This is a genomic window from Hydrogenophaga sp. LT287 (assembly GCF_055702805.1).
In genome coordinates this window covers 1-112,974 of record NZ_JBVPZC010000006.1, presented here as the reverse complement: position 1 = coordinate 112,974, position 112,974 = coordinate 1, and the positions used below count along the sequence as shown (strand labels likewise).

The window sequence follows — 112,974 nt, the reverse complement described above, 5'->3', positions numbered from 1 at the left end:
CCCGAACAGCCACCAAAGACCCGCCAGCACCGGGAGCCGTCTTGAACTCGGCTGGATTGAGGCCAGCCAGCCCGGCCACCCGATCGCCCAATGACTCCAACTGCATCATCCGGGCCTGCATTTCACCCAGCTTTCGAGCCATGGCATCCAGGTTTTCACGCATGAAGACTTCCTGGGTTTCCACCTCGCTCTGGTGCACCATGCGCCCTACCGAGGCAAAGCCCGGCCACCCTTGCCGCACCCCTTCCAGAAATACGCCGTGGTACGCCACCACAGAGCCCAACATCAACAAGACCGAGGCCAGCAAACCAGCACCGATCAATTTGTAACCGCTGAGGTGCAGGGCCCGACTTTTCGCCAACCAGGCGTCCGTGATAATGATGTGCAAAATTCAACCTTTTCGAAAAGTCACCGCGTCGAGTCGACGCACACCCACCGAATGCGAACAGCCCCACGACTCAACACCATGCTCAGCCTGGAGCAGGCAGTCGGCGAGGCACCCAGCCTGGCTGCGCTACAAGAACGGATTCAGGCATCGCAGCGCTGCCTCCAACAAGTGAGCGCTCTGATCCCCGCGACATTGCGCCAGCACGTCAAAGCAGGCCCGATTCAAGAGAACGAGTGGTGCATATTGGTGAGTAGCGCATCGGCTTCAACCAAACTTCGCCAGCTGCTGCCGGCGATGCTGCAAGTGTTGGCCCAAAACGGTGCGCAGGTTAACGCAATTCGGATCAAAGTCCAAATGGCGGGCAGCTGAGGGCAAACGCCGCCGGCACATGGCCCTGCAAAAAGGGGTGGTGCCGCTTGTCTGACTCGAACAGACGACCTATCGCTTACAAGGCGATTGCTCTACCAACTGAGCTAAAGCGGCACAAAAAAACATTTTACTTGACGCGGGTGAGCTGCGGCCGCCCGCCCCCGCGCGCAGGCCCATCGGGCTGAGGCGGTGGAGGCTCGCCCCCCTCTGATGCGGCCTCTTCCACGGGCACAGCGCGCAGCGCACCGCGGACGGGCGACTCGGCTGAATCTTCCGTTTCGCTCGCGTCCTCCAAAACAGACATCACACCCTGTGGAGCCCCACCGACCCCGCTGACCGTGGCCACCGGTGGCGCAGGGAAAGCCATGCCTTGCCCGTTTTCACGTGCGTAGATGGCGATCACATGGCTGACAGGAACAATGATCTCGCGCGCCACACCGCCAAACCGGGCCTTGAACTCGATGAAGTCGTTGCCTAGGCGCAAAGCGCTGGTGGCGTCCACACCGACGTTGAGAACAATCTCACCGTTCTTGACGAACTCCATCGGCACCCTCACCGATGCATCCACCTGCACCGCAATGTAGGGCGAAAAGCCGTTGTCAACACACCATTCGTGCAAAGCACGAATGAGGTAGGGACGTGTGGAGGGTGTTTCCGACTCGAAAGATTTCATGGGCTGTCCACATGCAAAAAATGGCACCAGACACAAAAGGTCTGGTGTACCGATTATTTGCGCATGACCTTTTCAGAAGGCGTCAGCGCTTCAATGTAGGCTGGGCGCGAGAAGATGCGCTCGGCGTACTTCAGCAAGGGTGCAGCATTTTTGCTGAGCTCAATACCGTAGAAATCCAGACGCCACAGCAGGGGGGCGATCGCCACATCCAGCATGGAGAAATTGTCGCCGAGCATGAACTTGTTTTTCAAGAACACGGGGGCCAACTGGGTCAAACGGTCGCGTATGTGCGCACGGGCTTTTTCCAGCGCCTTTTCATTGCCTTTGGTGCTGCGCGATTCCAGCATGGACACGTGCGTGAACAGCTCTTTTTCGAAATTCAGCAAAAACAGGCGCACGCGGGCGCGGTCAACGGGGTCGCCGGGCATCAGCTGGGGATGCGGAAAGCGCTCGTCGATGTACTCGTTGATGATGTTCGACTCGTACAAAATCAGATCGCGCTCGACCAGGATCGGGACCTGTCCGTAGGGATTCATCACGCTGATGTCTTCGGGCTTGTTGTACAGGTCCACGTCGCGGATCTCAAAGTCCATGCCTTTTTCAAACAGGACAAAGCGGCAGCGGTGGGAGTAAGGGCAGGTGGTGCCCGAATACAAGACCATCATGAGGGAGTCTCCTTAAAGCAAAAACAGTGGGTTGCATAAACACCGTGCGGTGCTGCAAACCACTGTGGAACGGAGGGTCCCGCGCTCTAGAGCGAGGGACCCGACCCGGATCAAATTATTTGATGTCTTTCCAGAACACCGCGTTCAGGCGCCAGGCGATGACGGTGAACACCGAAAGGAAGAGCAAAACCCACACGCCAATGCGCACACGGTTATTTTGCTCAGGCTCGGCCATCCATTGCAGGTAAGCAACCAAATCGCCCACGTTTTGGTCGTAGGCAGAAGCGGTCATCGTGCCAGCCGTCACAGGCTCCCAGCCCTTGTGGACCTCGATTTCGGCACCATGGCTGGTCACTTTGTCGAAGACCGGCTTTCGCTCGCCCTGGAGTTCCCACAGCGGGTTTGGCATTCCAATGTTGGGGAACACCAGGTTGTTCCAGCCTGTGGGTTTGGTCTCGTCGCGGTAGTAGGTGCGCAGCAAGGTGTAGATGTAGTCAGGGCCAGAACCCTGCTTGCTGGCGCGTGAGCGAGCCACCAAGGTGAGGTCGGGCGGGTTGGCGCCAAACCACTTTTTGGCCAACGCCGGGTCCATATTGGACTTCATGGTGTCACCGATTTTGTCGGTGGTGAAGGTCAGATTCTCAGCAATTTGCTTGTCGTTCAGACCAATATCGCGCAGGCGGTTGTAACGCATGAACGATGCCGAATGACAGCTGAGGCAGTAGTTCACGAACAACTTGGCACCGTTTTGCAGCGCGGCCATGTCATTGGTTCGCTGTGGGGCTTTGTCCAGCGGGAAACCCGCGCCTGCAGCCAGCGCGGCACCCGACAAACCCAAGGCCATCATGAAGCCCAGAAGAATTTTTTTCATTTGATTGACTCTCCGGAATCGCTGGTAGGGGCTCAGTGGGGCGTAAACGTGACGCGGGTCGGGACGGGCTTGAACTCGCCGATCCGGCTCCACCAAGGCATCAGCAGGAAGAAGCCAAAGTAGAACAAGGTACCGACCTGCGAGACGCGCTCACCGATAGGCGATGGGGGCAACACACCCAGGTAGCCGAGGATCAGGAAGTTGATCACGAACACGGCGTAAAGCCACTTGTTCCAGCTTGGACGGTAACGGATGGATTTGACAGGGCTGTTGTCCAGCCAAGGCAGGGCAAACAAGATCACCACGGCACCACCCATCGCAACCACACCCCAGAATTTGGCATCAATGGCGAGCATCAGCGCCACCATCACAACAGCGCCGCCGACGACAGCCGCCTTCATGGCCGAGCCGATCTTGGCCTTAACCACACCCAGCACAGCACCAAGCAAAACGCAAGCGATCAGCGCGTACATCATTTCGTTGGTGATGGCACGCAGCATCGAATAGAACGGCGTGAAGTACCAGACGGGTGCAATGTGCAACGGCGTCACCAGGGGATCGGCTGGAATAAAGTTGTTGTATTCCAGAAAGTAGCCGCCCAGTTCAGGGGCGAAGAACACGATGGCGGAGAAGGCCATCAGGAACACGGACACACCAAGAATGTCGTGAACGCTGTAGTAGGGATGAAAGGGAATACCATCCAGCGGGATGCCCTTTTCGTCCTTGAGCGCCTTGATTTCAACGCCGTCTGGGTTGTTGGAACCCACCTCGTGCAGCGCAATGATGTGAGCAACCACCAAGCCCAGCAGCACCAGCGGCACCGCAATGACGTGGAAGCTGAAGAAGCGGTTCAACGTGGCATCGCCCACCACAAAGTCGCCGCGGATCAGCAAAGCCAGATCAGGACCCACAAAGGGGACCGCGGCAAACAAGTTCACGATCACCTGGGCGCCCCAGTACGACATCTGACCCCAAGGCAGCAGATAGCCCATGAAGGCTTCCGCCATCAGGACCAAGAATATGGCGCAGCCGAACACCCAGACCAACTCGCGCGGCTTGCGGTACGAACCGTAGATCAAGCCACGGAACATGTGCAGGTAGACGACCACAAAGAACGCCGAGGCGCCTGTAGAGTGCATGTAGCGAATGAGCCAGCCCCACGGCACGTCGCGCATGATGTATTCGACCGACGCAAAGGCCACCGGCACGCCAGCAGCGTTCAGGTTGGCGTCGGGCTTGTAATGCATCACCAGAAAAATACCGGTGACGATCTGGATCACCAGCACCAACAGCGCGAGCGAACCGAAGAAGTACCAGAAGTTGAAGTTCTTGGGAGCGTAGTACTCGGCCAAGTGCTCGTTGTAGAGCTTGGACAACGGAAACCGGTTGTCGACCCAGTTGAGCGCTTTTTGGCCCATGGGAGCATCGGGGGAAATTTCTTTGAATTCAGCCATTATTTGCCTCTGAGGTCAGGTGTCTGCTTGCACTGCGAAGTACGGCAGCTCAGGCCTTCTTCTCTTCGCCGACCAACAGGGTCGTATCGGACAGGTAGTAGTGCGGGGGCACTTCGAGGTTGTCAGGCGCAGGCTTGTTCTTGAACACCCGCCCTGCCACGTCAAACGTAGAACCGTGGCAAGCACACAGGAAACCACCCTGCCAGTCGTCAGGCAGCGAAGGCTGCGGACCAGGAGACAACTTGTCGCTGGGTGAGCAACCGAGGTGGGTGCAAATACCCACGGCCACGAGCACTTCGGGCTTGATGGAGCGGTGGCGGTTTTTTGCGTATTCGGGAGTGGGATAAGCATTGCGATCCGAGTTGGGATCGGCGAGCTGGTCTTCTTGCTTTTCAAGAGCCGCCAACTGCTCGGGTGTGCGGCGCATGATCCACACGGGCTTGCCACGCCACTCGACCACACGCTTCTCGCCAGGCGCGAGCGTGGAAATATCGACTTCGACGGCGGCACCGGCTGCCTTGGCCCGCTCGGACGGCTGAAAACTGCTGACGAAGGGGACGGCGACAGCGGCTGCACCTACGCCACCCATGGCGCAGGATGTGATCAGCCAGGTTCGGCGGCTGTTATCCACAGTCGCATCGACGGTTGCTTCACTCATGGGGATCTTTCAAACTGGTTCGAGAGGACACTAGGGACAACCCGTGATTGTACTGGACCCAAAGGTGCCCACTGTGGCTTGCCGGGGTATGGGAGTGGGCTATTGTCACGTTGACAAAAGCGCAACAGCTGCACAGCGCGTCAGCCGCTTGTAATGCGATGGTATGCGGTGGCAAAATCGCCAACCGGTTCAGACGCTGCCGACCAGGCAGACCTATTTGACTTCTCGCAGTGTCGAACACTTTAAACAACTTATCTGGAGGAAGCGGCCATGGGCATGATGCAGGAATTCAAGGAGTTTGCTGTCAAGGGCAATGTGATCGACCTGGCTGTGGGTGTGATCATTGGTGGAGCGTTTGGCAAGATCGTGGGGTCTTTGGTTGACGATGTGATCATGCCTGTGGTGGGCTCCATCTTTGGCAGCCTCGATTTTTCCAACCTCTACCTGGCACTTGGTACGGTGCCCGAGGGCACCGCCCCTACTTTGGCGGCGATGAAAGCTGCTGGCGTTCCGACCTTGGCCTACGGCAATTTCGTGAGTGTGGCGATCAACTTTTTGATTCTGGCATTCATCATTTTCATGATGGTCAAACAGATCAACCGCATGAAGCGCGCTGAAGCTCCCGCCCCAGCCGCCCCCCCGGCCACACCGGAAGACGTGGTGTTGCTGCGCGAGATTCGCGACAGCCTGCGCAAGTAAGCCTGCGCAACCTGTTCAAAGCCGCTGGCGCCATGAGGCGCAGCGGCTTTTTTATTGGGTTGAGCTGGCCTCCAGGGCCGCATCCAACGCTGCCAGCAAACTGGCCGCACTGGCTCGTCCGGTGCCGGCGAGGTCAAAGGCGGTACCGTGGTCCGGGCTGGTGCGGACAAAAGGCAGACCCAGCGTGGTGTTGACCCCATGCTCCAAGCCCAAAAGCTTCACAGGTATCAATCCCTGGTCGTGGTACATCGAAATGACCACGTCAAACGCCCCTTGGCGAGCGCGCATGAAAACGGTGTCGGGCGCATGCGGACCGCTGCAATCCAGACCTTCAGCTTTGGCCTGCTCGACGGCTGGCGCGATGGCATCAATCTCTTCACGCCCGAACAAACCGCCCTCACCTGCATGGGGATTGAGGCCTGCCACGGCAATGCGCGGCTTCGCCAAGCCGCAGAGAAGAAAATGGGCCTGCGTGATGCGCACCGTTTGCAAAACCTGCGCTTGAGTGACCGCGTCGAGCGCATCCCGCAGCGACACATGGATGCTCACCAACACCGTACGCAAGCCTGGGCAACTGAGCATCATGCGCACGGGCAAGGCCGAGACGGCAACACCGAGGTGCTCTGCGGCAAGCGCCTGCAACAACTCGGTATGCCCGGGAAAAGCCACGCCGGCAGCAGCCAATGCCTCTTTGTGAATGGGTGCGGTGACCACGGCGCGCGCTTGTCCCAAGAGAGCCGCGCCCGCAGCAAACCGAATGCAGTCGGCGGCAGCCTCGCCCGCTTCAGTGCTGATGCGCCCCAACACCACGGGCTGCTTCAGGGAACAAGCTTGAAGGACGCCCATACAACCAGGGGGAACTTCGCTGAAATGTTCAAGCGCGCTCAATTCGGCCAACACCGGGATTGGCTGCGTCTGCGCAGTTGCCAACGCCACACATTGCATGGCCCGACGCATCGTTTCCATATCGCCCGCCACCACCACCTGCTGCATCAGGCTGGGCCGCTCGCGAAACGCCTGGGCAATGATTTCAGGGCCGATACCAGCAGGATCGCCCATGGTCAACACCACGGGCTTGATTAAAGAGTTCTTGACCACAGAGGGATTCATGGCTGATGCCCTCAGGCGGGGTTGTCGATGTCAATGAATTGGTGAGACAAGCCAAGCGCCTGCGCCACATGCGCACCCACAGCCTGCACGCCATACCGTTCCGAGGCATGGTGCCCGCAGGCGATGTACGCCACACCGCATTCCCGCGCGTAGTGCGCCTGTGGCTCCGAAATCTCTCCGGTGATGAACACATCGGCACCGGCTGCAATAGCGGATTCAAAGTAAGACTGCGCCCCCCCCGTGCACAGTGCAACGCGCTCGACGGGCCGGTCGGGTTCGACCACCAGCGTCACCGCACGCCCCAAGGTCTGCTCCACATGGGCCGCAAGCTCGGCCGCAGACGCCGAGCGCCGCTGCCCCATCAAGCCCAACGATTGGGCACCGAAACGTCCCGCAGGTCCGTCAAACGCAGACACCCCAAGGCGCAAGGCGAGCTGCGCGTTGTTGCCAAGTTCGGGGTGGGCATCGAGCGGCAGGTGGTAGGCCAGCAGGTTGATGTCGTGCGCAAGCAGGCGCGCAAGCCGCTGTTTCATCCAGCCGGTGACGCACCCGTCCTGGCCTCGCCAAAACAAACCATGGTGAACCAAGATGGCGTCAGCCCCAGCGGCAATCGCTGCGTCAATCAAGGCCCGACTGGCCGTGACGCCCGTGACCAACTTGCGAATCCCCTGGCGCCCTTCTACCTGCAAGCCATTGGGGCCATAGTCGTTGAACAGGGCGGGCTGCATCAAACCGTTCAAGGTTTCTAGCAACATGGTGCGTGAAACCGCGCGCTCGGGTGTTTTCATAGAAAAGGCCTGTCTTGAAAAATTGGCACGGGCGTGGCCCAGTTAAAAGACCAACCAACCTTTCATTTTGACAGCCCCAGCAGACAAGAGCGCAACCCTTGGCAAGCGAGGGATTGATCGCGACACAGACTGGCCGTGAGGCCGTTCAGCGCTGCGCCTGTTCCGACTCCAGCATCTTGCGGGTGAAAAATCGGTAAAACCAGATCGCCATGCCAATCATAAAAATGATGCCGGAAATGCTGAACAGTCCGTAATCGGTCGAGAAGAGATCCACGATGGCTTTCATTTTTTACTCCATTCCTCTAACAAAGGCTTTCATTGCACCGCGTCCAACGCCCGCGCGCCTTGACGTGGGTCAAGCCGCTTGAACTCAAGGGGTTGGCAACCACATACAGCACAATCTGGGGACCAGCTTCGATCTGCCAACAACACCTTTGCCTCAAAACCACCCATGAAACGACTCTGGCTCGTCTTTGCCCAATCCGTCACTGTGCTGCTGGCTGCCTTTTTCGTGGTCGCCACACTCAAGCCACAGTGGCTAGACCGCCGGCCCAATCTGCCCACCGTGGTGCCGGTGCTCGAGTCGGCGGCGCCAACCCACTCCACCGGCAGCACCAGCGGCTTCAGCGGTGCAGCCCGAGCCGCCTCACCGGCGGTGGTGAGCATCAACACCAGCAAGGCGGCCGTGAACAACATTCACAGCGACGACCCGTGGTTCCGCTTCTTTTTTGGTGACCAACCGCAGGCTCAGCCGCAAACCGGCCTGGGGTCGGGTGTGATCGTGAGCCCGGCGGGCTACATACTCACCAACAACCACGTCATTGAAGAGGCCGATGAGATTGAGGTGATGCTGAACGATGGCCGCAAAAGCATCGCCAAGGTGATCGGCACCGACCCGGAAACCGACCTCGCCATTCTCAAAATCGAATTGACCGAACTGCCCGTGATCACGCTAGGCAACTCAGATGCCCTGTCTATCGGCGACCAGGTGCTGGCCATCGGCAACCCCTTCGGCGTGGGTCAAACCGTCACGGGGGGCATCGTCAGCGCACTGGGTCGAACCCAGTTGGGCATCAACACCTTTGAAAATTTCATCCAGACAGATGCGGCCATCAACCCTGGAAACTCGGGCGGTGCACTGGTGGACGTGAACGGCCATCTGATGGGTATCAACACCGCCATCTACTCCCGGTCGGGCGGCTCCATGGGCATTGGTTTTGCCATTCCGACGTCCACCGCGCGCAGTGTGATGGAGGCGATCGTGCGTGACGGCCAGGTAACCCGGGGCTGGATTGGCGTAGAGCCACAAGAACTCAGCGCAGAACTGGCCGAGAGCTTTGGCATTCCTGCGGGCAGCGGCGTGATCATCACCGGCGTGCTGCAAAACGGCCCTGCGGCTCAAGCCGGCATACGCCCTGGCGATGTGATCACACGCGTCGCCGGGCGCGAAGTGGGCACAGTGGCCCAGTTGCTATCGGCTGTGGCTGCACTGCCACCCGGCACGTCGGCCGCTGTGGATGTCGTGCGGCGCGATGGCAAGACACAACTGAACGTCACACCAGCGCGTCGCAATCCGCTGCCCCGTCAGGAACAGCGTTGAGGCGCAGCCGAATATCGGTCAGCGCGAAAGCGCATGCACTTCATCCGAGAGGGAGTGCCTGAAGCGGTTCGCAAACACCGTTTAGCTTGTAGCGTTGCAGGCCACCCCTAGACAAAACGTAGCACCTGTTATGCGCCCCCACCGTTGAGGCCTACTTTGCGGTGTCTTCTGCGGTCGACTCTGAAGGCGATGCCGCCTTTTTGATGAACCACTGCGAGCCAAAAATGCCCAGTTCATACAGAAGACACATGGGAACGGCCAGCGCCAACTGCGAGATGACGTCGGGCGGCGTGACGATGGCCGCAATGACAAATGCCACGACGATGAAGTAACCGCGGAAATCACGCAGCTGCTTCACCGTGACCATGTTCATTTTCACCAGCAACACCACCACGATAGGCACCTGGAAAGCCAGGCCAAAAGCGAGGTAAAGAGACAGGATGGCTTCAACGTAAGACGCAATGTCGGGTGTGGCCGCCACGCTGTCTGGGGTGAACTGCTGGATAAAGCCAAACATCTTGTCGAGCACAAAAAACTGCACAAAGGCAATGCCCACATACGCCAGCAAACTGCCCAGCAAGATCAGCGGGATCGCAAAGCGCTTCTCGTGGCTGTACAAGCCCGGCGCCACAAAAGCCCACACTTGGTACATCCACCACGGCAATGACAACAACAACGCGGCCATCGCCAGCACTTTGATGGGCACAAAAAACGGTGAAAAAACGCCCACAGCGATCAGCTTGGCGTCTGGCGGCATGTGTGCACGAATCGGCACAGCGATCAGATCAATCAACCCGCTCGGGCCCGGCCAAAACGCCAGCAGCGCCATGCAGATCGCCAGACCCACCACGCCATAGAGCAGGCGATCCCGCAGCTCCATGAGGTGCTGGACAAACGGCTGCTCGGAACCGGCGAGTTCGTCGGTGGAATCTTTGGGGTCGGACATCAGCGGGGGGCAGAAGAAGAACGGGGCCGAAAGCGCGCCACTCGGGCGGCTCCGGACTGGGTGCGGGTACGCACGCCGGTGCGTGCCTTGTACCACTGGGGCATGGCCTTTTGCTTGATGCGCCAGTTCTTTTTGGGGTGTTTGTAGCTGGGGTGCAGGTCCGAGCCGATGCTGTGGTGCGCGTCGGAACCGTAGGAAGTTGCGCCGTCCAGCCCGGCGGTGGCTTCAGACCAGGATTTTTCAAAGTCGCTGGCACCGCTTTGCACCGACGACTCCACATCGCGGGCAGCGCTCTCCACCGTGTCTTTCATTTTCTTGAGCTCTTCGAGCTCCATCGAACGGCTGACCTCGGCCTTCACATCCGACACGTAACGCTGTGCTTTGCCCAGCAAGGCACCCACCGTGCGGGCCACGCGCGGCAGTTTTTCAGGGCCGATAACGATCAACGCCACCGCCCCAATGAGCGCAATCTTGGAAATGCCCAGATCAATCATGTATCAGCCATCCTGCGGGCAATGCGGAGCCTTGGTTCAAGACTCTGAACCTGGCTGGCCCATGCTCAAAAGCGCATGACCACCAGGTAGAAATCGAAGCGACGAAATCAGCTTTTTTGCTTGGCTTCGACGTCGATGGCGTTTTTATCGGTGCGGGTGTCTTGCGTCACCTGACCTGCAGGCGCCGACTCGGCGTCAGCGGCGTTTTGGCTGCCATCTTTCATGCCGTCTTTGAAGCCTTTGACCGCACCACCCAGATCAGAGCCCATGTTTTTGAGCTTTTTGGTGCCAAAGACCATGACCACGATCAAGAGCACGATCAACCAGTGCCAGATTGAAAAGGAACCCATCGTTTTCTCCAAATATAAAAGTAATGCGTTGAACGCTTCGGGTGGGATTCTAAGCCGGCACAAGAGTTCAGTACTGGCTCAGCCAAAAAACCGGACCGAGGACTCAAACGCCGTCCCAGACATTTAACCCCGCAGCCACGGGCGCGGGCCGCCCATCACATGAATGTGCAAGTGGTGCACCTCCTGCCCACCTTCGGTGCCGGTGTTGCAGACCATGCGAAAGCCTCCGTCCGGGTAGGGGTTGCAGCCCTGCTCCATGGCCAGTTTGGGCGCCAGCATCATCATGCGCCCCATCAGGCGCTCGTGCTCGGCTGTCAGATGCGCCATGGACGGAATGTGCAACTTGGGCACCATGAGAAAGTGCACCGGCGCCCAGGGGTGGATATCGTGAAAGGCAAAGATGTCTTCGTCCTCAAAGACTTTTTTGGACGGGATCTGGCCGGCGATGATTTTGCAAAAAATGCAGTGGGGATCGTGTGCGCTCATGGAAATTTCAGTCGGGCATGGCTTGGCTGGCGTTCATGCGCACCATGCCTTTGACGATGCGGTAGAGAAACCAGATGGAAATCAAGGCCCAGGCGATCATGCCGGGCAACACAAAGAGAAACCACAGCGGAATGGTGACGACGTAAAGCACACCGGCCCAGATCACGGTGCGGATGCGCCACGAAAAATGGCTGGCCTGCCAGGTGCCTTCAGCGTCGGATTTCTTCACGAGATCGATCACCAGCGCCACGATGAGCAAACCCGCACCTACCTGAGCGCCTGGCACCACCGCCGCCACCGCAACGATCAGGTGAAGGATGTAACTGACCCAACCCACGCTTTTGAGCGACTGGGCCTTTTCGCTGTCGATGGCTTTGACGTCGATGATGTCGCTCATGCATGACCCCCCGATGACAAGGATTCGGACTCGCGCGCCAGAACTTTCCTCATCGCCTTTTCTTCCAGACCGCTCAGCCCCTCGCGGCGCACCAGTTCGCTGACCACGTCAGCCGGCGTCTTGCCGTAGTGGACGAGCGCAATCATGCTGTGAAACCACAGATCGGCGATTTCATTGACAAGCTTTTGAGCATCCCCGCCATGGTCGCAGTCCTTGGCCGCCATGACGGCTTCGGTGGCCTCTTCTCCAATTTTTTTCAGGAAGGCGTCAGGGCCCTTGTGGAGCAAGCGGGCCACGTAGCTTGTTTCGGGATCGCCGCCGTTGGCCGGTTTGCGGCTCTCGATCACGGCCGCCAGGCGCGCCAGGTCATCGGTGTTGGACATATCGTTATTTGTAAATGGATTCAGGGTCTTTGAGCACCGGGTCTACCGCCTGCCAGGCGCCACTTTCATAGCGCTGAAAGAAGCAGCTGTGGCGTCCGGTGTGGCAGGCAATGCCAGGCTCGTGCCCCAGCTGGGTCACTTTGAGCAAGACCACATCGTTGTCGCAATCCAGACGGATGTCATGCACGGTTTGCACATGCCCGGACTCTTCGCCTTTGAACCACAGCCGGCCGCGCGATCGGCTGAAATACACAGCCCGCCCCAGCTCAGCGGTTTTTTCAAGCGCCTCGCGGTTCATCCAGGCAAACATCAGCACGTCGCCGGTCGCGGCTTCCTGCGCAATCACCGGGACCAAGCCTTGGGCGTCCCATTTCACTTCTTCAAGCCAATTCATGCCATGAATCTACCATGTGCCTCGTGCACTTAGGCTGGCGCACCCAGGTTGCGCGTACGATGGCTTTTGCATTCACCGCCCAGCACCCGCTGACGCAGCCTGCACCAGGAGGAGCCCCATGAAATTTCGTACCCTTTTTCTGATCATTTTCATCTTGCTGGTGGCCGGTTTTGTGGCGCTCAACTTTGAAGCCATCTTGACGCCGACCACCCTCAACTTTGCCGTGGCCGAGGTTCAGGCACCGCTGGGCCTGGTGCTGCTGGGCATGCTGGCGCTGGTGCTGGTGGTGTTTTTGCTGGCCTTGGTGTACTACCAGACGACGCACCTGATGGAGGTACGGCGCATCACGCGCGAAGTGGCTGAGCAGCGCACCTTGGCGGACAAAGCCGAGGCATCCCGACTCACTGAATTGCGTCAGTTTTTGCAGGCCGAGCTACAGGCCACGGCTGCCCGCGAACAGGACCTGTCTGAAAAGACGCACCAAAAGATGGACCGCTTGCAAACGGCCTTGACTGAGGTGATCGAACAGACTGGAAACGGTCTGGGTGCCAGCATTGGCGAGATGGAAGACCGCATGGAGCGGCAATTGCAGCAACGCGCAAACGGAGCGTAAAGGCGGCGGTGCCTCGCGTCACAGACGAGGCATGCCTCAACCACCCGTCTAAAGGCGCACAGGGATCCCGCGCTCGGCCATGCGCGCCTTGGCTTGGCCCACGGTGAACTCCCCGTAGTGGAAGATGCTGGCGGCCAGCACGGCGTCGGCGCCGCCCTGTTGCACGCCGTCGGCCAGATGGTCCAGGTTGCCCACGCCACCCGAGGCGATCACGGGCACGTCCACCGCATCGACCACGGCGCGGGTCAGGGCCAGATCGAAGCCGCTTTTGGTGCCATCGCGGTCCATGCTGGTCAGCAAAATTTCACCGGCACCGTGCTCGGCCATTTTTCGGGCCCAGGCCACAGCGTCGAGCCCGGTGTTTTTGCGTCCACCGTGGCTGTAAACGTCCCAGCCTTCACCGCGGGCCAGCAGGTCTTCACCCAAGCGGCGCTTGGCGTCGATGGCCACCACGATGCACTGGGCACCGTATTTGTCTGAGGCGTCGCGGATGACTTGCGGGTTAGCCAGTGCGGCTGAATTGAAGCTGGTTTTGTCGGCCCCGGCGTTGAGCAGGCGGCGCACATCGTCCACGGTGCGCACCCCGCCGCCCACGGTGAGCGGAATGAACACTTGCGAGGCCACGGCTTCGATGATGTGAAGGATCAGGTCGCGACCGTCGCTGGTGGCCGTGATGTCCAGGAAGGTCAGCTCGTCGGCGCCCTGGTCGTTGTAACGGGCCGCAATTTCGACGGGGTCGCCCGCGTCACGCAGTTCGACAAAATTGACGCCCTTGACCACACGGCCACCGGTGACGTCCAGGCAGGGAATGATGCGTTTAGCGAGCATGTTCGACGTGGGTTGGTTTTGCCGCCGGGCCGCCCCAAGGCAAAACGCGCTCCCTTGGGGGGCAGCGACCCGCGCAGCGGTGGAGCGTGGGGGCCTTGTTCATCCGTTGAGGTCGTCGGCCAGCAGTTGCGCGGCTTCGAAGTCGAGGTCCCCGCTGTAGATAGAGCGACCGCAAATCACGCCCTCAACACCTTCGTCTTCCACGCCACACAGGGCGCGAATATCGTCCAGGTTGGACAGGCCGCCCGAAGCGATGACCGGGATGGACAAGGCCTGTGCCAGCTTGACGGTGGCGTCGATGTTGATGCCGCTGAGCATGCCGTCGCGGCCGATGTCGGTGTAGATGATGGATTCGACGCCGTAGTCTTCGAATTTCTTCCCCAGGTCCACCACCTCGTGGCCGGTGAGCTTGCTCCAGCCGTCGGTGGCGACTTTGCCATCCTTGGCGTCCAGGCCGACAATGATGTGGCCGCCAAACGCGGTGCAGGCGTCCTGCAAGAAACCGGGGTTTTTCACGGCTGCAGTGCCAATAATGACGTAGCGCAGGCCCGCATCCAGGTAACGCTCGATGGTGTCGAGGTCTCGAATGCCGCCGCCGAGCTGCACGTCCACTTCAGAGCCGATCTCTTTCAGAATGGCACGGATGGCCTGCTCGTTTTTCGGCTTGCCGGCAAAGGCTCCGTTCAGGTCCACCAGGTGCACGCGGCGCGCGCCTTTGTCGACCCAGCTGCGCGCGATGGCCGCCGGGTCTTCGCCAAACACCGTGGATTGGTCCATGTCGCCCTGTTTGAGGCGAACGCACTGGCCGTCTTTCAGATCAATGGCAGGAATCAGCAGCATGATGGTGTCGGTATCAGTAGGGAACGAGGGAACGGGAGGACTCAGGGATTCCAGTGGAGGAAGTTGCGGTACAGCGCCAAACCCTGATCGGCGCTTTTTTCGGGATGAAACTGGGTCGCAAAAATATTGTCGCGGGCAATGGCGGCGGCAAAACGGCCGCCGTAGTCGGCCTCGCCCACGCAGTGCAGCGGGTTGGCCGGCTTGGCGTAGTAGCTGTGGACAAAATAAAAGTAAGCACCATCGGCAATGCCGTCCCACAGCGGGTGGGCCGGACCGCGGCCGAGGTCGTGAAAGACCTGGTTCCAGCCCATCTGCGGCACCTTGAAGCGGCTCCCGTCGGCCTGCAGCCGGCCGGCAAGTTCAAAGCGCACCACTTCGCCCGGGATCAGCCCCAAGCCATCGGTGGGCCCCTCTTCGCTGCGGTCGAGCAGCATTTGCATGCCCACGCAGACACCAAACAACGGTTTGTTCGCAGCCGCGTGCATCACCGCTTCCAGCAAGCCCGAGGCCGCCAGTTCGCGCATGCAATCGGCCATGTGGCCCTGGCCCGGCAACACCACACGGTCGGCATCCAGCACTTCTTGCGCGTGGGACGTGACCAGTACCTCCACGTCGCTGGCCATCGCCACATGTTGCACCGCCTGCGACACCGAGCGCAGGTTGCCACTGCCGTAGTCCACCACGGCGACTGTCTTGCGTTTCATCAGATGAACCCGCTCAGAGGGAGCCTTTTGTGGAGGGAATCACATCGCCCATGCGGGCATCGCGTTCCAGTGCCATGCGCAGGGCGCGGGCAAAGGCTTTGAACACGGTTTCGGCCTGGTGGTGGGCGTTTTCGCCGTGCAGGTTGTCAATGTGCAGCGTCACGCCAGCATGGTTGACAAAGCCCTGGAAAAATTCAAAAGCAAGCTGGGTGTCAAACCCGCCCACCATGCCGCTCTTGAATGGGACGCGCATGTGCAGACCGGGACGACCGGAAAAGTCGATCACCACGCGCGAGAGCGCTTCGTCCAGCGGCACATAGGCGTGACCGTAGCGGCGAATGCCTTTTTTGTCACCCACGGCCTGCGCAAACGCCTGGCCGAGCGTGATGCCCACGTCTTCCACCGTGTGGTGGCCGTCGATGTGCAGGTCCCCTACGGCCTGAATGTCGAGGTCGATCAGCCCGTGGCGGGCGATCTGGTCGAGCATGTGGTCAAAAAAGCCGATGCCGGTGGACAGGCTGGCGGCGCCAGTACCGTCCAGGTTGACGCGGACACTGATTTGCGTTTCTGCGGTGTTGCGCTGAACATGCGCCACACGGTCGGCCACGGGGGTTGCGGAAAGCGTCTGGGTCATAGGGAAATTTGAAGGGCGTCGATCAACTGGGCATTCTCGTGCGGTGTTCCCACCGTCAAGCGCAAACAGTTGTGCAACAAAGGGTGCATTTTAGAAACATTCTTGACCAGCACGCCGTGCGCCTTGAGTCCTTCGAAGCTGCGCCCGGCATCGGGCACCCGCACCAGCACCATGTTGGCTTCGCTCGGAAAGGGCTTCACGCCCGGGAGGCTGGTCAACGCATTCACCAGCCAGGTGCGCTGCTCGCGAATCTGACTGGCCTGTTGTGCAAACACATGGGCATGATCTAACGCGAACAACGCGCATTCGGCATTGAGCACGCTCACGTTGTAGGGAGGTCGCAGTTTGTCTACCTCTTGCACCAGCGCCTGCGGGCCCAGCATGTAGCCCAGGCGCACGCCGGCCAAGCCAAATTTGGACAAGGTGCGCATCAGCAACACATTCGCGTTGGCGGCGGGATGGGCGCGTATCTCATCGAGCCAGCTCAGACTGGAAAACGGCTGGTAGGCCTCGTCCATCACCACCAGCCCGCCAAACGTGGCGGCTTCGGCGATCAACCGGCGAATCACGGCGGCATCCCACAGGTTGGCGGTCGGGTTGTTGGGGTAGGCGATGTAGGTGATGGCAGGCTGTTGCTCGCGCAAGGCGGCCAGCATGGCGGGTTCGTCCAGCTCAAAGTCGGCGGTGAGCGGCACGCCATGGAAGGCCAGCCCCTGCAATTGCGCGCCCATGGCGTACATCACAAAGCCGGGCAGCGGCGCGAGTATGGACGCACCGGGTACGTCGCAGGCCATGGCCAGCAGAGAAATGAGCTCGTCGGAACCGTTGCCCAGCATCAGGCTGCAGCCTTCGGGCAAATCCACATAGCGGGCCAGCGCCTGCTTCAGGTCGTCAATGCGGGCGCCGGGGTAGCGGTTGATGGCCACGGCGCCCAGGCGCTGACCCAGTTCGGCTTGCAGCTCGGGCGACAACGAAAAGGGGTTTTCCATCGCGTCGAGCTTGACCATGCCGGTCGCGTCCTGTATCGCGTAGGCGTGCATGGACTGGATGTCCTGCCGAATAAAGCGCAAGGGGTTCGGTGTGTTCATGGCGCTCATTTCGCGGCTCGCATGGGAGGGACAACGTTGAGCCGCAGTTCAGCGGCGCGGGCATGGGCCTGAAGGCCCTCGCCGTAGGCCAGTTCGGCGGCGATGGTACCCAGCGTTTGCGCCCCTGCCGCGCTCACCTCGATCAGGCTGCTGCGTTTCTGGAAGTCGTACACGCCCAACGGCGAACTGAAACGCGCAGTGCCGCTGGTGGGCAGCACGTGGTTGGGGCCGGCGCAATAGTCGCCCAGGCTTTCGCTGGTGTATGCGCCGAGGAAAATGGCACCGGCGTGTTTCAGCAGCGGCTCCCAGCGGTGCGGCTCGGCGCTGGACACTTCCAGGTGCTCGGGCGCAATGCGGTTGCTGATGGTGCAAGCCTCCTCCATGTCGCGCGTGAGGATGAGCGCGCCGCGGTCGTTCAGGCTCTTGGCAATGATGGCCGCGCGCGGCATGGTGGGCAGCAGACGGTCAATGGCGGCATGCACCGCATCAATGTAGGCCGCATCGGGGCACAGCAAAATGCTCTGGGCCAGTTCATCGTGTTCGGCCTGGCTGAACAAATCCATCGCCACCCATTCGGCCGGCGTGCTGCCGTCGGCCAGCACCAGAATTTCGCTCGGGCCGGCGATCATGTCGATGCCCACGGTGCCGAACACGCGCTTCTTGGCACTGGCCACGTAGGCGTTGCCAGGACCGGTGATCTTGTCAACCTTGGGTACCGTTTGCGTGCCATAGGCCAGCGCGGCCACTGCTTGGGCGCCGCCGATGGTGAAGGCGCGCGTGACGCCGGCCACGTAGGCGGCGGCGAGCACGAGCGCGTTTTTTTCACCGCGCGGCGTGGGCACCACCATGATGATTTCGTTCACACCCGCCACATGGGCAGGAATGGCGTTCATCAGGACACTGGAAGGATAGGCAGCCTTGCCGCCGGGCACATAAATGCCCACGCGGTCCAACGGCGTGACCTTTTGGCCCAGCAGCGTGCCGTCTTCGTCGCGGTAGCTCCAACTCTCGCCACTGGCCCGCTTTTGCGCCTCGTGGTAGCTGCGCACCCGGCGTGCGGCGGATTCAAGAGCGGTGCGCTGGGCATCGGGCAGGCTGTCGAATGCCGTCTTAAGCTCGGCTTGCGTCAGCTCCAGCGCGTTCAGGTCAGGCGCATCCAGTCCGTCAAACCGGGCGGTGTAATCCAGCACCGCAGCGTCGCCGCGCTGCTTCACATCAGCCAAAATATCGGCCACCCGCTGTTCAATGGCGCTGTCGGTATCGGCAGACCAATGCAGGCGCGCGGCAAACTGCGCCTCGAAATCGGACGCACAGGTGGACAGGCGAAGCGGAGCGGCGGTAAGGGTCATGACGGAACGGCCTGGATTTCGGTGGCTCGGGTTTCGATGGCTTGAGAAAAGGCGTTGATGATGGGCCGAATGGCCGCCTGTTTCAGCTTGAGCGCCGCCTGGTTGACCACCAGGCGCGAGCTGATGTCCATGATGTGCTCGACCTCGATCAGGTGGTTCGCCTTGAGCGTGTTGCCAGTGGACACGAGGTCAACGATGGCGTCGGCCAGGCCCGTCAGCGGAGCCAGTTCCATGCTGCCGTACAGCTTGATCAGGTCCACGTGCACACCCTTGCTGGCGAAGAATTCGCGCGCAATCGTGGTGTATTTGGTGGCGACCTTCAGGCGCGAGCCCTGGCGCACAGCACTGGCGTAATCAAAGTCAGCACGCACCGCCACACTCATGCGGCAGGCTGCAATCTTCAGGTCCAGCGGCTGGTACAAGCCTTGACCACCGTGCTCGATGAGTGTGTCTTTGCCGGTCACGCCAATGTCGGCGCCGCCGTATTCCACGTAGGTCGGCACGTCGGTGGCGCGCACCAGCACCACGCGCACGCCAGGCTGGTTGGTGGGCAAGATCAGCTTGCGCGACTTTTCCGGGTCTTCCAGCACCTCGATGCCGGCGGCCGCGAGCAGCGGCAAGGTTTCGTCAAAGATGCGACCTTTGGACAGGGCTAAGGTAATCATTTGATGCGTTCGATGTCAGCGCCAATGCCGCGCAGCTTTTCTTCCATCTGGTCGTAGCCCCGGTCCAGGTGGTAAATACGGTCCACGATGGTGTCGCCTTGGGCCACAAGGCCGGCGATCACCAGGCTCGCAGAGGCGCGCAAGTCGGTTGCCATCACCGTGGCACCTGACAGTTTTTCGATGCCCTCGACCACCGCCACCTTGCCATCGGTCTGGATTTTTGCGCCCAGGCGCACCATCTCGTTGACGTGCATGAAGCGGTTTTCAAAGATCGTTTCAGTGACCTTGGCCGTGCCGTGCGAAATGCAGTTGAGCGCCATGAACTGGGCCTGCATGTCGGTCGGGAAGCCCGGGTATTCGGTGGTGCGAAAGCTCTGCGCTTTCAGGCGACCCGACGCACGCACGCGAATGAAATCACCGCCGGCATCTTTGCCGGCTTCAATTTCAGCGCCGGCTTCCAGCAGCTTGTCGATCACCGCGTCCAGATGGTCGGCACGGCCGTGGCGCAGAACCACGTCGCCGCCGGTGGCCGCCACCGCACACAAAAAGGTACCAGCTTCAATGCGGTCGGCCACCACCTGGTGGGTGCAGCCGTGCAGCCGCTCTACCCCCTGAATGTGGATGCGGCTGGTGCCGTGACCTTCAATCTTGGCGCCCATGGCGATCAGCATTTCAGCCAGATCGGCAATCTCGGGCTCCTGGGCGGCGTTTTCCAGCAAGGTCTCGCCCTCGGCCAGGGCCGCGGCCATCAGGAAGTTTTCCGTGCCGGTGACGGTGACCATGTCGGTGGCAATGCGGGCACCATGCAGGCGCTTCTTGCCTCCGACCAGCTGAGCCACCATGTAACCTTGTTCCACCACAATTTCAGCGCCCATGGCCTGCATACCTTTGATGTGCTGGTCCACCGGACGCGAACCAATGGCGCAACCACCCGGCAGCGAGACGCGTGCACGGCCAAAGCGCGCCAGCAGCGGCCCCAGCACCAGCACCGAAGCGCGCATGGTCTTGACCAGTTCGTAAGGCGCTTCGGAGTTGATGGGGTCGGCGGCGTGCAACGTCATGCCACCGCGCTCGCCGTGGGTCTGGGTTTTCACACCCATGTTGTCCAGCAGGTGGCGCATGGTGGCCACGTCGCGCAGGCGCGGCACGTTGGTCAGCGTGACCGGGTCGGCCGTGAGCAAGGTGGCGCACAGCTCGGGCAAGGCGGCGTTTTTGGCGCCAGAAATGATCACTTCTCCGTGCAGCGCGCGGCCACCGGTGATTCGCAGTTTGTCCATGGAGTGGCTCGGTCTGGTTTTAGGATTGTTTGGCCCACTCGGCGGGCGTGTAGGTTTTCATCGACAGCGCGTGAACCTCATCGTTTTGAATGCGCTCACCCAGCGTGGCGTACACCCGCTTGTGGCGCGCAATGGGACGCAGGCCCTCGAATTCGGGCGACACCACCACAGCCGCCCAATGGCGGCCATCGCCGGTGACTTCCAGGTGTTCGCAGGGCATGCCAGCGGCGATGAGTTGTTGCAGTTGGTCAGCGGTCATGTGGGCGTTTAACGAAAAAGAGGTCGGGAGACGGCGGGCTGAGGGCTGCCCTCAGTGCCGGATTTTGTAGCCAATGCGCAGCAGGTGAAGCGCCAGGGCACTCACCACGGTCAGCGCCGCGCCCACAATGCCCAGACTGAGCCAGGGCGACACATCGCTCACACCAAAAAAGCCGTAGCGAAAGCCATCAATCATGTAGAAAAACGGGTTGAGATGGCTGACTTTTTGCCAGAAGTCGGGCAAAGAATGGATGGAGTAGAACACGCCGGACAAAAACGTCATGGGCATGATGATGAAGTTTTGAAACGCGGCCATCTGGTCGAATTTTTCGGCCCACAGGCCCGCGATCAGGCCCAGCGCACCCAGCAGCGCAGCACCCATCACGGCAAACACCACAATCCACAGCGGCGCCACCATGGACGGCTGGGCAAACCACCAGGTTGCCAGCATGACGCCCGAACCCACCGCGAGGCCCCGCACCACCGACGAGCCCACATAGGCCACGAACCAGGCGCGGTGTGACAGCGGGGTGAGCAACAAAAACACCAGGTTACCCATGACCTTGCTCTGCACCATGGACGAAGAGCTGTTGGCAAAGGCGTTTTGCAGCACGCTCATCATCACCAGACCCGGCAACAAAAAGGCGGTGTAGCCCACCGTGTCGTACACCTGCACCCGGCCCTCCAGCACGTGGCCGAAGATCATGAGGTACAGGATGGCGGTGATGACCGGCGCGGCGACGGTCTGAAACCCCACCTTCCAGAAACGCAAAATTTCCTTGTAAAACAGCGCTTGCCAACCGCTCATGCTGCCACCTCGCTCTGGGGTGCGGGCGTGGCCGGCCGGGGGTGGGTGCCGGTCAGGTCCAGGAACACGTCCTCCAGGTCGGCCTTGCGAATCTCGATGTCTTCAGGCACCACACCCAACTCGCGCAGCCGGGCCAGCACGCGCTCGACCGCATGTGCATCGTTGGCCGGCAGCTGCACCACCCGCCCGGTGATGCGGGCCTGCGCGGCGAGCTCGGGCGGCAGGGTGGCATCGGTTTTGAATCGCAACACATTGGACGCAGCACGCGACAGCAGCGCCGAAGTGGATTCCAGCGCCACCACTTGGCCCTGCTTGAGCATGGCAATGCGCCCACACAGTGCTTCAGCCTCTTCTAGGTAGTGCGTGGTCAGCAGCACGGTACTGCCCAGGCGTTTGTTCAAGTCCGAAATGAACTGCCACAGCGTCTGGCGCAGCTCCACGTCTACGCCGGCGGTAGGTTCATCCAGCACGATCACGGGCGGCTTGTGCACCAGCGCCTGCGCAATCAGCACACGGCGCTTCATGCCGCCCGAGAGCTGGCGCATGTTGGAGCCTGCCTTGTCGGCCAGACCGAGGCCGTCCAGCAGTTCGTTGATCCAGGCGTCGTTGTGGCGGATACCGAAGTAGCCCGACTGAAACCGGAGCGCTTCGCGGACGTTGAAAAAGGGGTCGAACACCAGCTCTTGCGGCACCACGCCGAGCTGGCGGCGGGCGGCCTGGTAATCCGCCTGCACGTCTTTGCCGTGCACCAGCACCCGTCCGCTGCTGGCGCGGGTGAGGCCCGCCAGGATGCTGATGAGGGTGGTCTTGCCAGCGCCGTTGGGCCCCAGCAAACCAAAGAACTCGCCAGGCATCACGTCAAACGACACGTCTTTGAGGGCGTGCAGGTCGCCGCGCGGCGAGGGAAATATTTTGGAAACGTGTTGGAAAGAGACTGCGGGCATGTTGGAGGCGGCACCCCGAAAGACACCTGCGGAACGCAGGACATCTGGAGCCGGCAAGTGAACCCGTGATTTTAAGCCCCGGGGGCGGCGCTGGCTTCGTTGGACGCACAAGACATCTGAGGGCGGCGGATGTTCGCGACCAGCGACCCCCGTCCGACAGGCGCCCAAGGGTTCAGGCTGGCAGCAACTCGCCAACGCCGTACAGCGTCACCAGCTGCTGCAGCCGGGTGGGCGTGTGGCTGAGCTGAAGGGTCTTACCACGGGCAGCCAGCTGGCGCCGCAGTTCGAGCAAGACAGCCACCGCCGACGAATCAAAAACACGCAAAGCCTGCGCATCCAGCACCACGGTCTGTGCGGGCTGCTTCGCCAGCGTCTGGCCCAGCTGGTCCAGCACCTGAGCCGCCACGTGCATGGTCAGTTGCTCAGGCAGTGCGGATACGGCCACGGGCGCCGCTGCAGGGGGCAACGGGGCCGACATCAACCAGCCTTGGCGGTGTTGCTCTTGTTGCGCTGCGCCAGCGTGGCGATCAGACCGTCAATGCCTTTGGCACTGATTTCCTGCGCAAACTGGGTGCGGTAGGTTTCCACCAGCCAAACGCCCAACACATTCAGGTCGTAAATTTTCCAGCCGTTGGCGGTTTTCTCCAGCCTGTAATCGAGCTGGATCGGTTCACCCCGGCCGCGCACTTCAGAGCGAACCACCACGTCGGTGTCTTCAGGACGCGCCCGCAGGGGGCGGAAGCTGACCGTCTGGTCTTTGACTTCGCCCAGCGCACCCGCATAGGTGCGCACCAGCAGGGTTTTGAACTCGTCCTGTAACTGCTTTTGCTGTTCAGGCGTGGCCTGGCGCCAGTAGCGGCCCACGGCAGACGAGGTCATGCGGGCGAAATTGACGCTGGGCATGATTTTGGTGTCGACCAGCGTGATGATGCGGTTCACATCACCGGCCTGGATCGCAGGGTCGGCTTTCACAGCGGTCATCACTTCGCCCGAAATGCGCTTGACCAGCGCGTCTGGGGCTTCCTCGGTCGCATGCACGGGCAGTGCCAGCAGGGCCGCCACTGAGACCATCCATCCGCCCAGCCAGGTACGTCGATTCAACATGATTTGCCTTTCCGGGCCATGGGCCCTCTTCTATCCGCTGCACGCGAGAGCATGCAGCGCTGCACATTGGAGCAGACCCCAAGGGCCCCGGTTCCACCGCAGAGGTGTTTCATTTGCTGTTTTCTGTATCTTCCGTGCCGTTGCGCACACCAATACCCAAATCAATCAAGTCTTCAATCTGGCTTTGGCGCCGGCGCAGGTACACGTCACGCGTAAAGCTGTACTTGTCCAGCGCGGCCCCTTCAAGCATGGAGGTGGCGCGCAGCAGGTTGGCCCGTGTTTCGACCGCCCTCAGCACCGTCAGCGCATTGCGCGTGGACACACTGTCCACGCCTTGAATCAGGTCGCCACGGGCTTCGACGCTGAACCCTGCCGCATCGCGGAAAGAAGACGGGCCGAAGATGGGCAAGACGAGGTAAGGACCTGAGGGCACGCCCCAGCGGCCAAGTGTCTGACCAAAATCCAGGCGGGTGCGCTCAATGCCCATTTCGGAAGCAATGTCCAGCACGCCACCCAGCCCGAAAGCCGTGTTGACACCAAAACGCAGGAAGTTCTCGCTCGCCTCACGCGGGCGCAGCTGCAGAGAAGCGTTGATGAACGACCAGACGTCACCCAGGTTAGAGAAAAAATTGCTCACACCGGTGCGCACCAGATCGGGCGTCACATCGCGGTACACCGTGGCCACAGGCTTGAGCACCATTGAATCCACCGATTCGTTGAACGCAGAGACGTCCCGGTTGAACGGCTCCAGCGGATCTTGCGGATTGGCGTTGGGGCCACTGGCGCAGCCAGCCATGAGCGCGATCACCACCGCGCCCCCCATGCAACGACCCAGGATCGATTGCGTCGACATGATGAAACCCCCTGGGCTTTGCGCCCTTAGTTGTTGATGCGAGCGAACCCACTTGGCCACGAGCGGCCCTCGGAAACCGCTCGGTGCCAGCCTAGTTGGCGCTGCCCGTCCCACTGTCCGCCGCCTTATTGAACAGGAACTGCCCAATCAGGTTTTCGAGCACCATGGCCGACTGGGTCTGTGTGATCACGTCCCCTGGGGCGAGGTTGCGTTCGTCACCGCCGGGCTCAATGCCAATGTACTGGTCACCCAGCAAGCCCGCGGTGAGGATTTTGGCCGAAGAATCCTTGGGAAACAGGAAACCCTGGTTGACCTCCATGGTCACCAGGCCCTGGAAGGTCTGGGCGTCCAGCGTGACACTGGTGACGCGGCCCACATTGACGCCCGCCGAGCGCACCGGCGCCCGGGCTTTCAGGCCACCAATGTTGTCAAAACGCGCCTGCACCGTGTAGGTTTCGCCCCCGTTGGTGAAGCTGCCCAGGTTGGCCGCCTTGAGCGCCAGAAAGAGCAGACCCGCCGCGCCCAGCACGACAAACAGGCCCACAAGGATTTCGATACTTCTTTTGTTCATACGTAAGCTGCTCAGTGATCAGGGGGTCGAGAACATCAGGGCGGTGAGGATGAAGTCCATCGCCAGCACGCCCAATGAAGCGGTCACAACGGTGCGCGTGGTGGCGTAGGCCACGCCTTCGGGCGTGGCTTCGGTCTCGTAGCCCTGGTACAGCGCCACGGCGGTACAAATGACGCCAAACACGGCGCTCTTCACCACACCGTTGCCCACATCACGCCACACATCCACACCGTTTTGCTGGATCGACCAGAAGTTGCCCGCATCGATCCCGATGAGGCCCACCGCCACCACCCAGGCGCCCAGAATGCCGATGGCGGAAAACAGCGCCGCCAGCAGCGGCATGGCAATCACGCCTGCGATGAAGCGCGGCGCCAGCACGCGCTTGCGCGGGTCAATGGCCATCAGCTCCATGGCGGCAATTTGTTCACCGGCTTTCATCAGGCCAATTTCGGCGGTCAGCGAGGTGCCGGCACGGCCGGCAAACAGCAAGGCGGTGACGACCGGGCCAAGTTCACGCACCAGCGACAAATTGACCACCAGGCCCAGCGACTCGGCGGCACCAAAATTGGTGAGCGTGTTGTAGAGCTGCAAAGCCAACACAAAGCCCACCGCCAGGCCCGAGGCCAAAATGATGACGAGCGAGCGGTTGCCGATGGCATGGATCTGCGTGACCACCAGACCAAACCGGGCGAGCCCGGCCGGCACGGCCATGATCAGCTCCCAAAAAAACAAGGCGCCGTGACCCCAGGCCGCCAACACATCCAGGGCGCGGCGGCCCAGCTGCTGCAGCAGGTTCATCGTGAGGCCTCCAGGCCGAAGTCGACCGCCACGGGCGGGGCCGGGTAATGGAATTTCACCGGGCCGTCGGGCTCGCCGCGCACGAACTGCCGCACCTCGGGCTCGTCGCTGGCCATCAGCTCAGCCGGCGTGCCCTGGGCCACAATGCGCCCGCCGGTGGCCATGAGCACCACCCAGTCGCTGATGGCCATGCACTGCGGCACGTCGTGTGAAATCAGCAGCGTGGTCGCGCCGGTCACATCGGTGAGCGTGCGAATCAGCTTGGCCGCCACCCCCATGGACACCAGGTCGAGCCCAGCGAAGGGCTCGTCGTACATGATGAGCTCGGGGTCGAGCGCAATGGCGCGGGCCAGCGCAATGCGCCGCGCCATACCGCCAGAGACTTCGCTGATGCGCAGCCCCGCAGCGCCGCGCAGGCCCACAGCGTTGAGCTTCATGAGCACGATGTCGCGGATCAGCGACTCGGGCAAGTCGGTCATCTCGCGCAGCGGAAAGGCCACGTTGTCGAAGACCGAGAGGTCGGTGAACAGCGCACCAAACTGAAACAGCATGCCCAGGCGGCGGCGCAGGCGAAAGAGCTGGGCTTTGTTGCGGGTGTCGATGACTTCGCCGTCGAACACCACACGCCCGCTGTTGGGGGCATGCACGCCGCCGATCAGGCGCAACAGCGTGGTCTTGCCACAACCCGAGCCACCCAGCACCGCCGTGACCTTGCCGCGCGCGAAATTCAGCGAGATGTCGCTGAGGATCGTGCGCCGGCTGTCGTAGCCGAACGTGACATGGTCAATTTCAATGAAAGGGGTTTCGCTCATGGGGCCGCTCATATAACCCGCGATTGTCGCATGAGGGTAAATCCTAGGTGGGGCAACAGGACAGCCCAACCAAGGCATCGCGAAACAGGCTCAGTCGAGCCGACGATGGTTCGCGTCGGAGCGACATGCCCAGGCCCAGGTGCGGTGGCTCCGGCTCCGCCTGGCCACGCGCATCGCCCCAGGAGGGGGTCGCGCGCAGCGCTGCGGGGGCGTCCCGTTAACGTGGCAGGTCGGAAAATCCCATCAGGAACTCATCCACCGAGCGCGCGGCCTGTCGGCCTTCGCGGATCGCCCAGACCACCAACGATTGGCCCCGGCGCATGTCACCGGCTGCAAACACCTTGGGCACGTTGGTGGCGTAGCCACCGGTGAAGTCGGTGGTGGCTTTGGCGTTGCCGCGGGCATCTTTGTCCACGCCGAAAGCGTCGAGCACGGTGGGCACCGGGTTCACAAAGCCCATGGCCAGCAAGACCAGGTCGGCTTTGTAGTCTTTTTCGGTGCCGGGAATTTCCACCAGTTTGCCGTCCTTCATCTCGACATGCACGGTCGTGAGGCCGGTGACCTTGCCTTTTTCGCCTTTGAAAGCCTTGGTGGACACGGCAAACTCGCGGGTGCAGCCCTCTTCGTGGCTCGAGCTGGTTCGCAGCTTGAGCGGCCAGTAAGGCCACACCAGCGGCTTGTTTTCTTCTTCGGGCGGCTGCGGCATCACCTCAAACTGGGTCACGCTGACGGCGCCATGGCGGTTGCTGGTGCCCACGCAGTCGCTTCCGGTGTCGCCGCCGCCGATCACGATCACGTGTTTGCCGTCGGCGCGCAACTGGCCTTTTAGCTTGTCGCCCGCGTTGACCTTGTTTTGCTGCGGCAGGAACTCCATGGCGAAGTGGATGCCGTCCAGGTCGCGGCCGGGCACCGGCAGGTCGCGGCTCTGCTCCGAGCCGCCGGTGAGCAACACGGCGTCAAAGTCTTGCTGCAGCTGTTCGGGGCTGATGGTTTCCTTGGCCCAGTTGGTCACCTTGCTGTCTTTGGGCAGCGAACCCACCATCACGCCGGTACGAAACACCACGCCTTCGGCTTGCATCTGCGCCACGCGGCGGTCGATGTGCGTCTTTTCCATCTTGAAGTCGGGGATGCCGTAGCGCAGCAAACCACCGACGCGGTCGTTCTTCTCGAACAGGGTCACGTCGTGACCGACCCGCGCCAGCTGCTGGGCAGCGGCCATGCCGGCCGGGCCGGAGCCCACCACAGCAACCTTTTTGCCGGTCTTGTGCTTGGGCACCTGCGGCACCACCCAGCCCTCAGCCCAGGCGCGGTCGATGATGGCGTGCTCGATGGACTTGATACCCACGGCGTCGTCGTTCACGTTCAACGTGCAAGCCGCCTCGCAGGGCGCGGGGCAGATGCGGCCGGTGAACTCGGGGAAGTTGTTGGTGCTGTGCAGCACCGTGATGGCGTTTTTCCAGTCGCCCTGGAACACCAGGTCGTTGAAGTCCGGAATGATGTTGTTGACCGGGCAGCCGTTGTTGCAAAACGGCGTGCCGCAGTCCATGCAGCGCGCGGCCTGGACCTTGGCCTGGTCGGCGGTGAGGCCGACCACAAACTCTTTGTAGTGCTTCAGGCGCTCTGGTACGGGCTTGTAGCCCTCTTCCAGGCGCTCAAATTCCATGAAGCCGGTGACTTTTCCCATGATGTGTGTCCTTCGTGTGCGTGCGTTCCAGGCTTACTTGGCGGCAGCAGAAACCTGCTTGGCCGTGTCCTGTGCTTTGGTGGTGGCCGCAGCGGCTGATTTGCGGGCATTGATCTCGCCCAGGGCGCGCTTGTATTCGTTGGGGAACACCTTCACGAACTTGCCGCGCGACTCGGCCCAGGTGTCCAGCAACTCGCGCGCGCGCTTGCTGCCGGTCCAGCGGTTGTGGTCTTCCAGCAGCTTTTTCAGCTGCGCTTCGTCGGTCTGGTCACGGTGCCAGATGGCGCGGTCCGTGGTGGCTTCTTGTTCGGCAGTGCTCAGCACCTTGTCCATGCTGACCATGGCGGTGTTGCAGCGCTTGGCAAACTGGCCGTCTTCGTCATAAACGTACGCCACGCCGCCGCTCATGCCGGCCGCGAAGTTGCGCCCGGTCTTGCCCAGCACCGCCACGGTGCCGCCGGTCATGTATTCACAACCGTGGTCGCCCGTGCCTTCCACCACCGCGGTGGCGCCCGACAGGCGCACCGCAAAACGTTCACCGGCCACGCCGCTGAAGAACGCTTCACCGGTGGTGGCGCCGTACATGACGGTGTTGCCCACGATGATGTTGCGCGACGCTTCACCCCGGAAATCGATGCTGGGGCGCACCACAACGCGACCGCCTGAGAGGCCTTTGCCGGTGTAGTCGTTGGCGTCACCAATCAGGTACAGCGTGATGCCGCGCGTAAGGAACGCACCAAACGACTGGCCACCCGTGCCTTCGAGCTGGATACGGATGGTGTCGTCGGGCAGGCCTTCCGGGTGCACCTGGGTCACCGCGCCCGAGAGCATCGCGCCCACGGAGCGGTTGACGTTGCGCGCCACCTCGATGAACTGCACGCGCTCGCCCTTGTCGATGGCAGGACGCGACTTGGCGATCAGGATGTTGTCGAGCGATTTTTCCAGTCCGTGTTCTTGCGTTTCGGTGTGGAAACGCGGCACATCGGCGGGCACAGCAGGCATGGCCAGCAGGCGGCTGAAGTCCAGGCCACGCGCTTTCCAGTGCTCGATGCCTTGCTTGGTGTCGAGCAGGTCGGCGCGTCCAATCAGGTCGTCAAACTTGCGAATACCCAGCTGCGCCATGATCTGGCGCGCTTCTTCGGCGATGAAAAAGAAGTAGTTGACGACGTGTTCGGGCTTGCCGCTGAATTTCTTGCGCAGCGCCGGGTCTTGCGTGGCCACGCCCACCGGGCAGGTGTTCAGGTGGCACTTGCGCATCATGATGCAGCCTTCGACCACCAGCGGTGCGGTGGCAAAGCCAAACTCGTCGGCACCCAGCAGCGCGCCAATCACCACGTCGCGGCCGGTTTTCATCTGACCATCGGCTTGCACGCGGATGCGGCTGCGCAGGCGGTTGAGCACCAGCGTTTGCTGGGTTTCGGCCAGGCCAATTTCCCATGGGCTGCCCGCGTGCTTGATCGACGACCAGGGCGATGCGCCCGTGCCACCGTCGTGGCCGGCAATGACCACATGGTCGGCCTTGCACTTGGCCACGCCCGCGGCAATGGTGCCCACACCAATTTCAGACACCAGCTTGACGCTGATGTCGCTGTGCGGTGCCACGTTTTTCAGGTCGTGGATCAGCTGCGCCAGGTCTTCGATGGAATAAATGTCGTGGTGCGGCGGCGGCGAAATGAGGCCCACGCCCGGCACGCTGTGGCGCAGCTTGCCGATGTAGTCGCTCACCTTGCCACCGGGGAGTTGTCCGCCCTCGCCTGGCTTGGCGCCCTGCGCCATCTTGATCTGGATCTGGTCGGCGCTGTTCAGGTATTCGGCGGTGACACCGAAACGGCCCGACGCCACCTGCTTGATCTTCGAGCGCATCGAGTCGCCGTCTTGCAGCGTGTAGTCCACCTCAAACACGTCCTTGCCCAGCAGATCGGACATGGTCTGACCCTGCTTGATCGGAATGCCCTTGAGCTCGTTGCGGTAGCGCAGCGCGTCTTCGCCGCCTTCACCGGTGTTGCTCTTGCCGCCAATGCGGTTCATGGCTACAGCCAGCGTGGCGTGCGCCTCGGTGGAAATGGAACCCAGTGACATCGCACCGGTGGCGAAGCGCTTGACGATTTCCTTGGCCGGCTCGACTTCGTCAATGGAAATGGCTTTGCTCGGGTCGATCTTGAACTCGAACAGACCGCGCAGCGTCATGTGGCGCTTGCTCTGGTCGTTGATGATCTGGGCGTATTCCTTGTAGGTGGTCCAGTTGTTGGCGCGCGTGCTGTGCTGCAGTTTGGCAATGGCGTCGGGCGTCCACATGTGCTCTTCGCCACGGGCGCGCCAGGCGTATTCACCGCCAGCATCCAGCATGGTTTCCAGCACCGGGTCGTCGCCAAAAGCGGCCTTGTGCATGCGGATGGCTTCTTCGGCAATTTCAAACACGCCGATGCCACCCACGCGGCTGGCGGTGCCGGTGAAGTACTTGTTCACCGTGTCGCTGTTGAGGCCAATGGCCTCAAACAACTGGGCACCGCAGTAGCTCATGTAGGTGCTCACGCCCATTTTGGACATGATCTTGGACAGGCCCTTGCCGATCGCCTTCACATAGTTGTAAATGGCCTTTTCGGCGCTCAGGTCGCCCGGCAGGTCTTTGTGCATGGCCGCCAGCGCTTCCATGGCCAGGTAGGGGTGCACGGCTTCAGCGCCGTAGCCGGCCAGCACCGCAAAGTGGTGCACTTCGCGGGCGGTGCCGGTTTCCACCACCAGGCCTGCGTTGGTGCGCAGGCCTTCCAACACCAGGTGCTGGTGAATGGCTGACAAGGCCAGCAGCGCGGGGATGGCGATCTGGGTGGCGCTGACCGCACGGTCGCTGATGATCAGGATGTTTTTGCCACCCTTGATGGCGTCCACGGCCGACGCACACAGCGAGGCCAGCTTGGCTTCCACGCCTTCACGCCCCCAGGCGGCGGGGTAGGTAATGTCCAGCGTGGCGCTGCGGAACTTGCCCTGCGTCACCTCGTCGATGTTTCGCAGCTTGGCCATATCGGCGAAGTCGAGCACCGGCTGGCTCACTTCCAGGCGCATCGGCGGGTTCACCTGGTTGATGTCGAGCAGGTTGGGCTTGGGGCCGATGAACGACACCAGCGACATCACGATCGCTTCGCGGATCGGGTCGATGGGCGGGTTCGTCACCTGCGCAAACAACTGCTTGAAGTAGTTGTACAGCGGCTTGTTTTTGTCAGACAGCACGGCCAGCGGGCTGTCGTTGCCCATGGAACCCAGGGCTTCTTCGCCAGCGGCTGCCATCGGCGCCAGCAGAAACTTGATGTCTTCCTGCGTGGTGCCAAAGGCCTGCTGGCGGTCCAGCAGCTGCACATCGCACGGCAGCGGCTCGGCCGTGGTCGGGCCCTCCACGTCGTCCAAGCGAATGCGCAGGTTGTCGATCCACTGCTTGTAAGGCTTGCTGTTGACGAGGTTGGCCTTGAGCTCCTCGTCGTCGATCATGCGGCCCTGCTCCAGATCAATCAGGAACATCTTGCCGGGCTGCAGGCGCCACTTGCGCACGATTTTGTTTTCCGGCACGGGCAGCACGCCCGACTCGGAACCCATGATCACGAAGTCGTCGTCGGTGATGCAGTAGCGCGAAGGGCGCAGGCCGTTGCGGTCCAGCGTGGCGCCAATCTGGCGGCCGTCGGTGAACACGATCGAAGCCGGGCCGTCCCATGGCTCCATCATGGCGGCGTGGTATTCGTAAAAGGCCTTGCGGCGCTCGTCCATCGTGGTGTGCTGTTCCCATGGCTCGGGAATCATCATCATCACCGCTTGCGCCAGCGGGTAGCCGGCCATGGTCAGCAGTTCCAGGCAATTGTCAAACGTGGCCGTGTCGGACTGGCTGGCGAAGCTGATGGGGTAGAGCTTCTTCAGGTCGGCACCCAGCACCGGGGACGACATCACGCCCTCGCGTGCTTTCATCCAGTTGTAGTTGCCCTTGACGGTGTTGATCTCACCGTTGTGCGCCACATAGCGGTAAGGGTGGGCCAGAGGCCATTCGGGGAAGGTATTGGTGGAGAAACGCTGGTGCACCAGACCCAGGGCCGACACGCAACGCTCGTCTTCCAGATCCTTGAAATAGGTGCCCACCTGGTCGGCCAGCAGCAGGCCCTTGTAGACCACCGTGCGGCTGCTCATGCTGACCACGTAATACTCTTTGCTGTGCGTGAGCTTGAGCGCCTGGATGTTGGCGCTGGCCGTCTTGCGGATCACGTACAGCTTGCGCTCCAGCGCGTCCTGCACGATCACGTCGTTGCCACGGCCAATAAACACCTGGCGAATCACCGGCTCTTTTTCGCGCACCGTGGGCGACATGGGCATGTCCAGATTCACCGGCACATCGCGCCAGCCCAGCAGCACCTGGCCTTCGGCGGCCACGGCGCGTTCCATCTCCTGTTCGCAAGCCAGGCGGCTGGCGTGCTCTTTGGGCATGAAGATCATGCCCACGCCGTATTCGCCGGCAGGTGGCAGCGTGACACCTTGCGCCGCCATTTCTTCGCGGTACAGCGCATCGGGCAGCTGAATCAGCAAACCAGCGCCGTCGCCCATGAGCTTGTCGGCACCCACGGCACCCCGGTGGTCCAGGTTTTCCAGAATCTTCAGACCCTGCTGAACGATGGCATGGCTTTTGTGGCCCTTAATGTGCGCCACAAAGCCCACGCCGCAGGCGTCGTGCTCGTTGGCCGGGTCGTACAGACCTTGTTGCTGGAGTTGCTGCTGTTCGGCTGCCGTGGTCATGGCGCTTCCTTTACGGTTCGAGGGCATGAAAACAAAATTCGCGGGATGTAGAGCTTAGTGCAATGCAACAAAAATGCCAAGGCAAATAATTGGGGTCAGATTCCAATTTAAAGATAAAATATCCAACCAATTTTAAATTAGGGACGGATCAAATATGGCCAAAAACTACCTGATTTATAAAGATTTTTTTAAATTTCACCCGAAGAGCCCGAACGAGAAATAGGTCGGCCAGGACGGCTTTCGCTCACCCGACGGTCGGTTTTTTTTTGCAGTTCAGCAACAAAACCCGCATCCCCCAGCGCCCAGCCATGCAGCGCGGCGCCGGTCATGCGCGCTTCTTGTGACGCGCTCAGGCCGGCGCGCACCATTTCGGCGTATGCCGCCTCGCGTGCAAAGGGCGTGTTGCCCAAGCCCCAGTACAGCGCATGGGGTGTGAGGCGACGGTCTTGAGCCAACCCAATGTAGTGTCGGTGGCTTGACCAGGCGAAGTCCTGGGGCTGCGCCACCATGCCAGCGCGCACCGGGTTCAAGTCGATGTAGGCCATGCAGGCGAGCAGATACGGCTCTGACTGGATCAGCGTGGATTTGTAGCGCCCTTCCCACAGCGTGCCGCTGCGGTGGTGCAAATCGTTGAAGTACCGCACGTAACGCCGCCCCACCGCCTGCATCATCTGCGGTACACCGTCCTCGGTTTCAGGTGTCAGCAACAGGTGAAAGTGGTTGTCCATGATCACATAGGCGTGCAGCGCCACCTGGTGCTTCACCGCGTTTTCAGCCAGCAGATCCAGCAGGGTTTCGCGGTCCTGGTCGCTGGCCACAACGGGCTGGCGGTTGTTGCCCCGCTGGATCACGTGGTGCGGGTAGCCGGGAACGGTCAGTCGGGGAAGTCGGGCCATGAACTCGCTGTGGTCGGTGGGTTTGGGGTCTGACCCCCATTATCCATGGCCGCCACCACTTGCGGTGACGTTAGATGAACCGGCTGGTCTGCCCGACGATGAGCTTGGCCAGTTCGTCCAGCGCTGCGGTGTTCAGCTGAGCCACGGTGTAACGGGTGGTGGCAATTTCGAGCCCTCCCACCGCGGCCAGGCGAATATCAAAACTGCCGTTGTCGTGGTCGGGCGTCACACGCACGCTGGCGCGGGCGGCCATGTCGTGCTCAAACACGATCGACTGCAGGCGGTTGGTTTCTGGGTGGCGCAGCTCTTGGCGGTCGTGGCGCACCTGCCCGGCCCGCAATCGGCGCTCTACCCGCTCCAGATCGGGCGGAAAGTTGACGCTCACGCGGCCTCTCGGCAGGCCGGGCGCCAGCACCGCCGCTGTTTCAGCAGGCTCAAGGCGCCAGCCCAACGCCAGATAGTCAAACACCTCTTTGCCTCGCAGCGTTTTTTTGCGCGCGTCAAACCGGAAATCGGTCTGCTTCATGGCTGGCCAAGGTGCTTTGCCGTCCAGGCTCAGGCTGACCGCTGCGGGCTCGATCACATTGAGCTGGCGCGGCAGTTCCATGAAGTAGTGCCACACCGTCTTGCACGCAGCCTCGGTGGCGTCGGTGTTGGAGTCCAGATGCTGAAGCTCATCGCCCTGCCGCGTTTGCAGCGTCTGCGCTTGTTGCTTGAGCTGGTTCAAAAAGCTCATGTGAAATTCCCTGTCGGCACATTGGGCCGCCCTCTTCGGAGCAATCCCGTGGATGAATATGGGTCAAAGTTTAGCGGCTCACCGCCGCGCTCAAGCTGATGCCGGGTGCACAGTCCGTTTATGCCAGGCGACCTGCAGCTTTCTGGCTGTCCACACCCCAAGCAAGGAGCATGCGCCTGTGGCCACCCATGTCCAGTGCCAGCCGCCCACCCGCATGGCCAGCCACGCTACCAGGGGCGGGCCGAGAAACTGACCCAGTGACGAAAATTGCTGCATCCAGCCCACGGTGGTGGACACGGTGTCTTCACCGGGCGCCAGGACCACGGCAAGACCAAACAAGGTGCCCGGGATCAGCCCACCCACCCCGGAAAAAACCAGCACAGCCAGGTATTGCCACACCGGATGGCCCTGCGCGGCAAACGCCACCCAGGCGCCAAGCGCCATGGCGCCATAGGCCACCGTCAAGATCAGGCCGGGCTGAATGCCCCGCGCCAGCAGCCGCCCGGCACCAATGTTGCCCACCATGTTGATGCCCGCGGCCAACGCGCTCAGCATGCCCACCACCGCACCGCTGTAACCCGCCTGGCTGTAAATGGTGGGCAAGAAGCCCACCACCGCCAGCCACTGGCCAGAATACAAAAAGAAAGCCACCGCAACCAGCCACGGAGCGGGCGCACGCAAGGTGCGCGAGAGTCGCGGCCACAAGCGCGCCGGTGGCGGCTTCGCCTGGCCAGCCACCGATGCCGGCACCCAGCGCAGCAACGCGCCGGCCGCACACAACGACACCGCGGCCAGCGTCAGCCAGGCCCAGCGCCAGCCCACCAGCTGGATCAAAGGCGCGCCGAGGAGCAATGCCAGAGCCGTGCCCAGCGGCATGTAAGCACCCCACCAACCCAGCGCGCGGGCCAGGGTGGGTGCGTGGGCCACCCGCTGGCGCAACAAGCCGGGCGCGGGCAATACCGCCATCAAAAAGCCCATGCCCTCCACCACCCGGGTAAGCAGCAGCAGGTTCACATTGGGCGCCGCAGCGCCCAGTGCGCTGCCCAGCGCCAGTAGCACCAGACCCGCCAACATCACCCGGCGCGTGCCCAGCCGGTCGGCCATCAGGCCCACCACCAAACCCAGCGTCATGCCCGCCAGCTGCACCAGCGACAGCAAAAACCCCGCTTGCACAAGCGTGAGACCCAGCGCATCGCGCAGCACCGGAATAGCCACTGGCAGCTTGCCCACATGCAAAGCACAGGTGACACCTACCGCCACCACCAGCGCCGCCAGCCGGCGCGCTTGAGCAGCCGCGTCCACGCCCAACCGGGCAGCGTGGCCGGTGGTCACGGAAAGATCACCGCGCCAAACAGCCGCTCGTGCTCGCGAATGGCAAAGCGGTCGGTCATGCCTGCAATGTAGTCCGCCACGGCCCGGGCATGGTGCTGGCTGCGGCCATGCGCTTCGGGCAATTCTTTTGGGGCATTCAGGTACAAATCAAACAAGTCAGCCACCACACGGCGCGCGCGGTCGGTGGTTTCCACCACCTGTGGGTGGCGGTACAGGTTGCGCAGCAAAAATGTCTTCAGCACTTGGGAGCGCTCGCGCATACCCGGCGAAAAAGCCACCAGCCCTGGGCTGCTGCGCACATGGTCCAGGCTCTGTACGCCCGAGGCGCTGATCAGCGCGCGGGTGGTGTCGATCACGTCATACACCTGATCGCTCAGCATCAAACGTATGGTTTCAAACAACAACCGCCGCCCGGCCAAAAGGGGATGCGCCGCCAGCGCTTGCAGGCGGTAATGCTCAAACAAAGGCACTTCGCCCAGCTGCTCCATCGTCAGGAGACCGGAGCGCACGCCGTCGTCAATATCGTGGGCGTTGTAGGCAATTTCGTCGGCCAGGTTGCACAGCTGGGCCTCCAACGAAGGCGAACCGCCCTGCAGAAAGCGCTGCGCCACGCCACCCGGCTCCTGCGCCTCAAGCCGCTGCGCATTGGCGCGTGAACAATGCTTCAAGATGCCCTCACGGGTTTCAAAGCTCAGGTTCAACCCGTCAAACGCCGGGTAGCGCTCCTCCAGCTCGTCCACCACGCGCAAGCTTTGCAGGTTGTGCTCAAACCCCCAGGCTTCGGGTTCTCCACGGCCTTCGGCACTTGAAAGCCGCTTCAAGCAGGTGTGCAGCGCATCCTGGCCAGCATGGCCAAACGGCGTGTGCCCCAGATCGTGCGCCAGGGCTACCGCCTCCACCAGGTCTTCGTTCAACCGCAGCGAGCGGGCAATGCTGCGCCCCAGCTGCGCCACTTCCAGTGAGTGGGTGAGGCGCGTGCGAAACAGGTCTCCCTCGTGGTTCAGAAACACTTGGGTCTTGTAAACCAATCGCCGAAACGCGGTGGAGTGGATCACCCGGTCACGGTCGCGCTGAAACGCGGTCCGGGTCGGCGCCTCTGGTTCCGGGAAACGGCGTCCACGGCTTTGCGTGGGGTCGCAGGCGTAAGGGGCCAACCCCGCGGGCCGTCCAGCTTGCGGCGTCATGTGCGGGCGCAACTGGCTTCAATCACGCGCCCCACCACCTCATCTGGAGCACCGCGCACCACCGCCTTGCCAGGGCCGTCAATCAGCACAAATTTGATTTCACCGGCTTCAGATTTCTTGTCCACGCGCATCAGCGCCAGATAGCGGCCCACGTTGTCTTGCGCGTCCAGCACCGGCGCCACGGTGGGCAATCCGGCCCGGCTAATCAATGCCGTCAAGCGATCCACAAAAGCCTTGTCCACCAGATCCAATGCGTGCGAAAGCCGCGCCGCCATCACCATGCCGCAGCCCACCGCTTCGCCATGCAGCCATTGGCCGTAGCCCATGCCCGCCTCAATGGCATGGCCAAAGGTATGCCCAAAATTCAAAATGGCGCGCAGTCCCGACTCGCGCTCGTCTTGCCCCACCACCAGCGCTTTGATCTCGCAGCTGCGTTTCACCGCGTGGGCCAGTGCCTGCGGCTCGCGCGCCATCAGCGCGCCTATGTTGGCCTCAATCCAGTCCAGAAACGCCATGTCCGCGATGGGCCCATATTTGATGACCTCGGCCAAACCCGCGCTGAGCTCGCGCTCCGGCAGCGTCTTGAGCGTGTCCAGGTCACAAACGACGCGCTGCGGCTGGTAAAACGCGCCAATCATGTTTTTTCCCAGCGGGTGGTTGATGGCGGTCTTACCGCCCACCGAAGAATCCACCTGCGCCAGCAAGGTGGTGGGCACCTGCACAAACGGCACCCCGCGCATGTAGCTCGCGGCGGCAAAGCCGGTCATGTCGCCCACCACACCGCCACCCAGCGCAAACAGCACCGTTTTGCGGTCGCAGCCATGGCCCAGCAAGGCATCAAAGATCAGGTTGAGCGATTCCCACGTCTTGTACGACTCTCCGTCGGGCAACACCACCGTGTGGATGACGGGGTAACGAGGCGTCAGCGCAGCAGCGAGGCGCTGCGCATACAAAGGCGCCACGGTTTCGTTTGTCACGATCACCGCACAAGCCGCTGCCGGCAGGCCCACATAGCTAGAAGCCTGATCAAACAGCTGGTCGCCAATCAAAATGCCGTAACTGCGATCGCCAAGGGCAATCTCGACCTGCTGGGTCGGCATGGATCGCGTTTGAATAGGGTGCGGAGTCTTCGTGTTCATAGCCCTGAAGTTTAGGCCCTGAACAACCACCGCCCACGGCCGGTGGCGCCACAGCGACGCAAGATGAGCCAAGACTCCGCCCCCTTCAGTCTGCACGCCCGCTGACGCTCGTCGCAGAGCGACTATCCCAGGCGTGGGGCGCCTACCGTTTCAGCGGGCGCCGTCGAGGGAACCAACCCGGCCAACTCCAGTTGCATCACGATCATGTTCACCAAGGAAGCGACCGAAGGTCGACCCGTTTCAATGATGAAATGCGCCGTTTCCCGGTAAAGCGGGTCGCGCGCCGCGTACAGGTCACGCAAGCGCTGCAACGGGTCAGCCACCTGCAACAGCGGCCGGTTGCGGTCATGGCGCAAACGCCGAAACACCTCTTCAGGCGCGGACCGCAGGTAGATCACCTGCCCACGGTCGTGCAAATGGGCGCGGTTCACAGCGCGAAGCACCGAACCACCGCCCGTTGACAGCACACAGGCTTCCCCCTGTGTCAACTCGTCAAGCACGGCCTCTTCAACGTCACGGAAACGCTCCTCGCCCTCCCGCTCGAAGAACTCACGGATCGAACAGCCAATACGCTGCTCTATCACGTAGTCGGAATCAAGGAAGGGAAGCAAAAGACGCCGGGCGAGGTGGCGCCCAACGGTGGATTTGCCTGAGCCAGGGAGGCCGATCAAGGTGATCAATACAGAACCTACTGTGCAAACAGTTATGGGACCGTGACAGACAGCGCAGACTCTTTGCCCTGAATAGCAGCCTTCAGTAAGACCACCTCACCACCCGAGCACTGATCCAAAACAATCTGATGGAGCGTCGGCTCCGTACTATTTCCAACAGTGCTACCCAACAGCCTCGCAGAACAGGACCCAAAGCTGTTTAAAACCTCCACCGACAACGATGCATTGGACGGAAGTGGATTCCCGTTGAAATCAGCAAGCCGCACAACCAGACCATTGCGGGCAGCCGTTAGGACAGCCGTCTGTTTGATTGAAGGTATCGTGGGATCGTAGAGGCCAGGCTGCCCAATTTCACCACCAGAGAAAATAATGACGATCTGCCGCCGAACCTTTGTCGCACCATTCCAGGCGCCGTTACAGGTGTTTTGAGCAGAAAGACCAACATTCGAATTGGTCGGGCACGCCGCCGACCCTGGCGCCACACGTATGGGGTAGGTAAATTCACCCTCATTCGTACCAGTCACCAAGTTTTGATAAGCCTCAGAAAAATTGCCGTTCTCATCTTTGTCCATAAATGGAATCCCGAGATCCTCGAACAACTCCCCGGCGTCGTACCTGTTGTTGAAATTCGCATCAACAAATGACTCTTCACCGTCAGCGTATGCCAGAACGGTCACCCGTCCAGGCCTTGGATCGCCAAGTGGTGAACCCAATGGACGGTAGTTTTGACCAACCAGTCGAACACTGCAACGGCCGTTGGTACCAATCACGCAGCTGCTGGACCCTGAAGTGACCAGCTGTCCACCTTCGGCAACAAAAACAATCGGCGTGCCAGGAGGAACTGGGTTGCCCTGGCGATCTGCTGCAAAGACACTGATTTCAGTTTCGTTGCCGTTAAACCCGCTGGTAAACTGGCCGCCCACATAGTAATTGAGCTGGGTTGCCGAAATATCGAAAAACCGCTGAGTCGGCAATCCAGTCTGAATCGTCAACAAGTTCGAGTCTGTGTAGATTGTGGGTGCATCATCAAGGCTTGCACGCACCTGCACAGTTGCAGGCAGGGTACCGGAACACACCGAAAAACGGACGATGCCATTTTCGTCCGAATTCACTGCCAAATGTGGACTGTCACAAAAATTGATTCCCCCATCCGTATTTGTGAGAGCGGCACTTACTGCTTTGGTTGCGACACCTTCACCGATACTATTTACGACTTTGAAAGAAACAATTGAAGTCTTTACCCCGGTGGATCCATCTTGGTAAATTCGCGAGGGACTCGCCGAAACAAACTCTAAGCTGGTGATTGGTGGGGCCGTAACCCTGTAGCTCGCCTGTTCAGAACTTGCGTTGTAGGAAGCAGTTACTACACAGTCGCCCTCAACGTTTGTTTGCACAACCGCTGTTGCTCGACCAAACGAGTCCACAAGAGCAGTTGCAGGCGATACCTCTCCACAGGTGCTACTGAAGGATACACCAACCGAGTTAGATGCCGCTGCGGCCCCGTTTACCAGCACACTCACAGAGGCAACCAATGACTGACCTTTTTGTAGCACATTTGGAGATACCGACATATTTTGCAACTGAACCGTTCCAGGTGAAATCTCTAGAAACAATTCTTTCGTAACTTCAGTGCCATTCAAAGTTACCGTAGCCTTAGCAGTCACAATCCCTTGCGATACCACCGAAGCAGGTGCAACTTTGATGGTGGCAACACCTGCACGCGTGAGCGCAACGCCATTGACAGGCACCAACACTGCTTCTGTCGAGTCGAGACTGAAAACAACCCGAGCCATGTCAACAGCAGCACCCGCAGCATCCCTAACGCTCACTCTCAAGGACAGCTCATCTGTTTGAGAAAGCCTGTTATCTGCCACCACTGTTCCGTCTGCTCTCACAAGGGAGAAAGTCATGGTTCCGGCCAGTGCTGCGCTCGCGATTGGTGACGTTGTGCCTACACCAGTGCCTCCAACAACAGTGTACCACCACCGCCTCCACATGCGGTCAAAGCCAATGCCAGCATGCCGCCTAAAATCAAGCTTAATATTTTCATCATGACTACCCAAACTTAAATATCAAATAACTTTTAGATCAACGCATCACGCCACGGTCTGAAATTACACGCGGCGTGATAAACACAAGCAATTCCGACTTATTGGATGTCTTGCTCTTGTTCTTGAACAAATTACCCAAGACCGGCAGATCACCCAGCAGGGGAACTTTGGTGGTGTCGTCGATTTCGATCAATTCAAAAATACCGCCAATCACCACCGTGCCGCCGTTTTCAACCAGCACCTGCGTTTGGATGTGTTTGGTGTTGATGGCGATACCCGCTGCCGTGGTCTCACCTCGGCTGTCTTTGTTGACATCCACGTCCAGAATGATGCTGCCTTCAGGCGTGATTTGCGGCGTGACTTCCAGCTTCAGGTTGGCCTTGCGGAACGAGATGGCGGTGGCGCCACTGGACGTTGCAGTTTGGTAGGGGAACTCGGTACCCTGCTCGATGAGCGCTTTCACTTGGTCAGCAGTGACCACGCGGGGGCTGGAAACAATTTTTCCTCGGCCGTCAGCTTCCAGTGCTGAAATTTCAAGGTTCAGGAACCGGTTGGCCGCAGAACTGAACAGGGAAATGGCGAACGCAGCCGGCGCGAAGCCGCCGGCTCCGGTTGATGGGAGGTTCACGAAGGACGTGTTGATGGTGTCCAGCGTGTTTTCGCTTTCCAGCGTGGTGCTGGACACCGCGTTGTAGCTGCCACCGATGGCGAGGCGGTTGCTCCCGCCCACGGAATAACCGGCGTCGCCACCCCGAATGCCGCGCAGGTCGCTGCCACCAAGCCGAACACCCAGGGAGCGGCCAAAACGGTCATCGGCTTCAACGATACGCGCCTCGATCAAAACCTGGCGAATGGGGATGTCAAGACGGGCAATAAGGTCTTGCACCTGCTCCAGTTTGGACGGAATGTCCGTTACAAACAGCTGGTTGGTGCGCGGCTCAGCGATGACACTACCGCGTGGCGACAAAATGCGGGCGCTATTGCTGCCGGTGCCGCCCGAACCACCGCCGGTGATTTGCGTCGCAATGTCAGCAGCCTTGGCGTAATTCATCTGGAAGCCTTGCGTGCGCACGGTTTCCAGGCTTTCAATGGACGCTTTGGACTCCAGCTCTTGTTTTTCGCGAGCAGCAATTTCGTCTTTGGGCGCGATCCAGAGCACGTTGCCCGATTTGCGCATGCCCAGGCCTTTGGCCTGCAAGATGATGTCAAGCGCTTGGTCCCAAGGCACATCTTTCAGGCGCAAGGTGACCGCGCCAGAGACGGAGTCGGACGTGACAACGTTGAAGTTGGTGAAGTCAGCGATCACTTGCAACAGCGAGCGCACTTCAATGTTCTGGAAGTTCAGTGACAGCTTTTCACCGTTGTAGCCAGGGCCTTGCGTCAGTTTGGACGGGTCAACCTTTTGCTCGCGCACTTCCAGCACAAACTGGTTGTCGCTCTGGTAAGCCGAGTGTTCCCAGTTGCCTTTTGGCGTTACGACCATGCGAACACGGTCACCTGTTTGCGAGGTGCTGACCGTTTGCACAGGCGTGCCAAAGTCAGTCACGTCCAGCCGGCGGCGCAAGCCTTCGGGCAGTGACGTTTTCAGGAAGTCGACCACCAGGTTTTGACCTTGTTGGCGAATGTCTACCCCCACCTGGCTGTTGGCCAACTCGACGACGATGCGCCCGGAGTTGCCGACACCACGGCGAAAGTCGATGTCTTTGAGAGCAGCCGTGTCGCGGTTGCGGCTTTCGGCAAAGGCGGCTTGGGTAGCGGGCGCGGCAACAATGGCGTCGGAACGATCAAGCACCACAATGAGGGACTTGCCTTCCACCTTGGCTTGGTAGGCTGCCGGTTGCTTGAGGTTGATCACCACGCGGGTGCGGTCCCCCGCTTGCACCACATTGGCCGAACGCAGGTTGCCCTGGTTCATTTCGATGGTGTTGCGGCCTATGTTGTTGACCACACCTGGAAAGTCCAACGCAATCCGGGCGGGCGCCTGAATGGTGAACCCGGTGGGTACGGCCGCCAGAGGTTCGCTGGTTTCAATGCGAATGACTTCTACGCCACCTTGGACGCCCCCGGTCAGCGACTGAATCGCATTTTGAGCCTGGGCCCAAACAGTGGTCAGCGCCATGGAGGCGAAGACGGCGCCTCTGAGCACCGAGCGCTCCCATGCTCCGATTTTTTGGGCCATGTTGGGCTTGATCATTTAGACGCTTCCTCTTGTAGCTGCAGCGCCGCAGGGCGCTCGGTCCATTCACCGGCGGAGTCCTGCACGATTTCTCGCAGCGTGACTTCGGTTTCCGTAATTTTGTTCACACGCCCATAGTTCTGGCCCAGATAGCTTCCAGCCCGAACTTGGTAAAGCAGGTTGTCCACCTTGACCAGCGCCACCAGCTGGCCTTGGCGGTTCAGACTGCCCACCATGGTCATGGTGTCCAGCGGGTAGGCTTCCAGAGGTTGCTTGCGGCGGTTGAGCTCGGGTTCGATCAGCGCTGAGTTGACGATCGTGGTGCCGGGGCTGCCACGCAGCACACTCGCCAGCTTTTCGCTGCTGAATGGCTCCAGCATGCGCTCGCCGCCGTAGGTTTGCGGGATGAATTTCGTGGGCTCAGGTATGGGTTTGACCTGGGGTTTGATCCCGTTGCGCTCGGATTGCATCCAGGCCTGCAACTCGTCCTGACCGGAGGCTGTGCAGCCCCCCAAGGCCACCAGGCAGCCCACGCTCAAAGCGAGCAAAAGATTCTTGGCCGGCATCACTTCTTGACCTCTTTGGACTTTTGCTGAATGGCCACTTCTTCGGGGTCCAGATAGCGGAAGGTCTTGGCCGTGCAGTCCATGGTGAGCACGCCTTCACGGTCCCTGATGGGTGTCAGCGTGAGGTTGTTGAGCGTCACGATGCGGGACAGGTTGGCGATGTCGGCTGCGAAGAGACCGATGTCGTGGTAGGTGCCGGTGACTCGAACGGCAATGGGCAACTCGGCGTAATACTCTTTCACGAGCACCTGACCCGGGCGGAACAACTCGAATTGAAGGCTGCGACCCAGGCCCGCCTGGTTGATGTCGGACAGCAAGGCATCCATTTCGGCCTTGCTGGGCAACTGGCGCTCAAGCTGGTTCACATATTGCTGAACCTGCTCCAGTTGCTTCTTAAGCGCATCCAGGTTGACGGCCTGCACCAGCTTGCTGCGGTAGTCGGTGCGCAGTTGTTCTTCACGGGTTTTTTCGGCCAACAACTCTTCATCAGACGCCTTGAGCCAGGCGAACCACAGGCCCGCAATGACGGCCACGCACACGGCGACATACAAGAGGTTGCGCGGCACAGCTGGCCACTGTGATGGGTCGTTGGGATCCAGTCCTGAGAACTGGGTTTTGAGTTGTTCCTGGATTTCTTTGAAATCCACGTTGATCTGGGGCATTTTGGCCATGGTGGGTCGGTGCCTCAATCAGACTTTGCCAGGCACGACAGGCGCCGCAGTGGCCGTTCCCGGTGCCGTGGTTGCAGCGGCTGACGGCCGGACCAACGCGACACGAATGGTGAAGTTGGACACGCGCCGCTGGTCTTTGTTTGGGCCCACCACGTTGGCAGCCACGATTTCCACCAGCTCCGGGCGGCTCAGCCATGGACTGTTGTTGCCCAGATTGCGCAACAACTCAGAAACACGCTCTTGGGATTGCGCAACACCTGTGAGCAGCACGCTCTGGTTTTCCTGCTTCATGTTGCTGAGGTAAATGCCGTCAGGCAACTGCGCCACCAGCTCGTCCAACAGGTGCACCGGCAGGTTGCGGTCACCTTGAAGATCCTCAACAGCTGTCTGGCGCGCACGCAGCGATGCGATTTCTTTTTGCAGACTAGCAATGTCTTTGATCTCGACATCGAGCTTGGCAATCTCGCGCTGCAAGAAGCTGTTGCGCTCTTGCTGGATTGTGATTTGGCCTTGGTACCAGGTGAACACAGCACCGCAAATGATGCCGCCCAGCAGCGCCGACAGACCCAACTGGGTAAAGAACTGCTCTTTTTGCCGCTTTCGGGCCGCCTCGCGGTGAGGCAACAGGTTGATCAAGATCATTGGTAAAACCTCCGCAAGGCCAAGCCCGTGGAGGTCAGGTACGAAGGCGCCTCGCGCGAAATTTTGCGGGCGTGCACGGTAGAGGCCATTTCCATGGCGTCAAAAGGATTGATCACCATGCAGGCGAAAGACGTTTGGTGCGTGACAGCGTCGGTCAAACCTGGCAGGGCGGCACTGCCCCCGGCCAACAGAATGTGGTCCACCTTGTTGTACGGCGTGCTCGTGAAGAAGAACTGAAGCGCTCGCCCAATTTCTTGCGACATGCTCTCAATGAAGGGACCCAAAACGGCCGACTGGTAGTCTTCTGGCAAATCGCCCGAACGCTTTTTGGCTTCTGCTTCGTCCGAAGAAAAGCCATATTGGCGAACGATCAGCTGGGTAAGTTGCGCGCCACCAAAGGCCTGGTCGCGCTCATAGAGCACGTCGTCGTTGCGCATGACCTGCATGCTGGTGGTGAGTGCGCCCACTTCAAACAAAGCAACCAGGGAGTCAACGCCTTGATTGGGCAGCGTTTCAATGACACGACCCGCCGCCATGCGCGAAGCGTAGGACTCCACATCCATCACAACCGGCTTGAGGCCCGCAGCTTCTGCAAGGCCCTGGCGGTCGGACACTTTTTCTTTGCGGGATGCCGCAATCAGCACCTCGACATCGCCTACCGAGCTAGCGCTAGGGCCAATCAGGCAGAAGTCCAGACTCACTTCGTCAAGGGAAAACGGAATGTATTGGTTTGCTTCAGATTCAACCTGGGCTTCCAGCTCTTTGTCTGACAGACCGCCTGGAAGGATGATTTTTTTGGTGATGACCGCTGATGCGGGCAAAGCCATCGCCACATTTTTGGTTTTGCTGCCGCTTTTTCGCACCACGCGGCGCACAGCTTCGGCAACTTCATCGAATTTTTCGATGTTGCCGTCGGTGATCCACCCTCGCTCAAGGGGCTCAATGGCGCAACGCTCCAGGACCAGATCGCCGGCGCGATTGCGACCAAGCTCGACCAGCTTCACACTGGAAGAACTGACGTCAATGCCCAACATCGGTGCCGGTTCCCGGCTAAATAACGACCCCAATGAGATCAAGGCGACCCCCAAAAATGACGGCGCAACGATGCACCAAACTTAAGATTTCACTTGAATGCTAGCAGTAAGCCCCTTGTGCAGCAAAGATTTTTTGCCTTTGACACAAAAGGAAGCGTTGCCAAAAGCATACGTATTTTTGACCTGTTTGATCGCCTGCCACGCGACAGAAGGCCGCCCGATACACAACAACTCACAATATGGGCGCTTGCACTGGCATCCACACAACAACGGATTTTTATAATTCGCTACCGACCGACAGATCATCCGCATGCCCAAAGACGAACGCGCCACCCCTCACCAATCCTCAACGCCAGTATCTGCGGGACGCACGGTGGTCATCTGGATCGGTCGCCTTGCGGTGGGTCTGGCCGGACTGGCGGTGGCTGGCGGCATTGGCCTTTTGATGGTGATCGGTATCGCCTTGGCTGTGGCCTACCCCAACTTGCCCGACGTGGCCGACCTGGCCGACTACCGCCCCAAGCTGCCGCTGAGGGTCCTCACGGCCGACGGTCAGTTGATTGGCGAGTTCGGTGAAGAGCGCCGCAACCTGTTGACGATCCGGGAAATACCGGACGTGATGAAGAACGCGGTGCTGGCGATTGAAGATGCCCGTTTTTTCGAGCACAGCGGAGTGGATTACCGCGGCATGATGCGGGCGGCGCTGGCCAATCTGGGGCAAGCCAAGAGCCAGGGCGCGTCCACCATCACGATGCAGGTGGCGCGCAATGTGTACCTGTCGGCTGAAAAAAGCTACACCCGCAAGATTTATGAGGTGCTGCTGACGTTCAAGCTGGAACACATGCTGACCAAGGAACAGATCCTTGAGATTTACATGAACCAGATTTTTCTGGGACAGCGCGCTTACGGTTTTTCCACCGCCTCCCAGACCTATTTTGGCAAGCCGCTGAAAGATGTGACGATTGCCGAAGCCGCCATGCTGGCGGGCTTGCCCAAGGCACCTTCTGCCTACAACCCCATCAGCAACCCCAAGCGTGCGCGCAGCCGCCAGCTGCACATCATTGACCGCATGCTTGAAAACGGCTTCATCACCCAGGCCGAGGCCGACGCAGCAAAGGTTGAGCCGCTCAAGCTGCGTCAGAACGGTGTTCAACCCACCATCCATGCCGAATTTGTGGCCGAAATGGTGCGTCAGGCCATGGTGGCGCAATACGGGGAAGAGGCCTACACGCGCGGCCTGAACGTGACGACCACGGTACGCTCCCGCGCACAGCAGGCTGCCTACCGCGCCGTGCGCGAAGGTGTGCTGGACTACGAACGGCGCCAAATTTACCGGGGCCCCGAGCTGTTTGTTGACTTGCCGGCAGAAAAAGCAGCACTGGACGACGCGATTGATGATGCCCTGAACGACCGGCCTGACAACGGCGACCTGATGTCGGCCGTGGTGCTGGAAGCCAGTGCGCGCCGGGTGGTGGCTGTTCGGCAGGATGGCGAACCGTTTGAAATCACAGGCGAGGGCCTGCGCCCGGCCCAGTCCGGCTTGTCAGACAAGGCCGGACCCAACATCAAGATCCGTCCGGGTGCCGTGATTCGGGTGGTGAAAAGCGGAGAAAAAAGCTGGCGCATCACCCAGTTGCCGGAAGTGGAGTCGGCCTTTGTGGCCATGGACCCGCGAACCGGTGCCATTCAGGCCTTGGTGGGCGGTTTCGATTTTCAGAAAAACAAGTTCAACCATGTGACGCAAGCCTGGCGCCAGCCTGGCTCCAGCTTCAAGCCCTTCATTTACTCAGCGGCTTTGGAAAAGGGTGTGTCGCCCATGACCGTCATCAACGATGCACCCCTCTTCTACAGCGCAGGTCAAACGGGCGGCAAACCCTGGGAGCCCAAAAACTACGATGGCCGTTTTGAAGGCCCCATGTCGGTGCGCCGTGCATTGGCCAAGTCCAAAAACATGGTGTCGATCCGGGTGCTGCAACTGGTGGGCACCCAAAGTGCGCAGGAGTGGGTCTCGCGCTTTGGGTTTGACGCCGAAAAACACCCCCCGTACCTCACCATGGCGCTGGGCGCGGGTTCCGTCACGCCGATGCAAATGGCCACGGGCTACGGGGTATTTGCCAACGGCGGGTACCTTGTCTCGCCCACGCTGATCACCCGCGTCGTGGAGCACAAAGGCAAGGTGCTGTTTGAGGCGCCCCAGGTCGAGCTCTTGGAAACCCAGCGCGCCATCGATACCCGCAACGCCTTTGTCATGAGCAGCTTGCTGCAGGAGATCACACGCACCGGCACCGCTGCCCGCGCCCAAGCCACACTGAAACGCCCAGACCTATACGGCAAAACCGGCACCACGAACGATTCGGTGGACGCCTGGTTTGTGGGCTACCAGCCGACCGTCGTGGCAGCCGCCTGGGTGGGCTACGACACGCCGCGCAACCTGGGCAGCCGCGAAACGGGCGGTGGGTTGAGCCTGCCGATCTGGATCAACTACATGGCCGAAGCGCTGAAAGATGTGCCTGTGGCCGAATACACACCGCCGTCTGGCTTGATCAACGTAGGGGGTGAATGGTATTTTGAAGAATATGGGCCAGGCAACGGCGTCAGAGGGTTGGGGTTGAACGATCCTTGGCCGGGCGCAGTGTCGAACGATGCAGCTCAGTCCGAGCAACCCGGCGCTGCTGCACCCGCCCTAGAACCAGAAGACCGCCGCAGCATTCTCGACCTGTTCAGGAACTGAAAACCAGCGGCAACCCAGACTGTTCGCTGGCGTAGCGCGAGAGATTGGCAAAGAACTCGCCCTGTCCCTTGGTGTCCATCCAGGCAGCACCATCGCCATCGTATTGGTAGTGGAATCCACCCGCACGGGCAGCCATCCACACTTCGTGCAGCGGTTTCTGCAGGTTGATGATGATCTGGCTGCGGTTGGCAAACGTCAGCGTGATCATGCCCCCCACGCGCTGGTTGTCGATATCGGCGTCGGTGGTGTCGTTGATGCGGTCGCAGGTGAGCTCGATGGCCCGCAGGAGCGCCTCGGCGCGGTCCAGAAATTCGATGTCGGTCATTACAATGGGCTCATGTTGGATTTGCACCGAATTTTAGGCGGCACAGCTTGTGCGGGGCGCAAGTGCGCGCTTGCCGCCCTGCTGGGCGCCGGGTTGCTGTTGGCGGGCTGCGGCCAAAAAGGACCGCTTTTTTTGCCCGCTGCGACAAGCGCAACCCCACCTGCAGCGGTTGAGTCCAACAGCACTGACACGGACTCGAGCAACGCCACAACCGGACGCTAACCGTTCCTTCGGCCCAACCCACTCGGTTCGTGCCTCGTTGCCGCCCCGGTTGGCCGACCCACTCCTTCTGCCAAATTTCTTTCATGCCCATCACTTCTGGCGCTGTGCCCACGACACTCCCCCCGTTTTTCAGCTACCAGAACGGACAACTCATGGTTGAAGGATTGGCGCTGCATGCGCTGGCCCAACAACACGGCACACCGCTCTTCGTTTACAGCAAGGCCGCCATCTTGGAGGCCTTGAGCGCCTACCAGCGGGGCCTGGCCGGACGCGCGCACCAGATTTGTTACGCCATGAAAGCCAACTCGACGCTGGCGATTTTGCAGACGCTGGTGCGTGCAGGATGCGGGCTGGACATCGTCTCGGGCGGCGAGCTGGAACGGGCGCTGGCGGCAGGCGTAGAGCCGGGCAAGATCATTTTTTCAGGAGTTGGCAAGACGCGTGCTGAGATGCGCCGGGCGCTGGACGTGGGCATTGGTTGCTTCAACGTGGAAAGCCGCGCTGAGCTGGATGTGCTGGACGAAGTGGCGCAAAGCATGAGCCTGCGCGCTCCCGTGAGCGTTCGCGTCAACCCCAACGTGGACGCCAAAACCCACCCCTACATTTCCACCGGTCTCAAGGGCAACAAATTTGGCATTGCTCACGAAGACGTGGTGGCCACCTACCGCCATGCGGCGGCGTGTGCAGGCCTGCGGGTGGTGGGCATTGACTGCCACATTGGCTCGCAAATCACCCAGGCAGACCCGTACCTTGACGCGATGGACCGCATCCTGGACTTGGTGGAAGCCATTGAGACCGCAGGTGTTCCCATCGCCCACATCGACTTTGGCGGCGGTTTGGGCATTGACTACAACGGCGACACGCCACCCCAGGCCGACGAGCTGTGGCAGCGCCTGCTGCTCAAACTCGATGCACGGGGCTATGGCGACCGCAAGATCTTCATTGAGCCCGGCCGCTCGCTGGTGGGCAATGCGGGTGTCTGTGTGACCGAGGTGCTGTACCTGAAGCCAGGCGAACACAAGAACTTTTTGATTGTGGATGCGGCCATGAACGACCTGCCCCGGCCCGCGATGTACCAGGCGTTTCACCAGATCGTGCCGCTGGCACCTCGCGACGAACCCACAGCCTTGTGGGACGTGGTGGGCCCGGTGTGCGAAAGCGGTGACTGGCTGGGGCGCGACCGGGCGCTGGCCGTTCAGCCGGGTGATTTATTGGCGGTGATGTCGGCGGGTGCCTACTGCATGAGCATGGCCAGCAACTACAACACCCGGGGCCGCGCAGCAGAGCTGCTGGTCGATGGGGATACCGCCACCCTCATCCGCGCACGGGAAAGCGCCACCGATCAACTGCGTTTTGAAAGCTTGCTGCCCTGAAAGACGGACAGGCCGCGGGGCACTGACGCTGGGCACGCAAACTGTGGCTCAGCTCGCGGCCCTGCAAGTGAAGTAACGCCACAAGCGCCAGCCCAGCAGCGCACCCAGGATGGCGGCGTAAACAGCGACCTCGTTGAAGTCATTTTTGCCGCTGCGCATCCAGAAGAAATGCAACACCGCCAATGCGGCGACCGCATACACACTGCGGTGCAGCAGCTGCCAGCGCCTGGCACCCAGAGCACGTATTGCGCGGTTGAATGACGTGGCGGCCATCAGCAGCAAGAGCAGCCACGCGGTCGTGCCCACCAAAATGAACGGGCGCTTGATGACGTCAAGCACCATGGCGGCCAGGTCAAAGCCCATGTCAAACCAGGCGTAGGCCAGCAGGTGCATGCAGACGTAGAAGAACACGAAAAGTCCCAGCATGCGCCGAAAGCGTGCCAATGCCGGCCAGCCCGCCAACACACGCAGCGGCGTGATGGACAGCACCAGCACCAGAAACCGCAAGCTCCAGTCGCCCAGCGAGCGAATCAGCGCCTCTGCCGGATTGGCGCCGAGCTGGTCTGCCACCGCCGCCCAAAACAACCACGCCATGGGCAAGCACGCCAGCACAAACACCGCTGGTTTGGCCAACGGATGCGTCAAGCAGCGGTGCACCGCAGAGGCGCTTGCTCCGCGCTGACCCGCCTTGTGGCTCACCACCGTTGTGGCGTCAGCAGCCACGGCGTACCACCCTCATGAACACGCTCAACGGCATCAAAAGAACTTGCGCAAGTCCATGCCGGCATAGAGCTGACCCACCTGGGGCTCGTAGCCATTGAACATGAGCGTCTTGCGGCGTTTGGCAAACAGGCCTCCGTCTTCGCCAATGCGGCGCTCGGTGGACTGGCTCCAGCGGGGGTGGGACACGTCGGGGTTGACGTTGGAATAAAAGCCATATTCCTGGGGCGCCGCCACATTCCAGGCGGTGCGCGGCTCCTTGTCGGTGAAGCGAATCTTGACCAAGGACTTGACGCTCTTGAAACCGTATTTCCAGGGCACCACCAAGCGAAGCGGCGCACCGTTCTGGTTGGGCAACACCTCGCCATACATACCAAAAGCCAGCAGGGTCAGCGGGTGCATGGCTTCGTCGAGCCGCAGGCCCTCGGTATAGGGCCAATCCAGCCCACCAGAGGCGAGTCCCCGCATGGTTTTGGGGTCAGCCTGGGTCACGAACTCCACGTATTTGGCGCCGCCCTGTGGCTGCACCTGTTTGATGAGCGCGGCCAACGAATAGCCCACCCACGGAATCACCATGGACCACCCTTCGACACAACGCAGCCGGTAGATGCGCTCCTCCATCGGGGCCAGCTTCAGAAGCTCGTCCAGCCCGTAGGTCTTGGGCTTGTTGACGAGCCCCTCCACCGAGACGGTCCAGGGGCTGGTCTTGAGCGACTTGGCGTACGCCGCAGGGTCCGACTTGTCGGTCCCGAACTCATAAAAGTTGTTGTACGTGGACGCGTTTTCGTACGTGGTGAGCGTTTCAACGGTGCTGGCACCCGCGACTGCGGAACGCACGCCACTCAGTGCCGCGAGCCGTCCGGGCCGGGTCACCGCAGCCTGGGCCAGCGCCTCGCGCGAAGCCCAGCTGGCCATGGCAGCCCCCCCTGCGCCCAGCGCCAGACGCTGCAGCAGAGCACGACGTCCAACGTAATCAGACGGCGAAGTGATCTCACTGGGAACGGGGTGCTGAAACCCGTCGTGGTTGAGGCGAATGATCATGAATGGCTCCAAGGTTCCGAATGAATCTTCGGAGCCCTGTCATTCTTACAAAGTTCCAGCTATCTGGCCGGTAGGTGGCTGGACAACCCTACCCAGGAAGGGCGGTCCAGCTTTGGCGTCACAGCTCGCCGTAGCTGTGCAGGCCCGAGAGGAACATGTTCACACCCAGGAAAGCGAACGTGGTGATGGCCAAGCCCACCAGCGCCCACCAAGCGGCCACCGTGCCGCGCAGGCCCTTCATCAGCCGCATGTGCAACCAAGCCGCGTAATTCAACCAGACGATCAGCGCCCAGGTTTCTTTCGGGTCCCAGCTCCAGTAACCACCCCAAGCCTCGGCAGCCCACAGAGCGCCCAACACGGTGGCGATGGTGAAGAAGGCAAAGCCCACGGCGATGGCTTTGTACATCACGTCGTCCAGCACCTCAAAACTGGGCAAGCGTTCGGCAATACGGCGGCGGCCTGTCAGGATACCGCCCACGATCAACGCCGACACACCGAAGTAAACGAACCAATAGCTGCCACCCTTTTCAAGCGCCGACTGGCGAAACACCAGGGGTTCCAGGCACAGCACGATACCCAGCAACCACAAGGGTGCCAGCTTGTACCAGCGGGTTTCGGTGGCACTCTGCTTGATGAGATAGGCAAACGCCAGCATGGCGGCGATGGCAAATGTGCCGTAGCCCACAAAGTTGGCCGGCACATGCACCTTCATCCACCAGCTCTGCAGGGCTGGAACCAAAGGCTGAATGGCATGGGCCTCGCGCACCAAGGTGTACCAAAGCAGGAAGCCCACAGCAGCGCTGACCACCAACATGGAGAACGCACCCATGGAACGGGTCTTGTACTGGTCTTCGTAATAGAGATAGAACAAGGTCGTCATCCAGCAAAACAGGACGAACACTTCGTAGAGGTTGCTCACCGGAATGTGGCCAATGTCCGGGCCAATCTGATGACTTTCATACCAGCGCACCATGGTGCCGACCAGCGCCAGCGTCACGGCCACCCAGGCCATGCGCGAACCCAGGGACTCGAATGCATCGCCTGCCCGGGTCAGCATGCCCACCCAGTAAAAAACCGTGCTCATGAAGAACAGCACGCTCATCCAGAGGATGGCGGACTGGCTGGAGATGAAATACTTGAGCATGAAGACCTGGTCGGCCCGCGCCAGGTCGGCTGTGCCTTCAGGGGTCTGGTACAGCCAAATCGCGAGCAGCGCCAGCGCACCCACAACCACCGACAGCAAGCGCAACGGACGCCAGAACCAGCCCAGCCAGATCATGGAAGGGACGGCACCGACCAGAATGGCCTTTTCATAGCCGTTCATCGCATGGTCGTATTGCAAAAACGCCCAGGCGGCGCCTGCAACCAGGACGGCGGCAAACAGCCAGTCCCACAGGTCGCGACGGGCAAAGTAACCCGGCGTGGCGCCAGACCCGTTGTTCTTCAGCTCAATGGTGCGATTCGCAGTGGCAGTGTTCATGGGTTCACCTTCAGCAATTGGCTCTTCAAAACATCAAACTCTTGGTCGGATTCCATCGTCTTGCGGTTAGACGAAAGCGCCATCTGGGCTTGTGACGAGCGTTCGCCAGACGGCGACAGCCACACCCACACCCGCCGCTCGCGCACATACAGCATCGCAAAAACGCCCAGGATGAGCAAGAGACACCCCAGGTACACGATGTTTTGGCCCGGCGCACGCGCCACCTGGAACACGCTGGCCTGCACATGTTCGAAGTCCTTGAGCTGGAATGTCATGGGTGCGGGGTAGAAAAATGCGTCGCTCAGGCTGATCACCGACGTGGTCATGAAGCGCTGGGTGGTTTCGTTGCGCTCCAGCGGTGCCAAGCCGGCGCGTTCGCGGCTGATCTGCATCAGCTCAAACAAGGTGCCGTTGAGGATGCGCACCAGCACATCGCTGGCGCGCTCGCGCTCGGGCTCGGGCACGTTGGTTTCCAGAAACGCCGACACGGCCTGCAAACCACCCTTCACCGGTCCTCGGTCCTCGGCGCCAGCAGCGGGTGCCAACACCACCTCTTCGGCGCCGGCAAACAGTCCAATGGCACGGCTCGCAGACGCCTGGAGGGCTTCAGCCAGCTCGGGGCGGCCCTCTTCCACTGCGGAAACGGCGTAACGGCGCACCGCCTCCTGGCGCATCTGCGGATCGGCGAGCGCTGAGCGCAGCCGCACAAAGTCGTCCATGCTGTCTTGCGCATCGGCCGGCACGCGCAGGTAGCGGAATGCCTCTGAGGTGGCTTCACGCATGCCCAGCAGGTACATGCGCGCACCGTCCAGCTCCATGGGCAGCATGTAGTTGTGGTATTCGATGGCCTGGCCAGCGGCGTCGCGCAGCTTGTAGGTGATGCTCGGACCTACGTTGCGCAACACTTTTTCAGTCACTGTCTTGTGGCCCGAACCCAGCCGGGCCTCAATGGAACTGCGCAAATCGACCTTGCGCACGTCAACGCCCGGAGCGCCCGCCACCTCTGAAAAGTTTTCCACGTTGATGACACGCAGGCTGGTGTATTCCAGCGTCATCTTGTCGTCGCCATTGGTCAGCGCGCTGGTGCTGCCGATCACGCCCGACACCTCAAAGGCCTTGGCAGGCCCATTGATGGGCATGGCCTGCAGGGTGACCTTGGATCCCCCGTCGTCAAAACTCGACTGGTAAATGTTGATGCCGCGGTGGCTGGCGGGGTGGTTCACCTCAACGCGCGCCTCCTTCTTCTCGCCGGTTTCGTGGTCGTGGATCACGATGTCGCTCGCAAAGAGCTTGGGCATCCCGGTGTCGTAGTACTCAACGATGAATTTCTTGAGCTCAACGGAGAAAGGCAGGTCTTGCAAGATCACGCCCGTCGGTTGCGCCAAGATGGCTGTGCTGGCCGTGGTGCCCTCGGTCACCAGCAAATTGCCTCTGAACGTGGGGTTGCTGGCAGACAACCGGTGCTGAACCGGGACGTCAGCGATCAGACCGCCACCCGTGAACGGTGTCTTGTCGGTGAACCACATTTGGGTGCGAACGATGAGGTCACCGTCCAGCAGGCCACCAATACACACCAGCACAATGGCGCTGTGGGCGGCCAGATAACCAATTTTGTTGGCCACGCCTTTTTTGGCGGCCACCATCCAGCCCGTGCCCGCGGCGGTATCGCGCGACTGCAACTTCACTTTCCAGCCCGCCCCCAGCAACGACTGACCGATGCGGTTGGCTGCGGCTTCAGGGGCTTCGTCCAAAGCGGCTTCGGCCCGGCTCGGAAATGCCTTGAGGCTTTGCTCGCGGATGTTTTCTTTGTAGGCCTTGAAGTCCGAAAAAATCTTGGGCGTGTTGCGGATGATGCACAGGCTGGTGCTCAAGACCAGAAAAGCCAAAATCAGCAAAAACCACCAGGCGCTGTAGACCGAGAACAGATTGGCGCTGGCAAACACGTCGGCCCAGAAGGGCCCGAACTGGTTCACATAGTTGTTGGCCGGCTCGTGTTGCTTGACCACAGTGCCGATCACCGAGGCGATGCAGATCACCGTCAGCAGCGAGATGGCGAAACGCATGGACGACAGCAACTCCACCATCTCGCTGGTCAAGCGCGAGCTGGTTTTGATCTGCATGCCTTGAGTGGAGACGGTCATGAAAAAAAGCTGAAGGTGAAGGGCAACAAAAAGGGCGGGTCTGGTTGCTCCAGAACTCGCCCTGTTGTGATGTGAATTTCGGTCAGCGGTTCAATACAAAAGAGGTTCTTTCGCATTGTGACGTCAAATATTAACGCTCGCTTATATCCCCGCCCACTGCGGGGGCTTGACCTGCACCGAAGCTCAACGCAGTCCGGCGATGTAGTCCGATACCGCCTTGATCTCAAGATCGTTCATTTTGGCTGCAACGCCGGTCATTTGGGCGTTGTTTTTGCGCGCACCGCTGCGGAAGGCGTTCAGCTGACTGGCCGTGTATTCGGCGTGCTGACCCGACAAACGGGGGTACTGTGCAGGAATGCCTGCACCGTTGGGGCTGTGGCAGCCTGCACAAGCGGCGATCTGGCGGTCGGCAATGCCGCCGCGGTAAATGCGCTCACCCATGCGGACCAGGTCTTTTTCTTTCGCAAAGCCCGTCTTGGCTTTTTGGTCTGCCAGCCAGAAGGCGATGTTGCGCATGTCATCATCGGACAGTGCCGCGGCAAAACCTTTCATGATGGCGTTGTCGCGCTTGCCGGACTTGAATTCCTGCAGCTGCTTGACCAGGTACTCTGGGTGCTGCTGAGCCAAGGTGGGGTTGATCGGCGTGGTCGAATTGCCGTCGGCGGCGTGGCAGGCCACACACATCTGGCCGTACAAGGCCGCACCTTTGACCAGATCGGGCTTGGCCGACTGGGCATGGGCGCTGAACGACAGGGCTGCGGCGGCAGCGGCGCAAAGGAGTGAAACAGGCAATTTCATGTCTGGGCTGACGTCGGTGGCGACGGGTTCGGTTGAGGAAATTCGCGGTAGTTTTGTTCTAAGCCTATCAATTTTACAATGCCCCACCGGGAAAACCCCAAATGACCCAACACCACACTCCAGCCCCCCCCTCCGAATCGCCGTCCCAGGACGCCCCGGCCACCGCGGCCGAACAACCCAACACTGAAAAAAACCCTGTGCCCGCCACAGTGGAAGCCAAGATCGCCCACGGCTGGCTGCACACCGCCCGCTTCCTCACCACGGCACCCCAGCTGGAACACCTGCCAGCGCTTGACCTGCCTGAAATTGCGTTTGTCGGACGCTCCAACGCTGGCAAGTCCACCTGCATCAACACGCTGACGCAGCAAAAACGCCTCGCTTTTGCGTCCAAAACGCCGGGGCGCACCCAGAGCATCAACCTGTTTTCGCTGGGCAAGCAGGGCGTGCACGACGCGGTGCTGGCCGATTTGCCGGGCTACGGCTACGCCGCTGTGCCGCGTGAAGCCAAATTGCGCTGGCAGCGCGTCATGGGCAACTACCTCATGACCCGCGAAAACCTCACGGGGGTGGTGCTGCTGATCGACCCGCGCCTGGGCATGACCGAGCTGGATGAAATTTTGCTCGACGTGATCCGGCCGCGCGTTCAGGCTGGCCTGAAGTTTTTGGTGCTGCTGACCAAGTCCGACAAACTCAGCCGATCCGAAGCGGCCAAGGCTTTGTCGATTGCCAAGCTGCAAAGCGGTGGCGGTGAAGCGATGCTGTTTTCAGCGCTAAAAAAACAGGGGCTGGACGAAGTGGCTCAGCTGCTCTGGCAATGGTCCCATGCACCCGCCAAAAAACTAAAGGGCGAACCGGTGGAACCCAGCATGGACCCGGACCAGGAACCCGAACCCGAGTCACTCGACTGAGCGGCCGGGCCGTTCAGTCCTTGTTGTAGACCGAAGGCGCCCCCGGCGGGCGGGTCTTGAAGCGCTTGTGCACCCAGTAATACTGCTCGGGCATGGTCTGGATCATAGCCTCCAGGCGCTGGTTCATGAGGGCGGTGTCGGCCTGCGCGTCAGGCCCCGGGTAGTCGGGCCAGGCGGGCAGCACCTCCACGTCATAGCCCTGCGGGGTGATGCGGCTGATAACGGGTACCACCTTGGCCTGCCCCAGCCGCGCCAGGCGGGGCAGCGTGGGCACCGTGGCGGTTGGCACACCAAAAAACGGCACAAAGACCGACTCCGCAGGCCCCATGTCCATGTCGGGCAACAGGTAGAGCACCTCGGACGCCCGCACCGCCTGCACCACCGGGCGCAGACCCTGGTGCTTGCTGACCAGTTTCACAGCGCCGTAGCGCAACCGGCCCGCTCGAATCCAGCCGTCAACCGCTTCGTTGGCTTGTTCGGCATACACGCTGATAAACGCCCTGGGCGCAAAAAGTGCGAGCGCCGTGCCACCGGCGTCCAGTCCCACAAAGTGCGGCGCAAAGATGACGGTGGGGGCATTCCCTTCCAACTCATCGGTGGCACCAACCAAGCGCAGCCGCGCCCGCACGGTGGCTTCGCTGGCCTCCCAAAGCCAGCTGCGGTCGAGCCAGGCCTGCACAAAGTAAACGAAATGTTGGCGCACCGCACGGTTGCGCTGGGCTTCACTGTCTTGCGGAAAACACAGCGCCCAGTTGGTGCGCGCAATGCGGCGGCGGCGCCCCGCCACACCATGCAACAGCTGGCCAGCCAGCCAGCCCAGCGCGCGAATCCAGGGCAAAGGCAGGCGCGCCAGCAAGCGCATGAAGCCAAGGCCCAGGCGGTTGAGCCAGCTCACGCGGGGTTGTGGGTTGGCTGGCGAATGGGAAGAAGTCGGCATAGGGGGTTGCTTGCGGCGCACAGTCAGCTACCGGTGGCCGGTACGGCGCTGTCGGCACCCGCGGGTTTTTTGTATCGGGCATAAGACCACAGGTATTGCTGCGGGCATTCGCGCACCAGGGCCTCCATGGCGTGGTTGATCTGCTGTGCGGCCTGCGTCGCGTCGGTGGCCATGGGCGACGTGTGGGTGGGGTCAAACGGGCGCACATGCACCAGAAAACCGCGCCCCCAGCTCAGCCGCTCGCCCCAGATCAACACGGGCTGCGCCTTGGCGCTGTGCACCAGCCGGGCTGAGAGCGTCATGGTGTAAGCGTCCCGACCGAAAAAGGGCGCCCACACGCCCTGCCCTTCGGGCGGTACCTGGTCGGGCAGCAGCCCCACGGCCTGCCCCGACTTGAGTGCCTTGATGAGTTGCTTGACACCCGCCAGCGTGGTGGGTGCGGTGTGCAAGCCCGGGCGGTTGCGGGCGCTGGCCACCAGCTCGCGCAGCCAAGGCTGGCGGGCCGGGCGGTACAGCACCGTGATGGGCATGTGTTCACCGAACCGCTCGGCCAGCGCCTGCGCCGTGATTTCAAAGCAACCCAGGTGCGGCGTGAGATACAACACCCCCACGCCATGGGCCTGCGCGGCCTCAATGTGCGCAGCGCCCTCCCAGCCCACGCGCACCGGGCGGCCCAGCCACAAGCGAGGCAGCTCGGCCACCATCTTGCCGGACTCGCCCACAGAAGCCAGGGCCACGCCCATCGAGAAGCCGCCCTGGCGAACGTTGTCCAGCAAACGGCGGCGGTAGCGCCCTGAGAACAGAAAGCTCAACCAGCCCAGCAGCCAGCCCCCGGCGTGCAACAGCGGCAGCGGCAGCTTGCTCAAAAACACAAAAATCAAACGAATGAAGGCGTCCACAGTACAAACAAAACATGGCCCCACAGGTGCGAGGCATTGGCGTAACCAGGAAGACTGCGGCAGAAGCTTGATCTAAAATGCCCCCCATCGCCGAGTTACTGAACTAATTGCGGGGCGATTCATAAATTCCGCTAAAGCGTTCGCCGAACTCTGACAGACCGGCAACGCCGATCCACCAACTTTGGAGTTTATATGGCGAACGATTTTCTCTTCACTTCCGAATCCGTCTCTGAAGGCCACCCCGACAAGGTGGCTGACCAGATCTCTGACGCGATCCTTGACGCGATCTTTGCGCAAGACCCCCGCAGCCGTGTGGCCGCCGAAACGCTGACCAACACCGGCCTGGTGGTGCTCGCTGGTGAAATCACCACCAACGCCCACGTCGACTACATCCAGGTGGCGCGCGACACCATCAAGCGCATTGGTTACGACAACACCGAGTACGGCATTGACTACAAAGGCTGTGCGGTGCTGGTGGCTTACGACAAGCAAAGCAACGACATCGCCCAGGGCGTGGACCACGCCTCGGACGACCACCTGAACATTGGCGCGGGCGACCAGGGCCTGATGTTTGGCTACGCCTGCGACGAAACGCCCGAACTGATGCCCGCGCCCATTTACTACGCCCACCGCCTGGTGGAGCGCCAGGCGCAGTTGCGCAAAGACGGCCGCCTGCCTTTCTTGCGGCCCGACGCCAAGAGCCAGGTGACCATGCGCTATGTAGACGGCAAGCCCCACAGCATCGACACCGTGGTGCTGTCCACCCAGCACAGCCCCGACCAGTCGGAGACCCCGACGAAGATGAAAGACAGCTTCATCGAGGCCATCATTGAAGAAATCATCAAGCCGGTGCTGCCCAAAGAGTGGCTGCAAAACACCCGCTACCTCATCAACCCGACCGGCCGATTCGTCATCGGCGGCCCGCAGGGCGACTGTGGCCTGACCGGCCGCAAGATCATCGTGGACACCTACGGTGGCGCCTGCCCGCACGGCGGCGGCGCTTTCAGCGGCAAAGACCCCTCCAAGGTGGACCGCTCCGCCGCTTACGCCGCCCGCTACGTGGCCAAAAACATCGTGGCCGCCGGCCTGGCCAAGCAGTGCCAGATCCAGGTGGCGTACGCCATTGGCGTGGCCAAACCCATGAACGTGACGGTGTACACCGAGGGAACCGGCGTGATCCCGGACGAGCAAATTGCAGCCCTGGTGAACGAGCACTTTGACCTGCGGCCCAAAGGCATCATCCAGATGCTGGACCTGCTGCGCCCGATCTACCAAAAGACCGCAGCCTATGGACACTTCGGCCGCGAAGAGCCCGAGTTCACCTGGGAACGCACCGACAAAGCCGCAGTCTTGCGCGCCGCGGCCGGCCTGTAAGGCGGCTGGCCGAGACAACCGGCACGCTCGGCGTGCGGGTTGCGCAGCGCAGCCAACCCGGACAGACGCTGCGGAAAAATGGTGCGATGCCCGAAAGTGAGTGTCCACTCAACAAAAAGCCCCTCGCTTTCGCGCAGGGGTTTTTTTGTTGTGCGCCCCGCAGGTTTGAGCGGGCCAAAGGGTAACAACCCTGAATTTTTGCCAAAGACTTCCGATAAGCCTTGTACGGACATTTACCGCTGTGCACTGCAACGATCTGGAGCCTTGAAACATGGACACCTCTTTCCAACCGGAACAGACCGGCGACGCGCATCCCGATCTGGAGCGCCTGGTTACCGTACGGACCCGGGACCTCCAGCAAGCGCTCGAGCAAGCGCATTCGCTCTACGAGCACGCCCCTTGCGGCTACCTGTCGCTGGACGCCAACCACCGGTTCGTGAAGCTCAACCAGACCTTGCTGGACTGGCTGGGCTACAGCCGCGAGGAGGCGCTTGGCCAACTCGACATTTTTGACCTCATCGACCCGTCTTGGCGCCCGGTGATGCAAGACCGTCTGGAAATTTTGCTGCAAAGTGGCCGCACCGAGGCCATGGAGATTGAGGTGCGCCGCAAAGACGGCAGCCGCTTCCACGCGCTGTTTTCTTCCACCGCGGTGCGCGATGCCGAAGGCAACTTCTTGCACAGCAACACGACGCTGGTGGACATCAACGAGCGCAAAGCGGCCGAGCAACGCGTGGTAGCCCATGAAGGTTTCCTGCAAACCATCACCGACCGCATTCCTGCGCGATTGGCTTACTACGACAAAGACCTGATCTGCCGCTTTGCCAACTCCGCCCACGCCTCGCGCTACGGCAAGCTGTCCAGCGACATGGTGGGTTCGCACCTGAGCCAGGTGGTGCGCCCCGACCTGTTGCCGGAAATTTTGCCGCGCGTGGCGGCGGCACTGAGCGGGCAGGTGGAAACGTTTGAAGCCGAGCGCGTGGCGAACGATGGCACCCGCAACTACTACGAAATTCACTACATCCCGGACTTTCAGCAGGGCGTGGTGGAAGGCATCTTCATTGAGTTGCATGACATCAGCGAGCGCCGCCGCACGGAAGAGTTTGTGCTCGACGCCAACCGCGACCTGGAAGAGCGTGTGCGCGAGCGCAGTGCCGAGCTGTTCCAGAGCGAACAGCGCTACCGCCTGATGGTGGACGCCATCCAGGACTACTGCATTTATTTCATTGACGAAGAAGGCCTGATCACCGACTGGACCGAAAGCGCACAGCGCCTGCACGGACACCGCCGCTCGCAAATGATCGGTCATTCGTACCAGACCCTGCTGTCCACCGACAACGCCGGCGAAGATGAAGTGGACCCCGACCAGGTGTTGCGCCTGGCCAAAGCCCACGGCCAATGGGAAACCCGCGGCTGGCGCCAGCGCGACGATGGCTCGCGCTTCTGGGCCCACACGGTGTTGACGGCCTTGCGCAACGAAACGGGCGAGCTGCAAGGCCTGTCCAGCATCACCCGCGACATGACCGCCGCCAAGAGCCTGGAGGACGTGATGAACGACCTCAACCGCGAGCTGGAAAAACGCGTGGCCGAGCGCACACAGCAGCTGGTCGCCGCCAACAAAGACCTGGACGTGTTCTCGCACATGGTCTCGCACGACCTGCGCGCGCCGCTGCGCCACATCGCCAGTTTCGTGAGCTTGCTGCAAGAGCAGCTGGGTGAGTCCAGCGACAAACTCGTGACGCAGTACCTGAACTCGACAGCCAAGGCCAGCAAGCGCATGAGCCACATGATTGAAGGTTTGCTGGAATACGCGCGCCTGGGCCGAGTCGCCATCGAGTCGCAACCGGTGCCCTTGGCGCCCCTGCTCGAAGGCGTGATTGCCCACCTGCGCCAGGAAAACCCGGATCGCAACATCGAATGGGTGATCGAGGAAGACCTGCCGATCGTGCGCGGCGACGCCATGTTGCTGGCGCAAGCCTGGAGCAACCTGCTGAACAACTCGGTGAAGTACACGCGCCCACGCGAAAAAGCGCGCATCGAAGTGGGCTGGAAGGTCAACCCCGTGGGCGGCCGCACTTTCTATGTGCACGACAACGGCGTGGGCTTTGACCTGGAAAAGGCACACAACCTGTTCGTCATGTTCCAGCGCCAGCACCATTCCATGGACTTTGAAGGCACCGGCACCGGGCTGGCGCTGTCGCAGCGCATCATCGAACGCCACGCCGGCCGCATCTGGGCCGAAAGCGCGCCCGGCCTAGGCTGCACTTTCTATTTCACCCTGCCCTTTGAAGGCCTCGAACCCGAGCTCGACTTTCCACGCTCGGCCTTGGCTGAACTGACGATCTGAGTGGCAGCGGGCAGGGCCAGTGCTCCGTCCATAAACGCTCAGGGTGCGGCGGTCAAAGCCCTGGTCAGGAGCCAGGCCGGGCTGTTCATCGCGGGAGAGGCCCGTCAATCGGCGCTGGGGGACGAAGGTGGTGACACCAGCGCTTTCCATGTTTCGCGGAAAACGGCCTGCTCCACAGCGGAGCGTTCATCGCTCGGGCAGGCCACCCTCACCACCAGGACCAGGTGTTCCGGATCAGAAAAATCCCAGGACACCTTGTTCTTGCCTGAGGGGAAATGAATGAACTGCTCTTCAGACACCTTTCTGAAATGGGCAATGGCCTCGTCGCGCCATGGGCTGGTGACGCGCTCGGCTGCGGCCATGGACGCGGCTTCAATCCGGTCAAGATCGTGGACGAACGCCTCGGGAACGGGGATCCGGACGTGATGCAGGGAGAAAGCGCCCGTTGGCGACATGTTCCTGAGCGGCGTGGTGAGCAGCAAGCCGTTGGGAAACTCGGCCACGTTCCCGATCACCTGGCCGGCCGCGTCAAATTCGGTCAGCGTGGTGGCGAACATGTCGATGTCGATCACCCGGCCCTTGAGGGCGCCAAATTCGATGACATCACCCACCTTGAACGGCTGAACCAAGGTGACATAGAGGTAGCCGTGCACGCACATCACCAACTCTTTGCTCACAATCAACAGCGCACCCGCCACGGCGGCCAGCGAAAGCGCAAAACCCGCGATCGTGGAAGCCCACAGCGAAATGATCGCGAGCAAGGCAGCGAACCAAATAATGTTGCGCGCCCACACCAGGTGCAGCCTGCGTTTCTGCGCAGAAATCTGCCCGCGGGCCAGATACCGGGCCCAAATTTGAGAAAAAAGCAGCGCGAGGCCGATGAGGATCACCGAGACGATGACCTTGTCCCAATGACCTGGGATCAACAGCGCCAACCGCTCGAACGTCGAGTCAAACGTTGAAATAGACATATCGGCTCATTTTCCACCCTTGACGTACATGTTTTTTGGGCCAGCGCAATGTCCACCCACAAAGCACCTGAACACTCGCAGGTACAGCCCTGAGACGGGACTCAGATAGCAAAAGCCACCAGCAACCAGACAGCGGATGCAGCCCTCATCCAAGGTGGTGTTTTCGCATGGCGCCATATCGACACCACCAAAAACGCGTTGTAAGGGATGACCAACGCATGCACAGCAAACACCCATGCCCAGTCCACCCGTTTTGCCAGCATCAGCAGTGAGACAAATCCAAAGAGCAAGTTCAACACGGTCGCTGTCGCGAGCAAGTCGATCCAGAACAAACGCGGCAACGGCGTCTTGCCTCGCCACCGCTCACGAAAAAAATGGAACACAACCGGGCGCATCAATGAAACAACTGACCAACAAGGAAGACAGCCGCCTGGAGCATGGCGAACACCACGCCAGACACCACCGTGGCGGCAAGCGCTGCAGCCACGAAGCCAGCCAGAACCCAGAGACCGTCTTTTTCCAGCACACCGAGAGCCAAAATACCGATGGCCAAGGCAGGCAATGTGTTTCCCAGCGGAATGGGCAGCGCCAGCGTGACCGACAACAACAGACACAGCAGCCCAATCACGTTCTCTATGGGCGGCGTCGAAAGCACCGCGTAACGAGGGCGCAACAGGCGCTCCGCCCTGACCAACCACGGAAGAATTCGGCGGATCAGCGCCTGGAAGTCGCTACGAAGCAGCGAGCGCTGGCTGATGATGGCCGGCAGCCAGGGGCGCAAATCTAGCATCAACTGGACCGACAGAAAAATCAGCGGCGTGCCCAGGATGGTGGACACACCGGGTGGAACTGGCAGGATGCCAGGGACCGCAAAGACAAACATCAGCGCACCGATGGCTCGATCCCCGAGGGCATCCAACAGGTCTTTGATGCAGATTCGCTCGCTCTTGCCCTGATGGGCCAGATCCGCCAGAACCTGCGACAAAGATTTCCCGCGCATCTGACCACCCGGACGGCTATCCAAAGATTTCATGTTGTTTTTTGCTTGACCCTGAACCACCAAAGCACAGGTCGAATCGCCGACTCGGGCATATGAAGACGCAGCCCATGTGTGCGTTTTTGCCGGGCAGGACCGCGGTTTGGCCAGCAATCATGTCAACTATGCCTCATCTCAAACCCCGCACTTTCACCGGAAGAAGTATCAGCCAAAAGCTGAATTAACTCCCTCTAACCCACAAATTTTTTCTCATATGATTACGGGTTTAGCTCTTTTTGTTTGCGGTTCCTCGACGTTTCACCTGCGGCCCCTCGGCCGCCTAAAAGTGGGTCAATATGCTCTGGATACAGTCGTTGTGGTTTGCAGCAGGCTTGGTGGCCTTGGTCGCCGGTGCCAACTCGCTCGTTCGCGGAGCGTCGAAGCTGGCGCTTTCGTTTGGACTCTCGCCACTGGTGGTCGGGCTGACCATCGTGGCATTTGGCACCAGCGCCCCAGAAATGGCTGTGTCGACCGGTGCTGTGCTTGAGGGTAAAGGCGATATCGCCATTGGCAACGTCGTCGGCAGCAACATCTTCAACGTGCTGTTCATTCTCGGCATCAGCGCGCTGATCGTGCCGCTGGTGGTCCACGTACAGCTGATTCGGCAAGAAATTCCCATCATGTTGGGGGCTTCCCTGCTGCTGCTCGTGATGGCGCTTGACGGCAATATTCAGGTCTGGGAGGGCCTGCTCTTGCTGGTCTTGATGGTGTCCTACACGGCGTTTCTGGTCATTCAGTCGAGAAAAGAAAGCGCACAACAGGCGACCGAATTCGATGCCGAAGTGCGTCCTGCCCAGCAGGGCGCGTGGGATGCGCACTGGGCCGGCCAACTCGGCTTGATCGTTGTTGGGCTCGCGCTGCTGGTCGTCGGGTCCGACTGGCTGGTGAGCTCATCCGTGGTTTTTGCGAAGTCCTTTGGGGTGAGTGATGTGGTTATCGGCCTCACCATCGTGGCAGCAGGCACCTCCATGCCGGAGGTGGCCACCTCGTTGACTGCAGCCATCAAGGGTGAGCGCGACATTGCTGTGGGCAACGTCGTTGGCAGCAACACGTTCAACATTCTTGGCTGTGTAGGCCTGAGCGGACTGGTGGCCGGCAGCGACGGCTTGGCGATTGCACCGTCGATGCTCAACTTTGACATCTGGGTCATGCTGGCCGTTGCGCTGGCCTGCTTGCCCATTTTCGTCACCGGGCGTGAAATTGCGCGCTGGGAAGGCGCCGTGTTTCTGGGCTACTACGTGGCTTACGTAGCCTATCTGCTTCTGGCCGCTCAGCAGCACGCTGCCCTGCCCGCCTTCTCTGCCACGATGATCGGTTTTGTAATTCCACTGACCGTTGTGACGCTGGTGGTGGTGTGGCTGCGCCAACCCAAAAACCACACGACTTAAGCAACATCAGCCCCCGGCATGCGCGGTCTTTGCCGCCGGAGGCGGGGGGCTGTTCAGTGCACGGGCAATCTAGGTGCACGCCGTCTCAGCCAACGGCATTGAGCTTCCGCACTGAGCATCCGGCTGCAGGCGGTCAGCTGTCTGGAAAACCCAACCCAAACTCCACCACTGGCCATACAACGGTGCCTGATCCGTCTGAAGCCGGGCCATCCTCAACTTGTATAAAACGGCCAGAACAGGGGAATCAGCAAGCTGGACGCCGCCCAGGTGAGCATGTTCATGGGCACGCCCAGGCGCGCGAAGTCGCTGAATCGGTAGTTGCCGGCGCTGTAGACCAGGGTGTTGGTTTGGTAGCCGATGGGGGTGGCAAAGCTGAAGCTGGCCGCAAACATGATGCCAACCACAAAGGGCCGGGGGTCCACGCCCAGCTCCAGCGCCACCCCGATCACCACCGGCGTGAACAGCACCGCCACCGCGTTGTTGCTGATGAACTCGGTGGCAATGGACGTGGCCAGGATCACCAGCGACAGCACCAGCCATGGCGAGAGCCCGCCGCCCCACTGCACCAGCGACTGCGCGGCCAGCGCCGACAGGCCCGAATCGCGCATGGCCACGCTCACCGCCAGCATGCCGTAGATCAGCATCAGGATCGGCCACTCGATGGACTTGTAGGCCTCTTCGGGCTTGAGGCAGCCGGTCAGTACCACCAGCACCGCGCCAATCAGCGCCAGCCCCTCGATGGGCATCACGTCAAACGCCGCCAGTGCCATCACCCCCACCATGGTGCCCACTGCGACGGGCGCCTTGCCACGCCGCTGCAGCGCGGGCTGGCGCTCGGTGATGGCGAACAGGTCGCCGTTGTCGCAAAAGCGCTGGATCTGGCGCGGTGCGCCCTCCACCAGCAGCACGTCGCCAAACTGCAGCTGGAAGTCGTCGCCAATATCGGCGATGGATGCGTTCTTGCGGTGCACCGCGATCAGGTGGATGCCGTAGCGCGAGGCCAGGTCCAGGTCGCGGATGGGGCGCATCACATAGCGCGAGGTCTGCCCCACCAGCGCCTCGACGATCACCACATCCCGCTGGCGCAGGGTTTCCAGATCAGTGCCGCTGCCCTGTGGCGCGGGCGCGTGCAGGCCGATCAGATCACTGCCGCGCAGGTCCACCATGGCGCTGCTGCGTGAGTGCACCACCAGGCGGTCGCCGGTCTGCAAGCGAGTCTCAGGCGCGGGCGCGCTCCATTCTTCTTCGCCCCGGAACAGCTTGAGCACCTGCACGCTGCCGTTGGCCAGGCGGGCGTCTTGCAGGCTGCGGCCGTCCAGCCGCGAACCGGCGGGCACAAACAGCTCGGTCATGAACAGGCGGTCGGTGTGGCCGGTGAACTGCTGCGTCAGCGTCTCGCGCGCGGGCAGCCAGCGCCGCGCAAACAGCAGCATGAAAGTGCAACCGAACAACGCGATCACCAGCGCGGGCGCGGTGATCTCGAACATGCTGAACGGCGCCAGCCCCATGCTGCGCGCCACCCCGTCCACCAGGATGTTGGTGGACGTGCCCACCAATGTGACCGTACCGCCCAAGATGGTGGCGTAAGACAGCGGAATCAGCAGCCGCGACGGGCTCAGCGACAGGCGCGTGGCCAGGCTGATCACCACCGGAATCATCACCATCACCACCGGCGTGTTGTTGATGAAGGGCGACACCAGCAAGCCCACCAGCAGCAGACCCACCAGCAAGCGGCCCTCGCTGCGGCCCGCCGCCTGCGCGATGCGCTCGCCCAGCCAGTCCACACAGCCGGTGCGGCTGAGTGCACCGCTGATGATGAACAGGCAGGCGATGGTGAAGGGCGCACTGTTGCTGAACACGCCCAGCACCTTGGCCGGCGTGAGCAGGCCGGTCAGCAGCAACAAGGCCACAGCGGTCAGCACCGCCACGTCGGGCTTGACCCATTCGCGCACAAAACTGATGAACAGGAGAACGAGGAGGATGCCCACGGCCAGGGCGTGGGTGGATTCGGGAAGCGTCATGGCCGCGGATCATGGCGGTCGCGGCCTGAGGAGCTAAATACTTTTAGATCATTTGCATATAGGGATGGGCTGAGTGGCACCAACGGGAAAGATGGGTGGCGCTCCGCAAATCCCCTCGGATTGCGCAAAAAACCAGCCCCTGGTCTTGAAAAGCCGCGGGGTCGCCCTTATCATTAGCACTCGCTGACATTGAGTGCTAACACTCGGTGCCAAGTCGATCAACGGTGTCGCTGGCTCTCAAAGCGGGCGCTGCCGGTCTGAATCCCCCCTTTTACCGTTCTATCTCAGGAGATGCAATGAACCTTCGTCCTCTCGCCGATCGCGTGATCGTCAAGCGTATTGACAGCGAAACCAAGACCGCTTCGGGCATCGTCATCCCCGACGCCGCTGCTGAAAAGCCAGACCAGGGCGAAATCCTGGCCGTTGGTCCCGGCAAGAAAAACGACAAAGGCGAACTGTCCGCCATGAACGTCAAGGTCGGTGACCGCGTTCTGTTTGGCAAGTACAGCGGCCAGACCGTCAAGGTCGACGGCAACGAACTGCTGGTGATGAAAGAAGACGACCTGTTCGCCGTCGTCGAGTCCAAGTAATTTTGCGGGACTGAGCGAACAATGCCCAAGCGCTTGTTCGCCCTCTCTCCAACTGTTCAATTTATCTAGGAGTTATCAACATGGCAGCAAAAGACGTCATTTTCGGCGGCGAAGCCCGCGCACGCATGGTCGAGGGTGTGAACATCCTGGCCAACGCCGTCAAAGTCACCCTGGGCCCCAAAGGCCGCAACGTGGTGCTGGAGCGCTCGTTCGGCGCCCCTACCGTCACGAAAGACGGTGTTTCGGTCGCTAAAGAGATCGAACTTAAGGACAAGCTGCAGAACATGGGCGCCCAGATGGTCAAGGAAGTGGCTTCCAAGACCTCGGACAACGCTGGCGACGGCACCACCACCGCCACCGTGCTGGCACAGGCCATCGTGCGTGAAGGCATGAAGTACGTGGCCGCCGGCATGAACCCGATGGACCTGAAGCGCGGTATCGACAAGGCTGTGACGGCCCTGATCATCGAGCTGAAGAAGGCTTCCAAGGCCACCACCACGTCCAAAGAAATCGCTCAGGTCGGCTCCATCTCTGCCAACGCAGACGAAACCATCGGCAAGATCATTGCCGATGCCATGGACAAAGTGGGCAAAGAAGGCGTGATCACCGTGGAAGACGGCAAATCACTGGAATCCGAACTGGAAGTCGTTGAAGGCATGCAGTTTGACCGTGGCTACCTGTCGCCCTACTTCATCAACAACCCAGAAAAGCAAGCCGCTCTGCTGGACAACCCTTTCGTGCTGCTGTACGACAAGAAGGTTTCCAACATCCGTGACCTGCTGCCCACACTGGAGCAAGTGGCCAAGGCCGGCCGTCCGCTGCTGATCATTGCCGAAGACGTCGAAGGCGAAGCCCTGGCGACGCTGGTGGTCAACACCATCCGCGGCATCCTGAAGGTTGTGGCTGTCAAGGCTCCTGGCTTCGGCGACCGCCGCAAAGCCATGCTGGAAGACATCGCCATCCTGACCGGCGGCAAAGTGATCGCCGAAGAAGTCGGCATGACGCTGGAAAAAGTGACGCTGGCCGATCTGGGTTCGGCCAAGCGCATCGAAGTCAGCAAAGAGAACACCATCATCATCGACGGCGCCGGCGCTGCTGCTGACATCGAAGCCCGCGTGAAACAAGTGCGCGTGCAGATCGAAGAAGCGACCTCCGACTACGACCGCGAGAAACTGCAAGAGCGCGTGGCCAAGCTGGCCGGCGGTGTGGCCGTGATCAAGGTTGGCGCTGCCACCGAAGTCGAGATGAAGGAAAAGAAAGCCCGCGTGGAAGACGCCCTGCACGCCACCCGCGCTGCAGTGGAAGAAGGCATCGTCGCCGGTGGTGGCGTGGCCCTGCTGCGCGCCCGTCAGGCCGCTGGCACCATCAAAGGTGACAACGCCGACCAGGACGCCGGTATCAAGCTGGTGTTGAAAGCGATTGAAGCGCCTCTGCGCGAGATCGTGGCCAACGCTGGTGGCGAGCCATCGGTGGTGGTCAACGCTATCCTGGCTGGTTCGGGCAACTACGGCTTCAACGCCGCCAACGACACCTACGGCGACATGATCGAAATGGGCATTCTGGACCCAACGAAAGTGACCCGCACCGCGCTGCAAAACGCCGCTTCGGTGTCCAGCCTGATGCTGACGACCGAGTGCATGGTTGCCGAGTCCCCCAAGGATGACGCTCCAGCCATGGGCGGTGGCGGCATGGGTGGGATGGGCGACATGGGCGGCATGGGCATGTAATTGCTCCTTGCCTGAGACGCCATGCCGGCGTTGCAAGGGCTTGCCGTGGCGCTGCCACTGCCTACGCCCTTGCGCCTTGGCCTGGCGCCTCATGCTGCGTCGGAATGCATCACTGCAGGCTGACAAAACCCCAAGAAAAAACCCCCGCGAGTCACCTCGCGGGGGTTTTTTCGTTATGGGTCAGCGTTGCTTACTTCATCATGCCTTCGAGCTTGATCGTGTCTGCCACAAACGCACGGATGCCTTCAGCCAGCTTCTCGGTGGCCATCGCGTCTTCGTTCATCGCGAAGCGGAAGCCCGCTTCGTCGTGCTGCACAAACGGAATCTCCATCGCCTTCGCGGCCTCGGCGTCCAGCGCTTTGGGCAAGGCTGCGTCGCTGGCGGCCAGCTGGGCCAACAGGTCGGGGCTGATGGTCAGCAGGTCGCAGCCGGCCAGGGCCGTGATCTGGCCCACGTTGCGAAAGCTCGCGCCCATCACCTCGGTAGCGATACCGTGTTTTTTGTAGAAGTTGTAGATGGCGCGCACCGACTTCACACCCGGGTCGTTGGCGCCCGCCATGGCGGCCTCGTCCCAGGTGGCGCTGGCATTCCTTTTGTACCAGTCGTAAATACGGCCCACAAACGGCGAAATCAGCTGCACCTTGGCCTGGCCGCAGGCCACGGCCTGGGCAAAAGAAAACAGCAGCGTGAGGTTGGTGTGGATGCCGTCGCGCTCCAGTCGGGCTGCGGCCTGAATGCCTTCCCAGGTGGAAGCAATCTTGATCAGCACGCGGTCCACGTGCACGCCTTCGCCTTGATAAAGATCGATGATGCGGCGCGCGCGCGTCACGGTGGCTTCGGTGTCGAAGCTCAGGCGCGCGTCCACTTCGGTGGAGACGCGGCCGGGGATGTGTTTCAAAATTTCACAGCCAAAGGCCACGAGCAGGCGGTTCATCACCTCGTCCGCGCCCTGAGCGCCGTATTTCGCCACCGCGTCTTGCAGCAGATGGGCGTATTCGGGCTTCTGCACCGCTTTCAGGATGAGCGACGGGTTGGTGGTCGCATCCCGTGGCGAAAACGCCGCGATCTGGTTGAAATCACCGGTGTCAGCGACCACGGTGGTGAGTTGTTTGAGTGCGTCTAGCTGGTTCATTTCGCCATTATCGGGTGTAATAAGGTTTCACGTTCTTTTTGTAACTTGTTTCGTAACCGGACTGTCCCCCATGCTCGACCGCATCAAAGCCTCCTTGCCTTCGCTAGCGCCCGCTGAACAACGGGTAGGCAAACTGGTGCTGCTCGACCCGCGCAGCTTCGCCAGCCTGCCGGTGTCTGAACTGGCCGATCGCGCCCACGTGAGCAAGCCCACCGTGGTGCGCTTTTGCCGCAGCATGGGTTACGACGGCCTGTCGGACTTCAAGCTCAAGCTCGCGGGCACCGTGAGCGAAGGCGTGCCGTTCATCCACCGCAGCGTGGACGTGGACGACAAGGTGGGTGACGTGCTGGTCAAGGTGATCGACAACACCGTGGCGGCATTCCTGAAATACCGCAACGACGCTTCCACCCACTCCATTGAAAAAGCGGTGGACGCGCTGCTGGCCACCTACAAAAACCGCGGCCGCATTGAATTCTTTGGCGCAGGCAATTCGGGCATCGTGGCGCAAGACGCACAACACAAATTCTTCCGCCTGGGCATCAACGCCATCGCTTACAGCGACGGCCACATGCAGGTGATGAGTGCCTCGCTGCTGGGTCCTGGTGATTGTGTGGTGATCATCTCCAACTCGGGCCGCACACGCGACCTGATGGACGCCGCCGACATCGCGCGCAAGCACGGCGCCACCGTGATCGTGATCACCGCCAGCGGCTCACCCCTGGCGGCTGCCGGACACATTCACCTGTCGGCTGACCACCCCGAAGGCTATGACCGTTACAGCCCCATGACTTCGCGCCTGATGCACCTGATGGTGATTGACGTGCTCGCCACCTGCCTGGCGCTGCGCATTGGTGGCAGCAAGCTGCAACCTCTGCTGAAGGAGATGAAGAACAACTTGAGGAGCAAGCGCTACGCCTGACCGTGAGCGTCGCGCACAGGTCAAGCGTCCCTCTGCGCCACAGCACTTGAAACACCCCCGCGACGCCTTCGGCGTCACCCCCTGAAGGGGGCTGCACTGGCGGCCCGGCAATGCCGGTTCCGCGGTGCCCTTGTTAAAGACACGCGCTCCGAGGACGACGGGTGCTTCCCGCAGCGAAATAAAGGAGCAGGCCGCAGGCCGGGGGACATTCGCGGAGGGGAGTGCCCGTTGTCCGCGTCAACGCCAACACGTCACGCGATCAGATCCGGCCTTCTTCCACCGCATGGCAGGCAATACGGATGCCGCCCAAGGTCAGCAGGTTCGGGCGTTCAACGCGGCAGCGCTCGTTGACATGTGGGCAACGCGGGTTGAAGGCGCAGCCGTCGGGTGGATTCAGCGGGTTGGGCACTTCGCCTGACACCGGTGTGCGCGCCCTACCCGTGTCGTGCATCTTGGGAATAGCGTCGAGCAGCATGCGCGTGTAGGGGTGGCGCGGGCTGTCAAACAGCGTGTGCTTGGGCGCCAGCTCCACCAGGCGGCCGAGGTACATCACGCCCACCTGATCGCTCACATGGCGCACCACGGCCAGGTTGTGGCTGATGAACAGGTAGGTGAGACCGCGCTCGCGCTGCAGGTCTTTCATGATGTTGAGCACCTGCGCCTGCACGCTCACGTCCAGCGCGCTGGTGGGCTCGTCACACACCAGAAACTCGGGTTGTGTCGCCAGCGCCCGCGCAATGGAAATGCGCTGGCGCTGCCCGCCCGAAAACTGGTGCGGGTACTTCACCCGGTCGAGCGGCGACAAACCCACCGACTTCAGCAGCTCATCCACCCGCGCACGCAACGCCACCGGCTCGGTTTCAATGCCGTGCTCGCGCAGCGGCTCGGCAATGATGTCCTCCACAATCCAGCGCGGGTTCAGGCTGGCGTAGGGGTCCTGAAAAATCATCTGGATGCGCCGGCGCAGCTGGCGGCCTTGTGGCGTTTTGAACGCCGCGTGGGCGTCCAGCCCATCAAACTCAAAGCCGCCGCGTGTGGGTTCGTACAAACCCACCAGCAGCCGGGCCACCGTGCTTTTACCGCAACCCGACTCACCCACCAGCGCCAGCGTCTGGCCGCGCGGGATGTCAAACGACACGCCGTCCACGGCCCGCAGCAATTGGCGGGGCTGGCGTTCAATCACGCGGTTGAGCCAGGGGGCCGACACATCAAAAGTCTTGGCCAGATCGGTGGCACGCACCAAGGGTGCCTCGTCAGCAGGTGCAGAGGTTGCAGCGTGACGGTCTGCCTGCGCTTGCACCGCTTTTTCAATCAGGTTCGAGCTCATGCGGCCACTCCCGGTGTCAAAACAGTGGAGGCGTCGTGCAGCCAGCAAGCGGCGCGGGTGGCGCCGGCGGGCATCAGGTTGGGCCGCTCCACATGGCAGCGGTCCACCACCCGGTCGCAACGCGGGTTGTAGGCACAACCGGTGGGGATCGCGTTCAGGCGTGGCATGGCGCCGTCAATCTGGTGCAGGCGCTCGCGGTCCTGGCTCATGTCGGGTATGCAGGCCATCAGGCCGGCGGTGTAGGGGTGGGCTGGGTGGTTGATGACCTCGTGCACCGGCCCGATTTCGGCAATGCGCCCGGCGTACATCACCGCCACGCGGTCGCAGGTTTCGGCAATCACGCCCATGTCGTGCGTGATCAGCATCACCGCGGCACCACGGTCTTTGCAAATGGTTTTCAGCAACGTGATGATCTGCGCCTGGATAGACACATCGAGCGCAGTGGTGGGCTCGTCGGCCACGATCAGCTGCGGCTCGGCGGCCAACGCCAGAGCAATCACCACCCGCTGGCGCATACCGCCCGAAAACTGGTGCGGAAAGTGGTCAATGCGCTGCTCGGCTGCTGGAATACCGGTGTCTTTCAACAGGTTGATGGCCCGCTTGCGCGCTTCAGCCTGGCTCACCGGCAGGTGGGTGGTGATGGTTTCAATGAGCTGGCGGCCCACCGAGTACAGCGGGTTCAGCGAGGTGAGCGGGTCTTGAAAAATGGCGCCGATCTTGCGCCCGCGCACCTTGCGCATCTCTTCATAGGGCAGGTTGTCGATGCGCTGGCCGTGCAGGCGTATCTCGCCACTGGCCACGCGGCCCGGTGGCTCCAGCAGGCCAATAATGGACGCCCCGGTGAGCGACTTGCCCGCACCCGATTCGCCCACCACACCCAGAATTTCACCGGGTGCGATGTCGAAAGAAACGTCGTCCAGCGCGCGCAGCGTGCCGCGGCGACCCGGAAATTCGACCACGAGATTTTTTACTTCTAACAGGCTCATGCTGTGCTTACCGGAGTCGAGGATTGAGAGCATCACGCAGCCAGTCGCCCAGCAGGTTCACAGAGAGCGCAATCAACACCAACATAGCGCCCGGGAAAATGGTGATCCACCACTCGCCAGAAAACAGGTAGTCGTTGCCCACGCGGATGAGCGTGCCCAGCGATGGCGAAGTGGGTGGTGCGCCCACCCCCAGAAACGACAGCGTGGCCTCGGTGATGATGGCCGTGGCCACCTGGATGGTGGCCAGCACCAGCACCGGCCCCATGACGTTGGGCAGCACATGGCTGCGCATGATGCGCAGCGGGGCCACACCCGTCACACGGGCCGCCTGCACGTATTCTTTGTTGCGCTCCACCAGCGTCGAGCCGCGCACCGTGCGCGCGTATTGCACCCAGCCGGTGAGCGTGATCGACAGAATCAACACGCCAAACGCGAGCCCTTCGTGCGCGTTGGGAAACATCGCGCGCCCCACACCGGCAATCAGCAGCGCCACCAGAATAGAGGGAAACGAGAGCATGACGTCGCACAGGCGCATGAGCACGCCATCCACCCAGCCGCCCAGAAACCCGGCCAGCAAACCAAACGACACGCCGATCACCACCGACAACACCACCGACGCCAAACCGACCGCCAGCGAAATGCGGGCGCCATACATGATGGCCGACAGAATGTCGCGCCCCTGGTCGTCGGTACCCAGCAAGAAGTTGGCTGAACCACCCTCGCTCCAGAAGGGCGGCAACCGGGCGTTGGACAGTTCCAGCGTGGCCAGATCAAACGGGTTGTGCGGCGCCACCCAGGGCGCAAACAAGGCGCTGAACACGCACACGAAAGCGATCACCGCCGCCACGATGGCGGTGGGTGAATTCAAAAAACTGTGGCCGACATCGCCGTCGAACCAGCGGCGCAAAGTGGAGATCAAAGTAAAAGCTTTCGTAATCAATCAACCGGGCGCCCCGTCTGCTGGCGAGCCCGCCCTGAGCCAGCCCGGCACCGCCCTTCGACAAGCGCAGGACGGGCCGCTACCGGCGCCCCTTTCAGGGGCTGACGCCGCAAACGGCGCGGGTTTTTTTATTTCACAGACATGTAGCGGAACGGCATGAAGTTGTCCGCAATTTGCGCCAGTTGCACGTTGTTGGCCACGCCCCAGGCCAGCGCCTGCTGGTGCAGAGGCAGGTGCCCCACGTCGTCGCTGTGGATCTTGAACGCCTCTTTGATCATGGCGTCGCGCTTGGGCTTGTCGGTTTCCGACTGGATCTTGGCCGTCAGCTCATCCACCTTGGGGTTGCAATACGAACCCAGGTTGAACTGGCCCGCGCCCGAGCTGTCCACGCAGCGCATCAAGGCGTTCAGCGCGTTGTGCGCGTCGTAGGTGCCAGGCGTCCAGCCCAGCAGGTAGAAGCTGGTGTCGCGCTTGAGAATTTTGGGGAAGTAAGTGCCCTTGGTTTCGGCCTGCAGGTTCACTTTCACCCCAACGCGCGCCAGGTTGGCGGCCACGGCCTGGCAAATGTTGCCATCGTTCACATAGCGGTCGTTCGGGCAGTTCATGCCCACCTCAAAGCCGTTGGGGTAACCGGCCTCGGCCAGCAGCTTTTTGGCGGCCTCCGGGTCGTAGGGCAAGCGGGTGTTCATCGCCGGGTCAAAGCCATTGATGCCCGGCCCCACCATCAGCGCGGTGGGCTTGGACGCGCCGCGCATCACCGTGCGCTGAATGCCGTTGATGTCGATGGCCTGGTAAAACGCCTGGCGCACCCGCTTGTCTTTGAACGGGTTTTTGCCCTTCACGTTGGAATACAGCAGCTCGTCGCGCGCCTGGTCCATGCCCAGGAAAATGGTGCGCAGCTCGGGGCCCTGCATCACCTTGCTTTTGCCACTGGCGTTGATGCGCGCCACGTCTTGCAGCGGCACCGGCTCAATCACGTCCACCTGGCCAGACAACAAGGCCGCCACGCGGGTGGCGTCGTTGCCAATCGGGGTGTACTCGACGTTGATCACGTTGCCTTCAATCTTCCCCCAGTAGTTGCCGTTGCGCACAAACGAGGTTTTCACGTTGGGCTGGCGCTCGCGCAAGCGAAACGGTCCCGTGCCATTGGCGCGGAAGGAAGCCGCATTTTCAATGCCTTTGCGGCGGTCCACGGGGCGCGTGGCCTGGTTCTCTTCGGCCCACTTTTTGTTCATGATGAACACGAGTGACAGCACGTCGGGCAAGATCGGAAATGGCGCCTTGGTTTCGATCTCAATGGCGAAGTCGTTGGCCTTGCGCACGCTCTTGAAGTCGTTGGTGTAGCTCTTCATGTCGGAGCCGTCGCCAGCCGCACGGGCAAAACTGAACAGCACATCGTCGGCGGTGAAGGGTGCGCCGTCATGAAATTTCACGCCCTTGCGCAGTTCAAAGCGCCACACCGTGGGCGCCGTTTGCTTCCACGAAGTGGCCAGCGCAGGCACCAGGTTCAGGTTTTTGTCGCGACCCACCAAAGGCTCATAAATGTTGTTGGTCACGCTGAGCTGCAGCGATTCGTTCAACGAATGCGGGTCCATCGACAAGGCATCGCCCTGGTTGCCAATGCGCACGGTCTGTGCGGAGGCCGCGCTCATGGCGGTCATGGCAGCAATCACCAGACTGGCGGCCAGCGTTTTCTTCAGTTTCATGCGTTGCTCCTAGCGGTTGGGGGTCAGGGGATCAATAAAACGTTGAAAAGCAAATCTTGGATCACGCCGATTCGGTCAGCGGCATGCCGTGTTCCACCAGGCTGGCATGCAAGGCGGCGCCCAACGGCAGCACATCGTCGTTGAAGTCGTATCGGCTGTTGTGCAAATAGCACCCACCCATGCCGCTCTCAAGGCCCTGGCCGAGCCGCAAATAGGCGCCGGGCTTGACCTGCAGCATGAACGAAAAATCTTCGGCACCCATGCTCGGGTCCATGGCGCGGTCCACATGCTCATGGCCCACCAGCTTTTGCGCCACATCGGCGGCAAAGCGGGCCTCGTCGCGGCTGTTGATGGTGGCCGGGTAAATGCGCTCGTAATGCACATGCGCTGTGGCACCCAGGCCCAGGGCCACGCCCGAACACACCTCATGTATGCGGCGCTCCACCAGGTTTTGTACTTCGGGGCTAAAGGTGCGCACCGTGCCCACCAGCGTGGCCTTGCCGGGCATCACGCTGAAAGCACCCATGTCACCCGCCTGCATGGCGCACACGCTGATCACTGCGCTGTCAATGGCGCGCACGTTGCGCGACACGATACTCTGCAAGGCCGTGATCAGATGCGCCGACACCAGTACCGGGTCCACCGTCTGGTACGGGTGGGCGCCGTGGCCGCCTTTGCCCGTCACTTCAATCGTGATGCGGTCGGCCGACGCCATCATGGGCCCCGGGTTCACGCCCACGGTGCCGGGCTTCATCTGCGGCCAGTTGTGCATGCCGTAGACCGACTGCACCGGAAAGCGGTCAAACAGGCCGTCTTCGATCATGGCCTTGGCGCCGGCAAAGCCCTCTTCACCGGGCTGAAAGATCAGCACCGCGGTGCCGTCAAAGTGCCGCGTTTCGGCCAGATAACGCGCTGCCCCCACCAGCATCGCGGTGTGGCCGTCATGGCCGCAACCGTGCATCATGCCGGGCTTGGTGGACTTCCAGGCAAAGTCGTTGTGCTCGGTCATGGGCAGTGCGTCCATGTCGGCGCGCAGGCCCATCATGCGGCCACTGCCGCGCTCGCGGCCGTGAATCACGGCCACCACGCCGGTCTTGCCAATGCCGGTGTGGATCTCGTCCACCCCACACACTTTGAGCGATTCCACCACGCGCTGCGCGGTGTAGTGCTCTTCAAACCCGATTTCAGGGTGGGCGTGCAGGTCACGCCGCAGCGCCGTCAGCTCGGGGTGGAAGGCCGCAATGTGCGCAAACGCGCGGCCATGGGCTTTGATGCGAGGAGCCAGCATGTTGGTCTCTTTAAAGGCGTCGTTCCAGAAGCGTCAGAGGCTCAGTGTCCACCCGACTTTTCCACGCGAAGGCGCGGGTCGACGGCGAAATACAACAGGTCAACCACCAGGTTGATCACCACGAAAATGAGCGCAATCAGGCACAGGTAAGCGGCCATCACCGGAATGTCGGCAAACGTCACCGCCTGAATGAACAGCAAGCCCATGCCCGGCCACTGAAACACGGTCTCGGTGATGATGGCAAACGCAATCAGACCGCCCAGCTGCAAGCCCGTGATGGTCATCACCGGCACCAGGGTGTTTTTCAGCGCGTGGCCAAAGTGCACCGCCCGGTTGGTCAGGCCCCGGGCGCGGGCAAACTTGATGTAGTCGGTGCGCAGCACCTCCAGCATTTCAGCGCGCACCAGCCGCATGATCAGCGTGAGCTGAAAAATGGCCAGCGTGATCGCGGGCAACACAATGTGGTGCCAGCCCTTGGCTGTCAGCAAGCCAGTGCTCCACCAGCCCAGCTGGGTCACGTCGCCACGGCCAAAGCTCGGGAACCAGCCCAGGTTCACGGCAAACACCAGGATCAACAAGATGCCGATCAGGAACGTGGGCAGCGACACGCCCAGCAGCGACACCGTCATGAACAACTGGCTAATGAACGTGCCCCGCTTGAGCGCCGCATAGACGCCCATGGGAATGCCCATCACCAAGGCCATCACCGCGGCCACCAGCGCGAGTTCCAGCGTGGCCGGAAAGCGCTCGGCAATCAGGCGCGACACCTTGGCGCCCTGGCGCAGGCTCAGGCCAAATTCCCCCTGCGAAGCGTTGGCCAGAAAATGCCAGAACTGCACCACAAAAGGTTGGTCCAGCCCCAGGTCGGCGCGCAGTTCGCGTATCTGGTCGGCCGTGGCGTCTTGCCCCAGCAAAAACACCACCGGGTCACCCACATACTGGAACAGCATGAACGCGATCAAGGCCACGCTGACCATGACGATCACGGCCTGCGCGAGCCGCCTGAGAATGAATGCAAACATTGTTTTTAGAATTAAAAAGGGGGCCAACCTTCACAGGCTGCGACCCCCTGCGACCGAGCTGAAATCAGTTTACCTTGATCAGGCGCCAGTCCAGCCGGTTGTCGGCGCGGTGCACCACGTCGATGTTTTTCTTCATGGCCCAGGGAATGATCTGGTTGTGCAGCGGAATGTGCGCCACGTCTTCGTTTTGCAACAGCAGCGCTTTGTTCAGCAATTCGGTGCGCAGCTTCAGATCGGTCTCTTTCTTGGTGCGCTCCACCAAAGCGTCCATTTGCGGGTTGCTGTAGCGGCCCACGTTGTAGTTGCCGTCGCCGCCCGCACCCAGCGAGCGCGTGAGCGACTGCAGGCTGTACAGCGCATCAAAGGTGGGCACGCCCCAGCCCAACATGTAAATGCTGGCTTCGTAGCGCTGGATCATGGGGAAATACGTCACCAGCGGCAGCGTACGCAGCTTGGCTTTCACGCCAATGCGCGCCCACATGGAGGTGACGGCCTGGCAAATCTGCTCGTCGTTGATGTAGCGGTTGTTGGGGCAGGCAAAGTCCACCTCAAATCCGTCTTTGTAACCCGCGTCGGCCAGCAGCTTTTGGGCAGCCGCCACGTCAAACGGGTAGCGCTTGTGCACCGCCTCGCTCCAGCCGTTCACCTGCGGCGCCACCAAGGCGCCGGTGGGCTGGCCCAGGCCGCGCAGCGTCACGCGGGCAATGGTGTTGATGTCGATCGCCTGGTACAGCGCCTTGCGCACGCGCTGGTCTTTCAGTGGGTTCTTGCCCTTGATGTTGCTGCCCGGCAGCTCGTTGCGGTGCTGGTCCATGCCAAAGAAAATGGTGCGGTTTTCAATGCCGTCCACCACCTTCAGGCTGCCTTCCGAGCGCACACGGGGCAGATCTTGCGGGCTCGGGTCCAGCACAAAGTCCACCTCGCCCGACAGCAGTGCGGCCATGCGCGTGGCCACGGCCTTCACCGGGGTGTACACAATTTCGGTCGCGTTGCCTTCCATCTTGCCCCACCAGGCCGTGTTGCGAGACAACACCAGCTTCTGGTCGGGCTGCCATTCTTTCAGCACGAACGGACCGGTGCCGTTGGCGTTTCGGTGGGCAAAGTTCTCGTCTTTGGTGCGAATGTCTTTCGGCGCCACCGAGTTGTTTTTCTCGGCCCAGGCCTTGCTCATCATGCGCAGCTCGGTCAGCTGGTTCAGCAGCACCGGATTCGGGTCCTTGGTGAAGATGTCAATGGTGTTGGCATTCACCTTCACCACGCGGTCAATACCCTGGGTGTACACCGCAAAGTTCGACGTCTTGCTCATGGCGCGCTCAATGGAAAACACCGCGTCGTCGGCCGAAAACGTGGAGCCATCGTGAAACTTCACGCCGGTGCGCAACGTCAGGCGCAACTGGGTGGGGGTCACCTGCTTCCAGGCCGTGGCCAAAATGGGCTCGGGCTTGAACGTGCGGCTGTTGTAGTACACCAGTGACTCGTACACCGCCGCGTGCACGCCGTTGGCCAAGGCGTTGTTTTGCGAATGGATGTCCCAAGTGGGGATGTCGCTGGAGCTGGTCCATTTGAAGGTTTTGGCCTGCAGTCCACCAGCGGTCAAAGCCAGGGCTGCACAGAGAACGGTCAGTCGGTATTTCATTGGTTGACACCTGAATTACTTGTAGAAGTTCTTACTATGCAACATCCGTTCCTGGTTGAGCACGGTGCTAACCCGCATCCGTGATGCCCTCGAGACAGCGCCCCTGGCAAAACGCACCATCGAGCCCTACATTCACCCAAATTCAGCGTGCTTTAGCCAAAGTGATGCAACCGTTGAAGCGTCCTCAACGCATACTTTCTGTGACGCGGGGCAACAAGCTCAAGGCCCCGTACCAGGCTTTCAATCGGCTTTCCGTGTTGTCGGTGTCGGTCATCAAGGCCACCGCAATCAAAGGCCCGGGTGGCTCGCCAAACGCCTGCACAAAATCGGCGTACACATCGCGTTCGTGGTCGCGCCAGCGCCCCAGCTGGTCAGCGCCAGACTCCACCACCAGTTTTCGAATACGGTCGGTGCGCGGATTCACCACAACGGTGTCAGCCGGCTCGGTGTTGCTCCAAACATAAACCAGGCTGGCGTAAGGCAGCGGCTCACCCGTGAGCAGGCGCGTGAGTTCAGACAAGCGGTGTGTGCGCGGTGACAGCTTGGCACGATCACCGTCAAAGGCCAACACAATGCGCACCGGCGAGTCCTCGTTCTGCGCATCGGCCAGGTCGGCACCGGGGGCCAGTCCGTCAATCTTCCAGGAAAAAGCCAGGCGTCCCGCCTGCACCGGCGCCGTGTCCATTTGCTGGCGCAAGATGCTCACCGACCGCTCGGCCGACACCACCAACGCCGGGCGGCCCTGAATGGCTGCCGCGTCAAACCGCGCAAACGCTTTGCCCGGCAACACAAACGGCTCCCATTCGCGCACCGTTTCGGGCGTATTGAACAAGCGCCGCGCCGCCTGCCGCGCCGCTTGGCTGTGCAGGGGCTTGGCGCTTTTCCCGGTGGCAGCCGCCTCGCCTGCATCCAGGCTTACGCTGTTGCCCTCAGCCGCGTCGTCTGGCGGCACGCTGGGCAGAGCGCAAGCCGCCAGCCCCAACACACACACAAGCGCCCCAACCCGCAGCCAGCTCACAGAAACCACACGCCCATGAGCGGCCCACGCACCACACCGCCGGCGGTAGCGATCTCGAAACCCCGGGTGTTGTCAAAACACATCTTTTTCACCCCATTTATGCCAGAAAACGTCATAAAAGCCTCTGTATTGGGCGTTCAACAAGGCTTATCCCCCAATGAGGGGATGGGCCAAATACCAGCCAACTCCTACATTGGACCTTGGCAACACGTTGTTGCCAGCAGCCCACCCAAGGTGCGTCAAACCTGGGCTGTATCCACCCGGTCGTTCCAAGGAGGAATTTATGTTCAAAAAAACACTGGCGACGCTGCTCGCCCTCTTCGCCGCCGCCGCGTTTGCGGCTGTCGACGTCAACGAAGCCTCGGTGGCCGACCTCGACAGCATCAAAGGCATTGGCCCCGGCACCTCAGCCAAAATTGTGGAGCAGCGCAAGGTCGCCAAGTTTAAAGACTGGGACGACCTGGTGCAGCGCGTGTCCGGCATTGGCGACAAGCGCGCCGCCAAGCTCTCAGCCGAAGGCCTCACCGTGGGCGGCGCAGCGTTCAAATCCAGCGACAAGAAAACCGTGGTCGCCAAAGCGACCAAACCCGCTGCAGCCGACAAAGCACCAGACGCAGTGCCCGCCAAGAAGTAAGCGCTTAAGGCAGAGCCACAACGCCACACCCCAACGCTGTGGGCTTTGCAGACATAAAAAAACCCGCCGAGGCGGGTTTTTTTATGTGCGCTCCATGCGGCGCAAGCCGCATGGGAAACGATTTGCAGAGGTCAAACACCATGTTCAAACCCAAAAAAACCCCGGGTGATGCCCGGGGTTTTCTTGAAACCAAAACCAGCGGTCTTACGACCGCAGGGCTTTAGAAAGCGTGACGCACGCCCACAGCGAAGAAGTCGCCGTCAGCAGCGCCGGACTTGCGGCTTTCTGCGCGCAGACCGCCGTACACCGAAGTGCGCTTGGACAAGCTGTAAGCAGCTGCCACGCCGAAGCCGCTGTCAGCCTCGCCGCCTTTTACGTTGGAACGGGCGTAGCCCACCGACAGGGTCAGCGCGCTGCTCAGAGGCACGTCTGCACCGATCTGGTAAGAGTTGGTACGGACACCGGCTTCTGGCTTGGTGGTGTAGTAGCTAGCCAGCAGCTTGGCCATGCCCAGATCGTAGGAACCGTTAACGATCAGGCCTTCTTGACCGTTTTCGTCGCCTTCAAAACCGACAGCGGCACCGATAGGACCGTTGGCATAGGCCACATTGACGGCGCTGATACGACCGTCGCCGTCGGCGCTACCCTTATTACCGTTGAGCTGGGTGCTCACAGCAGCGGTGAAACCGGCAAACTCGGGGGTTGCGTAGTACAGCTGAGCATCGGCTGCGCCGGTGTAGCCGTTCAACCAGACAGCATTGGCCGACAAAGCCGAGTCAAAGCCGCTGTTAGCAGCACCGAACACATCGTCCATCGCGTTGAAGCTGCGGCCCAACTTCACGGTACCAAAACCACCGCTGAGGCCAATGTTGGCTTGGCGGGCAAAGGTATTGCCTTCGGTAGCACCGTTGGTCAGGTCAAGCGCTTGTTCGAAGTTGAAGTGAGCCTTCAAGCCGCCACCCAGATCTTCGGTGCCCTTGAAACCCAGGCGGCTGGTGGACACGCCACCGCTGCCAACTTTCATTTTACCTTTGACGATGCTGCCGTCAGCAAGCGTCTCCTCTTTGTACTTGCCGACCCAGATGTCAGCGATACCGTAGAGGGTCACGCTGGACTGTGCAAATGCGGCGCCGGAAGCAGCCAGAACGGCCAGAGCAATCAGAGATTTTTTCATGAGGATTTCCTTTTGAAAATTCCAGCTACGTACATCGAAGCCGGATGTGAAAGCAAGTCACATGGCAAATCCTAACCCCGGGAAAACCCGCACCACAGGGTTTCCCCTATAAACCTCGACACAAAGAGCATTTTTGTTGTTTTTTTTAAACAAGATTGGCGCCAGACGAACAAAATGACACGTTTGAAAGGCACCAAAGAGGTTTTTCCTTCAAAGAAAACACGCTCTCTACGCTGTTGCCGGGATCGGCGCCCGCACGGTGCTTAGTTTCTGGCGGACAGACTTTCCCAGCCGAAATCTGACACGGCATAGGTACTCAGCTGACGCTCAAGACTGAACCCGACATCAGCGGACTCATGAAAAAACCCCTGCGGCAGTAATGCCGCAGGGGTTTTTGAATTTCAGAGCGTCAGCTGGTCATACCAGCCACACGATCAGAAGTTGTGGCGGATGCCCAAGCCGAGGTTGTTCACGTTCGTAGCAGTCTTGCCTTTACCGTCGCGCAGGAATGCAGCGTAAGCAAAGGTGCGCTTGCTCAAAGCGTACTTGCCTTCAACCAGCACGTTGGTGTCTTTGAACTCGGTGTCACGAGCGATGTCCAGCGTCAGACCGACAGGACCCATCATGGTGGTGCCACCGATGGTGAAACCTTTGGAATCACCGGCTGGATCAACGATCGAGCCAGCTACCTTGAAGGCACCGAAGTCGTAGTTGGCACCAACATGAAGGTTTTTCTCGGCGCCCTCAATCTTGTTGTAGCCCAGAGCCACAACCAGAGGACCACCACGGTAGATGGCGTTCAGGTCAACCTTGCCGCTTCCGCCATTGTTTTCCTTCAAGATGGTGCCCAGCGTTGCGCTGAAGCCACCCATGTTGGGGGTGGTGTAGGCGATTTGGCTGCTGTTGCGGATACCACCCAGAACAGCGCCGAACTGGCCGACAGCGGCAGAGTAGTTAGCGGTACCGGTCAGTTCCCAGGCAGCGGCTGCGAAGAAGGATGGGTTCAGGGTGCGGCCCAGACGGACTTCACCAAAACCACCACCCAGCGTCATGTAAGCAGCGCGGCCGAATGCACCAGCACCGGCCTGGGACAAGGATCCGTCAGCCAAGCTGAGACCTTGCTCAAAATTGAAGCCAGCCTTCATGCCGCCACCCAGATCTTCGGTACCGCGCACGCCCCAACGGCTGGTGCCGTTGTTCATGCCGGCAGCGCTGGCGAAAGCAGTAGACTTGCCGGTGGACTTGACGATAGCAGCGTCAGCCACGCCGTACAGGGTCACGGAAGATTGTGCGAAGGCGGCGCTGGTGGCTGCCACGGCGGCCAGAGCAATCAGGGTCTTTTTCATTGAGAAATTCTCCAAGGTTGTGAAAAGAGAGGCCTCGGGTCTGTGCCCTTGAACCAACCTCCGTTTCGGAAGCTGAAGCAATTACAACAGAATGGGCCGAGCTGCACCACGGCGAGCGGCACCACCGGGCGCAATATTTGGGTAAACCCTAGGTTTTTTGTTGCAACCGAACTACAAACAAGCCACTTGATCTGACACAACACACGGCGACAAGAAAGCATCGACAGCGCGCGCACGCCGTGAGCCAGCCATGAGGGCGCGAGCGGCATGGCAAGATGACCGCTGTGACGCGCGCCATGGTTTGCAGGCTTAACGTGGCCTGCACCGACCCGACCGCTAGACAACACCGAGGAGCCCCACCATGCGAATGGACCCCCTGCTGACCGCGGCCGACGCCGCTTTGAGAACGCTTTTTGTGCCGGCCCGCGCTTCGCGCGACTGCCCGACCGTGCCTGAGAGGCCCAATGAGGCTTTGAGCGACGACGAGCGGCGGCTTTCGGGTGCGCTGATGCGGGTGAACCATGTGGGCGAGGTGTGTGCGCAGGCGCTTTACACGGCGCAAGCCTTGGCGGCGCGCAGCCCCGGCGGCGGCAAGGCGCCCAACCGGGCGCTGGCGGCGCAGCTGGAGGCGGCTGGCCGCGAAGAAACCGACCACCTGGCCTGGACGAAGGCACGGCTGGACGAGCTGGGCGCGCGGCCTTCGCTGCTGAACCCGCTGTGGTACGCCGGGGCTTTTGGGCTGGGCCTGCTGGCTGGGCGCATGGGGCCGGGGGTGAGCCTGGGTTTTGTGGTGGAAACGGAGCGCCAGGTGGAAGCGCACCTGGCCAGCCACATGGACCGGCTGCCGCCGGGGGACCAGGCTTCGCGCGCCATCGTGGCGCAAATGAAGGACGACGAAGCCCGCCACGCACGGGAGGCGCAACACGCCGGCGCGGTGGAGCTGCCAGCGCCGGTGCGGGGCTTGATGCGGGCGGCCGCCAAGGTGATGACGACGGTGGCGCACCGGGTGTGAAGCGGGGCGGCCACCTTGCCGGCGCGCCAGGCCTTCAGCGCGCTCAGGCCGAGTGGGGATAGGGCAAAGCCCCGGGCGTCAGGCTTCGATCAGCTCAAAACCGGTGGTGATGTCGGCGGTTTTGCCCAGCATGATGCTGGCTGAGCAGTATTTTTCGTGGCTCATGGCAATGGCACGCTCGACCGCTGTGGCGGGAATGCCTTTGCCGGTGACGGTGAAGTGCATGTGGATTTTGGTGAAGACTTTGGGGTCGACCTCGGCGCGCTCGGTGGTGAGCTTGACGCTGCAGCCGCGCACGTCGTGACGGCCGCGCTTCAAAATGAGCACCACGTCGTAGGCGGTGCAGCCACCGGTGCCGGCGAGCACGGTTTCCATGGGGCGGGGGGCCAGGTTGGCACCGCCGTTCTCAGGCTTGGCGGCGTCGGGGGCGCCATCCATGGTGAGCACATGGCCGCTGCCGGTTTCGGCCACAAAGCCCATGTGGGAGCGGGTGCCGGCGGCGCCGGTCCAGGTGACGGTGCATTCCATGAGGGGTTCCAAGCGTGAAATAAGTAGCGAACTTTGGGTAAGCTCTCTAAAAGATAGCAAAAGCCAGCCCAACTTTGTTGCATTGCAGCATGTGCGCTGTATACTGGCGCCATTGTATTTAAGGTTGTCTCCTCTACCCTCCACGGGTGGATTTAAGCCCGGACCGGTTCTGCCAGTCCGGGTTTTTTTTGGCCGTTTTTGGGTCTGGATATGATCAGAACAGAGGAATCACCATGCCCGTTCGACCCAAAAAGACCGCTCCCCACGCCGAATTGCCGCTCGCGTCACCCGTCACGGCGCTGACCCCGGCCGACTATTTGAAGAAAATTTTGACCGCCCGGGTGTACGACGTGGCGGTGGAGTCGGCGCTGGAGCCGGCGAAAAACCTGAGCCGGCGACTGAACAACACGGTACTGCTCAAACGCGAAGACCAGCAGCCGGTGTTCAGCTTCAAGCTGCGCGGGGCTTACAACAAGATGGCGCATCTGACGCCGCAGCAGCTGAAAAAGGGCGTGATTTGCGCGTCGGCCGGCAACCACGCGCAGGGCGTGGCGCTGGGCGCCAGCAAGCTGGGCACGCGCGCGGTGATTGTGATGCCCACCACCACGCCACAGGTAAAGGTGGACGCGGTGGTGGCGCTGGGCGGCGACGTGGTGCTGCACGGCGACAGCTATTCAGACGCCTACACCCACGCGGTGGCGCTGCAGAAAAAGCAGGGCCTGACGTTTGTGCACCCGTTTGACGACCCGGACGTGATTGCGGGCCAGGGCACGATTGCCATGGAAATTTTGCGCCAGCTGCAAAGCTTGGGCTCGGACCACCTGGACGCGGTGTTTGTGGCCATTGGCGGCGGCGGGCTGATTTCGGGTGTGGCCAACTACATCAAGGCGGTGCGCCCAGAGATCAAGGTGATTGGGGTACAGACCACGGACTCGGATGCGATGCTGCGGTCGGTGAAAGCGGGAGAGCGCGTAACGCTGCCCGACGTGGGCCTGTTTGCCGACGGCACCGCAGTGAAGCTGGTGGGCGAAGAAACCTTTCGCATTGCCAGCGGCCTGGTAGACGAGTACGTGGTGGTGGACACCGATGCGGTGTGCGCGGCCATCAAAGATGTGTTTGTGGACACGCGCAGCATTGTGGAGCCGTCGGGCGCGCTGGCGGTGGCGGCCATCAAACAGTATGTGGCTCAGCACAAAACCAAGGGCCAGACCTACGCCGCCATTTTGTGTGGCGCCAACATGAACTTTGACCGGCTGCGTTTTGTGGCCGAGCGCGCCGAGGTGGGCGAAGAGCGCGAGGCGCTGTTTGCGGTGACGATTCCTGAAGAGCGCGGCAGTTTTCGGCGTTTTTGCGAGCTGATTGGCACCCTGCCAGGCACGCCACGCAACGTGACCGAGTTCAACTACCGCGTGCACGACGCGGCCAAGGCGCATGTGTTTGTAGGACTGACCACGCAGGGCAAGGGCGAGTCGCGCAAAATTGCAGGCCACCTGGGCAAGCAGGGTTTTGACACGCTGGACCTGACGCACGACGACCTGGCGCAAGAGCACATTCGGCACATGGTGGGCGGGCATTCGCCGTTGGCGCACGACGAGCGCTTGCTGCGTTTTGTATTTCCCGAGCGGCCCGGTGCCTTGCTGAAGTTTTTGAGCCTGATGCGCCCGGGCTGGAACATCAGCCTGTTTCATTACCGCAACCAGGGCGCTGACTACGGCCGTATTTTGGTGGGCTTGCAGGTGCCGCCGAAAGACGACAAGGCTTTTGCCAAATTTTTGGACACGCTGGGCTACCCCTACGTAGAAGAAACGCAGAACCCGGTGTACCGTCTGTTTCTCAAAAGTTAACGCTAGGCGCACCGCATGGCTGTCGATTCTGTTTTTGAGCCGATCAACGGTCCGCGCAAAGCGGTGTTGCCCGCGGGCCTGCGGCTGCCTGCGGTGCTGCCCACGGCCGACGCGGCGCTGGACGCAGCGGTGACCCAGCGGCTGGCGCTGCAAGGCTTTCCGGCGCACGCGCTGGGGCGGCTGGAGACCTTGGTGTTGCAGCTCGCGCGCATTCAGAGCGCCAGCGCGCAGAGCTTTGACTTGCTGGTCTTTGACTCGCCCCAAGTGGTGGTGTTTGCCGCCGACCACGGCATTGCCGACGAGGGGGTGTCGGCCTTTGCGCTGGAGGTGACGCAGCAGCGCGTGGTGCACATGCTGCAAGGCCAGGCGCCGGTGAATGCGCTGGCGGCCCTGCATGGTTTTGACGTGACCGTGGTGGACGCTGGGCTGGCTTCGCACGCGGTTGTGCCCGAAGACGCTGCGCGGCGGGTACCGCTGGTGGTGCGCAAAATTGGACACGGCACACGCAACATGGTGCTGAGCCCCGCGATGTCCATCACGCAAGCCATTGCCGCCCTGCACGCGGGCATGGACGTGGTGAAGCACCTGCCGGGCAATGTGCTGGCGCTGGGTGACGTGGGGGTGGGCAGCACGTCGTGCGCGGCGCTGCTGCTGTCGCGTTTGTGTGGCGTGCCGCTGGCCGACGCGTGCGGGCGCGACCACCACCAGGAAGGTGGCTTGACCAACGCTCAGTTGCAAAACAAACTGGAAAAGCTGTTTTTAGCGGCCTCGCGCCACCGCAAGGCCGTGACCCCGCTGGACGCTTTGGCGGCGATGGGTGGCTTTGAGATTGCCATGATGGTGGGCGCCATGCTGCAGGCCGCCAGCGAGCGCCGCGTGGTGCTGGTGGACGGCTTTGTGGCCAGCGCTGCGGCGCTGGTGGCGCGCGGCTTGTGCCCGGCGGTGGCCGATTACCTGGTGTTTGGGCACCGCTCGGCCGAGCCGGGGCACCGGCTGCTGCTGATTCACCTACAAGCCCAGCCGCTGCTGGACATGGAATTGCGCGTGGGCCAGGCCTCGGGCGCCCTGCTGGCCTGGCCGCTGCTGCAAGCCGCACAGAGCCTGCTGGAACACTGAGCGGCTGAGCGTCTTTTGCTCAGGGTGAGGTGGGAACTTCAGGCAAAGACAGTTCAACCGTGGCAGGCCCTTGCAACGCAGGGCCCAGGCGCACGGTGTTGCGGCTGACGGACTGCAGCACCAGGCCACCGTCCAGCACGGCACCCACGCGGTAGGGCCGGGGCGGCTGGCCATCCAGGCCGATCAACGCCGCGCCCTGGGCCGCACCCACCGAGACCACGCCCAACAAGACGTAGCGACTCGGCACGGGCACAGGCGCCTGAGCCACATCGGCAACCGCCACCACCGGCAAAAAGCCCAATGCACGGGCCACCACGGCGGGGTCTGCCACGGGCAAGGCCAGGGGTGCAGCCGCCACGGGCGTGACCGGCGTGCGGCCCATGGCCAGCAATACCCAATACCCCGCACTCAAACCCGCAGCAAGCCACAACACACCCGCGGCCACAGCGGGCCAGGGCCGGCGCGTGGCCGAGGCGCTGGCATGGCCGTCACCGGGGTAAACGGAATGGCTGAAAGAGGACGCCTTGGTCATATGGCCGCATTATGATGGACGGTGAAGCCCAAGAGCCCAGGAACCTCTTGGCCTTGTTGACCTTGGACAACGCGCCATCTCAGGGAAATTGACATGAACCACACCGACACCCTCACCCCCTGCCCTGCCAGCCTGCCGGCCCGTTTTGGGCGCTCGCTGCAGCGGGGTTTCACGCTCATTGAACTCATGGTGGTGCTGGTCATCATTGGCGTGCTGGCAGCCCTGATCGTGCCCAACGTGCTCGACCGCGCCGACGACGCCCGCGTGACCGCCGCCAAAACGGACGTGAACAACCTGATGCAGGCGCTGAAACTGTACCGCCTGGACAACCAGCGCTACCCCACCAGCGAACAAGGCTTGAACGCGCTGGTAACCAAGCCCTCGGCCAGCCCCGTGCCGCCCAACTGGCGCCCTTACCTGGAAAAACTGCCAGCCGATCCATGGAGCCGCCCTTACCAATATTTGAACCCTGGCGTGCATGGCGAGGTGGATGTGTTGTCGCTCGGTGCGGACGGCCAGCCCGGCGGTGAAGGCCGCGATGCCGATCTGGGCAGCTGGCAGTGACACGACACCCCCCCGCGCCGCTTCGCTTCGCCTTGCAGGCCGCAACACCGCCGGAGGCGGTGTTTCTTCGGGCTGTCCAAGTCTGCGCAGGCAGACCTGGAGCCGCGGCCCTCAGCCCCCCAGGGGGACGGTGCCTTTGGACCGGCGGAGCCGGATCTTCGGCACCCGCTGGGCGAAGGTATGTCTTGCGCGGGGCGCTACTGACTCAGACCCGTTGTGCAGAACTCCCCGGCTCATCGGCGGAGGTTTGAATTGCCATCCACCTTGTCACCCACCTACCGTCCACAGTGGGGCTTTACCCTGCTGGAGCTGATGGTGGTGGTGGCCATTGTGGCGCTGGCCACCGCCGGCGCCACGTTGGCGCTGCGCGACAGCAGCGCCACACAGCTGGAGCGCGAAGGGCTGCGTCTGTCGGCGATGCTGGAGTCGGCCCGCGCGCAGTCGCGCACCAGTGGCGTACCGGTGGTGTGGCGCCAGCGGCCAGACGGTTTTGAATTTGTGGGCGTGAAGCCCAAACGCGTGGCCCAAGACTCTCTGGCAGAACCCCGCAGCTGGCTGAGCCCCGAAACCCGCGCCGAGGTGACGCTACCAACCGGCGCCCAGGTGCTGGTGCTCGGCCCCGAGCCGCTCATTGCGGCGCAGCGGCTGGTGTTGCTGCAAGGCGACCGGCAACTGACGCTGGCCACAGACGGCCTGTCGCCCTTTGCCGTGGTGCCCACGCCATGAACCCATGAAACAGCGCGGCTTCACGTTGGTCGAGATTTTGGTGGCGCTCGCTGTGGTGGCCATCACCTTGTCGGCCGGGCTGCAGGCCACGGGCGCCCTGACGCGGGCCGCCACCCGCCAGAGCGACCAGTGGCTGGCCCAGCTGTGTGCCGAAAACGAGTTGACGCGGTTGCGCCTGTCACGCCAGCTGCCAGGGGTGGGCGACAGCACGGTGGCGTGCGAGCAGACCGGGCAAACGCTGCAGGTGCGGCTGTCGGTGCTGCCCACGCCCAACCCGAACTTTCGCCGCATCGACGCGGTGGTGACGGCGCCGGTGGATGGCGTGGCGGTGCAGCTGCTGACGCTGTCCACCGTGCTGGGGCGGTATTGATGGCGCCCCCCCGCAGCGCCACGCGCTACCCCCTCAAGGGGGCAACGCCTGCGGTCTGGCAAAGCCAGTCCCGCGGCGTACTGGGCTCGGGCATTTCACGCCGGTCAAAGGACCTTTTGGGGCCTGCTTCACGACAACGCGGCTTCACGCTGATCGAGCTGCTGGTGGCGATCACGATCATGTCGATGCTGGCGCTGCTGAGCTGGCGTTCGCTGGACGGCATGACGCGCACCCAGACCCTGACCCAGCAGCGGGCCGACGAGCTGCTGCGCCTGCAGGCGGGGCTGGGCCAATGGGGTGCTGATCTGGACGCGGTGGTGGAAACCGGTGAGGTGAGCGCCTTGGAATTCAACGGCCAGGTGCTGCGCATGACGCGGCGCGACAGCGCCGAAGCGGGCTTGCAGAGCCCGGGCTTGCGGGTGGTGGCCTGGGCGCGGCACACGCCAGACCAGCGTTCGGACCCAGCGGCCGTTGGGTCGGCAGGCAACGCCAGCGCGGGCTTGGCCCAATGGGTGCGCTGGCAGTCGCCCCCGCTGGTGCGGCGCGACGAGCTGGCACGCGCCTGGCAGCGGGCCGCCGAATGGGGCAGTGGCGGGCGCCTGTCCACCAACGGCGGCGCTGGCGGCGGCAACGACACCGCCGTCGCGCTCTTTGGCATTGACCAGTGGCAGCTGTTTTACCACCGCGGCGAAACCTGGGCCAACCCGCAGTCGTCGGTGGGCACGGAGGCCACCGGCGGCGAGGTGGCGGGCACCACAACGACCACCGAGCTGCCCAATGGCGTGCGGCTGGTGTTGACGCTGTCCGCAGGGCAAAGCCTGTCGGGCCAGTTGGTGCGCGACTGGGTGCGCCCCACGCTGCAGGCGGGCCGGCCATGAGCGGCACACGCAGGCCACAACCCAGCGCTGTGCAGCGCCAGCGCGGTGCAGCGCTGTTGCTGGCCATGCTGGTGGTGACGCTGGTGGCCACGCTGGCTTCGGCTGCGCTGTGGCAGCAATGGCGCGCCACCGAGGTGGAAACCGCCGAACGCCAGCGCCTGCAGGCGGGCTGGATTCTCACCGGGGCCCTGGACTGGGCGCGCCTGATCTTGCGCGAAGACGCACGCGGCAACATGAACAACAACAACGCCGACCACCTGGGCGAACCCTGGGCCATGCCGCTGGAAGAAGCCCGCCTGTCCAGCTTTTTGGCGGCCGACCGTGAAAACAGCGCCGACGATGTGCTGCAGGCCTTTCTGTCGGGCGAGGTGATCGATATGCAGTCGCGGCTCAACTTCATGAACCTGGTGAATCTGAGCGGCACGGGCGCCGCCACCAAAGCCGAGGTTTCAGAGCCCGACCTGGCCGCTTTCACCCGGCTCTACGAACAGCTGGACCTGCCACTGCCCGAGCTCAACGCGGCGGTGGACGAGCTGCTCAGCACCACCGCGCTGGCCGCCAACGACCCCATGCCCTCGCGCACCGCGCTCAAGCCCCGCAAGCTGGCGCACCTGGGCTGGCTGGGCATTGGGCCGGGGAGCCTGGCGGCACTGGAGCCCCATGTGGCGGTGCTGCCCGAACGCACCACGCTCAACATCAACACCGCCAGCCCGCAGGCCCTTGTGGCCAGCATGCCGCAGCTGGACATGGCGCAGGCGCAGCGCCTGGTGACCGAACGCGAGCGCAGCCCCTTCAAGACCCTGGCCGACGCCAGCCGCCTGTTGCCGGCGCTGGAGAACCAGTTGACGGGAACCCGGCACGGCACCCGGAGCAATTATTTCGAGGTGCGGGGTCGCCTGCGGCTGGACGACGCGGTGATTGAAGAGCGCTCACTGGTGGTGCGCAACAACCTGGATGTGAGCGTGAGATGGCGCGAGCGCATCGCTGGCCAGTAAATAAGCCAGGCCGGCTGCTCCGCCTCAACGCACCACCTCACGGGCTCTCTAGAATGGCACCCAACCGTTTCCCACCCCACCACCGCCCCACCCTGTGCTGATCCTCACCCCATCCGACTTCTCCGTCGCGCCCGCCAGCGGGCCCACGGCCCTGCTCGACTGGGCAACGTCCAGCGACGGCCAGCTGGTGCTGGACCATGGGCACTGCGCAGCCTCGCTGCTGCCACGCGACGACGACGTGGTGCTGGTGCTGCCGCCGCGGGCTGTTTCGTGGCACCGCCTGGCGCTGCCCAAAGTGGCCAACGCCAAGCTGAGGGCCGTGCTGGACGGCTTGCTGGAAGAACGCGTGCTCAGCGACACCAGCGAGCTGCATTACGCCCTGGAGCCGGGTGGCCGTTCGGGGCAGACGGTGTGGGTGGCCGCCTGCAACAAGGCCTGGCTGCAAAGCTGGTTGCAGGCCCTGGAAGCTGCAGGGCGCCCGGTGGCGCGCATCGCCCCCGCGCTGTGGCCGTTGCCGGCGTCGGCGCTGACCACGCCCGACCACCCCGCCTCACCCACCCTGCACTGGGCGCACGACGAAGGCAACCAGGTGTGGCTGGCCAGCGCCAGCCCGCTGGGTGTGATCTGCACCCCCCTGCGCGAAGGCGGCAACAGCACCTTGGGTGATTCGGCCTTTGGCGCGCTGACGGCCGCCACGGGCACCGACCCCTGGGCAGCCGACCCGGACACCACACGCTGGCTCGCCGACCCGGCCGTGGCCTCGCTCGCCGAGCGCACGCTGGACCAGCGCTTTGAACTGGTGCCCCGCGCTGTGTGGCTGCTGCAGTGCGCGCAGTCCGACTGGAACCTGGCCCAGTTTGACCTGAGCCTGTCGTCTGGTGCGCGGCGCGGGCAGCGCTTGAAACAACACCTGCGCCGCTGGCGCAGCGCGCCCGCCTGGCGGCCTGCCCGCTGGGGCCTGGCCGCACTGGTGGCGGTGCAACTGGTGGGCCTGAATGTGGCGGCTTGGGCCGAGCGCAGCAGCCTGGACGCCAAGCAGAGCGCCATGCGCCAGGTGCTGCAACAAGGCTTTCCGCAGGTGGCGCTGGTGCTGGACGCGCCCCTGCAAATGCGCCGCGAACTGACCCGGCTGCAACAAGCCAGCGGCACGCTCTCGGCCGGCGACCTGGAAACCATGCTGAGCGCCATGGCACAGGTGGCCCCTGGCGCCTTGCCTGAGCCCACCGCCATCGGTTTTAGCCCGGGTGAAGGCCGGTTCAGCGGCTGGCGCGCCAGCGAAGACCAGGTGCGCACCCTGCAGCAGAGCCTGGAACAAAACGGCTGGCGAGCCCGCTTTGACGGCAACGAACTGACGCTGCAACCCACCGAGCGCTGAAACATGGCCAAAACCCCGCACACCAACCCCCTGGCCCGCTGGACCGCGCCACTGCAGGCGGCCTACAGCCGCCTCGCACCCCGAGAGCAACGCGCCTTGTCCCTGGCCGCCTGGGTGGTGGGTCTGGGCCTGCTGTGGTGGCTGGCGGTGGCGCCGGCCCTGAACACACTGCGCCTGGCGCCCGAGCGCCACGCCCGCCTGGACGAGCAGCTGGGCCAGATGCGCAGCATGGCCGCCACGGCCGAGAGCCTGCGGGCGCAAAACAGCGCCAGGCCCATGAACCGCGACGACGTATTGCGGGCTTTGGAACAGGCCACGACCGGCCTGGCCGGCACGGCGCAGCTGGCGGTGCTGGGTGACCGCGCCACCCTGACGCTGAACAACACACCGCCCGATGCGCTGGCGCAATGGCTGTCGCAGGTGCGCGTGAACGCCCGGCTGATGCCACTGGAAGCCAAGCTCAACCGAGCCACCGAGCCCGCCGCCTGGAGCGGCACGCTGGTGCTGGGCGGTCCCGGCTTGGGCGGGAGCTGAGGCATGGCAAGCACATGGCCCCAACGCGCCGCCTGGCTGGGCGCACTGGCTGGCCTGGCTTTGGCGCTGTTGCTGTTTGCCCCGGCGCGCTGGCTGGCCCAGGCGCTCAACAGCGCCACCGGCGGCCAGCTGCAGCTGGTCAACCCCAGCGGTACCGTGTGGCAAGGCCAGGCCGACCTGCTGCTGACCGGCGGCGAAGGCAGCCGCAGCGAGTCGGCCCTGCCCCAGGGTGTGCGCTGGCGGCTGAGTCCGCGGCTGGCCTCGGGCGCGCCTGCGGTGGGCTTGCTGCTTTCCGCGCCGTGTTGCACCCCCCAGCCGCTGGCGCTCTTGCTGCTGCCCCGCTGGGGTGGCGCTGAATTGCGCGTGGCAGCGTCCAGCAGCTACTGGCCCGCCGACCTGCTGGTGGGCCTGGGCACCCCCTGGAACACCCTGCACATGGAAGGCCAGCTGGCTCTGCAAACCGAAGGCCTGACCCTGCGCTGGGACCAGGGCCGCACCAACCTGCAAGGCAGCCTGGTGGTGGACGCACAAGATGTGTCTTCGCGCCTGTCGCGCCTGCGCCCTTTGGGCAGCTACCGTTTCGCACTCAAAGCCGCCGCCGATGGTCATACCGCCACACTGGACCTGACCACCGTGAGTGGTGACCTGCTGCTGCAGGGCAGCGGCCAGTGGGTTGGTGGCCGTTTGCGCTTCAAGGGTGACGCCCAGGCTGCCGCCGGACGCGAGGAAGCCCTGACCAACCTGCTCAACATCATGGGGCGGCGCCAGGGCCCGCGCTCGGTGTTCAACATTGGCTGACCGGACCACCAACCGAACGATGGCCCCAGCCTTATGCCCGCAAGACCATGCCCGTCCCGCGCCCGGAACCCCCGGGCGGTGGACCGACTCATTCAACGCAACATTGCGCCACCCCACGGTCTGCGCACTGGCGTCCGCGATAGGATCAAAACATGAACACGAATGACACCTGTGGCAGCACGACGCGCCCCGCACCTGGGCAACGCACGCCACGCAACCGCGCCGCACTGACCGCTGTGGCCCTGAGCACCTGCCTGGCGCTGGGCTTGGGCGTGCTGCCCGCGCCATCGCACGCACAGAGCCGCGCCAGCGAACCGGTGGTGCTGAACTTCGTGGGCGCTGAAATTGAAGCCGTGGCTCGCACCATGGCCACGATCACCGGGCGCAACGTGGTGGTCGATCCGCGCGTGAAAGGCACCATCAACCTGGCGACCGAACGCCCCGTGACGCCCGCTGTTGCGCTCAACCAGTTTGCGGCCGTGCTGCGGCTGCAAGGCTTTTCGCTGGTGGACACGGGTGGGCTGTACAAGATCGTGCCCGAGTCCGATGCCAAGCTGCAAGGCACGGTGGTCAACGCCGGTGCGGTGGCCTCGCTGCCTACCTCCAACCAGGTCGTGACGCAGATATTCCGCCTCAACCACGAGTCGGCCAACAACCTGGTGCCGGTGCTGCGCCCGCTGATCGGGCCCAACAACACCATCAACGTCAACCCGGGCAACAACTCGCTGGTCATCACCGACTACGCCGACAACCTGCAGCGCATTGGTCGCATCATTGCGGCGCTCGACGTTGCCGGCGCCACCGACGTGGAAATCATCCCGCTGCAACACGCGGTGGCGGTGGACATGGTGGCCCTGGTGAGCCGGCTGATTGAATCAGGCGGCGGCGGCGCCGCTGGGCAGGCAGACACGTCGTACAAAACCACGCTGGTGGCCGAGCCGCGCAGCAACAGCCTGGTGCTGCGCGCGGCCAACCCGGCGCGGCTGGCGCTGGTGCGCTCGCTGGTGGCGCGGCTGGACCAGCCCACCTCCCAAAACATGAGCGGCAACATCCATGTGGTGTACCTGAAGAACGCCGACGCCGTGTCGCTGGCGGCCACGCTGCGCGCGGCCATGGCCGGTGAATCGGGCGGGTCGGGCGGCGGCGCTTCTGCCCCTGCCGCCCGCCCGGCCACCGCAGGCAGCCCGGCCACCACGCCGGTGGCGGCCAGTGCGGCGCCGTCCACCGGTGGGCAGATTCAGGCCGACCCGGCCACCAACGCCCTCATCATCACCGCGCCCGAGCCGCAATACCGGCAGCTGCGCGCCGTGATCGACCAGCTCGACACGCGCCGCGCGCAGGTGTATGTGGAGAGCCTGATTGCGGAAGTGAACGCCGATAAGGCGGCCGAGTTTGGCATTCAGTGGCAAGGCCCGATCGGCAAGGCCGGCGACGGCCTGATTGGTCTGCTGGGCACCAACTTTGGCGCTGGCGGCAACAACATCATCAGCCTCGCGGCGGGCGCCCCGGGCACGCTGGCGCCCGGGGCGGGCCTCAACCTGGGCGCCGTCACCCGCACCAACGGGGTGTATGTGCTGGGCTTTCTGGCGCGCTTTCTGCAGCAAAACGGCGAGGGCAACATCTTGTCCACCCCCAACCTGCTGACGCTGGACAACGAAGAAGCCAAGATCGTGATTGGCCAGAACGTGCCGTTTGTGACCGGCCAGTTCACCAACACCGGCAGCAGCGAAGGCTCGGTCAACCCGTTTCAGACCATTGAGCGCAAAGACGTCGGTCTGACACTGCGGGTGAAACCGCAGATCAGCGAAAACGGCACCATCAAGATGACGATCTTCCAGGAGGTCAGCAGCGTGGCGGCGCAGTCCCTCAACTCGTCTGCCGGCCTGATCACCAACAAGCGCACCATCGAATCCACCGTGCTGGTGGACGACGGCGCCATTGTGGTGCTGGGTGGCCTGTTGCAAGACGAGTTCTCGGGCAACGAAGACAAGGTGCCCGGCCTGGGCGATGTGCCGCTGTTTGGCAACCTGTTCAAAAGCGAAAAACGATCACGCAAGAAGACCAACCTGATGGTGTTTTTGCGCCCGGTGGTGCTGCGCGATGCCCGCGAAACCAGCAACCTGACCCTGGACCGCTACGAGCTGATGCGCGCCCTGCAAAAAGACGGCCAACCCAAGCCCAACAGCCTGCTGGGCATCAACGAAGGACCCGTGATGGCGCCGCAGCGGGCACCGGCGGCATTGTTGCCTGAACAGCCCGCCGTGGCCACGCCGCTGGCGCCAGCACCCGCACCGGCATCCACACCGCTGCAGTGAGGCCCAGGCTGTGAAATACCCGCTGCCCTACGCCTTCGCCCGCGAACACCACTGGCTGCTGGAAGACGACGGCCAGGCGCTGACCCTGCTGGGTAGCAACTCGCCGGCCGCCGACGCGGCCGCACAAACCCGCCGACTGTCGGCGCTGTCTGAAATTTTGCGCCGCCACGATGTGCGCGACATCCACTGGGAAAACGGCGATACGCTCAAGCAGCGCATCAGCGCCGCTTACGCCCAGGGCGAGTCGAGCGCGGCGGCGGTGGTGAGCGAAGTGCAGAGCGATGTGGACCTGAGCCGCATGATGCAAGACCTGCCGGCTATTGAAGACCTGCTGGAGGCCGCCGACGACGCGCCCATCATCCGCATGCTCAACGCCCTGCTCACGCAGGCCGCGCGCGACGGCGCGAGCGACATCCACATTGAGCCCTACGAACGCCATTCCAGCGTGCGCTTTCGGGTGGACGGCACGCTGCGCGAGGTGGTGCAGCCCAACCGCGCGCTGCACGCCGCGCTCATCTCGCGCCTGAAAATCATGGCCGAGCTGGACATTTCAGAAAAACGCCTGCCGCAAGACGGCCGCATTTCGCTGCGCATTGGCACCCGCGCGGTCGACGTGCGCGTGTCCACCCTGCCCAGCGCCCACGGTGAACGCGCCGTGTTGCGCCTGCTGGACAAAAGCGAAAGCAAGCTGAGCCTGGAGGCCGTGGGCATGCAGGGCGATGTGCTGACGCGTTTTCGCCACCTCATCACGCAGCCCCATGGCATCATTCTGGTGACCGGCCCCACGGGCTCGGGCAAAACCACCACGCTCTACGCCGCGCTGCAGCGCCTGGACGCCAGCGCGCAAAACATCATGACGGTGGAAGACCCGATTGAATACGAGCTGGCCGGCGTGGGCCAGACGCAGGTGAACGCCAAGATCGACCTCACGTTTGCCAAGGCGCTGCGGGCCATCTTGCGGCAAGACCCGGACGTGATCATGATCGGCGAGATCCGCGACTTCGAGACCGCGCAAATCGCCATCCAGGCATCGCTCACCGGCCACTTGGTGCTGGCCACGCTGCACACCAACGACGCCGCCAGCGCCGTGACCCGCCTGGCCGACATGGGCATAGAGCCGTTTTTGCTCTCCAGCTCGCTGCTGGGGGTGCTGGCGCAGCGCCTGGTGCGCAAGCTGTGCACCCACTGCCGCCGCCAGGACGAGCAAGGCCGCTGGCACCCGGTGGGCTGTGCCCACTGCGGCAACACCGGCTACAAGGGCCGCACCGGCATTTACGAACTGCTGGTGGTGGACGATGTCATCCGCCCCCTCATCCACAGCCGCGCCGCCGAAAGCCAGATTTTTGCTGCCGCCCAGGCCAGCGGCCTGCGCTCCATGCGAGAAGACGGCCAGCACCTGATCGATGCCGGCATCACATCACTGGAAGAGGTGATGAGTGTGACCAGAGATTGACCCCCGCGCCGCCTGCGGCGTCACCCCCCAGGGGCGATGCGGTGCGGCCCGGCCAAGCCGGTTCCGCCGCATCCTGCAAGGGGGCACGCGCGCCGGCCTGGTCAGATGTACGCTAGCTCACTTCATACCCCACGCTTGTCACATGCCCGCCTACACCTTCGAAGCCCTGGACGCCCGGGGCGCCACGCAAAAAGGCCTGATCGACGCCGACACCGCCAAGGCCGCGCGCAGCCTGTTGCGGGCTCGCGCGCTGGTGCCCCTGGTGGTGGAGCCGGCCACCTCGGCCGGGGGTGAGCAGCGGGCGCAGGGGCTCAACATCACGCTCTGGGGTGGTGGCGTGTTCAACGCCACCACACTGGCGGTGTGGACCCGGCAACTGGCTGGCCTGGTGGCGGCGGGCTTGCCACTGGAACGCGCCCTGGCCGCGCTGACCGAAGAGGCCGAAGACGACAAGCAGCGCAACCTGATGGCCGACTTGCGGTCTGAGGTGAACGGTGGTTCGCCGTTTGCGCGGGCGCTGGCGCGGCACCCCAAAGAGTTTGCCGATATTTACACCGCCGTGATCGCAGCCGGTGAGCAAAGCGGCCAGCTCGGCACGGTGCTGGAGCGCCTGGCCGACGACCTAGAAACCCGCGAAGCGCTCAAAAACAAACTGATTGCCGCCTCGCTCTACCCCGCCATCGTCACCGTGGTGGCCATCGTCATCGTGGTGTTTTTGGTGGCTTATGTGGTGCCGCAGGTGGCCGGGGTGTTTGCTGGCAGCAAGCGCGCCTTGCCATTTTTGACGGTGGTGATGCTGAACCTGAGCGACTTTGTGCGCAGCTACGGCTGGCTGATGCTGGGCGCGCTGGCACTGGGCACCGGTGCGCTGACCATGGCGCGGCGCAACGCGGGCTTGCGCCTGACCATGGACGCCGCCTGGCTGCGCCTGCCGCTGGTGGGCAAGCTGGCCCGGGGCTACAACGCCGCCCGCTTTGCGGGCACGCTGGCCATGCTGGCGGCGGCGGGGGTGCCCATTTTGCGGTCGCTGCAAACCGCCGCCGAAACCCTGAGCAACCAGGCCATGCGCGCCGACGCGCTGGACGCGCTGGTGCTGGTGCGCGAGGGTGCGCCGCTGGCTTCGGCGCTGAGCAGCAAAAAGCGCTTTCCGCCGCTGGTGGCCATGTTTGCCCGGCTGGGCGAACAAACCGGGCAACTGCCGGCCATGCTCGGCCGTGCCGCGGACCAGCTCAGCGCCGAAGTGCAGCGCCGCGCCATGCACCTGGCCACCATTCTGGAGCCCATGTTGATCGTGGGCATGGGCCTGGTGGTCATGTTGATCGTGCTGGCGGTCTTGATGCCCATCATTCAGCTCAACCAGCTTGTTGGTTGACCCCCCGCGCCGCGCCTAAGGGCGCGTCACCCCCCAGGGGGCGATGCGAGTGGCCCGGCAAAGCCAGTTCCACCGCATCCTGGGTGGGGCACCTCGCGCCGTTGAGATGATGGGTTTTGGATGTTTGCCTGACTCGGCTGAGCCTTCGCATTTGGGCTACGCTTCAGCCTTCTGATTTCTTGCAAAGGCGATTCCCCATGCCTGTCACATTGGATGGTCAACTGGTCGTGGCGATTTCTTCGCGGGCCTTGTTCGACTTTGAAGAAGAGAACCGGCTGTTTGAAACCGGCGACGACCGGGCTTACATGAAGCTGCAGCTGGACCGGCTGGAGCAACCCGCCTTGCCGGGTGTGGCGTTTTCGCTGGTGCGCAAGCTGCTGGCCTTCAACGATGCCGACGCGCAGCGGGTGGAGGTGGTGATTTTGTCGCGCAACGACCCGGTGTCGGGCATGCGGGTGTTTCGTTCGGCGCAGCACTACGGCCTGCCCATTCAGCGCGGCAGCTTCACGCGCGGGCAGCCGCCCTGGCGCTACCTGCGCCCACTGCGCGCCAACCTGTTTTTGAGCACGCATTTGGCCGATGTGCGCGCCGCGCTGGACGCCGCCGTGCCGGCCGCGCAGGTGTACCCGCAGTCGGTGCACGCGAGCGACGCGCACCCGCACGAGGTACGCATTGCTTTTGACGGCGACGCGGTGCTGTTTTCGGACGAGGCCGAGCGCGTGTACCAAGCCGAGGGGCTGAGTGCCTTTCAGGCGCACGAGGCCAGCCACGCCGGCCAGCCGCTGGCTGGTGGCCCGTTCAAGCCGTTGCTGGAAGCCCTGCACCGCCTGCAAACCGAAGGCACCAACAACATGCGCGTGCGCACCGCGCTGGTGACCGCGCGCAGCGCCCCGGCGCACGAGCGCGCCATTCGCACGCTGATGAACTGGGGCATTGACGTGGACGAAGCCATGTTTCTGGGTGGCCTGCCCAAAGGCCCGTTTCTGCGCGAATTTGAACCCGACTTTTTCTTTGACGACCAGACCGGGCACATCGAATCGGCCTCGATGCACGTGCCCTCGGGGCATGTGGCGTCGGGCATTTCCAATGGATGAGATCCCCCGGCTTGCTGGGCAGGCTCCGGGTGGGCCATGCGGTGTGGTCCTGCAACACCCGTTTCAGCGCATCCTTGAAGACACCGATCACGATCTGTTGAGACACCTTCGATGACCCAAGCCCTGTCCAAATTCCAAAGCTTTCGCCTGTTTGCCGGCAAGGTCGGTGCGCTCGCCGCACCCTACTTCAACTCGGAAGAAAAGTGGCGTGCGCGCGCACTGCTGGCGGCGATTGTGGCGCTGAACCTGGCGGCGGTGTACATGCTGGTGCTACTCAACGAATGGAACCGGGTGTTTTACGACGCGCTGCAAAACAAGGACGCGCCGGTGTTCTGGCGCGAGCTGGGGCGCTTCACCTACCTGGCGTTTGGCTTCATCGTGATCGCGGTCTACCGCTTCTATTTGACGCAGCTGCTGGAAATGCGCTGGCGCGCCTGGATGACGGTGCATTACGTCAACCGCTGGCTGGCCAACCAGGCTTTCTACCATCTGGAGCTGGCGCGCTTTACCGGCAACGGCAACGGCGACAAAACGCCCGACAACCCGGACCAGCGCATCGCCGAAGACATGAACCTATTCACCAGCTACTCGGTGAGTCTGTCCATGGGCCTGCTCAACGCGGTGGTCACGCTGGTCAGCTTTGTGGGTATTTTGTGGACGCTCTCGGGCAGTTTTGCCTTCAGCTTCAACGGCGACGAGGTTGTGATTCCCGGCTTCATGGTGTGGATGGCGGTGGTGTACTGCGTGCTCGGCAGCGTCATCACGCACTACATTGGCCGCCCGCTGATTGGCCTGAACTTTCGACAGCAACGGGTTGAGGCCGACTTTCGGCACCACCTGGTGCGGGTGCGCGAATACAGCGAATCCATTGCGCTGGACCGCGGCGAGCCGGTCGAAAAACGCCAGCTGGGCAGCCGCTTTGGCGAGGTGCTGGGCAACTACCTGCAACTCATCCGCGCGCAAAAGCGGCTGACCTGGTTCACGGTGGGCTTTGGGCAAGCTGCTGTGGTGTTTCCGTTCATCGTGGCCGCGCCGCGCTTTTTCAGCGGCGCCATTCAGCTGGGCGAGCTGATGCAAATTGCCTCCGCCTTTGGCCGCGTGCAAGACGCGCTCTCATGGTTTGTGGACAACTACGACCGCCTGGCCACCTGGCGCGCCACCACCGACCGCATCACCAGCTTTGAAGCCAGCTTTCAGGCCCTGCAAGCCAGCGCCCACACCCAGACGGTGGCCACACCCCACACCGAAGACGTGCTGTCGCTGGACGACCTGCACCTGAGCCTGCCCGGCGGCACCGCCCTGCTCGCGGTCAACGGTTTGCAACTCAACCCGGGCGACACGGTGTTGGTCAAAGGCCCGTCGGGCAGCGGCAAGTCCACCCTGTTTCGCGCGCTGGCGGGCATCTGGCCCTGGTCCGTGAGCCGGCTGCGTCCCCCGGTCGACTTTGACGCCCGTGTGATGTTTTTGCCGCAGCGCCCTTACTTCCCCAACGGCGCCCTGCGCCACGCGCTGGCCTACCCGGCCACGCCCGAGCGCTACACCGACGCCGAACTGCAACAAGCCTTGAGCGACGCCCTGCTGCCCCACCTGGCCAGCCAGCTCGACACCGAAGACACCTGGGGACAAAAACTTTCAGGCGGTGAACAGCAGCGTCTGGCCATGGCCCGTGCCTTCTTGAAAAAGCCGCGCTGGCTGTTTGTGGATGAAGCCACCAGCGCCCTGGACGAAACCGCCGAAGCCACGTTGTACGAGCGCCTGAAAACCATGGTGGCGCAGGAAAACGGCGCCCTGGTGTCCATTGCCCACCGGCCCACGGTGGCCGCGTTTCACAACCGGCAATGGACGCTGGAGCCCAATGAAGCTGGCGGCACGCGCTACCGGCTGGTGAACGCGGTGTAACGACCCAGCGCCCGCTGGGCAATTCAGCCCCAGGGGCTCGCCGCTGCGCGCGCCCCCTGCATTCCCCTTCCCCGTCTTCCTGCTTCCCTCCCATGTCCGCTCCCCTCACCACCGACGCGGGTACCACCGCTCTTTCCACTCCGTTGGCCCGCCCGGGCCGCGCCATGCTGGCGCTGGGCATCGGCAGCTTTGCCATTGGCACCGGTGAATTCGTCATCATGGGCCTGCTGCCCGAGGTGGCACAAGACCTGGGGGTCACCATTCCCAAGGCCGGCCATGTGATCAGCGCTTATGCGCTGGGTGTGGTGGTGGGCGCACCGGTGCTGGCCGTGCTCGCCGCCACCTGGGGCCGCCGCGCGCTGCTGGTGGCGCTGATGCTGGTGTTTGCACTGGGCAACTTTGCCAGCGCTGTGGCGCCCGGCTACGCCTGGCTCAACGTGTTGAGGTTCGCGGCCGGCATGCCGCACGGCACCTACTTTGGCGTGGCTGCGCTGGTGGCGGCCGGGCTTGCCGCGCCGGGCCAGCGGGCGCGCGCCATTGGCCTGGTCATGACTGGCCTCACGTTGGCCACCCTGCTGGGCGTGCCGCTGGCGGCCTGGCTGGGGCAGCTGTTTGGCTGGCGTGCCGCCTTTGTGCTGGTGGGCGCCATGGCCTTGCTGGCCGCCGCGCTCATTCACCGCGAAGTGCCCGCCATGGCCGCACCACCCGGCGCCAGCCCGCTGCGCGAGCTGGGTGCGCTGCGCAACAAACAGGTGTGGCTGACACTGGGCATTGGCGCCATTGGCTTTGGCGGCCTGTTTGCGGTGTTCAGCTATGTGAAACCCACCATGATCGAAGTGGCCGGCCTGCCGCTGGCCGGGGTGCCGGTGGTGCTGGCGCTGTTTGGGCTGGGCATGGTGGTGGGCAATGTGTTGGGCTCGCGACTGGCCGACCGCGCCCTCATGCCCACCGTGGGCGGCATGCTGGTGTGGTCCATCGTGGTGCTGGTGGCCTATGTGTTCACCGCCCATAGCGTGGTGCTGGGGTCCATCAATATTTTCCTCATCGGCACCACCGTGGCCATCTGCCCGGCGCTGCAACTGCGGCTGATGGACGTGGCCGGCGAAGCCCAGGTGCTCGCTGCAGCCCTCAACCACTCGGCCTTCAACATGGCCAACGCGCTGGGCGCCTGGGTCGGCGGCCTGGCCATCAGCGCCGGCCTGGGCTGGACGTCCACCGGCTGGGTGGGCGCCTTGCTGGCACTGGCCGGGCTGGGCGTGTTTGCGTGGGCGGTGGTGGACGCTCGCTCGCGGCCTGCTGCGGTGATCAAAGGGCCGGTTCGCGTGATGCCGTAAAGCCGGCGAGTGGGCCAATCAAGGCTGTGTCTCAGAGGGGCTGTACCCCGCCCACCCCCGCGCCCGCAACTCACAAGCCGGGCAACTGCCGCACCCGTAGCCCCAGGCGTGGCGGTGTTCGCGGTCGCCGAGGTAGCAGGTGTGGGTGTGTTCCACGATCAGGTCCACCAGCGCGGGCCCGCCGCCGGGCACGCCCGAGTTGCTGCCCAGTTCGTGCGCCATGCGCCAGGTGTCGGCTTTGTCGATCCACATGAGCGGGGTGTCGATGAGGAAACGGTGGTCCATGCCCAAGCTGAGCGCCACTTGCAGGGCTTTCATGGTGTCGTCGCGGCAGTCGGGGTAGCCTGAAAAGTCGGTTTCGCAAACGCCGGTGACGATGACCTGGATGCCGCGGCGGTAGGCGAGCGCGGCGGCCAGCGTCAAAAACAGCAGGTTGCGCCCGGGCACGAAGGTGTTGGGCAGGCCGCTGCTCTCCATGCGAAAGGCCATGTCGCGGGTGAGCGATGTTTCGCTCACTTTGCCGAGCACGGCGAGGTCGAGCACATGGTCTTCCCCCAGGCGCTCGGCCCAGGAGGGGAATTGCTCGCGCAGCTGGCGCAGCACCACCAGGCGGGCTTGCAGCTCAACGCTGTGGCGCTGGCCGTAGTCAAACCCGATGGTTTCGACGCGCGGGTAGCGGGCCAGGGCGTGGGCGAGGCAGGTGGTGGAGTCTTGCCCGCCTGAAAACAGGACGAGGGCACTGGTGTGGTGGGGCGTGGTGCTCATGGGCGCGATGGTAGCGCCTGACCCGTTCAGAGCAGCCGCTGGGAGCGCTTGCCCGCGTGGTCGCGGCTGGTGGCGAGCATGCGAATGAGGGCGCGGTTGGCGTGTTCAAGCGAGACGTCGTGCTGCTCGCAAATGGCGGGCAGCTGGCGCAGTTTGTCGGGGTCGCCTTGGGCCTGGGCGATGTCGATCAGCGGGAAGTAAGGGCCGTCCTGGCGCATCACGGCGTCCAGCACCCGGCCCGACAAGGGCAGCTTGCCGAGCAACTCGGCCAGGGGTTTCTGCATCAGGCGGTCGAGCTGGGCAAACAGCGCGGTGGTGTAGACCTCGGCACGCAGGTTGTCTTCAGAGCCGGGCTCCAGCAGGTGCTGGGCCAGGCGCGAACGCATGACCATGGCGTAGCGCACGGGGTGCAGTTCGGGGTTGTTGTCGCTGCCGGGCAGCTGGTCGCGCAGCCAGCGTCCCAGGGCGGTGAAGCCGAGCATCATCAGTGCGTGGCGCAGCGAGTCGATTTCGTGGCGCAACCCAAAGGCGGCCGAGTTGACGAGCAGCAGCAGGCGGTACACCAGCACAGGGTCTTGGCGCACCAGGCGCTCCAGGTGTTCGAGCGAGCTTTCGTCGTCAATGGCCTGAAAGATCTGCTCGATCACGCGGGTGTCGCAGGCCAGCGGCTGTTGGCGGTGGGCAAACAGCACGTCTTCGTCGGGCCAGCCCAGCAAACCCCAGGCGCCAACCTGGTCGAGGCAAAGGGCGGCAAGGTGCCGGTCGGCAATGCCTTGGTAGATTTGACCGGGACACAGCGCGGCGGGCATGGGCGCGGCAAAGGGGTTGCCGGATGCTTGCTGGGCATGGGCCCGCAACGCCTTCAAGGTGTCTTCAGGGCTCAGGCTGAGCAGGCTGCGTGCGTCCAGCGGCGCGTTGAACGCGCTGCAGCTGGCCGAGGGGCCGGCGTGGCGCAGCAGCTGGTGGCCGTTGCGCTGGGCCACGGCCAGGCGTGCCAGGCTTTCAGGGGTTTCAAACAAGGCGGCGGGCACTTCCAGCCAGGTGTTGTGCACGGGCGGGCACACCAGCGCCTGCTGCAACAGCGCGGGGGACTCAACCGACAGAATCAGCACCGGGGCGGCGGCAGGCCAGTCGCTGCCCAGCAGCTGCAGCAGGTGCGGGGCGTCCACCGACTCGGGGTGAATGGTGTGCACCCGCAGGCGCACGGCGACCAGCTGGCGGGCGGGGTTCCAGACCGGCTGGTAGCCCAGGGCAATGCTGTCTAAAACGGTGTGGCTCATCATGGCGTGTCAACCCGGTGGCGGGAATGCGGGGGTTAGCCCACGTACTGGAACAGCGACAAGCGCTGCACCTGGGCGTAGGACTTGAGGGCGGCTTCCAGGCCGACTTGCTGGCTCTGAAAGTCTGAAATGCCTTGCACCATGTCCAGGTCTTCCAGGCGCGAGCGCTCGGCCTTGTAGTCCACGGCGCGGTCACCGAGCAAGCCGTCGATGGCGTCGGCGCGGTTGAGCCATTCGCCCGACTGGCTGCGTGCCTGTAGCACACGGTCGTGCCCGGCGTCGAGTTCGGTGAGGGTGCGCGACAGGGTGTGGGTGAGCTGCGTGGTGCCGCTGGTGGCGGTGCTGCGCAGGGCGTCGATGGTGTCTTGCACCACTTTAAAAATGTTGGTGGGGCCGGTGGCGGGGCCCACCTCAATGGTGTCGCCGTCGGCCGGGGTGCCACTCATCTGGAACGACATGCCGTCAAATTCCACCGCCTGGCCGCTTTGGTAGGGCACGTTGGCCAGCTCGAGCACCGGGGGGGCGGTGGTGGTGTTGGTGATGCTGTACTGCATGACGCCGCCGACGTTGGCAAAGCCGACGCTGTAGGTCTGCCCGGTGAGGTCCGAGGGGTTGGTGACCTGGCCCACATCGGTGCGCACACTGCCGGTGTTGCTGGCGGGCAGGCTCAGCGTGAAGCTGCCGTTGCCCTGGGGAATGCGCATCCAGATGGCTTCGCCGTCGAGCGCCTGGGGCAGGCTGTTGTTGCCCGCGGCTTCCTGGCCGCGCAAGCCTTCAAAGCTCACGGCCGAGCCGCCGGCGCTGTACACGTCCACAAACGGCGTGGTCGAGCCACCCAGGCCGCCGAACAGGGTGCGCCCGGCGCTGTCTTTGCGGTTGGCCACCGACAGCATCTGGTCACGCAGGCCTTCGAGCTGGGTGGCCAGGTCGCGGTGTTCCCGCGGGCCATAGGTGCCGTTGCCCGCCGCGACCATGAGGTCGCGCACCTGCTGGATCAGTTCGCCGGACTCGCCCAGCGCGCTTTCGGCCTGGGCCAGGCTGGTGCGAGAAGCTTCCACGGCGCGCAGGTCGGCGGTCACACGGGAGAGCCGGTTTTGCGCCGTTTCAGACAGCACGGCCGACACCGGGTCGTCGCTGGCGCGCTGCACCCGCTTGCCGGTGGAAATGCGTTCTTGCTGCGCATTGAGCTCGCCCTGGCGCTTGACCAGGTTGGAGATCGTGTTGTCGTAGCTGTTGGCGGTGGCGACTCTCATGGGGTTTCCTTACCGGGCTGGCGTTCAGCGGCCCACGGTTTGCAGCAGGGTGTCAAAGGTGCTCTGCGCCACCTGCAGAAACTTGGCGGCCGCCTGGTAGGACTGCTGAAACTGCAGCAGCCGGGCGGCCTCTTCGTCCAGGTTGACGCCGGCCACCGCCGCGCGGGCGTTTTCTGCGCTGTCAGCCACCTGGCTGGAATAGCCGGTGGCAAATTTGGCACCCTGCACCTGGGTGCCGAGCACCGACAACAGGCTGCTGTAGCCGTCGGCCATCGACACGCCGTCAAAGGTGGCCTGGTCGCGCAGGGCCAGCACAGCTTTCGCGTTGCCGCCGTTTTGCGGCGTGGAGCCGGGCAGCGCGGCGCCGATGGTGAAGCTGTCGCCGGCGGCCGGGCTGCCGCGCAGGGTCAGGCTCCAGCCGTTGATCTCTATGGCCTTGCCAGGGGTGTAGGTATACACCGTGCTCGGGTCGGCGGAGGTGGTGAAGCTGCCGTCGGCCTGAAACGTGAGCGTGACGTCGGTGATGGGATAGACCGAGGGCGAAACCGCGTACAGACCTTCGATGCTCATGCCGCCGGCGTTGTTGGCGCCGGGCGTGACCTGCACCGGGCTGGCCGAGGCCAGGCGGTCGGGGGCGCCCACGGCCACTTGCATGTTGCGGGCGGCGTCGGCAAAGGGCCGCACGCGAAAACTGTCGCCCGGGTTGGCGGCGCCAGCGGTCACGTCAAAGCGCAGGCCGTCCAGCTCGGCCGGCAAGCTGGTAAACGCGGTGCTCACACCGTCGGACAGGCGGACCACGTTGACGCCCAGCGCGTCAAAGCGAACTTCGTAGTCGGACGCCTTGAGCGCGGTGGCATCGCTCACCGTGGCGGCCAGTTCGGCCGAGCCGGTGTTGGCCCCACCTGGCATGCCCGCGCTGGGAGCGGCCGGCACAAAAAAGTCCGCACCCGCGTTGCCCCTGAGGTCCACACCCAGGCGGTGCTGGGTGTTCATTTCGGTGTTCAGCGCCAGCGCCATGCGGCCCAGCAGGTTTTGCATTTGCGGCAGGTCTTGGCCCAAAAAGCTGAGCAGACCGCCGAGCTGGCCGCCCACCGAAGCGTCGTCCAGCGCTTGCGTGGTGCCGCCCTGCACAAAGCCAATGTGCAGGCGCGAGGTGTCGATGCTGTCGCGCACGGTGGTGAGGCTGTTGGCGCGCTGCCCCAACACCAGCGGCTGGCTACCCGCCACAAACACGCTCATGGAACCGTCGTCGGCGGCCACGGTGCTGATCTGCACGTACTGGCTCAGCTCGCCCAGCAAAGCGTCGCGCTGGTCCAGCAGGTCGTTGGGCTCGCCGGTGGTGCCCTGGTTTTCAATGATGCGCTGGTTGACCTTGGCAATGTCTTGCGCCAGCCGGTTGATGGACGTGACCGAACTGTCCAGCTGCATGCGCCCGCTGTAGGCCAGCGAATCGATTTCGCCCGCCGTGTCGCGCAGCCGGGCCGACAGGTCTTCGGCCCGTGCCAGCACCACCACGCGGGCCGACAGGTTGGTGGGCGAAGACGCCACGTCCGACCAGGCGTTGAGCATGTTGTTGATGGCAGCGCCCAGGCCGTCCTCTCCAATGGGGAACAGGCCTTCGAGCTGTTGCATGCGCGAAAAGCGCTCGCTGTCTGCCGCCGCCACCGAGGTGGCCAGTTGCGATTCGCGGGTCAGGTAGGCGCTGTGGGTGCGGCTCACGGTGCCGATTTCAACCCCTTTGCCGTAGTAGTTGCCGCCCAGCGTCTGGTAGCCCGAGGTCTGCATCGTCACCGACTGGCGCGAATAGCCAGCGGTGTTGGCGTTGGCAATGTTGTGGCCAATGACCTGCAGCGTGGCCAGGTTGGCGTTCAGGGCACGCGAGCCAATGTTGAGTGCGGCAGACATGTCAGTGACTCCCCAAACCGGAACGGGTGGGGCACATCAGCCACCGGCTGTGGGCAAACCTGCGGGCGCTCATGACTGGGCGCGCTGAATGCTCAGCGTGGTGTTGATGGCGCGGCTGAGCTTGGCGGCGTATTGCGGGTCGGTGGCGTAACCGGCCTTTTGCAAACCGGCGGCAAAGCCCTGCACCGAGCCCAGTTGGTCCATCACCTTGTCGTAGCGCGGGCTGTTGCCAATGAGGCGGGCGTAGTCGCGAAACGAGTCGGCGTAAGAGTCGTAGGCGCGGAACTTGGCGGTCACTTTGCGCGGCTCGCCGTTGATGTATTCGGTGGTGTGTTGATTCATCAGTACAACTGAGCCAGTGATCACGTCGAATACTGAGCCACCGGGTTGATGGGTTTTTTGGCTATTCGGTTGTGGATAAGTCTATAGGGTCCGCTGGTTTTCGATCTCCTTTCTGA

General features: G+C 62.4%; 108 protein-coding genes, 1 tRNA gene and 1 pseudogene (1 of these 110 only partly in view). 32 read left to right on the top strand and 78 right to left on the bottom strand.

The genetic code is table 11. The features are described from left to right. Positions 1-388, bottom strand: partial view of a M23 family metallopeptidase gene (locus tag AC0GNR_RS07370; protein WP_472900315.1) — the start only. The gene continues 563 nt to the left of window position 1, outside the view; 388 of the gene's 951 nt are visible here — the first part of the coding sequence; its start codon is at positions 386-388; its stop codon lies beyond the left edge, outside the window. A gap of 78 nt (positions 389-466) precedes the next feature. On the opposite strand from AC0GNR_RS07370, the gene AC0GNR_RS07365 reads away from it, so the two are divergent. Continuing rightward, on the top strand, positions 467-757 hold the full coding sequence (locus AC0GNR_RS07365) for a DciA family protein (protein ID WP_472900314.1): 291 nt from the start codon (positions 467-469) through the stop codon (positions 755-757). Positions 758-795: 38 nt separating this feature from the next. Here the strand turns inward: AC0GNR_RS07365 and AC0GNR_RS07360 are convergent. The 6 genes from AC0GNR_RS07360 to petA form a co-directional block, all read right to left on the bottom strand. Continuing rightward, a tRNA-Thr gene (locus tag AC0GNR_RS07360) sits at positions 796-871 on the bottom strand. Between the two features lie 13 nt (positions 872-884). Further along, positions 885-1,430 carry a ClpXP protease specificity-enhancing factor gene (locus AC0GNR_RS07355; RefSeq protein ID WP_472900313.1) on the bottom strand — a complete coding sequence of 182 codons (546 nt, stop codon included), beginning with the start codon at positions 1,428-1,430 and terminating at the stop codon, positions 885-887. A gap of 53 nt (positions 1,431-1,483) precedes the next feature. Beyond that, entirely contained in the window at positions 1,484-2,095 is a 612-nt protein-coding gene (locus AC0GNR_RS07350) for a glutathione S-transferase N-terminal domain-containing protein (protein ID WP_159607845.1), read from the bottom strand. A 115-nt stretch (positions 2,096-2,210) separates the two neighbouring features. Then, a complete protein-coding gene (locus AC0GNR_RS07345; protein ID WP_472900312.1) occupies positions 2,211-2,966 on the bottom strand; it encodes a cytochrome c1 in 756 nt (251 codons plus the stop codon). 32 nt (positions 2,967-2,998) lie between these two features. Continuing rightward, complete coding sequence (locus AC0GNR_RS07340; protein WP_472900376.1) at positions 2,999-4,423, bottom strand: cytochrome b; 1,425 nt, start codon at positions 4,421-4,423, stop codon at positions 2,999-3,001. Positions 4,424-4,469: 46 nt separating this feature from the next. Beyond that, positions 4,470-5,078, bottom strand: coding sequence for a ubiquinol-cytochrome c reductase iron-sulfur subunit (gene petA / locus AC0GNR_RS07335; protein WP_472900311.1), 609 nt, complete (start codon positions 5,076-5,078; stop codon positions 4,470-4,472). A gap of 270 nt (positions 5,079-5,348) precedes the next feature. On the opposite strand from petA, the gene mscL reads away from it, so the two are divergent. After that, positions 5,349-5,777: a large conductance mechanosensitive channel protein MscL gene (gene mscL / locus AC0GNR_RS07330; RefSeq protein ID WP_472900310.1), complete on the top strand. Its 429-nt coding sequence runs from the start codon at positions 5,349-5,351 to the stop codon at positions 5,775-5,777. A 51-nt stretch (positions 5,778-5,828) separates the two neighbouring features. Here mscL and pdxA read toward each other — a convergent pair whose 3' ends face one another. From pdxA to AC0GNR_RS07315, 3 genes are all read right to left on the bottom strand, one after another. Next, entirely contained in the window at positions 5,829-6,887 is a 1,059-nt protein-coding gene (gene pdxA / locus AC0GNR_RS07325; RefSeq protein ID WP_472900309.1) for a 4-hydroxythreonine-4-phosphate dehydrogenase PdxA, read from the bottom strand. 11 nt (positions 6,888-6,898) lie between these two features. Further along, positions 6,899-7,675 carry a Nif3-like dinuclear metal center hexameric protein gene (locus AC0GNR_RS07320; RefSeq protein WP_472900308.1) on the bottom strand — a complete coding sequence of 259 codons (777 nt, stop codon included), beginning with the start codon at positions 7,673-7,675 and terminating at the stop codon, positions 6,899-6,901. 145 nt (positions 7,676-7,820) lie between these two features. Continuing rightward, on the bottom strand, positions 7,821-7,961 hold the full coding sequence (locus AC0GNR_RS07315) for a DUF3149 domain-containing protein (RefSeq protein ID WP_472900307.1): 141 nt from the start codon (positions 7,959-7,961) through the stop codon (positions 7,821-7,823). A gap of 165 nt (positions 7,962-8,126) precedes the next feature. On the opposite strand from AC0GNR_RS07315, the gene AC0GNR_RS07310 reads away from it, so the two are divergent. Continuing rightward, positions 8,127-9,275, top strand: coding sequence for a trypsin-like peptidase domain-containing protein (locus tag AC0GNR_RS07310; RefSeq protein ID WP_472900306.1), 1,149 nt, complete (start codon positions 8,127-8,129; stop codon positions 9,273-9,275). A 151-nt stretch (positions 9,276-9,426) separates the two neighbouring features. Here AC0GNR_RS07310 and tatC read toward each other — a convergent pair whose 3' ends face one another. The 7 genes from tatC to hisI all read right to left on the bottom strand — a co-directional run bounded on the left by tatC (position 9,427) and on the right by hisI (position 12,734). After that, positions 9,427-10,221: a twin-arginine translocase subunit TatC gene (gene tatC, locus AC0GNR_RS07305; RefSeq protein ID WP_472900305.1), complete on the bottom strand. Its 795-nt coding sequence runs from the start codon at positions 10,219-10,221 to the stop codon at positions 9,427-9,429. Then, on the bottom strand, positions 10,221-10,715 hold the full coding sequence (gene tatB / locus AC0GNR_RS07300; protein WP_472900304.1) for a Sec-independent protein translocase protein TatB: 495 nt from the start codon (positions 10,713-10,715) through the stop codon (positions 10,221-10,223). Before tatB ends, tatC begins: the two co-directional genes overlap by 1 nt. 107 nt (positions 10,716-10,822) lie before the next feature. Next, complete coding sequence (gene tatA / locus AC0GNR_RS07295) at positions 10,823-11,065, bottom strand: Sec-independent protein translocase subunit TatA (protein ID WP_472900303.1); 243 nt, start codon at positions 11,063-11,065, stop codon at positions 10,823-10,825. Between the two features lie 123 nt (positions 11,066-11,188). Beyond that, positions 11,189-11,551, bottom strand: coding sequence for a histidine triad nucleotide-binding protein (locus AC0GNR_RS07290; protein ID WP_472900302.1), 363 nt, complete (start codon positions 11,549-11,551; stop codon positions 11,189-11,191). A 7-nt stretch (positions 11,552-11,558) separates the two neighbouring features. Beyond that, positions 11,559-11,948, bottom strand: a complete 390-nt coding sequence (locus AC0GNR_RS07285) for a DUF4870 family protein (RefSeq protein WP_472900301.1) — start codon at positions 11,946-11,948, stop codon at positions 11,559-11,561. After that, positions 11,945-12,331, bottom strand: a complete 387-nt coding sequence (locus AC0GNR_RS07280; protein ID WP_472900300.1) for a phosphoribosyl-ATP diphosphatase — start codon at positions 12,329-12,331, stop codon at positions 11,945-11,947. Before AC0GNR_RS07280 ends, AC0GNR_RS07285 begins: the two co-directional genes overlap by 4 nt. 4 nt (positions 12,332-12,335) lie before the next feature. Next, positions 12,336-12,734: a phosphoribosyl-AMP cyclohydrolase gene (gene hisI / locus AC0GNR_RS07275; protein WP_472900375.1), complete on the bottom strand. Its 399-nt coding sequence runs from the start codon at positions 12,732-12,734 to the stop codon at positions 12,336-12,338. Between the two features lie 109 nt (positions 12,735-12,843). Here hisI and AC0GNR_RS07270 point away from each other — a divergent pair, with 109 nt between their 5' ends. Continuing rightward, positions 12,844-13,338, top strand: coding sequence for a lipopolysaccharide assembly protein LapA domain-containing protein (locus AC0GNR_RS07270; RefSeq protein WP_472900299.1), 495 nt, complete (start codon positions 12,844-12,846; stop codon positions 13,336-13,338). A 48-nt stretch (positions 13,339-13,386) separates the two neighbouring features. Here AC0GNR_RS07270 and hisF read toward each other — a convergent pair whose 3' ends face one another. The 31 genes from hisF to AC0GNR_RS07115 form a co-directional block, all read right to left on the bottom strand. Then, complete coding sequence (gene hisF / locus AC0GNR_RS07265) at positions 13,387-14,166, bottom strand: imidazole glycerol phosphate synthase subunit HisF (RefSeq protein WP_472900298.1); 780 nt, start codon at positions 14,164-14,166, stop codon at positions 13,387-13,389. A 99-nt stretch (positions 14,167-14,265) separates the two neighbouring features. After that, positions 14,266-15,006, bottom strand: a complete 741-nt coding sequence (gene hisA / locus AC0GNR_RS07260) for a 1-(5-phosphoribosyl)-5-[(5-phosphoribosylamino)methylideneamino]imidazole-4-carboxamide isomerase (protein WP_472900297.1) — start codon at positions 15,004-15,006, stop codon at positions 14,266-14,268. A gap of 41 nt (positions 15,007-15,047) precedes the next feature. Then, positions 15,048-15,710 (bottom strand): imidazole glycerol phosphate synthase subunit HisH, encoded by a 663-nt coding sequence (hisH, locus tag AC0GNR_RS07255; RefSeq protein WP_472900296.1) that lies wholly within the window; start codon positions 15,708-15,710, stop codon positions 15,048-15,050. Positions 15,711-15,723: 13 nt separating this feature from the next. Continuing rightward, the gene (gene hisB, locus AC0GNR_RS07250) at positions 15,724-16,344 is read right to left on the bottom strand and encodes an imidazoleglycerol-phosphate dehydratase HisB (protein WP_472900295.1); all 621 of its coding nucleotides are present in this window, start codon (positions 16,342-16,344) and stop codon (positions 15,724-15,726) included. Continuing rightward, entirely contained in the window at positions 16,341-17,441 is a 1,101-nt protein-coding gene (gene hisC, locus AC0GNR_RS07245) for a histidinol-phosphate transaminase (RefSeq protein WP_472900294.1), read from the bottom strand. The genes hisB and hisC overlap by 4 nt, the downstream gene beginning before the upstream one ends. Next, positions 17,438-18,781, bottom strand: coding sequence for a histidinol dehydrogenase (gene hisD / locus AC0GNR_RS07240; RefSeq protein WP_472900293.1), 1,344 nt, complete (start codon positions 18,779-18,781; stop codon positions 17,438-17,440). The genes hisC and hisD overlap by 4 nt, the downstream gene beginning before the upstream one ends. Continuing rightward, a complete protein-coding gene (gene hisG / locus AC0GNR_RS07235; protein ID WP_472900292.1) occupies positions 18,778-19,446 on the bottom strand; it encodes an ATP phosphoribosyltransferase in 669 nt (222 codons plus the stop codon). Before hisG ends, hisD begins: the two co-directional genes overlap by 4 nt. Beyond that, the gene (gene murA, locus AC0GNR_RS07230) at positions 19,443-20,723 is read right to left on the bottom strand and encodes a UDP-N-acetylglucosamine 1-carboxyvinyltransferase (protein ID WP_472900291.1); all 1,281 of its coding nucleotides are present in this window, start codon (positions 20,721-20,723) and stop codon (positions 19,443-19,445) included. Before murA ends, hisG begins: the two co-directional genes overlap by 4 nt. Positions 20,724-20,742: 19 nt before the next feature. After that, positions 20,743-20,982, bottom strand: coding sequence for a BolA family protein (locus AC0GNR_RS07225; protein WP_472900290.1), 240 nt, complete (start codon positions 20,980-20,982; stop codon positions 20,743-20,745). A 51-nt stretch (positions 20,983-21,033) separates the two neighbouring features. Next, positions 21,034-21,789: an ABC transporter permease gene (locus AC0GNR_RS07220; protein WP_472900289.1), complete on the bottom strand. Its 756-nt coding sequence runs from the start codon at positions 21,787-21,789 to the stop codon at positions 21,034-21,036. Next, positions 21,786-22,733 carry an ABC transporter ATP-binding protein gene (locus AC0GNR_RS07215; protein ID WP_472900288.1) on the bottom strand — a complete coding sequence of 316 codons (948 nt, stop codon included), beginning with the start codon at positions 22,731-22,733 and terminating at the stop codon, positions 21,786-21,788. Before AC0GNR_RS07215 ends, AC0GNR_RS07220 begins: the two co-directional genes overlap by 4 nt. Before the next feature lie 172 nt (positions 22,734-22,905). Beyond that, the gene (locus AC0GNR_RS07210) at positions 22,906-23,178 is read right to left on the bottom strand and encodes an STAS domain-containing protein (RefSeq protein WP_472900287.1); all 273 of its coding nucleotides are present in this window, start codon (positions 23,176-23,178) and stop codon (positions 22,906-22,908) included. 32 nt (positions 23,179-23,210) lie between these two features. Then, positions 23,211-23,837 (bottom strand): MlaC/ttg2D family ABC transporter substrate-binding protein, encoded by a 627-nt coding sequence (locus tag AC0GNR_RS07205; protein WP_472900286.1) that lies wholly within the window; start codon positions 23,835-23,837, stop codon positions 23,211-23,213. A 109-nt stretch (positions 23,838-23,946) separates the two neighbouring features. Beyond that, entirely contained in the window at positions 23,947-24,690 is a 744-nt protein-coding gene (locus AC0GNR_RS07200; RefSeq protein WP_472900285.1) for an MlaA family lipoprotein, read from the bottom strand. A gap of 91 nt (positions 24,691-24,781) precedes the next feature. Then, positions 24,782-25,261, bottom strand: a complete 480-nt coding sequence (gene mlaD / locus AC0GNR_RS07195) for an outer membrane lipid asymmetry maintenance protein MlaD (RefSeq protein ID WP_472900284.1) — start codon at positions 25,259-25,261, stop codon at positions 24,782-24,784. Positions 25,262-25,279: 18 nt separating this feature from the next. Further along, positions 25,280-26,059, bottom strand: coding sequence for a lipid asymmetry maintenance ABC transporter permease subunit MlaE (gene mlaE / locus AC0GNR_RS07190; RefSeq protein ID WP_472900283.1), 780 nt, complete (start codon positions 26,057-26,059; stop codon positions 25,280-25,282). Next, complete coding sequence (locus AC0GNR_RS07185; RefSeq protein WP_472900282.1) at positions 26,056-26,871, bottom strand: ABC transporter ATP-binding protein; 816 nt, start codon at positions 26,869-26,871, stop codon at positions 26,056-26,058. Before AC0GNR_RS07185 ends, mlaE begins: the two co-directional genes overlap by 4 nt. A 217-nt stretch (positions 26,872-27,088) precedes the next feature. Continuing rightward, positions 27,089-28,555, bottom strand: coding sequence for a glutamate synthase subunit beta (locus AC0GNR_RS07180; RefSeq protein ID WP_472900281.1), 1,467 nt, complete (start codon positions 28,553-28,555; stop codon positions 27,089-27,091). 33 nt (positions 28,556-28,588) lie between these two features. After that, on the bottom strand, positions 28,589-33,319 hold the full coding sequence (locus tag AC0GNR_RS07175) for a glutamate synthase-related protein (RefSeq protein WP_472900280.1): 4,731 nt from the start codon (positions 33,317-33,319) through the stop codon (positions 28,589-28,591). Positions 33,320-33,507: 188 nt separating this feature from the next. Further along, a complete protein-coding gene (locus AC0GNR_RS07170; protein WP_472900279.1) occupies positions 33,508-34,215 on the bottom strand; it encodes an REP-associated tyrosine transposase in 708 nt (235 codons plus the stop codon). A gap of 70 nt (positions 34,216-34,285) precedes the next feature. Then, the gene (locus AC0GNR_RS07165; RefSeq protein ID WP_472900278.1) at positions 34,286-34,951 is read right to left on the bottom strand and encodes a hypothetical protein; all 666 of its coding nucleotides are present in this window, start codon (positions 34,949-34,951) and stop codon (positions 34,286-34,288) included. A 90-nt stretch (positions 34,952-35,041) separates the two neighbouring features. Further along, positions 35,042-36,283 (bottom strand): MFS transporter, encoded by a 1,242-nt coding sequence (locus AC0GNR_RS07160; protein WP_472900277.1) that lies wholly within the window; start codon positions 36,281-36,283, stop codon positions 35,042-35,044. Beyond that, positions 36,280-37,467: a deoxyguanosinetriphosphate triphosphohydrolase gene (locus tag AC0GNR_RS07155; protein WP_472900276.1), complete on the bottom strand. Its 1,188-nt coding sequence runs from the start codon at positions 37,465-37,467 to the stop codon at positions 36,280-36,282. Before AC0GNR_RS07155 ends, AC0GNR_RS07160 begins: the two co-directional genes overlap by 4 nt. Further along, positions 37,464-38,567 carry a 3-dehydroquinate synthase gene (gene aroB / locus AC0GNR_RS07150; RefSeq protein ID WP_472900275.1) on the bottom strand — a complete coding sequence of 368 codons (1,104 nt, stop codon included), beginning with the start codon at positions 38,565-38,567 and terminating at the stop codon, positions 37,464-37,466. Before aroB ends, AC0GNR_RS07155 begins: the two co-directional genes overlap by 4 nt. Positions 38,568-38,728: 161 nt before the next feature. After that, positions 38,729-39,286, bottom strand: coding sequence for a shikimate kinase (locus AC0GNR_RS07145; RefSeq protein ID WP_472900274.1), 558 nt, complete (start codon positions 39,284-39,286; stop codon positions 38,729-38,731). A gap of 23 nt (positions 39,287-39,309) precedes the next feature. Next, positions 39,310-41,187, bottom strand: a complete 1,878-nt coding sequence (locus AC0GNR_RS07140; protein ID WP_472900273.1) for a hypothetical protein — start codon at positions 41,185-41,187, stop codon at positions 39,310-39,312. Between the two features lie 178 nt (positions 41,188-41,365). After that, the gene (pilQ, locus tag AC0GNR_RS07135) at positions 41,366-43,522 is read right to left on the bottom strand and encodes a type IV pilus secretin PilQ (RefSeq protein WP_472900272.1); all 2,157 of its coding nucleotides are present in this window, start codon (positions 43,520-43,522) and stop codon (positions 41,366-41,368) included. After that, a complete protein-coding gene (locus AC0GNR_RS07130; RefSeq protein WP_472900271.1) occupies positions 43,519-44,070 on the bottom strand; it encodes a pilus assembly protein PilP in 552 nt (183 codons plus the stop codon). Before AC0GNR_RS07130 ends, pilQ begins: the two co-directional genes overlap by 4 nt. Next, positions 44,070-44,741, bottom strand: a complete 672-nt coding sequence (locus AC0GNR_RS07125; RefSeq protein WP_472900270.1) for a type IV pilus inner membrane component PilO — start codon at positions 44,739-44,741, stop codon at positions 44,070-44,072. Before AC0GNR_RS07125 ends, AC0GNR_RS07130 begins: the two co-directional genes overlap by 1 nt. Before the next feature lie 18 nt (positions 44,742-44,759). Continuing rightward, complete coding sequence (locus AC0GNR_RS07120; protein ID WP_472900269.1) at positions 44,760-45,383, bottom strand: PilN domain-containing protein; 624 nt, start codon at positions 45,381-45,383, stop codon at positions 44,760-44,762. After that, entirely contained in the window at positions 45,380-46,459 is a 1,080-nt protein-coding gene (locus tag AC0GNR_RS07115; protein ID WP_472900374.1) for a pilus assembly protein PilM, read from the bottom strand. The genes AC0GNR_RS07120 and AC0GNR_RS07115 overlap by 4 nt, the downstream gene beginning before the upstream one ends. Before the next feature lie 268 nt (positions 46,460-46,727). Between AC0GNR_RS07115 and AC0GNR_RS07110 the strand changes: the two genes are divergently transcribed. Continuing rightward, positions 46,728-49,148 carry a penicillin-binding protein 1A gene (locus AC0GNR_RS07110; protein ID WP_472900268.1) on the top strand — a complete coding sequence of 807 codons (2,421 nt, stop codon included), beginning with the start codon at positions 46,728-46,730 and terminating at the stop codon, positions 49,146-49,148. Here the strand turns inward: AC0GNR_RS07110 and cyaY are convergent. Then, entirely contained in the window at positions 49,138-49,473 is a 336-nt protein-coding gene (cyaY, locus tag AC0GNR_RS07105; protein ID WP_472900267.1) for an iron donor protein CyaY, read from the bottom strand. The genes AC0GNR_RS07110 and cyaY overlap by 11 nt on opposite strands. 12 nt (positions 49,474-49,485) lie before the next feature. Between cyaY and lptM the strand changes: the two genes are divergently transcribed. Both lptM and lysA read left to right on the top strand, forming a co-directional pair. Next, a complete protein-coding gene (lptM, locus tag AC0GNR_RS07100; RefSeq protein ID WP_472900266.1) occupies positions 49,486-49,695 on the top strand; it encodes an LPS translocon maturation chaperone LptM in 210 nt (69 codons plus the stop codon). Positions 49,696-49,778: 83 nt separating this feature from the next. Further along, positions 49,779-51,068, top strand: coding sequence for a diaminopimelate decarboxylase (gene lysA / locus AC0GNR_RS07095; protein ID WP_472900265.1), 1,290 nt, complete (start codon positions 49,779-49,781; stop codon positions 51,066-51,068). Between the two features lie 48 nt (positions 51,069-51,116). Here lysA and AC0GNR_RS07090 read toward each other — a convergent pair whose 3' ends face one another. The 5 genes from AC0GNR_RS07090 to AC0GNR_RS07070 form a co-directional block, all read right to left on the bottom strand. Beyond that, a complete protein-coding gene (locus AC0GNR_RS07090) occupies positions 51,117-51,725 on the bottom strand; it encodes a protein-methionine-sulfoxide reductase heme-binding subunit MsrQ (RefSeq protein ID WP_472900373.1) in 609 nt (202 codons plus the stop codon). Between the two features lie 99 nt (positions 51,726-51,824). Further along, positions 51,825-52,829: a protein-methionine-sulfoxide reductase catalytic subunit MsrP gene (gene msrP, locus AC0GNR_RS07085; RefSeq protein WP_472900264.1), complete on the bottom strand. Its 1,005-nt coding sequence runs from the start codon at positions 52,827-52,829 to the stop codon at positions 51,825-51,827. A 118-nt stretch (positions 52,830-52,947) separates the two neighbouring features. After that, positions 52,948-54,309, bottom strand: a complete 1,362-nt coding sequence (gene ccsB, locus AC0GNR_RS07080; RefSeq protein ID WP_472900263.1) for a c-type cytochrome biogenesis protein CcsB — start codon at positions 54,307-54,309, stop codon at positions 52,948-52,950. Continuing rightward, positions 54,306-56,450: a cytochrome c biogenesis protein ResB gene (locus tag AC0GNR_RS07075; RefSeq protein ID WP_472900262.1), complete on the bottom strand. Its 2,145-nt coding sequence runs from the start codon at positions 56,448-56,450 to the stop codon at positions 54,306-54,308. Before AC0GNR_RS07075 ends, ccsB begins: the two co-directional genes overlap by 4 nt. 183 nt (positions 56,451-56,633) lie before the next feature. Beyond that, on the bottom strand, positions 56,634-57,248 hold the full coding sequence (locus AC0GNR_RS07070) for a c-type cytochrome (protein WP_472900261.1): 615 nt from the start codon (positions 57,246-57,248) through the stop codon (positions 56,634-56,636). A gap of 101 nt (positions 57,249-57,349) precedes the next feature. Here AC0GNR_RS07070 and yihA point away from each other — a divergent pair, with 101 nt between their 5' ends. Beyond that, on the top strand, positions 57,350-58,156 hold the full coding sequence (gene yihA / locus AC0GNR_RS07065) for a ribosome biogenesis GTP-binding protein YihA/YsxC (RefSeq protein ID WP_472900260.1): 807 nt from the start codon (positions 57,350-57,352) through the stop codon (positions 58,154-58,156). A 13-nt stretch (positions 58,157-58,169) separates the two neighbouring features. Here yihA and AC0GNR_RS07060 read toward each other — a convergent pair whose 3' ends face one another. Both AC0GNR_RS07060 and AC0GNR_RS07055 read right to left on the bottom strand, forming a co-directional pair. Continuing rightward, positions 58,170-59,093, bottom strand: coding sequence for a lysophospholipid acyltransferase family protein (locus tag AC0GNR_RS07060; protein ID WP_472900259.1), 924 nt, complete (start codon positions 59,091-59,093; stop codon positions 58,170-58,172). 23 nt (positions 59,094-59,116) lie between these two features. Then, positions 59,117-59,992, bottom strand: coding sequence for a lysophospholipid acyltransferase family protein (locus AC0GNR_RS07055; RefSeq protein WP_472900258.1), 876 nt, complete (start codon positions 59,990-59,992; stop codon positions 59,117-59,119). Positions 59,993-60,184: 192 nt separating this feature from the next. Here AC0GNR_RS07055 and metK point away from each other — a divergent pair, with 192 nt between their 5' ends. Beyond that, entirely contained in the window at positions 60,185-61,366 is a 1,182-nt protein-coding gene (metK, locus tag AC0GNR_RS07050; RefSeq protein ID WP_472900257.1) for a methionine adenosyltransferase, read from the top strand. Positions 61,367-61,637: 271 nt separating this feature from the next. Beyond that, a complete protein-coding gene (locus AC0GNR_RS07045; protein ID WP_472900256.1) occupies positions 61,638-63,713 on the top strand; it encodes a PAS domain-containing sensor histidine kinase in 2,076 nt (691 codons plus the stop codon). 104 nt (positions 63,714-63,817) lie between these two features. Here AC0GNR_RS07045 and AC0GNR_RS07040 read toward each other — a convergent pair whose 3' ends face one another. From AC0GNR_RS07040 to AC0GNR_RS07030, 3 genes are all read right to left on the bottom strand, one after another. Then, a complete protein-coding gene (locus tag AC0GNR_RS07040; protein WP_472900255.1) occupies positions 63,818-64,684 on the bottom strand; it encodes a mechanosensitive ion channel family protein in 867 nt (288 codons plus the stop codon). A 101-nt stretch (positions 64,685-64,785) separates the two neighbouring features. Further along, positions 64,786-65,067, bottom strand: a complete 282-nt coding sequence (locus tag AC0GNR_RS07035; RefSeq protein WP_305334989.1) for a hypothetical protein — start codon at positions 65,065-65,067, stop codon at positions 64,786-64,788. An 11-nt stretch (positions 65,068-65,078) separates the two neighbouring features. Next, positions 65,079-65,717: an exopolysaccharide biosynthesis protein gene (locus tag AC0GNR_RS07030; protein ID WP_472900254.1), complete on the bottom strand. Its 639-nt coding sequence runs from the start codon at positions 65,715-65,717 to the stop codon at positions 65,079-65,081. Between the two features lie 299 nt (positions 65,718-66,016). On the opposite strand from AC0GNR_RS07030, the gene AC0GNR_RS07025 reads away from it, so the two are divergent. After that, the gene (locus AC0GNR_RS07025; protein WP_472900253.1) at positions 66,017-67,108 is read left to right on the top strand and encodes a calcium/sodium antiporter; all 1,092 of its coding nucleotides are present in this window, start codon (positions 66,017-66,019) and stop codon (positions 67,106-67,108) included. Between the two features lie 212 nt (positions 67,109-67,320). On the opposite strand, the gene AC0GNR_RS07020 is transcribed toward AC0GNR_RS07025, so the two are convergent. After that, positions 67,321-69,129: an SLC13 family permease gene (locus AC0GNR_RS07020; protein WP_472900252.1), complete on the bottom strand. Its 1,809-nt coding sequence runs from the start codon at positions 69,127-69,129 to the stop codon at positions 67,321-67,323. Between the two features lie 296 nt (positions 69,130-69,425). Here AC0GNR_RS07020 and AC0GNR_RS07015 point away from each other — a divergent pair, with 296 nt between their 5' ends. Both AC0GNR_RS07015 and groL read left to right on the top strand, forming a co-directional pair. Then, positions 69,426-69,719 carry a co-chaperone GroES gene (locus AC0GNR_RS07015; RefSeq protein WP_305334028.1) on the top strand — a complete coding sequence of 98 codons (294 nt, stop codon included), beginning with the start codon at positions 69,426-69,428 and terminating at the stop codon, positions 69,717-69,719. A gap of 80 nt (positions 69,720-69,799) precedes the next feature. Then, a complete protein-coding gene (gene groL / locus AC0GNR_RS07010) occupies positions 69,800-71,446 on the top strand; it encodes a chaperonin GroEL (protein WP_472900251.1) in 1,647 nt (548 codons plus the stop codon). A 190-nt stretch (positions 71,447-71,636) separates the two neighbouring features. Here groL and tal read toward each other — a convergent pair whose 3' ends face one another. Next, a complete protein-coding gene (tal, locus tag AC0GNR_RS07005) occupies positions 71,637-72,578 on the bottom strand; it encodes a transaldolase (protein ID WP_472900250.1) in 942 nt (313 codons plus the stop codon). A gap of 70 nt (positions 72,579-72,648) precedes the next feature. Between tal and AC0GNR_RS07000 the strand changes: the two genes are divergently transcribed. After that, positions 72,649-73,497 (top strand): MurR/RpiR family transcriptional regulator, encoded by an 849-nt coding sequence (locus tag AC0GNR_RS07000; RefSeq protein WP_304839504.1) that lies wholly within the window; start codon positions 72,649-72,651, stop codon positions 73,495-73,497. Between the two features lie 259 nt (positions 73,498-73,756). Here the strand turns inward: AC0GNR_RS07000 and AC0GNR_RS06995 are convergent, their stop codons facing one another. The 8 genes from AC0GNR_RS06995 to AC0GNR_RS06960 form a co-directional block, all read right to left on the bottom strand. Continuing rightward, positions 73,757-74,824: an ABC transporter ATP-binding protein gene (locus AC0GNR_RS06995; RefSeq protein ID WP_472900249.1), complete on the bottom strand. Its 1,068-nt coding sequence runs from the start codon at positions 74,822-74,824 to the stop codon at positions 73,757-73,759. Then, positions 74,821-75,810: an ABC transporter ATP-binding protein gene (locus AC0GNR_RS06990; protein WP_472900248.1), complete on the bottom strand. Its 990-nt coding sequence runs from the start codon at positions 75,808-75,810 to the stop codon at positions 74,821-74,823. The genes AC0GNR_RS06995 and AC0GNR_RS06990 overlap by 4 nt, the downstream gene beginning before the upstream one ends. A 7-nt stretch (positions 75,811-75,817) precedes the next feature. After that, entirely contained in the window at positions 75,818-76,729 is a 912-nt protein-coding gene (locus AC0GNR_RS06985; RefSeq protein ID WP_472900247.1) for an ABC transporter permease, read from the bottom strand. A gap of 149 nt (positions 76,730-76,878) precedes the next feature. Continuing rightward, positions 76,879-78,456, bottom strand: a complete 1,578-nt coding sequence (locus AC0GNR_RS06980; RefSeq protein ID WP_472900246.1) for an ABC transporter substrate-binding protein — start codon at positions 78,454-78,456, stop codon at positions 76,879-76,881. 61 nt (positions 78,457-78,517) lie between these two features. Then, a complete protein-coding gene (locus AC0GNR_RS06975) occupies positions 78,518-79,744 on the bottom strand; it encodes a M20 aminoacylase family protein (protein WP_472900245.1) in 1,227 nt (408 codons plus the stop codon). 41 nt (positions 79,745-79,785) lie between these two features. Further along, on the bottom strand, positions 79,786-80,766 hold the full coding sequence (locus tag AC0GNR_RS06970; protein ID WP_472900244.1) for an ABC transporter permease: 981 nt from the start codon (positions 80,764-80,766) through the stop codon (positions 79,786-79,788). A gap of 64 nt (positions 80,767-80,830) precedes the next feature. Further along, positions 80,831-82,402 (bottom strand): ABC transporter substrate-binding protein, encoded by a 1,572-nt coding sequence (locus AC0GNR_RS06965; protein WP_472900243.1) that lies wholly within the window; start codon positions 82,400-82,402, stop codon positions 80,831-80,833. 184 nt (positions 82,403-82,586) lie between these two features. Then, on the bottom strand, positions 82,587-83,354 hold the full coding sequence (locus AC0GNR_RS06960; RefSeq protein ID WP_472900242.1) for a DUF3047 domain-containing protein: 768 nt from the start codon (positions 83,352-83,354) through the stop codon (positions 82,587-82,589). Positions 83,355-83,703: 349 nt separating this feature from the next. On the opposite strand from AC0GNR_RS06960, the gene AC0GNR_RS06955 reads away from it, so the two are divergent. After that, a complete protein-coding gene (locus AC0GNR_RS06955; RefSeq protein WP_472900241.1) occupies positions 83,704-84,054 on the top strand; it encodes a ComEA family DNA-binding protein in 351 nt (116 codons plus the stop codon). 220 nt (positions 84,055-84,274) lie between these two features. Here the strand turns inward: AC0GNR_RS06955 and AC0GNR_RS06950 are convergent, their stop codons facing one another. Further along, positions 84,275-85,228 (bottom strand): porin, encoded by a 954-nt coding sequence (locus AC0GNR_RS06950; protein ID WP_472900240.1) that lies wholly within the window; start codon positions 85,226-85,228, stop codon positions 84,275-84,277. Positions 85,229-85,662: 434 nt separating this feature from the next. Beyond that, positions 85,663-86,631 carry a porin gene (locus AC0GNR_RS06945; protein ID WP_472900239.1) on the bottom strand — a complete coding sequence of 323 codons (969 nt, stop codon included), beginning with the start codon at positions 86,629-86,631 and terminating at the stop codon, positions 85,663-85,665. Positions 86,632-86,935: 304 nt separating this feature from the next. On the opposite strand from AC0GNR_RS06945, the gene coq7 reads away from it, so the two are divergent. Further along, positions 86,936-87,586, top strand: coding sequence for a 2-polyprenyl-3-methyl-6-methoxy-1,4-benzoquinone monooxygenase (gene coq7 / locus AC0GNR_RS06940; protein WP_472900238.1), 651 nt, complete (start codon positions 86,936-86,938; stop codon positions 87,584-87,586). 78 nt (positions 87,587-87,664) lie between these two features. Here coq7 and AC0GNR_RS06935 read toward each other — a convergent pair whose 3' ends face one another. Next, positions 87,665-88,114: an OsmC family protein gene (locus AC0GNR_RS06935; protein ID WP_472900237.1), complete on the bottom strand. Its 450-nt coding sequence runs from the start codon at positions 88,112-88,114 to the stop codon at positions 87,665-87,667. Between the two features lie 233 nt (positions 88,115-88,347). Here AC0GNR_RS06935 and ilvA point away from each other — a divergent pair, with 233 nt between their 5' ends. Further along, on the top strand, positions 88,348-89,958 hold the full coding sequence (ilvA, locus tag AC0GNR_RS06930; RefSeq protein WP_472900236.1) for a threonine ammonia-lyase, biosynthetic: 1,611 nt from the start codon (positions 88,348-88,350) through the stop codon (positions 89,956-89,958). A 15-nt stretch (positions 89,959-89,973) separates the two neighbouring features. Next, positions 89,974-91,074, top strand: coding sequence for a nicotinate-nucleotide--dimethylbenzimidazole phosphoribosyltransferase (locus AC0GNR_RS06925; RefSeq protein WP_472900235.1), 1,101 nt, complete (start codon positions 89,974-89,976; stop codon positions 91,072-91,074). A 19-nt stretch (positions 91,075-91,093) separates the two neighbouring features. Here the strand turns inward: AC0GNR_RS06925 and AC0GNR_RS06920 are convergent, their stop codons facing one another. Then, positions 91,094-91,606: a type II secretion system protein N gene (locus tag AC0GNR_RS06920; protein WP_472900234.1), complete on the bottom strand. Its 513-nt coding sequence runs from the start codon at positions 91,604-91,606 to the stop codon at positions 91,094-91,096. Between the two features lie 93 nt (positions 91,607-91,699). Between AC0GNR_RS06920 and gspG the strand changes: the two genes are divergently transcribed. The 14 genes from gspG (at position 91,700) to AC0GNR_RS06850 (ending at position 107,313) form a co-directional block, all read left to right on the top strand. Then, positions 91,700-92,170, top strand: a complete 471-nt coding sequence (gene gspG / locus AC0GNR_RS06915) for a type II secretion system major pseudopilin GspG (protein WP_472900233.1) — start codon at positions 91,700-91,702, stop codon at positions 92,168-92,170. 252 nt (positions 92,171-92,422) lie between these two features. Continuing rightward, complete coding sequence (locus tag AC0GNR_RS06910; RefSeq protein ID WP_472900232.1) at positions 92,423-92,896, top strand: prepilin-type N-terminal cleavage/methylation domain-containing protein; 474 nt, start codon at positions 92,423-92,425, stop codon at positions 92,894-92,896. Between the two features lie 4 nt (positions 92,897-92,900). Next, on the top strand, positions 92,901-93,266 hold the full coding sequence (gene gspI / locus AC0GNR_RS06905; protein ID WP_472900231.1) for a type II secretion system minor pseudopilin GspI: 366 nt from the start codon (positions 92,901-92,903) through the stop codon (positions 93,264-93,266). Continuing rightward, positions 93,266-94,144 carry a PulJ/GspJ family protein gene (locus AC0GNR_RS06900; protein ID WP_472900230.1) on the top strand — a complete coding sequence of 293 codons (879 nt, stop codon included), beginning with the start codon at positions 93,266-93,268 and terminating at the stop codon, positions 94,142-94,144. Before gspI ends, AC0GNR_RS06900 begins: the two co-directional genes overlap by 1 nt. Then, positions 94,141-95,139: a type II secretion system minor pseudopilin GspK gene (gene gspK, locus AC0GNR_RS06895; RefSeq protein WP_472900229.1), complete on the top strand. Its 999-nt coding sequence runs from the start codon at positions 94,141-94,143 to the stop codon at positions 95,137-95,139. Before AC0GNR_RS06900 ends, gspK begins: the two co-directional genes overlap by 4 nt. Before the next feature lie 94 nt (positions 95,140-95,233). Next, entirely contained in the window at positions 95,234-96,514 is a 1,281-nt protein-coding gene (gene gspL / locus AC0GNR_RS06890; RefSeq protein ID WP_472900228.1) for a type II secretion system protein GspL, read from the top strand. A gap of 3 nt (positions 96,515-96,517) precedes the next feature. Then, entirely contained in the window at positions 96,518-97,048 is a 531-nt protein-coding gene (gspM, locus tag AC0GNR_RS06885; RefSeq protein WP_304839561.1) for a type II secretion system protein GspM, read from the top strand. Between the two features lie 3 nt (positions 97,049-97,051). Continuing rightward, the gene (gene gspN, locus AC0GNR_RS06880) at positions 97,052-97,846 is read left to right on the top strand and encodes a type II secretion system protein N (RefSeq protein WP_304839563.1); all 795 of its coding nucleotides are present in this window, start codon (positions 97,052-97,054) and stop codon (positions 97,844-97,846) included. 152 nt (positions 97,847-97,998) lie between these two features. Further along, entirely contained in the window at positions 97,999-100,161 is a 2,163-nt protein-coding gene (gene gspD, locus AC0GNR_RS06875) for a type II secretion system secretin GspD (protein WP_304839566.1), read from the top strand. A 10-nt stretch (positions 100,162-100,171) separates the two neighbouring features. Continuing rightward, positions 100,172-101,614 (top strand): type II secretion system ATPase GspE, encoded by a 1,443-nt coding sequence (gspE, locus tag AC0GNR_RS06870; RefSeq protein ID WP_472900227.1) that lies wholly within the window; start codon positions 100,172-100,174, stop codon positions 101,612-101,614. Between the two features lie 142 nt (positions 101,615-101,756). Then, positions 101,757-102,986: a type II secretion system inner membrane protein GspF gene (gene gspF / locus AC0GNR_RS06865; protein WP_472900226.1), complete on the top strand. Its 1,230-nt coding sequence runs from the start codon at positions 101,757-101,759 to the stop codon at positions 102,984-102,986. A gap of 197 nt (positions 102,987-103,183) precedes the next feature. Further along, complete coding sequence (locus AC0GNR_RS06860; RefSeq protein ID WP_472900225.1) at positions 103,184-104,080, top strand: 5'-nucleotidase; 897 nt, start codon at positions 103,184-103,186, stop codon at positions 104,078-104,080. Positions 104,081-104,191: 111 nt separating this feature from the next. Beyond that, a complete protein-coding gene (locus AC0GNR_RS06855) occupies positions 104,192-105,979 on the top strand; it encodes an ABC transporter ATP-binding protein/permease (protein ID WP_472900224.1) in 1,788 nt (595 codons plus the stop codon). Between the two features lie 92 nt (positions 105,980-106,071). Then, complete coding sequence (locus AC0GNR_RS06850) at positions 106,072-107,313, top strand: MFS transporter (RefSeq protein ID WP_472900223.1); 1,242 nt, start codon at positions 106,072-106,074, stop codon at positions 107,311-107,313. 18 nt (positions 107,314-107,331) lie between these two features. On the opposite strand, the gene queC is transcribed toward AC0GNR_RS06850, so the two are convergent. From queC to AC0GNR_RS06825, 5 genes and pseudogenes are all read right to left on the bottom strand, one after another. Next, on the bottom strand, positions 107,332-108,078 hold the full coding sequence (queC, locus tag AC0GNR_RS06845) for a 7-cyano-7-deazaguanine synthase QueC (RefSeq protein WP_472900222.1): 747 nt from the start codon (positions 108,076-108,078) through the stop codon (positions 107,332-107,334). Between the two features lie 26 nt (positions 108,079-108,104). Then, positions 108,105-109,358 (bottom strand): HDOD domain-containing protein, encoded by a 1,254-nt coding sequence (locus AC0GNR_RS06840; protein WP_472900221.1) that lies wholly within the window; start codon positions 109,356-109,358, stop codon positions 108,105-108,107. A 35-nt stretch (positions 109,359-109,393) separates the two neighbouring features. Continuing rightward, the gene (gene flgL, locus AC0GNR_RS06835) at positions 109,394-110,611 is read right to left on the bottom strand and encodes a flagellar hook-associated protein FlgL (RefSeq protein WP_472900220.1); all 1,218 of its coding nucleotides are present in this window, start codon (positions 110,609-110,611) and stop codon (positions 109,394-109,396) included. A 24-nt stretch (positions 110,612-110,635) separates the two neighbouring features. Further along, the gene (flgK, locus tag AC0GNR_RS06830) at positions 110,636-112,516 is read right to left on the bottom strand and encodes a flagellar hook-associated protein FlgK (RefSeq protein ID WP_472900219.1); all 1,881 of its coding nucleotides are present in this window, start codon (positions 112,514-112,516) and stop codon (positions 110,636-110,638) included. 69 nt (positions 112,517-112,585) lie between these two features. Continuing rightward, positions 112,586-112,846, bottom strand: a pseudogene (locus tag AC0GNR_RS06825) (glycoside hydrolase family 73 protein); the annotation flags it as partial. Positions 112,847-112,974: the final 128 nt, after the last annotated feature.

Excerpts from the sequence above, each read along its gene's own strand:
- queC (WP_472900222.1), bottom strand. The coding sequence starts at position 108,078 with ATGAGCACCACGCCCCACCACACCAGTGCCCTCGTCCTGTTTTCAGGC.
- AC0GNR_RS07345 (WP_472900312.1), bottom strand. The coding sequence starts at position 2,966 with ATGAAAAAAATTCTTCTGGGCTTCATGATGGCCTTGGGTTTGTCGGGT.
- tatC (WP_472900305.1), bottom strand. The coding sequence starts at position 10,221 with ATGTCCGACCCCAAAGATTCCACCGACGAACTCGCCGGTTCCGAGCAG.
- AC0GNR_RS06965 (WP_472900243.1), bottom strand. The coding sequence starts at position 82,402 with ATGAAATACCGACTGACCGTTCTCTGTGCAGCCCTGGCTTTGACCGCT.
- AC0GNR_RS06980 (WP_472900246.1), bottom strand. The coding sequence starts at position 78,456 with ATGAAACTGAAGAAAACGCTGGCCGCCAGTCTGGTGATTGCTGCCATG.
- AC0GNR_RS07175 (WP_472900280.1), bottom strand. The coding sequence starts at position 33,319 with ATGACCACGGCAGCCGAACAGCAGCAACTCCAGCAACAAGGTCTGTAC.
- AC0GNR_RS06950 (WP_472900240.1), bottom strand. The coding sequence starts at position 85,228 with ATGAAAAAATCTCTGATTGCTCTGGCCGTTCTGGCTGCTTCCGGCGCC.
- AC0GNR_RS07040 (WP_472900255.1), bottom strand. The coding sequence starts at position 64,684 with ATGTCTATTTCAACGTTTGACTCGACGTTCGAGCGGTTGGCGCTGTTG.
- ilvA (WP_472900236.1), top strand. The coding sequence starts at position 88,348 with ATGCCCGTTCGACCCAAAAAGACCGCTCCCCACGCCGAATTGCCGCTC.
- AC0GNR_RS07110 (WP_472900268.1), top strand. The coding sequence starts at position 46,728 with ATGCCCAAAGACGAACGCGCCACCCCTCACCAATCCTCAACGCCAGTA.
- lptM (WP_472900266.1), top strand. The coding sequence starts at position 49,486 with ATGTTGGATTTGCACCGAATTTTAGGCGGCACAGCTTGTGCGGGGCGC.
- AC0GNR_RS07170 (WP_472900279.1), bottom strand. The coding sequence starts at position 34,215 with ATGGCCCGACTTCCCCGACTGACCGTTCCCGGCTACCCGCACCACGTG.
- AC0GNR_RS07045 (WP_472900256.1), top strand. The coding sequence starts at position 61,638 with ATGGACACCTCTTTCCAACCGGAACAGACCGGCGACGCGCATCCCGAT.
- groL (WP_472900251.1), top strand. The coding sequence starts at position 69,800 with ATGGCAGCAAAAGACGTCATTTTCGGCGGCGAAGCCCGCGCACGCATG.
- AC0GNR_RS07215 (WP_472900288.1), bottom strand. The coding sequence starts at position 22,733 with ATGCCCGCAGTCTCTTTCCAACACGTTTCCAAAATATTTCCCTCGCCG.
- mlaE (WP_472900283.1), bottom strand. The coding sequence starts at position 26,059 with ATGAACCTGCTGCAGCAGCTGGGCCGCCGCGCCCTGGATGTGTTGGCG.
- AC0GNR_RS06855 (WP_472900224.1), top strand. The coding sequence starts at position 104,192 with ATGACCCAAGCCCTGTCCAAATTCCAAAGCTTTCGCCTGTTTGCCGGC.
- hisB (WP_472900295.1), bottom strand. The coding sequence starts at position 16,344 with ATGACCCAGACGCTTTCCGCAACCCCCGTGGCCGACCGTGTGGCGCAT.
- AC0GNR_RS07060 (WP_472900259.1), bottom strand. The coding sequence starts at position 59,093 with ATGCCGACTTCTTCCCATTCGCCAGCCAACCCACAACCCCGCGTGAGC.
- AC0GNR_RS07315 (WP_472900307.1), bottom strand. The coding sequence starts at position 7,961 with ATGAAAGCCATCGTGGATCTCTTCTCGACCGATTACGGACTGTTCAGC.
- AC0GNR_RS07350 (WP_159607845.1), bottom strand. The coding sequence starts at position 2,095 with ATGATGGTCTTGTATTCGGGCACCACCTGCCCTTACTCCCACCGCTGC.
- AC0GNR_RS07130 (WP_472900271.1), bottom strand. The coding sequence starts at position 44,070 with ATGCCGGCCAAGAATCTTTTGCTCGCTTTGAGCGTGGGCTGCCTGGTG.
- gspK (WP_472900229.1), top strand. The coding sequence starts at position 94,141 with ATGAGCGGCACACGCAGGCCACAACCCAGCGCTGTGCAGCGCCAGCGC.
- msrP (WP_472900264.1), bottom strand. The coding sequence starts at position 52,829 with ATGATCATTCGCCTCAACCACGACGGGTTTCAGCACCCCGTTCCCAGT.
- AC0GNR_RS07180 (WP_472900281.1), bottom strand. The coding sequence starts at position 28,555 with ATGGGAAAAGTCACCGGCTTCATGGAATTTGAGCGCCTGGAAGAGGGC.
- lysA (WP_472900265.1), top strand. The coding sequence starts at position 49,779 with ATGCCCATCACTTCTGGCGCTGTGCCCACGACACTCCCCCCGTTTTTC.
- AC0GNR_RS07310 (WP_472900306.1), top strand. The coding sequence starts at position 8,127 with ATGAAACGACTCTGGCTCGTCTTTGCCCAATCCGTCACTGTGCTGCTG.
- AC0GNR_RS07070 (WP_472900261.1), bottom strand. The coding sequence starts at position 57,248 with ATGAAATTGCCTGTTTCACTCCTTTGCGCCGCTGCCGCCGCAGCCCTG.
- AC0GNR_RS07285 (WP_472900301.1), bottom strand. The coding sequence starts at position 11,948 with ATGAGCGACATCATCGACGTCAAAGCCATCGACAGCGAAAAGGCCCAG.
- AC0GNR_RS07125 (WP_472900270.1), bottom strand. The coding sequence starts at position 44,741 with ATGGCCAAAATGCCCCAGATCAACGTGGATTTCAAAGAAATCCAGGAA.
- AC0GNR_RS06970 (WP_472900244.1), bottom strand. The coding sequence starts at position 80,766 with ATGTTTGCATTCATTCTCAGGCGGCTCGCGCAGGCCGTGATCGTCATG.
- flgK (WP_472900219.1), bottom strand. The coding sequence starts at position 112,516 with ATGTCTGCCGCACTCAACATTGGCTCGCGTGCCCTGAACGCCAACCTG.
- AC0GNR_RS07165 (WP_472900278.1), bottom strand. The coding sequence starts at position 34,951 with ATGAGCTTTTTGAACCAGCTCAAGCAACAAGCGCAGACGCTGCAAACG.
- AC0GNR_RS07365 (WP_472900314.1), top strand. The coding sequence starts at position 467 with ATGCTCAGCCTGGAGCAGGCAGTCGGCGAGGCACCCAGCCTGGCTGCG.
- hisA (WP_472900297.1), bottom strand. The coding sequence starts at position 15,006 with ATGCTGCTGATTCCTGCCATTGATCTGAAAGACGGCCAGTGCGTTCGC.
- yihA (WP_472900260.1), top strand. The coding sequence starts at position 57,350 with ATGACCCAACACCACACTCCAGCCCCCCCCTCCGAATCGCCGTCCCAG.
- mlaD (WP_472900284.1), bottom strand. The coding sequence starts at position 25,261 with ATGAACAAAAGAAGTATCGAAATCCTTGTGGGCCTGTTTGTCGTGCTG.
- AC0GNR_RS07355 (WP_472900313.1), bottom strand. The coding sequence starts at position 1,430 with ATGAAATCTTTCGAGTCGGAAACACCCTCCACACGTCCCTACCTCATT.
- tal (WP_472900250.1), bottom strand. The coding sequence starts at position 72,578 with ATGAACCAGCTAGACGCACTCAAACAACTCACCACCGTGGTCGCTGAC.
- tatB (WP_472900304.1), bottom strand. The coding sequence starts at position 10,715 with ATGATTGATCTGGGCATTTCCAAGATTGCGCTCATTGGGGCGGTGGCG.
- AC0GNR_RS06860 (WP_472900225.1), top strand. The coding sequence starts at position 103,184 with ATGCCTGTCACATTGGATGGTCAACTGGTCGTGGCGATTTCTTCGCGG.
- cyaY (WP_472900267.1), bottom strand. The coding sequence starts at position 49,473 with ATGACCGACATCGAATTTCTGGACCGCGCCGAGGCGCTCCTGCGGGCC.
- AC0GNR_RS06975 (WP_472900245.1), bottom strand. The coding sequence starts at position 79,744 with ATGCTGGCTCCTCGCATCAAAGCCCATGGCCGCGCGTTTGCGCACATT.
- AC0GNR_RS07020 (WP_472900252.1), bottom strand. The coding sequence starts at position 69,129 with ATGACGCTTCCCGAATCCACCCACGCCCTGGCCGTGGGCATCCTCCTC.
- AC0GNR_RS07140 (WP_472900273.1), bottom strand. The coding sequence starts at position 41,187 with ATGACTTTCTCCCTTGTGAGAGCAGACGGAACAGTGGTGGCAGATAAC.
- AC0GNR_RS06850 (WP_472900223.1), top strand. The coding sequence starts at position 106,072 with ATGTCCGCTCCCCTCACCACCGACGCGGGTACCACCGCTCTTTCCACT.
- hisF (WP_472900298.1), bottom strand. The coding sequence starts at position 14,166 with ATGCTCGCTAAACGCATCATTCCCTGCCTGGACGTCACCGGTGGCCGT.
- AC0GNR_RS07000 (WP_304839504.1), top strand. The coding sequence starts at position 72,649 with ATGCTCGACCGCATCAAAGCCTCCTTGCCTTCGCTAGCGCCCGCTGAA.
- AC0GNR_RS07200 (WP_472900285.1), bottom strand. The coding sequence starts at position 24,690 with ATGTCGACGCAATCGATCCTGGGTCGTTGCATGGGGGGCGCGGTGGTG.
- AC0GNR_RS06840 (WP_472900221.1), bottom strand. The coding sequence starts at position 109,358 with ATGAGCCACACCGTTTTAGACAGCATTGCCCTGGGCTACCAGCCGGTC.
- AC0GNR_RS06925 (WP_472900235.1), top strand. The coding sequence starts at position 89,974 with ATGGCTGTCGATTCTGTTTTTGAGCCGATCAACGGTCCGCGCAAAGCG.
- AC0GNR_RS06935 (WP_472900237.1), bottom strand. The coding sequence starts at position 88,114 with ATGGAATGCACCGTCACCTGGACCGGCGCCGCCGGCACCCGCTCCCAC.
- AC0GNR_RS06990 (WP_472900248.1), bottom strand. The coding sequence starts at position 75,810 with ATGAGCCTGTTAGAAGTAAAAAATCTCGTGGTCGAATTTCCGGGTCGC.
- AC0GNR_RS07030 (WP_472900254.1), bottom strand. The coding sequence starts at position 65,717 with ATGAAATCTTTGGATAGCCGTCCGGGTGGTCAGATGCGCGGGAAATCT.
- AC0GNR_RS07225 (WP_472900290.1), bottom strand. The coding sequence starts at position 20,982 with ATGACCGCTGACCAACTGCAACAACTCATCGCCGCTGGCATGCCCTGC.
- tatA (WP_472900303.1), bottom strand. The coding sequence starts at position 11,065 with ATGGGTTCCTTTTCAATCTGGCACTGGTTGATCGTGCTCTTGATCGTG.
- AC0GNR_RS06955 (WP_472900241.1), top strand. The coding sequence starts at position 83,704 with ATGTTCAAAAAAACACTGGCGACGCTGCTCGCCCTCTTCGCCGCCGCC.
- gspM (WP_304839561.1), top strand. The coding sequence starts at position 96,518 with ATGGCCAAAACCCCGCACACCAACCCCCTGGCCCGCTGGACCGCGCCA.
- hisC (WP_472900294.1), bottom strand. The coding sequence starts at position 17,441 with ATGAGCGCCATGAACACACCGAACCCCTTGCGCTTTATTCGGCAGGAC.
- gspI (WP_472900231.1), top strand. The coding sequence starts at position 92,901 with ATGAAACAGCGCGGCTTCACGTTGGTCGAGATTTTGGTGGCGCTCGCT.
- AC0GNR_RS07320 (WP_472900308.1), bottom strand. The coding sequence starts at position 7,675 with ATGAAAACACCCGAGCGCGCGGTTTCACGCACCATGTTGCTAGAAACC.
- petA (WP_472900311.1), bottom strand. The coding sequence starts at position 5,078 with ATGAGTGAAGCAACCGTCGATGCGACTGTGGATAACAGCCGCCGAACC.
- gspG (WP_472900233.1), top strand. The coding sequence starts at position 91,700 with ATGAACCACACCGACACCCTCACCCCCTGCCCTGCCAGCCTGCCGGCC.
- AC0GNR_RS07205 (WP_472900286.1), bottom strand. The coding sequence starts at position 23,837 with ATGTTGAATCGACGTACCTGGCTGGGCGGATGGATGGTCTCAGTGGCG.
- pilQ (WP_472900272.1), bottom strand. The coding sequence starts at position 43,522 with ATGATCAAGCCCAACATGGCCCAAAAAATCGGAGCATGGGAGCGCTCG.
- mscL (WP_472900310.1), top strand. The coding sequence starts at position 5,349 with ATGGGCATGATGCAGGAATTCAAGGAGTTTGCTGTCAAGGGCAATGTG.
- AC0GNR_RS07155 (WP_472900276.1), bottom strand. The coding sequence starts at position 37,467 with ATGACGCCGCAAGCTGGACGGCCCGCGGGGTTGGCCCCTTACGCCTGC.
- metK (WP_472900257.1), top strand. The coding sequence starts at position 60,185 with ATGGCGAACGATTTTCTCTTCACTTCCGAATCCGTCTCTGAAGGCCAC.
- AC0GNR_RS07025 (WP_472900253.1), top strand. The coding sequence starts at position 66,017 with ATGCTCTGGATACAGTCGTTGTGGTTTGCAGCAGGCTTGGTGGCCTTG.
- AC0GNR_RS07220 (WP_472900289.1), bottom strand. The coding sequence starts at position 21,789 with ATGAGCGGTTGGCAAGCGCTGTTTTACAAGGAAATTTTGCGTTTCTGG.
- aroB (WP_472900275.1), bottom strand. The coding sequence starts at position 38,567 with ATGCCGACCCAGCAGGTCGAGATTGCCCTTGGCGATCGCAGTTACGGC.
- AC0GNR_RS07290 (WP_472900302.1), bottom strand. The coding sequence starts at position 11,551 with ATGAGCGCACACGATCCCCACTGCATTTTTTGCAAAATCATCGCCGGC.
- hisD (WP_472900293.1), bottom strand. The coding sequence starts at position 18,781 with ATGACCCTTACCGCCGCTCCGCTTCGCCTGTCCACCTGTGCGTCCGAT.
- gspD (WP_304839566.1), top strand. The coding sequence starts at position 97,999 with ATGAACACGAATGACACCTGTGGCAGCACGACGCGCCCCGCACCTGGG.
- pdxA (WP_472900309.1), bottom strand. The coding sequence starts at position 6,887 with ATGAATCCCTCTGTGGTCAAGAACTCTTTAATCAAGCCCGTGGTGTTG.
- gspN (WP_304839563.1), top strand. The coding sequence starts at position 97,052 with ATGGCAAGCACATGGCCCCAACGCGCCGCCTGGCTGGGCGCACTGGCT.
- ccsB (WP_472900263.1), bottom strand. The coding sequence starts at position 54,309 with ATGAACACTGCCACTGCGAATCGCACCATTGAGCTGAAGAACAACGGG.
- AC0GNR_RS07185 (WP_472900282.1), bottom strand. The coding sequence starts at position 26,871 with ATGAGCGAAACCCCTTTCATTGAAATTGACCATGTCACGTTCGGCTAC.
- gspF (WP_472900226.1), top strand. The coding sequence starts at position 101,757 with ATGCCCGCCTACACCTTCGAAGCCCTGGACGCCCGGGGCGCCACGCAA.
- AC0GNR_RS07120 (WP_472900269.1), bottom strand. The coding sequence starts at position 45,383 with ATGATCTTGATCAACCTGTTGCCTCACCGCGAGGCGGCCCGAAAGCGG.
- AC0GNR_RS07280 (WP_472900300.1), bottom strand. The coding sequence starts at position 12,331 with ATGTCCAACACCGATGACCTGGCGCGCCTGGCGGCCGTGATCGAGAGC.
- AC0GNR_RS06900 (WP_472900230.1), top strand. The coding sequence starts at position 93,266 with ATGGCGCCCCCCCGCAGCGCCACGCGCTACCCCCTCAAGGGGGCAACG.
- hisH (WP_472900296.1), bottom strand. The coding sequence starts at position 15,710 with ATGAAACGCAAGACAGTCGCCGTGGTGGACTACGGCAGTGGCAACCTG.
- AC0GNR_RS06995 (WP_472900249.1), bottom strand. The coding sequence starts at position 74,824 with ATGAGCTCGAACCTGATTGAAAAAGCGGTGCAAGCGCAGGCAGACCGT.
- coq7 (WP_472900238.1), top strand. The coding sequence starts at position 86,936 with ATGCGAATGGACCCCCTGCTGACCGCGGCCGACGCCGCTTTGAGAACG.
- hisG (WP_472900292.1), bottom strand. The coding sequence starts at position 19,446 with ATGATTACCTTAGCCCTGTCCAAAGGTCGCATCTTTGACGAAACCTTG.
- AC0GNR_RS07075 (WP_472900262.1), bottom strand. The coding sequence starts at position 56,450 with ATGACCGTCTCCACTCAAGGCATGCAGATCAAAACCAGCTCGCGCTTG.
- murA (WP_472900291.1), bottom strand. The coding sequence starts at position 20,723 with ATGGACAAACTGCGAATCACCGGTGGCCGCGCGCTGCACGGAGAAGTG.
- AC0GNR_RS07015 (WP_305334028.1), top strand. The coding sequence starts at position 69,426 with ATGAACCTTCGTCCTCTCGCCGATCGCGTGATCGTCAAGCGTATTGAC.
- flgL (WP_472900220.1), bottom strand. The coding sequence starts at position 110,611 with ATGAGAGTCGCCACCGCCAACAGCTACGACAACACGATCTCCAACCTG.
- AC0GNR_RS06920 (WP_472900234.1), bottom strand. The coding sequence starts at position 91,606 with ATGACCAAGGCGTCCTCTTTCAGCCATTCCGTTTACCCCGGTGACGGC.
- AC0GNR_RS07270 (WP_472900299.1), top strand. The coding sequence starts at position 12,844 with ATGAAATTTCGTACCCTTTTTCTGATCATTTTCATCTTGCTGGTGGCC.